The 115,343-nt window shown below is 68.4% G+C and carries 81 protein-coding genes, 1 tRNA gene, 3 rRNA genes and 3 pseudogenes (2 of these 88 cut by a window edge); 31 read left to right on the top strand and 57 right to left on the bottom strand.

Features of this window, described 5'->3' with window-relative positions; genetic code table 11:
- Positions 1–1,063, bottom strand: partial view of a vitamin B12-dependent ribonucleotide reductase gene (locus tag OID54_RS28190; protein ID WP_329023975.1) — the beginning only. The gene continues 1,823 nt to the left of window position 1, outside the view; the window shows 1,063 of its 2,886 coding nt (coding positions 1–1,063); the start codon lies at positions 1,061–1,063; its stop codon lies beyond the left edge, outside the window.
- A 169-nt stretch (positions 1,064–1,232) separates the two neighbouring features.
- Entirely contained in the window at positions 1,233–1,745 is a 513-nt protein-coding gene (nrdR, locus tag OID54_RS28185; RefSeq protein ID WP_329023973.1) for a transcriptional regulator NrdR, read from the bottom strand.
- Positions 1,746–2,436: 691 nt separating this feature from the next.
- On the opposite strand from nrdR, the gene lexA reads away from it, so the two are divergent.
- The gene (gene lexA / locus OID54_RS28180; protein WP_329023972.1) at positions 2,437–3,231 is read left to right on the top strand and encodes a transcriptional repressor LexA; all 795 of its coding nucleotides are present in this window, start codon (positions 2,437–2,439) and stop codon (positions 3,229–3,231) included.
- Positions 3,232–3,356: 125 nt separating this feature from the next.
- Here the strand turns inward: lexA and OID54_RS28175 are convergent, their stop codons facing one another.
- The 3 genes from OID54_RS28175 to OID54_RS28165 all read right to left on the bottom strand — a co-directional run bounded on the left by OID54_RS28175 (position 3,357) and on the right by OID54_RS28165 (position 8,533).
- Positions 3,357–5,327, bottom strand: coding sequence for an ATP-dependent DNA helicase (locus OID54_RS28175; protein ID WP_329023970.1), 1,971 nt, complete (start codon positions 5,325–5,327; stop codon positions 3,357–3,359).
- Positions 5,328–5,603: 276 nt separating this feature from the next.
- On the bottom strand, positions 5,604–6,332 hold the full coding sequence (locus OID54_RS28170) for a GNAT family N-acetyltransferase (RefSeq protein WP_329023968.1): 729 nt from the start codon (positions 6,330–6,332) through the stop codon (positions 5,604–5,606).
- A 197-nt stretch (positions 6,333–6,529) separates the two neighbouring features.
- Positions 6,530–8,533 carry an IucA/IucC family protein gene (locus tag OID54_RS28165; protein WP_329023967.1) on the bottom strand — a complete coding sequence of 668 codons (2,004 nt, stop codon included), beginning with the start codon at positions 8,531–8,533 and terminating at the stop codon, positions 6,530–6,532.
- Positions 8,534–9,288: 755 nt separating this feature from the next.
- Here OID54_RS28165 and OID54_RS28160 point away from each other — a divergent pair.
- Entirely contained in the window at positions 9,289–10,464 is a 1,176-nt protein-coding gene (locus tag OID54_RS28160) for a trypsin-like serine peptidase (protein WP_329023966.1), read from the top strand.
- A 76-nt stretch (positions 10,465–10,540) separates the two neighbouring features.
- Here OID54_RS28160 and hflX read toward each other — a convergent pair whose 3' ends face one another.
- The 6 genes from hflX to miaA all read right to left on the bottom strand — a co-directional run bounded on the left by hflX (position 10,541) and on the right by miaA (position 18,760).
- A complete protein-coding gene (gene hflX, locus OID54_RS28155) occupies positions 10,541–12,046 on the bottom strand; it encodes a GTPase HflX (protein WP_329023964.1) in 1,506 nt (501 codons plus the stop codon).
- A gap of 301 nt (positions 12,047–12,347) precedes the next feature.
- Positions 12,348–13,850 carry a M1 family metallopeptidase gene (locus tag OID54_RS28150; protein ID WP_329023963.1) on the bottom strand — a complete coding sequence of 501 codons (1,503 nt, stop codon included), beginning with the start codon at positions 13,848–13,850 and terminating at the stop codon, positions 12,348–12,350.
- A 66-nt stretch (positions 13,851–13,916) separates the two neighbouring features.
- Complete coding sequence (locus tag OID54_RS28145; protein WP_329023961.1) at positions 13,917–16,094, bottom strand: RelA/SpoT family protein; 2,178 nt, start codon at positions 16,092–16,094, stop codon at positions 13,917–13,919.
- Positions 16,095–16,237: 143 nt separating this feature from the next.
- Positions 16,238–17,152 (bottom strand): diaminopimelate epimerase, encoded by a 915-nt coding sequence (gene dapF / locus OID54_RS28140; RefSeq protein ID WP_329023959.1) that lies wholly within the window; start codon positions 17,150–17,152, stop codon positions 16,238–16,240.
- 122 nt (positions 17,153–17,274) lie between these two features.
- Positions 17,275–17,715, bottom strand: a complete 441-nt coding sequence (locus tag OID54_RS28135) for a hypothetical protein (RefSeq protein WP_329027836.1) — start codon at positions 17,713–17,715, stop codon at positions 17,275–17,277.
- A gap of 106 nt (positions 17,716–17,821) precedes the next feature.
- Positions 17,822–18,760 carry a tRNA (adenosine(37)-N6)-dimethylallyltransferase MiaA gene (miaA, locus tag OID54_RS28130; protein ID WP_329023957.1) on the bottom strand — a complete coding sequence of 313 codons (939 nt, stop codon included), beginning with the start codon at positions 18,758–18,760 and terminating at the stop codon, positions 17,822–17,824.
- A 184-nt stretch (positions 18,761–18,944) separates the two neighbouring features.
- Here miaA and OID54_RS28125 point away from each other — a divergent pair, with 184 nt between their 5' ends.
- Together OID54_RS28125 and OID54_RS28120 are read left to right on the top strand one after the other, a co-directional pair.
- Positions 18,945–19,235 carry a hypothetical protein gene (locus tag OID54_RS28125; RefSeq protein WP_329023956.1) on the top strand — a complete coding sequence of 97 codons (291 nt, stop codon included), beginning with the start codon at positions 18,945–18,947 and terminating at the stop codon, positions 19,233–19,235.
- A 22-nt stretch (positions 19,236–19,257) separates the two neighbouring features.
- Positions 19,258–19,512, top strand: a complete 255-nt coding sequence (locus OID54_RS28120; RefSeq protein ID WP_329023954.1) for an antitoxin — start codon at positions 19,258–19,260, stop codon at positions 19,510–19,512.
- Between the two features lie 238 nt (positions 19,513–19,750).
- Here the strand turns inward: OID54_RS28120 and OID54_RS28115 are convergent, their stop codons facing one another.
- Together OID54_RS28115 and miaB are read right to left on the bottom strand one after the other, a co-directional pair.
- Positions 19,751–20,458, bottom strand: a complete 708-nt coding sequence (locus tag OID54_RS28115) for a class III extradiol dioxygenase subunit B-like domain-containing protein (protein WP_329023953.1) — start codon at positions 20,456–20,458, stop codon at positions 19,751–19,753.
- A 170-nt stretch (positions 20,459–20,628) separates the two neighbouring features.
- Positions 20,629–22,149 carry a tRNA (N6-isopentenyl adenosine(37)-C2)-methylthiotransferase MiaB gene (miaB, locus tag OID54_RS28110; RefSeq protein WP_329023950.1) on the bottom strand — a complete coding sequence of 507 codons (1,521 nt, stop codon included), beginning with the start codon at positions 22,147–22,149 and terminating at the stop codon, positions 20,629–20,631.
- A gap of 633 nt (positions 22,150–22,782) precedes the next feature.
- Here miaB and OID54_RS28105 point away from each other — a divergent pair.
- Positions 22,783–23,778: a TAXI family TRAP transporter solute-binding subunit gene (locus OID54_RS28105; RefSeq protein WP_329023947.1), complete on the top strand. Its 996-nt coding sequence runs from the start codon at positions 22,783–22,785 to the stop codon at positions 23,776–23,778.
- A gap of 36 nt (positions 23,779–23,814) precedes the next feature.
- Here OID54_RS28105 and OID54_RS28100 read toward each other — a convergent pair whose 3' ends face one another.
- Both OID54_RS28100 and OID54_RS28095 read right to left on the bottom strand, forming a co-directional pair.
- Positions 23,815–25,209: a sensor histidine kinase gene (locus tag OID54_RS28100; RefSeq protein ID WP_329023945.1), complete on the bottom strand. Its 1,395-nt coding sequence runs from the start codon at positions 25,207–25,209 to the stop codon at positions 23,815–23,817.
- 14 nt (positions 25,210–25,223) lie between these two features.
- Positions 25,224–25,928, bottom strand: a complete 705-nt coding sequence (locus tag OID54_RS28095; protein WP_329023943.1) for a response regulator transcription factor — start codon at positions 25,926–25,928, stop codon at positions 25,224–25,226.
- A 295-nt stretch (positions 25,929–26,223) separates the two neighbouring features.
- Here OID54_RS28095 and OID54_RS28090 point away from each other — a divergent pair, with 295 nt between their 5' ends.
- The 8 genes from OID54_RS28090 to OID54_RS28060 all read left to right on the top strand — a co-directional run bounded on the left by OID54_RS28090 (position 26,224) and on the right by OID54_RS28060 (position 32,815).
- Positions 26,224–27,009 carry an amino acid ABC transporter ATP-binding protein gene (locus OID54_RS28090; protein ID WP_384644148.1) on the top strand — a complete coding sequence of 262 codons (786 nt, stop codon included), beginning with the start codon at positions 26,224–26,226 and terminating at the stop codon, positions 27,007–27,009.
- Positions 27,010–27,066: 57 nt separating this feature from the next.
- Positions 27,067–27,891: a glutamate ABC transporter substrate-binding protein gene (locus OID54_RS28085; protein WP_329023941.1), complete on the top strand. Its 825-nt coding sequence runs from the start codon at positions 27,067–27,069 to the stop codon at positions 27,889–27,891.
- Between the two features lie 74 nt (positions 27,892–27,965).
- Positions 27,966–28,640, top strand: a complete 675-nt coding sequence (locus tag OID54_RS28080; protein WP_329023939.1) for an amino acid ABC transporter permease — start codon at positions 27,966–27,968, stop codon at positions 28,638–28,640.
- A complete protein-coding gene (locus tag OID54_RS28075) occupies positions 28,637–29,518 on the top strand; it encodes an amino acid ABC transporter permease (protein ID WP_329023938.1) in 882 nt (293 codons plus the stop codon). The genes OID54_RS28080 and OID54_RS28075 overlap by 4 nt, the downstream gene beginning before the upstream one ends.
- 354 nt (positions 29,519–29,872) lie before the next feature.
- Positions 29,873–31,468: an FAD-dependent monooxygenase gene (locus OID54_RS28070; RefSeq protein WP_329023936.1), complete on the top strand. Its 1,596-nt coding sequence runs from the start codon at positions 29,873–29,875 to the stop codon at positions 31,466–31,468.
- 32 nt (positions 31,469–31,500) lie between these two features.
- Entirely contained in the window at positions 31,501–31,587 is an 87-nt protein-coding gene (locus OID54_RS39275; RefSeq protein ID WP_358879010.1) for a putative leader peptide, read from the top strand.
- A 299-nt stretch (positions 31,588–31,886) separates the two neighbouring features.
- Entirely contained in the window at positions 31,887–32,432 is a 546-nt protein-coding gene (locus OID54_RS28065) for a cysteine dioxygenase (protein WP_329023934.1), read from the top strand.
- Complete coding sequence (locus OID54_RS28060) at positions 32,429–32,815, top strand: rhodanese-like domain-containing protein (RefSeq protein WP_329023933.1); 387 nt, start codon at positions 32,429–32,431, stop codon at positions 32,813–32,815. The genes OID54_RS28065 and OID54_RS28060 overlap by 4 nt, the downstream gene beginning before the upstream one ends.
- A 402-nt stretch (positions 32,816–33,217) precedes the next feature.
- Here the strand turns inward: OID54_RS28060 and recX are convergent.
- From recX to OID54_RS28040, 4 genes and pseudogenes are all read right to left on the bottom strand, one after another.
- Positions 33,218–33,868: pseudogene (gene recX, locus OID54_RS28055) on the bottom strand (recombination regulator RecX); the annotation flags it as partial.
- On the bottom strand, positions 33,829–34,962 hold the full coding sequence (recA, locus tag OID54_RS28050) for a recombinase RecA (RefSeq protein WP_329023930.1): 1,134 nt from the start codon (positions 34,960–34,962) through the stop codon (positions 33,829–33,831). The pseudogene recX and the gene recA, both read right to left, overlap by 40 nt.
- Positions 34,963–35,263: 301 nt before the next feature.
- Entirely contained in the window at positions 35,264–36,433 is a 1,170-nt protein-coding gene (locus OID54_RS28045) for an AI-2E family transporter (RefSeq protein WP_329027834.1), read from the bottom strand.
- Positions 36,434–36,951: 518 nt separating this feature from the next.
- Positions 36,952–37,146, bottom strand: coding sequence for a DUF3046 domain-containing protein (locus tag OID54_RS28040; RefSeq protein ID WP_329023927.1), 195 nt, complete (start codon positions 37,144–37,146; stop codon positions 36,952–36,954).
- A 78-nt stretch (positions 37,147–37,224) separates the two neighbouring features.
- Between OID54_RS28040 and OID54_RS28035 the strand changes: the two genes are divergently transcribed.
- The gene (locus tag OID54_RS28035; protein ID WP_329023926.1) at positions 37,225–38,160 is read left to right on the top strand and encodes a hypothetical protein; all 936 of its coding nucleotides are present in this window, start codon (positions 37,225–37,227) and stop codon (positions 38,158–38,160) included.
- 33 nt (positions 38,161–38,193) lie between these two features.
- On the opposite strand, the gene OID54_RS28030 is transcribed toward OID54_RS28035, so the two are convergent.
- From OID54_RS28030 to OID54_RS28020, 3 genes and pseudogenes are all read right to left on the bottom strand, one after another.
- The gene (locus OID54_RS28030; RefSeq protein ID WP_329023924.1) at positions 38,194–38,502 is read right to left on the bottom strand and encodes an AzlD domain-containing protein; all 309 of its coding nucleotides are present in this window, start codon (positions 38,500–38,502) and stop codon (positions 38,194–38,196) included.
- Between the two features lie 296 nt (positions 38,503–38,798).
- A pseudogene (locus tag OID54_RS28025) lies at positions 38,799–39,542 on the bottom strand (AzlC family ABC transporter permease); the annotation flags it as partial.
- 10 nt (positions 39,543–39,552) lie between these two features.
- A complete protein-coding gene (locus tag OID54_RS28020) occupies positions 39,553–40,431 on the bottom strand; it encodes an AraC family transcriptional regulator (protein ID WP_329023922.1) in 879 nt (292 codons plus the stop codon).
- A 446-nt stretch (positions 40,432–40,877) separates the two neighbouring features.
- Here OID54_RS28020 and OID54_RS28015 point away from each other — a divergent pair, with 446 nt between their 5' ends.
- Both OID54_RS28015 and OID54_RS28010 read left to right on the top strand, forming a co-directional pair.
- On the top strand, positions 40,878–45,572 hold the full coding sequence (locus tag OID54_RS28015) for a DEAD/DEAH box helicase (protein ID WP_329023919.1): 4,695 nt from the start codon (positions 40,878–40,880) through the stop codon (positions 45,570–45,572).
- Positions 45,573–45,642: 70 nt separating this feature from the next.
- A complete protein-coding gene (locus OID54_RS28010) occupies positions 45,643–46,458 on the top strand; it encodes an Fpg/Nei family DNA glycosylase (RefSeq protein WP_329023918.1) in 816 nt (271 codons plus the stop codon).
- 107 nt (positions 46,459–46,565) lie between these two features.
- Here the strand turns inward: OID54_RS28010 and OID54_RS28005 are convergent, their stop codons facing one another.
- The 10 genes from OID54_RS28005 to OID54_RS27960 form a co-directional block, all read right to left on the bottom strand.
- On the bottom strand, positions 46,566–46,856 hold the full coding sequence (locus OID54_RS28005; RefSeq protein ID WP_329023916.1) for a hypothetical protein: 291 nt from the start codon (positions 46,854–46,856) through the stop codon (positions 46,566–46,568).
- Between the two features lie 462 nt (positions 46,857–47,318).
- Entirely contained in the window at positions 47,319–47,789 is a 471-nt protein-coding gene (locus OID54_RS28000) for a Dps family protein (protein ID WP_329023914.1), read from the bottom strand.
- A gap of 314 nt (positions 47,790–48,103) precedes the next feature.
- The gene (locus OID54_RS27995; protein ID WP_329023912.1) at positions 48,104–48,487 is read right to left on the bottom strand and encodes a helix-turn-helix domain-containing protein; all 384 of its coding nucleotides are present in this window, start codon (positions 48,485–48,487) and stop codon (positions 48,104–48,106) included.
- Positions 48,488–48,596: 109 nt separating this feature from the next.
- Positions 48,597–49,106 (bottom strand): CinA family protein, encoded by a 510-nt coding sequence (locus OID54_RS27990; protein ID WP_329023910.1) that lies wholly within the window; start codon positions 49,104–49,106, stop codon positions 48,597–48,599.
- Entirely contained in the window at positions 49,103–49,768 is a 666-nt protein-coding gene (gene pgsA / locus OID54_RS27985) for a CDP-diacylglycerol--glycerol-3-phosphate 3-phosphatidyltransferase (RefSeq protein WP_329023908.1), read from the bottom strand. The genes OID54_RS27990 and pgsA overlap by 4 nt, the downstream gene beginning before the upstream one ends.
- Positions 49,765–51,324, bottom strand: coding sequence for a 30S ribosomal protein S12 methylthiotransferase RimO (rimO, locus tag OID54_RS27980; RefSeq protein WP_329023905.1), 1,560 nt, complete (start codon positions 51,322–51,324; stop codon positions 49,765–49,767). Before rimO ends, pgsA begins: the two co-directional genes overlap by 4 nt.
- Positions 51,325–51,454: 130 nt before the next feature.
- Complete coding sequence (locus tag OID54_RS27975; RefSeq protein ID WP_329023904.1) at positions 51,455–52,282, bottom strand: helix-turn-helix domain-containing protein; 828 nt, start codon at positions 52,280–52,282, stop codon at positions 51,455–51,457.
- A gap of 204 nt (positions 52,283–52,486) precedes the next feature.
- A complete protein-coding gene (locus tag OID54_RS27970; protein ID WP_329023902.1) occupies positions 52,487–55,288 on the bottom strand; it encodes a DNA translocase FtsK in 2,802 nt (933 codons plus the stop codon).
- A gap of 153 nt (positions 55,289–55,441) precedes the next feature.
- Positions 55,442–56,122 carry a response regulator gene (locus tag OID54_RS27965; RefSeq protein ID WP_329023900.1) on the bottom strand — a complete coding sequence of 227 codons (681 nt, stop codon included), beginning with the start codon at positions 56,120–56,122 and terminating at the stop codon, positions 55,442–55,444.
- A 284-nt stretch (positions 56,123–56,406) separates the two neighbouring features.
- A complete protein-coding gene (locus OID54_RS27960; protein ID WP_329023899.1) occupies positions 56,407–61,899 on the bottom strand; it encodes a HAMP domain-containing protein in 5,493 nt (1,830 codons plus the stop codon).
- Positions 61,900–62,168: 269 nt separating this feature from the next.
- On the opposite strand from OID54_RS27960, the gene OID54_RS27955 reads away from it, so the two are divergent.
- Positions 62,169–64,823 carry a SpoIIE family protein phosphatase gene (locus tag OID54_RS27955; protein WP_329023897.1) on the top strand — a complete coding sequence of 885 codons (2,655 nt, stop codon included), beginning with the start codon at positions 62,169–62,171 and terminating at the stop codon, positions 64,821–64,823.
- A gap of 75 nt (positions 64,824–64,898) precedes the next feature.
- Here OID54_RS27955 and OID54_RS27950 read toward each other — a convergent pair.
- From OID54_RS27950 to thyX, 7 genes are all read right to left on the bottom strand, one after another.
- Positions 64,899–64,971: transfer RNA gene (locus OID54_RS27950), tRNA-Thr, on the bottom strand.
- Between the two features lie 269 nt (positions 64,972–65,240).
- A 5S ribosomal RNA gene (gene rrf / locus OID54_RS27945) occupies positions 65,241–65,357 on the bottom strand.
- 68 nt (positions 65,358–65,425) lie between these two features.
- A 23S ribosomal RNA gene (locus tag OID54_RS27940) occupies positions 65,426–68,554 on the bottom strand.
- A gap of 331 nt (positions 68,555–68,885) precedes the next feature.
- Positions 68,886–70,411, bottom strand: a 16S ribosomal RNA gene (locus OID54_RS27935).
- The 16S, 23S and 5S rRNA genes sit together here with 1 tRNA gene alongside, the layout of an rRNA operon.
- A gap of 526 nt (positions 70,412–70,937) precedes the next feature.
- A complete protein-coding gene (locus tag OID54_RS27930; RefSeq protein ID WP_329023895.1) occupies positions 70,938–72,623 on the bottom strand; it encodes a ribonuclease J in 1,686 nt (561 codons plus the stop codon).
- Between the two features lie 132 nt (positions 72,624–72,755).
- Positions 72,756–73,655 carry a 4-hydroxy-tetrahydrodipicolinate synthase gene (dapA, locus tag OID54_RS27925; protein WP_329023893.1) on the bottom strand — a complete coding sequence of 300 codons (900 nt, stop codon included), beginning with the start codon at positions 73,653–73,655 and terminating at the stop codon, positions 72,756–72,758.
- Positions 73,656–73,923: 268 nt separating this feature from the next.
- On the bottom strand, positions 73,924–74,664 hold the full coding sequence (gene thyX, locus OID54_RS27920) for an FAD-dependent thymidylate synthase (RefSeq protein ID WP_329023891.1): 741 nt from the start codon (positions 74,662–74,664) through the stop codon (positions 73,924–73,926).
- Between the two features lie 336 nt (positions 74,665–75,000).
- Between thyX and OID54_RS27915 the strand changes: the two genes are divergently transcribed.
- A complete protein-coding gene (locus OID54_RS27915) occupies positions 75,001–75,240 on the top strand; it encodes a hypothetical protein (RefSeq protein ID WP_329023889.1) in 240 nt (79 codons plus the stop codon).
- Positions 75,241–75,335: 95 nt separating this feature from the next.
- Positions 75,336–75,887 (top strand): hypothetical protein, encoded by a 552-nt coding sequence (locus OID54_RS27910; RefSeq protein WP_329023887.1) that lies wholly within the window; start codon positions 75,336–75,338, stop codon positions 75,885–75,887.
- Positions 75,888–76,014: 127 nt separating this feature from the next.
- Here OID54_RS27910 and OID54_RS27905 read toward each other — a convergent pair whose 3' ends face one another.
- The 6 genes from OID54_RS27905 to eccD all read right to left on the bottom strand — a co-directional run bounded on the left by OID54_RS27905 (position 76,015) and on the right by eccD (position 83,134).
- Entirely contained in the window at positions 76,015–76,461 is a 447-nt protein-coding gene (locus OID54_RS27905) for a hypothetical protein (RefSeq protein WP_329023886.1), read from the bottom strand.
- A gap of 14 nt (positions 76,462–76,475) precedes the next feature.
- The gene (gene dapB / locus OID54_RS27900; protein ID WP_329023884.1) at positions 76,476–77,228 is read right to left on the bottom strand and encodes a 4-hydroxy-tetrahydrodipicolinate reductase; all 753 of its coding nucleotides are present in this window, start codon (positions 77,226–77,228) and stop codon (positions 76,476–76,478) included.
- A gap of 21 nt (positions 77,229–77,249) precedes the next feature.
- The gene (locus OID54_RS27895; RefSeq protein WP_329023881.1) at positions 77,250–78,629 is read right to left on the bottom strand and encodes a M16 family metallopeptidase; all 1,380 of its coding nucleotides are present in this window, start codon (positions 78,627–78,629) and stop codon (positions 77,250–77,252) included.
- Positions 78,626–80,851 (bottom strand): polyribonucleotide nucleotidyltransferase, encoded by a 2,226-nt coding sequence (locus OID54_RS27890; RefSeq protein ID WP_329023879.1) that lies wholly within the window; start codon positions 80,849–80,851, stop codon positions 78,626–78,628. The genes OID54_RS27895 and OID54_RS27890 overlap by 4 nt, the downstream gene beginning before the upstream one ends.
- Positions 80,852–81,162: 311 nt before the next feature.
- Positions 81,163–81,453, bottom strand: coding sequence for a 30S ribosomal protein S15 (rpsO, locus tag OID54_RS27885; RefSeq protein ID WP_030351649.1), 291 nt, complete (start codon positions 81,451–81,453; stop codon positions 81,163–81,165).
- A gap of 202 nt (positions 81,454–81,655) precedes the next feature.
- Complete coding sequence (gene eccD / locus OID54_RS27880) at positions 81,656–83,134, bottom strand: type VII secretion integral membrane protein EccD (protein WP_329023876.1); 1,479 nt, start codon at positions 83,132–83,134, stop codon at positions 81,656–81,658.
- 191 nt (positions 83,135–83,325) lie between these two features.
- Here eccD and eccCa point away from each other — a divergent pair, with 191 nt between their 5' ends.
- Positions 83,326–87,279 (top strand): type VII secretion protein EccCa, encoded by a 3,954-nt coding sequence (eccCa, locus tag OID54_RS27875; RefSeq protein ID WP_329023873.1) that lies wholly within the window; start codon positions 83,326–83,328, stop codon positions 87,277–87,279.
- A gap of 101 nt (positions 87,280–87,380) precedes the next feature.
- Positions 87,381–87,626, top strand: coding sequence for a DUF397 domain-containing protein (locus tag OID54_RS27870; protein WP_329023872.1), 246 nt, complete (start codon positions 87,381–87,383; stop codon positions 87,624–87,626).
- Positions 87,627–87,722: 96 nt separating this feature from the next.
- Here the strand turns inward: OID54_RS27870 and OID54_RS27865 are convergent, their stop codons facing one another.
- From OID54_RS27865 to eccB, 4 genes are all read right to left on the bottom strand, one after another.
- On the bottom strand, positions 87,723–88,016 hold the full coding sequence (locus OID54_RS27865) for a WXG100 family type VII secretion target (RefSeq protein WP_329023871.1): 294 nt from the start codon (positions 88,014–88,016) through the stop codon (positions 87,723–87,725).
- Between the two features lie 44 nt (positions 88,017–88,060).
- The gene (locus OID54_RS27860) at positions 88,061–88,396 is read right to left on the bottom strand and encodes a WXG100 family type VII secretion target (RefSeq protein ID WP_329023869.1); all 336 of its coding nucleotides are present in this window, start codon (positions 88,394–88,396) and stop codon (positions 88,061–88,063) included.
- A gap of 144 nt (positions 88,397–88,540) precedes the next feature.
- Positions 88,541–89,818 (bottom strand): type VII secretion-associated serine protease mycosin, encoded by a 1,278-nt coding sequence (mycP, locus tag OID54_RS27855; RefSeq protein ID WP_443055685.1) that lies wholly within the window; start codon positions 89,816–89,818, stop codon positions 88,541–88,543.
- A gap of 14 nt (positions 89,819–89,832) precedes the next feature.
- On the bottom strand, positions 89,833–91,368 hold the full coding sequence (gene eccB, locus OID54_RS27850; protein ID WP_329023867.1) for a type VII secretion protein EccB: 1,536 nt from the start codon (positions 91,366–91,368) through the stop codon (positions 89,833–89,835).
- Between the two features lie 217 nt (positions 91,369–91,585).
- Between eccB and eccE the strand changes: the two genes are divergently transcribed.
- The 10 genes and pseudogenes from eccE (at position 91,586) to OID54_RS27805 (ending at position 104,512) form a co-directional block, all read left to right on the top strand.
- A complete protein-coding gene (gene eccE, locus OID54_RS27845; RefSeq protein WP_329023866.1) occupies positions 91,586–92,881 on the top strand; it encodes a type VII secretion protein EccE in 1,296 nt (431 codons plus the stop codon).
- Entirely contained in the window at positions 92,881–93,600 is a 720-nt protein-coding gene (locus OID54_RS27840) for a hypothetical protein (protein ID WP_329023864.1), read from the top strand. The genes eccE and OID54_RS27840 overlap by 1 nt, the downstream gene beginning before the upstream one ends.
- Positions 93,601–93,939: 339 nt before the next feature.
- A pseudogene (locus OID54_RS39270) lies at positions 93,940–94,059 on the top strand (SCO5717 family growth-regulating ATPase); the annotation flags it as partial.
- Positions 94,060–94,431: 372 nt separating this feature from the next.
- A complete protein-coding gene (locus OID54_RS27835) occupies positions 94,432–97,524 on the top strand; it encodes an AAA family ATPase (RefSeq protein ID WP_443055798.1) in 3,093 nt (1,030 codons plus the stop codon).
- 175 nt (positions 97,525–97,699) lie between these two features.
- Positions 97,700–99,505: an ABC transporter substrate-binding protein gene (locus tag OID54_RS27830; RefSeq protein WP_443055684.1), complete on the top strand. Its 1,806-nt coding sequence runs from the start codon at positions 97,700–97,702 to the stop codon at positions 99,503–99,505.
- 120 nt (positions 99,506–99,625) lie between these two features.
- Positions 99,626–100,645, top strand: coding sequence for an ABC transporter permease (locus tag OID54_RS27825; RefSeq protein WP_329023861.1), 1,020 nt, complete (start codon positions 99,626–99,628; stop codon positions 100,643–100,645).
- Positions 100,642–101,529, top strand: coding sequence for an ABC transporter permease (locus tag OID54_RS27820; RefSeq protein WP_329023860.1), 888 nt, complete (start codon positions 100,642–100,644; stop codon positions 101,527–101,529). Before OID54_RS27825 ends, OID54_RS27820 begins: the two co-directional genes overlap by 4 nt.
- Positions 101,526–102,512, top strand: a complete 987-nt coding sequence (locus OID54_RS27815) for an ABC transporter ATP-binding protein (protein WP_329023859.1) — start codon at positions 101,526–101,528, stop codon at positions 102,510–102,512. The genes OID54_RS27820 and OID54_RS27815 overlap by 4 nt, the downstream gene beginning before the upstream one ends.
- Complete coding sequence (locus OID54_RS27810; protein WP_329023858.1) at positions 102,509–103,471, top strand: ABC transporter ATP-binding protein; 963 nt, start codon at positions 102,509–102,511, stop codon at positions 103,469–103,471. Before OID54_RS27815 ends, OID54_RS27810 begins: the two co-directional genes overlap by 4 nt.
- Positions 103,472–103,588: 117 nt before the next feature.
- Positions 103,589–104,512, top strand: coding sequence for a DMT family transporter (locus OID54_RS27805; protein ID WP_329027826.1), 924 nt, complete (start codon positions 103,589–103,591; stop codon positions 104,510–104,512).
- A 95-nt stretch (positions 104,513–104,607) separates the two neighbouring features.
- Here the strand turns inward: OID54_RS27805 and OID54_RS27800 are convergent, their stop codons facing one another.
- From OID54_RS27800 to nusA, 8 genes are all read right to left on the bottom strand, one after another.
- Positions 104,608–105,555, bottom strand: coding sequence for a bifunctional riboflavin kinase/FAD synthetase (locus OID54_RS27800; protein WP_329023856.1), 948 nt, complete (start codon positions 105,553–105,555; stop codon positions 104,608–104,610).
- An 80-nt stretch (positions 105,556–105,635) separates the two neighbouring features.
- Positions 105,636–109,265: a serine protease gene (locus tag OID54_RS27795; protein WP_329023855.1), complete on the bottom strand. Its 3,630-nt coding sequence runs from the start codon at positions 109,263–109,265 to the stop codon at positions 105,636–105,638.
- A gap of 189 nt (positions 109,266–109,454) precedes the next feature.
- Complete coding sequence (truB, locus tag OID54_RS27790) at positions 109,455–110,351, bottom strand: tRNA pseudouridine(55) synthase TruB (RefSeq protein ID WP_329023854.1); 897 nt, start codon at positions 110,349–110,351, stop codon at positions 109,455–109,457.
- Positions 110,348–110,791 (bottom strand): 30S ribosome-binding factor RbfA, encoded by a 444-nt coding sequence (gene rbfA, locus OID54_RS27785; RefSeq protein WP_329023853.1) that lies wholly within the window; start codon positions 110,789–110,791, stop codon positions 110,348–110,350. Before rbfA ends, truB begins: the two co-directional genes overlap by 4 nt.
- A 34-nt stretch (positions 110,792–110,825) precedes the next feature.
- Positions 110,826–111,119: a DUF503 domain-containing protein gene (locus tag OID54_RS27780; protein WP_329027824.1), complete on the bottom strand. Its 294-nt coding sequence runs from the start codon at positions 111,117–111,119 to the stop codon at positions 110,826–110,828.
- 156 nt (positions 111,120–111,275) lie between these two features.
- The gene (infB, locus tag OID54_RS27775) at positions 111,276–114,428 is read right to left on the bottom strand and encodes a translation initiation factor IF-2 (RefSeq protein ID WP_329023852.1); all 3,153 of its coding nucleotides are present in this window, start codon (positions 114,426–114,428) and stop codon (positions 111,276–111,278) included.
- Between the two features lie 149 nt (positions 114,429–114,577).
- On the bottom strand, positions 114,578–114,877 hold the full coding sequence (locus tag OID54_RS27770) for a YlxR family protein (RefSeq protein ID WP_329023850.1): 300 nt from the start codon (positions 114,875–114,877) through the stop codon (positions 114,578–114,580).
- Positions 114,878–115,009: 132 nt separating this feature from the next.
- Positions 115,010–115,343, bottom strand: the 3' portion of a protein-coding gene (gene nusA, locus OID54_RS27765; RefSeq protein WP_329023848.1) for a transcription termination factor NusA. The gene runs 701 nt beyond the window's last position; 334 of the gene's 1,035 nt are visible here — the last part of the coding sequence; its start codon lies off the right edge, out of view — the gene reads right to left on this strand; its stop codon occupies positions 115,010–115,012.

The following is a 115,343-nucleotide window of genomic DNA, read 5'->3' as shown; positions in this document are numbered from 1 at the left end:
GGCAGGTGTGCCAGTGGTTGATCGTGTCGTCGTACTGGATGCCGGGGTCGGCGCAGGCCCAGGCGGCCTCGGCCATCTTACGGAAGAGGCCCTTGGCGTCGACCTCCTCGATGACATCACCGGTCATCCGGGCCCGGAGACCGAACTTGCCACCGGACTCGACGGCCTTCATGAACTCGTCGTTCACCCGGACCGAGTTATTGGCGTTCTGGTACTGGACGGACGTGATGTCGTCGCCGCCCAGGTCCATGTCGAAGCCCGCGTCCCGCAGGGCGCGGATCTTCTCCTCTTCCTTGACCTTGGTCTCGATGAAGCCCTCGATGTCGGGGTGGTCGACGTCGAGGATCACCATCTTGGCGGCGCGACGGGTCGCCCCACCGGACTTGATCGTTCCGGCGGAGGCGTCGGCGCCCCGCATGAAGGAGACGGGACCGGAGGCGTTGCCACCGGAGGAGAGCAGTTCCTTGGAGGAACGGATGCGGGACAGGTTCAGGCCGGCGCCCGAGCCGCCCTTGAAGATCATGCCCTCTTCCTTGTACCAGTCGAGGATGGACTCCATGGAGTCGTCGACCGAGAGGATGAAACAGGCCGAGACCTGCTGGGGCTGCGGCGTGCCGACGTTGAACCAGACCGGCGAGTTGAAGCTGAAGACCTGGTGCAGGAGGGCGTACGCCAGCTCGTGCTCGAAGATCTCGGCGTCCGCGGGAGAGGCGAAGTACTTGTGGTCCTCGCCGCCCTTGCGGTACGTCTTCACGATCCGGTCGATCAGTTGCCTCAGGCTAGTTTCACGCTGCGGGGTACCGACTGCACCGCGGAAGTACTTGCTGGTGACGATGTTGACCGCGTTCACCGACCAGAAGTCGGGGAACTCGACGCCACGCTGCTCAAAGTTGACCGAGCCGTCGCGCCAGTTGGTCATGACGACGTCACGCCGCTCCCAGACCACCTCGTCGTACGGGTGCACGCCGGGGGTGGTGTGGATGCGCTCGATACGAAGGCCCTTGGTCGCCTTGGCTCCCTTGGTACGGGACCCTCGTGCCGGACCGCTCGTCGTCTCTGTCATGCCGCCTCCCATATACGGGCAAAAACGCCCTGAAGTGCCCAGATCTTCCCGTGGGCATCTGTGTCTGATGTCTCGGGCGCAGCACGGCGCCCGGGACAGATCTTGTTGCCGCCCCGCTTCCGGCCGGGATCTTCGGCCGGCGGGGTCGAGCGGTGTCGCTCGACGTCGCCTAGTCGGTGGCGGCTGCGGGCACCGGGACCTCAAGGGTCTCGCCGGGCCCGCCCACATCTGCGGGCGGCCTGTTCACGCGGAGCTCCGCGATGGCCGCCTCGAAGTCTTCGAGTGAGTTGAACGCCCGATAGACGGACGCGAAGCGCAGGTAGGCCACGAGGTCGAGCTCCTGCAAAGGGCCGAGTATGGCCAGCCCCACATCGTGCGTGGTCAGCTCGGCACTACCGGTGGCGCGCAACGCTTCCTCGACCCGTTGGCCGAGCTGGGCGAGTGCATCCTCGGTGACCGGTCGCCCCTGGCACGCCTTGCGCACTCCGGAGATGACCTTGGTGCGACTGAAGGGCTCGGTGACCCCGCTGCGCTTGATCACCATCAACGAGGCCGTCTCCACCGTGGTGAATCGGCGAGCGCAGTCCGGGCACTGCCGGCGGCGCCGGATCGACGTCCCGTCGTCGGTGGTACGGCTGTCGACGACACGGCTGTCGGGGTGCCTGCAGAAGGGGCAGTGCATGGTTCCCAACCCTCCTTCATGGCACGACTGACGAGCCTCAACAGGCCCGTGAGGACCTCCGAAGCAAGCCCAAGCATAGGCGATGGCCGCCGTCTTGAAAGACCAGGGACCACAACTTCTGGGCTGCGTACACAATCCAACCACTAGATCTGGGGTTTGGCCGTACTTCTCGGCCCAGCGCGTGTCGCGGAGTTCAGTCAGATCGCAGTCGGCGTTCGAGCGGTGACAGTGCGCCGCGGGCGGCGGGACGGGCAACGCCCTGCGGCCCTTCAAACACCCGGCCGAAAACCTGCCCGTGCGAGGACCGACGTCGAGCGTACGGGACACGCCTGGTCGCCAGGACTTCGGGTCCGGCTCCCCGAAATCCGGTGCCGCCGATGCCAAACTGTCACCCGACGCCCCTGAGTGCGACGCAAGGAGGCTAACGTGGAGCCAAGGCAATTCACGGCCGACCGGGATTCACCCCGTAATCCCGACTCGACGCAGCCATGGCCGACCGAGCCGTTTCGCCGACAATAGGGCGACGACAGAAGTCGGGTTCCCGCCCTTCGGGGTGAACCGTTCGCACATACACCCAACCCCATGTCCACGTAAGCGAATCTACGATTTTTCACTCGAACGTGTGTTTGGCGCAACCTTTCGAAAGCAACTACCGTTGTCCAGCTAGGGAGACCATTCGAGAGGGGCCGACGTGACCACCACCGCAGACGCAGCCACCATTACTGCCCAAGACCGCTCCCAGAATCGATTCGAGCCGGTGCACACCATGAATGACGCAGCCACGACCCCTGAGGGGGCGGAGCCTTCTCGGCCCACACGTTCGCTGCCCGGCCGACCTCCAGGGATCAGGGCGGACAGTTCCGGACTCACGGATCGACAAAGGCGTGTCATCGAGGTGATCCGCGACTCCGTGCAACGGCGCGGCTACCCGCCGTCGATGCGTGAAATCGGGCAGGCCGTGGGGCTGTCGAGCACTTCTTCTGTAGCCCATCAATTGATGGCGCTGGAGCGGAAGGGATTCCTTCGCCGTGACCCGCATCGGCCACGAGCCTATGAGGTGAGGGGTTCCGACCAGCCCAACACCCAAGCGACCGACACCACGGGCAAGCCGGCAGCCTCGTACGTTCCGCTCGTCGGGCGCATTGCGGCTGGCGGTCCGATCCTCGCGGAGGAATCGGTAGAGGACGTCTTTCCCCTTCCGCGGCAGCTAGTCGGTGACGGCGAGCTCTTCGTGTTGAAGGTCGTCGGGGACTCCATGATCGAGGCCGCCATCTGTGACGGCGACTGGGTGACCGTGCGCCGCCAGCCCGTCGCCGAAAACGGTGACATCGTGGCGGCCATGCTCGACGGAGAGGCCACGGTCAAGCGCTTCAAGCGGGAGAACGGGCACGTGTGGCTCCTCCCCCACAATGCGGCGTACCAGCCGATCCCCGGTGACGACGCCACGATCCTCGGCAAGGTCGTGGCGGTGCTGCGGCGGGTGTGAGGCATCCGCCGCCCCTGACCGGGCCCCGGGACCCACTGCGCCTGGTCTCGGGGCCTGCCGCATGCGGGCAGGTCTCCTACAAGAACCAGCGGGACCCATGGGAAGCCATGGGTCCCGCTGTTTCTCTATGCGCCGTCCGCCTTCGCCACCGAATCGATCGCCGCCAGGGAGCGTCGCACCTGGTTACGGTCCGTGGTGTACCAGAAGTCCGGGAGGGAGGCCCGGAGGAAGCTCCCGTACCGGGCGTTGGCCAGCCTCGGGTCCAGCACCGCCACGACTCCCCGGTCCTCCGTGGCCCGCACAAGACGACCGGCGCCCTGCGCCATGAGCAGCGCGGCGTGAGTGGCCGCGACGGCCATGAACCCATTGCCGCCCGCTTCCTCCACGGCTTTCTGTCGGGCACTCATCAGTGGATCGTCAGGACGGGGAAAGGGAATCCGGTCCATGATCACCAATTGACAGCTGGGCCCTGGAACATCCACGCCCTGCCAGAGGGACAGGGTGCCGAAGAGGCAGGTGCGGGAATCCGCCGCGAAGGACTTGATCAGCTCACCCAGGGTTTCCTCGCCCTGAAGCAGGATCGGATGGTCGAGCCTGCTGCGGAGCTCCTCGGCGGCGGCCTGCGCGGCCCGCATGGACGAGAACAGCCCCAGTGTGCGCCCACCGGCGGCTTCGACCAGTTCCGCCAGCTCGTCCATCATGTCCGTACGAGAGCCCTCACGGCCCGGTGCCGTCAAATGGCGTGCGACATAAAGAATGCCCTGCTTCGGATAGTCGAACGGCGAACCGACGTCGAGACCCTTCCACGGAGGAGCGTCCTCTCCTTCGGTCCCTTCGGGAGAGAGTCCCAGCGATGCGCCGACTCCATTGAAATCACCGCCGAGTTTCAAGGTCGCTGAGGTCAGGACCACGGAGCGCTCATTGAAGAGCTTCTCCCGCAGCAGACCCGACACATTCATCGGGGCCACCCGCAACGACGCCCCGAATCGATCATGGCGTTCGTACCAGACCACGTCGTATTCGGAGCCCTGAGTGATGCGCTCCGCGACATCGTGGATGCCTTCCACGGAGGCGAGTGCCTGCTTGCGGACGGCGTCCTCGTCCTGCACTGACTTGTCTCGGGTGGCGCCGAGCCCGGAAATGACGGTACGCGCAGCATCCCGCAGCGCGAGAAGGGCATAGCTGAGGTCTTCGGGGATCTCCTCCAAGCGCCCCGGCAATGCCAGCTCCATCAGCCGCTCAAAGGTCTCGGCCGCCGTCTGGAGAGAGTCCGCGGCCTTCTCGTTGACCAACTTCGCGGCCCGTCGCACAGCCCGGTTCACCTGGCCGGGGGTCAACTCGCCCGTCGCGGCTCCGGTGACCCGGGAAACCAGCTCGTGGGCCTCGTCGATCACCAGGACCTCGTGCGGCGGGAGGACGGGCGCGCCCTCGATGGCGTCGATGGCCAACAGCGCGTGGTTCGTCACCACCACATCGGCGAGTTTGGCCCGCTCCCGCGCCATCTCGGCAAAGCACTCAGCGCCGTAGGCGCACTTGGTCGCCCCCAGGCACTCCCGGGACGAAACAGAGACCTGGGACCATGCGCGGTCGGAGATTCCCGGTGTCAGGGCATCACGGTCACCTGTCTCCGTCTCGTCCGCCCAGTCCCTCAGCCGCAGAAGGTCCTGTCCGAGCTTGCTGGTCGGTGTCGCCGCCTCGAAGGGGTCGAAGAGTCCCTCCTCCTCTTCCTGCGGCACACCCTCGTGGAGCCGATGGAGGCAGAGGTAGTTGGAACGACCCTTGAGCATGGCGAACTCCGGCCGCCGGCGCAGCAGGGGGTGCAAGGCGTCCACCGTGCGGGGCAGGTCGCGCTCGACGAGCTGGCGTTGGAGGGCCAGCGTGGCCGTCGCGATGACGACGCGCTCCCCGTGGGCCACGGCGGGCACGAGATAGCCCAGCGACTTTCCGGTGCCGGTGCCCGCCTGCACCAGGAGGTGAGAACCGTCGTCGACGGCTTGGGCCACGGCCTCGGCCATGCTGACCTGGCCGGGCCGCTCCACACCGCCGACGGCGGTCACGGCGGCATGGAGTAGTTCAGGGAGGGATGGCTTCGTCATAGGCCGACCACCCTAAGGCTCAGGACTGACATTCAGATCCGATCCCGCCAGGTTGCACCGCCCCGGAGGCACCCGCGCACCGGGACCGGCGTCGCGGCGGGAGGAGGTGCCCCAGGGCGGCTCGTACGTCGAAGCGGTGCAACCTGGCGGGGGAGACACGGGCACGGGCAGCGGCAGACCCCGGAAGTCCACCCGTCACGATCGTGGCGGGAAGACGACCTTCGGCTGTCAAGGAACCGATACGGCCTGAGCGGTGTATCAAAGGCAGCGAGTGCTTCACAGCTGGTTCCGATGTCCCCGATCGCGCACCAGCAGGGCGGCTCGCTTGTCCGGGAGATCGATCTCCGAGGAGTAGCGGAAGCCGGCCGCGAGGAAGGCGGCGAGCGAGGGAGTGTTGCGTATGTCCGGTTCTGCGAGGACCCGTCCGCAGCGTGGGCGGTGGTCGAGCACGAGATCTGCGACCGCCCGGATGAGGACGGAGCCCAGACCGCGCCCCCGGTCGGAATCGCTGCCGATCAGGACATGGATACCGGTGTCGTCGGTGCGCGCGGAGTAGTACCGACCGAGGGGGTCGAGATCGGCTCGGTAGATCTCGAAGTAGCTCATCGCCCTGCCGTCGAGGAGTCCAAGGCAAGGGACGCTCCGTCCGTCGCCGTCGAGTTGCTGGCGCACGTGCGCCAGCGTGATCGACGGGGGTCCGGCCAGCTCCCAGTACGCGGACACGGCGGGGTCGTTCATCCAGCGGCTGAGGCGGCGCAGATCCCGTTCGATGGACACGGGCTCCAGTTGGAATCGGCCGGCCGGAGTCAAGGTGGCGGCCCAGTGGGCGGGGTCGTCCAGGGGGTGAGTCGGGGTGGCGGCACCGGGCGAGACGTCACGTGGTGCGGGTGGGTGCGGGATCGAGGGTGACCGCGCGGAGCTACCCGGAATCGTGTCGGCTGACGTGGTGCCGGGGCCCGAACGGATGACGCCGGTGTCGGAGAACCACGCTGTGGGGCCGCTCATGCGTTGCCTACGGGGAGCGCCCCCGCAACCTGGCGGCGGGCTGCCCTCGCCGAGAGAAACGGCCCTCTTGGATGTCTCTCCATGGTGAGCGGACCGGTCTGTGCTTTCAGATCGGGGAAGTCCCGCGGAACGATGGGGTCCCGGTGTGCTTCGACGATCGATACATGAACGGGGTGCGGTAACACGGTGCGGCGGCCTCAGCGATGGAGAGGGTTGGTGATGGTGACGTATACGGACTGAGTGTCGACGGGTCCGACGAGTTCATCGAGGCCATGGAGCCGCGTGAGCAGGTTGGCCTTGGCTCGAAGGGCCGGTGCCTCCAGCAACAGAGCCGGCAGGGGGGAGCCGAGTGCGCGAGTGGAGAGGAGGAACTGCCGGAAGGCTGCGAGCAGTACGTGTTCGTCGACCAGACCTTGTGATCCGAAGGCTCCGACGAGACCGAAGACGTTGTTGACCGCCAGGTAGTAGGCGAATCTCTCGTCGGCGACGTCGTCCGAGACAAAGGTGTCGCTGGCCCGTCCGATACCGGGCAGCCGCCGATGCAACTCCTCGCGGCGCGACTCTCGGAAGTAGTAGCCCTGGTTGTCGCGGTATCGACCGCCGATGGGCCAACCATCGCGATCGAGGATCACCAAGGTGTTCTGCTGGTGCGCCTCCAGCGCGACACCGGCCACGGCGTCCAGCCAGAGCACCGGGCGCACCACGTGGTCGAGGTAGCGCAGGAACCACTCGGCGGCGACGGCGCTCGACGGGCGGCCCGTCTTCGCCGTCAGCCGTTCGACGACATTGCTGAGGCGGGAGTGCATGCCCGTGCGGCCCGGCCAGGGGCGTGGAGCCGTCAGCGCGGCGACACAGACCACGTCGTCGTGGGGGCGGAAGGGGTTGTGGCGCAGCACGACGTCAAGTCCGGGCACGGGTTCCTGCTGGCCGTGTGCATCGCAGGTGTCAACTGCCAACCAGGCAGGGTCGCGCACGATGTCAAAGCCGGGGTGGGCGGCTTGCCATTGGCCGGCGAGGCCCGTGCGCAGCAGCCGATGGACCTCGACGCCTCGGTGGAGTTCCTTGCGGAGGTTCTCGCGTCGGGAGTTGGTGATGCGCACACCCAGCGACAGCTTGAGCATGGCTGGTGAGCCGGGTCTGTGCACGGTGCGGAGCGAGGACGTCGGGTGCCAGGGGCCACCGTGGGGTCCCAGGTCGTGGAGCAGTCCGGAGTCAAACAGGGCTGCGGCAGCGGGGCGGTGGCGCAGTTCGCGCGCCTGCCAGGGATGGAGAGGGAGGGGGACGGTGTGCTGGGGGTAGCGGAGATCCCCGCAGAGTCGGGTGATGAGTTGGTCGGCGGGCAGGGCTCGGCCCTGTTCCGTCCATGCAGATTCGCTGGCCAGGACGGACCGGTGGACGGCGAGCCAGTGCAGGGGGAAGGAGCCGTACGCCTCGGGCGAGTAGCGGGGCAGTTCACTCGCGGTGAATCCCTCGCGGCTCTTGGGTGTCGGATGGAGGGGATGCCCCAGCAACAGGGACTGCTCGGCGGTCAGGAAGAGATCTGCTTGGGGGGCCGGTTCGGGGTGGCGGCGACGGGCGGCGATGAAGGTGGTGGTGTGGCGGACGGAGTCATGGACCTGGGCCACCAGTTCGGCGCCGTCGGTTTCGGTGCCCTCGTGTGCTTCGCGGCTCAACAGACAGGCCAGCGTGACGGCATCGACTCGGGGCGCGTCGTCGGGAGTGCCCTCCCAGCTCGGAGGGTCGAAGCGGTGCCAACCGGTGGGCGACCAGTAGCGGACGGGTACGAGCAGTGCCGTGTCGCTGGCCGGCAGGGCGATGCGCAGGCTCGGCCCGTCGGGTCTGTTGAGGGAGTGCTCGCGAACCCAGCAGCGCAGGAGGTTCTCCACGGCGGCTGCGTCCGCGGCATAGCGGGCGTCCGGGTGGTCGAGGGGGTCGGCAGATCGCGCTTCGACATGGGGTTCGGATGGCTGGCCGCCCGTGGGGACTGCGGACGGCGAGTGGGCGGAGCCACTGACCGCCCTGGCGGCGACGACCGAAGGCATCGAGGTGGCGTGGTCGCCGCGGCGTCCGCGGGGCTGCTGGTGCGGGACGGTGGGCGGCTCCTCTGCGCCGCGCTCGTCGAGCGTCCCTCTCGCCGGGTCAGGTACCCCTGCGACCGCCACGGGTGAAGGGGAGGTATCCGATGGGGTGATGGAGGTCATGGTGCTTCCTCGGAGTCGGTTCGGGTCGACGGACGAACGGGTCCACGCCGGCAGTTGTGCTCCGTACCGCTGTCGGGGCGTTCCCGTAGTGGCGAGGGCAGCGGAAGGAATACCGCCCCTGAGGGAGGGCGAGCGCAGCGCGCCTGGCGGTGAGGAGATGATCCGGCGGCTCCGCGAACGGGCTCGGTGCCGAACCCCGCGCTATCACCCGCCTCCACCTGCGCGTGAGCACACCGAACGATCGGGCAGGAGCCACGATGGCACAGTCGGTGCACGGACCGATGGCGTGCTCGAATCCCGTCCGCACCGGGCGGTGTCGACGACACCCCTCCGCGGGGGCGGGGGCTGGATCACTAGCCACGTCCGCTGGTCCTCCGACGATCCCACGACGGGTCCGCTGCCCGTCTGATGGCGGCGGGTTGCCCCACCGGGGGCCTGCCCCCGGTGAACGGCGGCCGGCGCCCTCGTACCTCCCCTCGGGGACAAACGACGGCGGTGGTCGGTAATCACGGTCGGGGCGAAGATCCTTGTGCGCTCGGAACCGCGGGCGGCTCCTTCACCGTCCCCATCGGCACCGGCTCAGTGGGGCCATGTGCCGCAAAGGACGGAGCCTTGTAAGGTTCGCGGCGGTTCCGGGCATTTCATCGGCCTACCGATGGGACGGATTTCGCCCGGTTCGACAGTTTCGCGGTTTGAGACGCACAGCTCCACGGTTCACAAGCACAGGAACATCGAAGTCCCAGGGGGATCACGAAATGCGACCCATTCGTCCGACGCTGGCGGCGGCCTCCTTGGCCGCTGTCCTCGCCCTGACTGCCACCGCCTGTGGTCCCGGCGAGGACAACGCGGGCGACAAGCCGAGCGCCACCGCCGCCGCACCCACCGATGGCAAGATCACGATCCCGGACGAGCTGAAGGACCGGCTCAAGGCACACGGGATAGACCTCGACAAGTGGCGCAATGGCGAGTGGAAGAACTGGGACAAGGACAAGTGGCTGCGTGAGGCCCAGGACTTCGTCAATCCGATCATCGAGGGCCTCTGGGACCCGGATCGGATGAGGGAAGCCGAGAAGCCCCCGGAGCAGCCGATCGACGAGGACATCTCCGGTGATGAGGGGGTCACCGACCCGACACCGGCACGGGTGAGCGCCGCTGCGGTGGCCGCCCCGTACCGGACGAGCGCCCCCGAGGCCGGCAAGGTGTTCTTCGACGGGCCCGAGGGCTCCATGGTGTGCTCCGCGACGGTGGTGAAGGATCCGGCCAACCCGGGCAAGTCCAACATGGTGTGGACCGCGGGCCACTGTGTTCACGCCGGCAAGAAGGGCGGCTGGTACCGGAACATCGCCTTCGTGCCGTCGTACAACGATGGCGCCAAGCCCTCCGCACAGTTGGAGAGCGCCACCAAGGAAGAGATCGCTCCCCATGGAGTGTGGTGGGGCGACTGGGCCCAGACGTCCGACCAGTGGATCGGCCAGGGGGCGAAGACCGGTGGTCAGGGTGCACCGTTCGACTTCGCGGTGATCCATGTGACCCCGGAGAAGGGCGGGACGGGGAAGTCGCTGGAGGAGACGGTCGGTTCTGCACTGCCGGTGGACTTCAACGCCCCTGCGGTGGGACAGATCACGAATATGACGGCGACCGGCTATCCGGCAGCGCCGCCCTTCGACGGCGAGAAGATGTTCCAGTGCCCGGACAAGCCGGGGCGGCTCTCCGTGAAGACGAACGAGCCCACGATGTACCGCATCGGATGCACGATGACCGGTGGCTCGTCCGGCGGAGGCTGGGTGGCGAACGGCAAGGACGGCAAGCCGGCCCTGGTTTCCAACACGTCGATCGGCCCGGTCTCGGCAGGCTGGCTCGCCGGCCCGAGGCTCGGACCTGAGGCCAAGGCGGTCTACGACGCGGTGAGCGAGAAGTTCGCCGGTCAGTAGCCGTCGAGAGTTCGGCACTGCAACGGTTGAGGGCCCACCCCCTGTGCGGGGGTGGGCCCTCAACCGTTGTGTGTTGTCAGTGCGTGACAGGCACGTACGGGGTCAGTGCGGCGGCCAGTTCCTCATGGACCCGGGCCTTGAGCAGTGTCCCTTCGGGAGTGTGCTCCTCGGAAAGCACTTCTCCGTCGGCGTGCACCCGCGAGACCAATCCGCCCTCGGTGTAGGGAACGAGAGCCTCGATCTCGACCTCGGGCCGCGGCAACTCCGCGTCGATCAGGGCCAAGAGCTCTTCGATGCCCTCACCGGTGCGCGCCGACACCGCGATCGCATGCCGCTCGATCCGCAACAGTCGCTGGAGGACCACGGGATCGGCGGCATCCGCCTTGTTGATCACCACGACCTCCGGCACGTCCACCGCGCCGACGTCACGGATCACCTCACGCACCGCGGCCAACTGCTCCTCCGGAGCCGGGTGCGCGCCGTCCACCACATGGAGGATCAGGTCGGCGTCGCCGACCTCCTCCATGGTGGAGCGGAACGCCTCGACCAGGTGGTGGGGCAGATGACGTACGAATCCGACGGTGTCGGCCAGCGTGTAGCCCCGGCCGCTCGGAGTCTCCGCCCGACGCACGGTCGGGTCCAACGTGGCGAACAGTGCGTTCTCCACCAGGACTCCGGCCCCGGTCAGACGGTTGAGCAGGGACGACTTCCCGGCGTTGGTATAACCCGCGATGGCAACCGACGGCACCTTGTTGCGCCGACGCTCTTGGCGCTTGATCTCCCGGCCGGTCTTCATCTCCGCGATCTCACGGCGCATCTTCGCCATCTTCTCGCGAATCCGACGCCGGTCCGTCTCGATCTTGGTCTCACCGGGTCCACGGGTGGCCATACCGCCGCCGCCACCGCCACCCATCTGCCGCGAGAGGGACTGTCCCCAGCCGCGCAGTCTGGGCAGCATGTACTGCATCTGCGCCAGGGCGACCTGGGCCTTGCCCTCACGGGACTTGGCGTGCTGCGCGAAGATGTCCAGGATGAGGGCGGTGCGGTCGACCACCTTGACCTTGACGACGTCTTCGAGGTGGATCAACTGGCCCGGGCTGAGCTCACCGTCGCAGACGACCGTGTCTGCGCCGGTCTCCAGCACGATGTCCCTTAGCTCCTGGGCCTTGCCGGAGCCGATGTAGGTGGCGGAGTCCGGCTTGTCCCGGCGCTGGAACACACCGTCGAGCACCACGGCCCCAGCGGTCTCGGCCAGGGCGGCGAGCTCCGCGAGGGAGTTCTCCGCGTCCTGCATGGTCCCCGAGGTCCATACGCCGACCAGCACCACACGCTCCAGGCGCAGCTGTCGGTACTCGACCTCGGTGACGTCCTCCAACTCGGTGGAGAGGCCGGCCACCCGCCGCAGCGCGGCACGCTCGGAGCGTTCGAGCTGTTCGCCGTCCCGCTCCCCGTCGATCTCACGGCTCCAGGCGACGTCCTCTTCCATCAGGGCATCGGCCCGAAGGCTGTCGGTGCGCGCATCGGCCAAGCTCTGTGAGTCGAAGCTCTGCTCGTCCTGGGAAGTGGAAGAAGAGGAGGTCATTGGATCCTTACGTCGAAGGGGTGGAAGGAATGCCTGCGCGCTCGTAGCGAGGCCCAAGCGGTGCCGGACGACGATACGCCGGTACTCCTGCATAGGGGTCAACGTGTGACGGGCCCCGGATGATTCCCGCCGTGGGCTGCGGCCCGTGCGTGCCACGGCCGGAAGCCGTCGCCCTGTATCGGGTCGATGGTCGCACGACCCGATACAGGGCGTCACGCAATTTCCATGACCGCGGCGCGCCCCGCCCCGCCGCCGCGACAGACGATCTGGATGCGGGGCAGGGCACCTGCTCACCCCCTGCTCACCGGGCCGGCGGTTTCACCGGGACCGCGGCCTTCGCGGGCGTGCTGGTCCGCCAGTCGGGGTGACCCGGCATCGGCGGCGTCCGCTCCTCGTACAGCCAGCCCTGGAAGAACGACGTGAGGTCACGCTGCGCGATCTTTCCGGCGAGATCGGTGAAGTCCTTCGTGGTGGCCGTTCCGTCGCGGTGGTCGCTGACCCAGGCACGCTCCAGGCGGTCGAACGCCTCGCTGCCGATCGTCTGGTGGAGGGCGTACAGCACCAGTGCGCTGCCGTCGTAGACCACCGGACGGAAGAGGCTGATCTTCTGCCCGGGGGCGGGAGGCTTGGGCGCCGCGGGCGGTCCGCCTTCGGCGCGCCACTGGTCCGAGCGACGGTACGCCTCACGCATCCTGGCTTCCAGGGAGTGCCCGGCCTTCTCCTTGGCGTACAGCGCTTCGTACCAGGTGGCGTGGCCCTCGTTCAGCCACAGGTCGGACCAGGTGTGGGGGGAGACGCTGTCGCCGAACCACTGGTGGGCCAGCTCATGAACCATGATCGAGTCCACGTACCACTCGGGGAACTGACCGTTAACGAAGAGGCGGCGCTCGAAGAGCGACAGGGTCTGGGTCTCCAGTTCGTAGCCCGTCTCTGCGTCGGCGATGAGAACGCCGTACGTCTCGAAGGGGTAGCGGCCGACCTTCCCCTCCATCCACGTCAGTTGGTCGGGTGTCTTCTTCAGCCAGCGTTCCAGGGTGGCGAGGTCCTTGGCAGGCACCACATCGCGCAGGGGCAGGCCGCCGGGACCCTTCCGGGTGGGAACGGCGGAGGTGCCGATCGAGACCTGGGCGAGTTCCGTGGCCATCGGGTGGTGGGTGCGATAGGCCCACGTCGTGGTGGAACCGTGCTCCTGCTTGGACTGCCGCACCCCGTTGGCCACGGCGGTCAGCTCGCTGGGCGCCGTGATCCGAAAGGTGAAGTACGCCTTGTCCGCGGGGTGGTCATTGGACGGGAAGACCCGGTGGGCCGCGTCCGCCTGGTTGGCCATCGCCAGCCCGTCGCCGGTGCGCACCCAGCCGCCGGCGCCCGCCGTGCCGCGCGGATCGCTCGTGTGCTTCACCGTGATCCGCAGCCGTGAGCCGGCTTCCAGGGGAAGGGCGGGCTCGACGACGAGGTCCTCTCCTGCGGTGGCGAATTCGGCCGGGAGGCCGTTGACCTCGACCGCGCCCACCGTGCCGTGGGTGAAGTCGAGGTTGACGCGCTCCAGCCGTTCGGTGGCCCATGCGTCGATCTTGGTGATCGTGTCCAGGGGCTTGTCATTGCCGCCGTGGTAGGTGAAGGCGATGTCGTACTCGACGACGTCGTAGCCCGGATTGCCCAGGTGGGGGAAGAGCGGGTCGCCGATGCCCAGAGGTGCCGGCGAGGGAGGGGGGAGGACGGCGGCGACGAGGCAGGCCGCAGCCGCGGCCAGCAGCGCGGCGCGCAGTCCGCGCCGGGTGCCGGTGGGTCGGGAAGTGGGCAGCATGGACAACCGCTACCAGTGCACGGCGTCCCCGGGGGCCGCGGCGCGCTCCGTGCCACTCAAACGGAGTCAGCCGGTGGGTGCCGGGCGCTGACGGCGAGCGACGTCGTACACGCCGGGTACCGCCCTCATGGCCCGCATCAGGGCGGGCAACCCGGCGGCGTCCGGGAGTTGCAGGGTGTACGTGTGTCGCACGCGCTGCTGGCTGGGTGGTTCGACGGTCGCGGAGACGATGGCCGCGCCCTCGATGGCGATCGCTTCGGTGAGATCGGCGAGGAGGTGGGGCCGTCCGAACGACTCGGCGACGAGGGTCACCCGGCAGGCAGCCGCCTCGCCCCAGCGCACCGGGATCGGTCGCCGCTCCAATGACTTCATCCTGGTGACCGCGGCGCACTGCTCACGGTGAACGGTCACCACCCCGCCGCGTACGGCGAATCCGGTGACCGCATCGGGGGGGACGGGAGTGCAACAGCCAGCGAGGCGCACGGTCGTGTCGGGAAGGTCGACGACGGCGTTCACGGCGGTGGAGGGGGTGGTGTCCGGCGTGACCGGTACCGATCTGCGCGGCGGAGCCGCCTGGGGAGCGGCGCCTTCCGGATGAGCTTTGAGCCAGGAGGCGATGGCGATCCGTGCGGCGGGAGTACGAGCGTGGTCCAGCCATTGCGGAGAGGGCCCGGAGGCTGCGTCCGGCGCGCCTGGGCCGCCCTGGATCACCCCGGTCGGCGAGGGGGCCGGTGCCGTATGGGTGTCGTGGGCGAACAGCAGATGGACGGTGTCACCGTCCCTGAGCACCGTACTCAGCGTTGCCAAACGACCGTTGACGTGGGCTCCGATACAGGCGTGGGCCCGCTCGCCGTACTGCGCATAGGCGGCGTCGACACAGCTCGCGCCGACGGGGAGACCGAGCATCTGGCCGTCGGCGCGGAAGACGGTGATCTCGCGGTCCTGGGCAAGATCTGCGCGCAAGGAGGACCAGAAGGCGTCCGAATCGGGGGTGGACTCCTGCCATTCGAGGAGTCGGGAGAGCCATCCTGGCCTGGTGGGGTCCCTGCGTTCCTCGTCGTCCTGGTCAAGGCCGCCGGGGGTCCGGTCGGGCGCGTCCGGGGACTCGGTGGACGTGTAGGGATTGCCGAGGGCGATCACTCCGGCCTCGGCGACCCTGTGCATCTGGTGGGTGCGGATGAGGACTTCGGCGACCGAGCCGTCCGTGCCGGCGACAGCGGTGTGGAGGGACTGATAGAGGTTGAACTTGGGTGCGGCGATGAAGTCCTTGAACTCGGAGATCACCGGCGTGAAGCAGGTGTGCAGTTCCCCGAGGACCGCATAGCAGTCGGCGTCCTCGCCGACGAGCACGAGTAGCCGTCCGAAGTCCGTTCCGCGCAGTTCGCCGCGCTTGAGGCTCACCCGGTGTACGGAGACGAAGTGCCGGGGCCTGATGACGACTTCGGCGGCGATGCCCGCTTCGCGCAGCACGGCACGGAAGTTCTGGGCCATCGCGTCCAGCGCCACCCCTGCGGTGGGGTTCTCCGCGATGAGCAGGCGGGTCCGCTCGTACTCCTCGGGGTGGAGGATCGCGAAGACGAGGTCTTCCAGTTCTGTCTTGAGCGCCTGGACGCCGAGGCGTTCAGCCAGCGGGATCAGGAAGTCGCGGGTGACCTTGGCGATCCGTTCCTGCTTCTCGGGGCGCATCACGCCGAGGGTGCGCATGTTGTGCAGCCGGTCGGCCAGCTTGATCGACATCACCCGGACGTCGTTGCCGGTGGCGACGAGCATCTTGCGGAAGGTCTCGGGTTCGGCCGCAGCCCCGTAGTCGACTTTCTCCAGTTTGGTGACCCCGTCGACGAGATAGGCCACTTCGGCGCCGAACTCGGACTTCACCTGATGGAGGGTCACATCGGTGTCCTCCACGGTGTCGTGGAGGAGTGAGGCGGTCAAGGTGGTGGTCTCCGCGCCGAGTTCGGCGAGGATCAGGGTGACCGCGAGGGGATGGGTGATGTAAGCCTCGCCGCTCTTGCGGAACTGACCTCGGTGCGACGACTCCGCCAGGACGTATGCCCGATGGAGGATGGCGAGGTCGGCGTCCGGGTGATGGGCGCGGTGGGCATCGGCGACGTGCCCGATCGCGTCGGACAACCGATCGCGGGTGGTCGGCCCGAGGAGCGCGGCACGTCCCAACCTGCGGAGGTCGATCCTGGGCCGGCCGCGCCTGCGGCTGTGGGCACCAGGGTTGGCGGCCTCTGCACTCATGGGGGCACCTCCGGGCGGCAATCGACCGGCGATGGCAAGAGCAGGAGTGCCCTCCGGGCCGGTGCTTGATGCTACCGAGCCCACCACGTGGAGCAGTCCGGCTCTCGCCCAGCGTGAACCGGATCACCCATTCGAGCGAAGCTCTATCCTGCGCTGGTTTCGGAGTGTGCGAGTAGGAGGGGTTCGATGTGACCCTCAGCGACGATCACGGCCGGACCGGTCATATCGATCTCCCCGTCCGGGTGCTCCGTGATCACCAATCGTCCGCCGGGCAGATCCACGACGTACGCGACGGGGGTACGGGTGATCGCCGGATCGAGTCCGTCGCGGCGGGCGGCGGCCACCGCCACCGCGCAGGCGCCCGTCCCGCAGGACCGGGTCTCGCCCGAGCCTCGTTCGTGGACCCGCATGGCGACATGGCGCTCGCCCCGATCGACGACGAACTCGATGTTCACCCCGTCCGGGTAGACGGCCGCGGGCACATGGGAGGGCTCAGAGTGCAAGTCCCCCGCATGGTCGAGGTCCTCGACGAAGGCGATGGCGTGGGGGTTGCCCATGTTGACGTGACGAGTGGGCCAGGCCCGCTCCCCGACGGTGACGGTGACCGTCTCCTCGGGCAGTACGGCACGGCCCATGCGCACGGTGATCTCACCGTTCGTCGCATCGGTCCCCTTGGCGATGTGGACCTTCTTCACCCCGGCCCGGGTGGCGACGGCGAGATCGCCGACGGCGGCATGGCCGGCGCGCTGGAGGTAGCGGGCGAAGACCCGTACACCGTTGCCGCACATCTCGGCGATGGAACCGTCGGCGTTGCGGTAGTCCATGAACCACTCGGCCTCACCGGCCATGGAGCGCGCCTCGGGATGGGCGGCGGACCGGACGACGTGAAGCAGTCCGTCGCCGCCGATGCCGGCCCTGCGGTCGCAGAGGCTGGCCACCAGGGCAGCAGGGATGTCGAGGGCGTTGTCCGGGTCCGGAACGATCACAAAGTCGTTCTCGGTGCCGTGCCCCTTGAGAAAGGCGATCGGTGCGGGCTGTGTGGTGCTCACGCCGTCCATCGTACGAGGTGGCGGCGGTCGGTGATCACCGAGGGATTATGGGTACGAGACGATCCGGACCGGCTGGGGGGCGCCATCTCGCGGCCAGGCGGTGCGTCTCATGGGGACGGCGGGGAAGCCGATCAGCGGAGGCGGGCCACTCGCCAGATCGCCAGGGCGACGAGAACCGCTCCCACGCCCACGTACAGCGCCAGAACCCGCCAGTCGGGGCGCTCCCCGGAACCGCGGGCGGGCAGCCCGGGCCAGGTGTGTCCGACCCGGCGCGCGGCCATGACTCCCCAGCCCGCGGCACAGCAGCTAATGAGGAGACCGAGCATGGCGACGACCGCGCCGCCCTCACCCGTACCGAAGGCGAGGGGGAAGGCGAACATCAGCGAGCCCACGGCCGCGAGGGCGACGATGGGGGCGAGTTGCCAGATCCTGAGCCGACGGGCGGGACGGAGCTCCACTTCGACCTCGGCCGCGAGCTGACCCTCGTCATCGGGGCCGTCGGGGCTCAGCCGGGGCGCGATGTCCTCCGCGTCCCGCTGTTGCTGGTCCGTGTCGTGAGGGCCGGCCTCCATCGCCACGCGCCCTCCCCACTCGGACTCCACAGTCGATCGATGCTCGATGATGGCACGGCCCGGGGCGCCGCATTGACGGGCAGTGCGTCCCGATGCCATCACGTGATCAGGCTGTAACCGCTCGTTCGACCAACGCCAGGGCCTCCCGCGGAAGTTCCCCGCGATGCTCGGCGGCCCCACTGAGCCAGTGCACCCGGGGATCGCGTCGAAACCATGAATCCTGACGGCGCGCGAAGCGTTTGGTGGCACGGATGGTCTGCTCACGCGCCTCGGTTTCGCTGCACTCACCGGCGAGCGCGGAAAGGATCTGCTGGTAGCCCAAGGCGCGCGACGCCGTGAGCCCCTCGCGCAACCCCTGTGCTTCCAGTGAGCGCACTTCTGCCATGAAACCGTCGTCCCACATCCGGTCCACGCGGCTCGCGATGCGCTCGTCGAGCTCGGGACGGGCGACGTCGACACCGATCTGGATCGTGTCGTAGACGCTGTCGTGGCGGGGAAGATTGGCGGTGAAGGGCTTGCCGGTGATTTCGATCACTTCGAGCGCCCGAACGATGCGACGGCCGTTGCTGGGGAGAATCGCCCGACCCGCCGCGGGGTCCTCGGCAGCGAGCCGAGCGTGCAGCGGTCCCGGACCTCCCAGCGCAAGTTCCGCCTCCAGCCGGGCCCGGATCGCGGCGTCGGTGCCCGGGAAGTCGAGGGTGTCGATCGCGCCGCGGACGTAGAGCCCGGAGCCGCCGACGAGGACGGGGGTACGCCCCTCGGCGAGCAATCGATCGATCTCCGCCCTGGCCAGCTTCTGGTAGTCGGCGACGTTCGCCGTCTGGGTGACGTCCCAGATGTCGAGGAGGTGGTGGGGGATGCCGCCGCGCTCGTCCGGCGTCAGCTTGGCCGTTCCGATGTCCATCCCACGGTAGAGCTGCATGGAGTCGGCATTGACGACTTCACCGCCGAAATGACGGGCCAGGAAGACCCCCAGATCGGACTTTCCGGCTGCGGTGGGGCCGACGACCGCGATGACCCTCGGTACGGGAGCTGCGCTTCTCACGGCCCCAGTCTCGCAAACACCGGGAGGTGTCCCCGAACGAGCGAGGTAACGGCACGGCCTGGGCTTCGTTTCCTGTTGCGAGGTGACGGACGCCGGTTTCCCGACCGGTGCCCCCGGGGTCGAGGCAACAGGGCTCTCCGGATGGCGCGGAACTTCACTCACACGAGTACGCTATGGAGTCAATATGGGCGTTTTTGCACGGTTCCTTCGTAAGTCCAAGGATGTTGCTCCCACCGAGGGTGACGGTGTCGATGAGTCGGCCGCGGGTAGCCTGACAAAGGAACCCGAGGCCGGCAGCGATTCTGGCGCCGAAACGTCTACGGACGGATCGGCCGAGAAGCCGGAGGCCGCTGCCTCCGTTGCCGACGAGGCACCGGAGGCCGAGGCTCCGGCTGCCGAGGGCGTGGAGATTCCCCGGCAGCAGTCCGCCGGGGAGGCCGCGGACAGCGAGGCCGGCGAGGGCGCCCGCAAGTAGGTCCCCCGAGGAAAGGTGCCCCATGGGCTTCATGGACACACTGAAGGCCAAGCTCGCCCCGGCCAAGGACAAGGTCTCCGACCTCGCTCAGCAGCACGGGGGCAAGATCGAGCAGGGTCTGGACAAGGCCGCCAAGGCGGTTGATTCCAAGACCAAGGGCAAGTACAGCGGTCAGATCGAGTCCGGCACCGGAAAGGCCAAAGAGGCCCTGGACCGGATCGCACACAAGGACGACGGCGGAACCCCTCCGACCACGCCGCCGCCGCCGGCCACCTGAGTACGACCGACCGTCCGACGGCCGTGGAGCATCCCGCTCCGCGGCCGTCGGCCGTCGATCATCCCACCGTCGGTCTTCCATCCACGGGCCCTTGCAGCAACCCGCGCAGCTCAGCGCCGCCCCACATCTTTCGCGCGGGGCAGCCGTACGGCCGGGCACCCCTCGGGTCTTCTCGGGTTCTTCTCGCGCCTTCGGGGCTTCGCGCCTTCGGGGCTTCGCGCCTTCGGGGCTTCGGGGCTTAAGACCAGGCAGCGACGAAGTAGCCGACCCCGTAGGGGGCGTCCTCGTAGAGCAGTCGGCCGTCCAGGCCAGCGCCCTCGGCTGCCCCTGCGAGCAACTGCCAGGAGGCTCGCCCGGCCGCTTGGAGTTCCCGCGCGAGAACGGCGTCCAACTCGGCCAGCGTCCCGAGGTCGGCCGTGGCGAGCGCGCGAGCGGTGAGGGCGTCGAAGCCGGCGGCTCGCTCGTCGAGATAGCCGGGGGCCTTGACGGAACGACACGCGCTGCCGTCGCCCATGACCAGGAGGGCGATCCGCGGTGCCCGGGCGGCGATCTCGCGCCCTGCCGCCAGACATCTCGCGGTCTCCAACGCCTCGTCCACGCCCAGGCCCTCGACGGGGCAAGCCGCCCACCGGGCGTGCTCCAGCAACCAGGCACCGACCGTGAGGGACACCGGAAGCCGGCGGGACTGAGGATCACCGGTGCCCAGGCTGACGGTGGCCCGCACCCCGAATCCGCTGAGTGAGCCGACCGCACCCGCATGGTGCGGGCCGCGGTCACCCTCACCCGCGGGGCCGACGACGACCAACCGATCCGGGCGGGCAGCGGCGAGTACGCCGATGGCGTCGGCGCAGGCGGTCCGCGCCGCGTCCAGTTCCGGGGCGGCGCCCACGGCGACATCGGGGATGAGCAGCGGTGGGGCGGGACAGACAGCGGCGGCGACAAGCATGATCGCCAGCCTAGTGCGGGCGTCGCCGTCTTGGGGAGTGACGTCCTGGCGGAGCTTTCGTCGTCGGACCGTTCAGCCGATCGGCACAGTTCGCCCACTGGGCGGGTACGGGAAACGACCGGCGTGGCGGAAGCCCGCAGCGCCGCTCGGGCTGCGGGCGGTTTGGCCTCTCAGCCCAGGCCGCACCCGGGCGCGGCGACTGCCGGCAGGGGCGCGGGCGCACCGATCTGCGGCAGGCCCAGCATCACCCCGACTGGCTTCGCCGCCCGTGCGTCCTGGCGCTTCTGCCAGGCGTCCCCCGAGCGAGTCCTGCGGACGGACGCCACCGGGCCCTCGGCCAACAGATGGTGCGGCGCGGCGTAGGTGATGTCGACGGTCACCACATCGCCCGGTCGCACCTCGGCGTCGGGCTTGGTGAAGTGGACCAGCCGGTTGTCGGGAGCGCGCCCGGACAGTCGATGGGTCGCGCCGTCCTTGCGGCCTTCCCCTTCGGCGACCATGACGTCGAGCGTCCGGCCGACCTGCTTCTTGTTCTCGTTCCAGGAGATCTCCTCCTGGAGGGCGACCAGTCGCTCGTACCGCGCCTGGACGACCTGCTTGGGGATCTGTCCGTCCATCGTCGCGGCCGGGGTGCCGGGGCGCTTGGAGTACTGGAAGGTGAAGGCGTTCGCGAAGCGCGCCTCACGGACCGCGTGCATGGTCTGCTCGAAGTCCTCCTCCGTCTCACCGGGGAAGCCCACGATGATGTCCGTGGAGATGGCGGCGTGCGGGATGGCCTCGCGTACCTTCTCGATAATCCCGAGGAAACGCTCCTGCCGGTAGGAGCGGCGCATGGCCTTGAGGATCGGGTCCGAGCCGGACTGGAGCGGCATATGGAGCTGCGGCATCACGTTCGGGGTCTCGGCCATCGCTGCGATCACGTCGTCGGTGAAGTCGCGCGGGTGCGGAGAGGTGAAGCGGACCCGCTCCAGGCCCTCGATCCGCCCGCAGGCGCGCAGGAGCTTGCTGAACGCCTCTCGGTCGCCGATGTCGGATCCGTAGGCGTTGACGTTCTGGCCGAGCAAGGTGATCTCGCTGACGCCTTCCGAGACGAGTGCCTCGATCTCGGCGAGGATGTCGCCCGGCCTGCGGTCCTTCTCCTTGCCGCGGAGTGCGGGCACGATGCAGAAGGTGCAGGTGTTGTTGCAGCCGACCGAGATCGAGACCCACGCGGCATAGGCGGACTCACGGCGGGTGGGCAGCGTGGAGGGGAACGCCTCCAGGGATTCCGCGATCTCGACCTGGGCCTCTTCCTGGACCCGGGCGCGTTCGAGGAGGACCGGCAGCTTGCCGATGTTGTGCGTGCCGAAGACGACATCGACCCAGGGCGCCTTGGTGACGATGGTGTCCCGGTCCTTCTGGGCCAGGCAGCCACCGACGGCGATCTGCATGCCGGGGCGCTTGGTCTTCATCGGGGCGAGCCGGCCGAGGTTGCCGTAGAGCTTGTTGTCCGCGTTCTCCCGGACGGCGCAGGTGTTGAAGACGACGACGTCAGCATCGCCGTCGGCCCCTGCGGGGGCACGGATGTAGCCCGCGTCCTCCAGCAGTCCGGACAGCCGTTCGGAGTCATGAACGTTCATCTGACACCCATAGGTGCGGATCTCATAACTGCGCTGAACGCCCACGGCCTGGCTCCGGTTGCTGCTGGTCATGTGACAAGGGTAGGCGGTGGCTCGGACAGTTCTGGCCGGGGAGCCCGTCACGGGCTCCGTTCACCGGGCCGGGCAAGGGTTCGGACGGCTCGGAACGCTCTCGGGCGGGGCGGATCGCGTACCGTCGGTGCCCGGGCGTGCGCGGGGTCCGCGACCGGGTACGCGTGCGGCTGCGCCCGGTGAGTTGCGACGGAGGCGCCCGCCTCATCGCCGTTCGAACAAGGTACGGACGATCCGGAGTGACTCGGCTACGCAGCGGACGGTCGGCCCATGGCGCGCATCGGCGCATCGCGCCTACGCAGGACGACAGAGTGCCTGCTCCATCAGTTCCGTAGAGGATGTGCGCCCGCCCGCGCGCAGCTCGCGCTCTCCACAGCGGACGGGGTGCGCACTGTACGGAGCGCTCGCCGGCCCGTACCCCGTACATCGGGAAGCCTGCATGATCCGGTCTCCAGGTGCCGCGGGCGATGGGTGTGCGTCGGCCGGTCCGCACGGGGTCGCCGAACGGTGCCGTACGTCTCCCGGGTCCGCGCACCAGTGGCGCCACCGTTCGTCGACGCGCTACAGACCGCCTCGGGAGCGGAACCGCGCGAGCCTGGTCAGCGCGGGAGACGACCTGACAGGATCGCGACCATGTTCCAGGCCATGTCCCACATCAGCCGGCGTGCGTTCCAAGCGACGACGGCGGTCCTGGTGCTGCTCGGACTGCTGCTCTGGTGGCTGCTTCCGATCGGCGAGGCGAGTCCGCAGGGTTCGATCACCTTCAGTACCGGCCTCCAGAACGGCGTGTACCAACGGTACGGAGTGCTGTTGAAGGAGGCGCTCGCTCGTGACCTGCCCGAGGTGGACATAGATCTGCGGCTCAGCGAGGGATCCCAGCAGAACCTGGCCCGGGTGGCATCGGGTGAGGCCGATTTCACCGTCGCCACAGCCGATGCCGTCGCCAAGTACATCCGCGACGGCAAGCCGGGCCATGAACGGCTCCGCGGCTGCGCACGGCTGTACGACGACTACGTACAGCTGGTCGTGCCCAAGTTCTCCGAGATCAACAGGATCGAGGACCTGCGCGGCAAGAGGGTGGGGATCGGTCCCGAGGGTTCGGGGGTGCGGCTGATCGCCGATCGACTCCTGGCCGCCGCCGGGCTAGATTCGGCCAAGGACATCACGCCGGTGCCCTCGGGGATAGACGTCGTCCCCAAGCTGCTGAAGCAGGGCGAACTGGACGCCTTCTTCTGGTCGGGCGGACTGCCCACCCGGGCGGTGCAGAGCCTGTCCGAGGAGTACCCGATCAGGTTGCTGCCGCTCGACGCGCGTCTGGTGGACAAGGTCCACTCGGTGAGCGATGCCGCCAGCTACTACCGGCTGGCGGTCATGCCCCCTGACGCCTATCTGGAGGCGCAGGCCGGGCTCCAGGTCTCCACGATGGCCGTACCCAATCTGCTGGTCACCACCTCGCGCATCGATCCCGAGCTGGTCAAGGGGTTCACCCGTACGGTGATCAAGAGCCGGGACCGCATCGGCAACACGGTTCACCCCGCACAGTTGGTGGACCTTCGTACGGCGATCTACACGGATCCGCTCCCCCTGCACGAGGGCGCCACCCGCTACTACGGCTCTGTCAAACCATGACGCGAGCCCCGGCCCAAGTGCCCTTCCGTAAGGGCCTCAGGACGCGGCCGGAGGGGTACGCGGCAGACTCACCGTGACCTGGAGGCCGTGGGGCCGGTGGTGGGCGTAGGCGATCGTGGCACCGCCCGCCGAGAGCAGGGCGCGCGAGATGGAGAGCCCCAGCCCCGAGCCCTTGATGTTCTGGTGGCGGCCACTGCGCCAGAACCGGTCGCCGATGCGGGACAGTTCGTCATCGGTCAGCCCCGGGCCGTGGTCGACGACGGTGATCGTGGAGAGCTCCCCACGGGAGGAGACCGAAACGGTGACCTCTTCTCCGCGGGGGGTGAACTTGAGGGCGTTGTCGATCACGGCATCGAGGGCACTGGAGAGTGCGACCGGATCCGCCCAGGCGGTGACCGGTAGCAGGTGCCCGACCAGTCGGACCCCCTTGTCTTCGGCCAGTGGCCGCCAGGACCCGACCCTTTCGTCGGCGAGTTCGCCGATGTCGATGAGTTCCAGTGCGGCCGAGGTGTGCTCGGCAAGCGCCAGGTCCAACAAGTCGTCGAGCACCTGTGTGAGGCGCTTCCCCTCGGTGCGGACCGAGGCGATCTCGGCGTTTCCGTCCGGGAGTTCCAGCGCGAGGAGCTCGATCCTCAACAGCAGTGCGGCGAGCGGGTTGCGCAGTTGGTGTGAAGCGTCTGCGACGAACGCGCGCTGTTGCTCCAGCACCTCCTCGACATTGTCCGCCATCTCGTTGAAGGAGCGGGCAAGTCGCCGTAGTTCGGGCGGTCCGCTGGCCGCCGCCACCCGGGAGTTGAGCTGCCCCGTGGCGATGTCGTGGGTGGCCGCGTCCAACACACGGACGGGACGCAGCACCCACCCGGTGAGACGGAAGGCCGCGCCGACGGCGAGGAGCATCGCCGCGCTCTCCCCCGCGGCTATCAGCAGCCACCCCGTGAGCACGCGGGACCGCAGTTGCCCGGTCGGTGAGTCGGTGTAGACGACGGCGACCACGTCACCGTCGCGGACGACGGGGGAGGCGACCAGGAGCCGACCGTCCTCCTGCCAGGGCCAGACCTGTGGCGGGTCCTGGCTGCGACGGCCCGAAAGTGCCTCTCGGAACGCCCGCTGCCCCTCTCCCTCCGGGGGGATGGCCATGCCCTCGGGTGCATGTGCCATCGACTTCCCGCTACGGAAGAAGACACCGACGTCGATGTTGTAGGTGCTGTAGTACCGGTTGAGCTGGTCGCGCAGGGTGGTGAGCCGCTCGTCCGAGTCGGAGGAGTCGGTGACGAACTGGGCGAGGGCCGCGAACCGCACGGTGTCGTCGATCCGGTCGACCACCACCCGTTGTTGCTGTGCCGCGGCGAGGCTCACGGCGAGCGGAAAGCCGAGCGCGAGGAGCACGCCGGCCATCAGGACGATGAGGAGCGGAAGGAGTCGGGTGCGCACGGGACGTCAGGGTGTCATGCGGCGGGCGGAACGAGTCGGTAGCCGACGCCCCGGACCGTCTCGATCAGGGCGGGCATCCGCAGTTTGGACCGCAGGGACGCCACGTGCACCTCCAGGGTCCGCCCGGTCCCCTCCCAACTGGTCCGCCAGACCTCGCTGATGATCTGCTCGCGCCGAAAGACGATGCCAGGGCGCTGGGCGAGCAGTGCCAGCAGGTCGAACTCCTTGCGGGTCAGGGGCACTTCCGTGCCCTCGACGCTGACCCGGCGGGTGGACAACTCGATGGTGACGGTGCCGAGGCACAGCGCGTCGTCGGTGGCCGAGGCCCCGGTCTCGTCGGCACCCGTGGAACGGCGGCTGACGGCGTGGATGCGTGCGAGCAGTTCCCCGGTGTCGTACGGCTTGACGACGTAGTCGTCGGCGCCGAGGTTGAGGCCGTGGATACGAGAGCGCACGTCGGAGCGCGCGGTGACCATGATCACCGGTGTGGAGGTGAGCTTGCGGAGCTTTCCGCACACCTGGTAGCCGTCCTGGTCGGGCAGACCGAGGTCGAGGAGGACCACATCGAAGGTGGGCTTGCCCGGGTGGGTGTCCGGAAGGACGGCGCGCAGGGCCTCCTCGCCGTTGCGTGCGTGGACCACGTCGAATCCATGGCGGGCAAGCACTGCTGACAGCGCGGCGGCGACGTGATTGTCGTCCTCGACGAGCAACAGCCTCATGGCCGCCCTTCGGTCGTACGGTCGGTGGTCCGGTCGGTCACGAACCGGTGGGTCGCTGGTTCCTCACGGGGCGACGGGTGTACCAGGGCATCAAGACCGATGCCCGGGGGACAGTCAAGGGGCTTCCCCGCGACCGTCGATTTCCGTTATGCACCCGGTACGCCGGGCGCCGCTGCGTTCACCGATAGTGTCCACCTGAAGCCGGATCGTTATCCTCAATTTCCGCTCAGATGTAATGACGCTGGTCGCACCACCTCACTACTGTCCTCCCAACCGAGGAGGACGGAGCAAGGCCGTGAGCGGAGTATCAGTCACCAAGGGGGCCGAGGACGCCGTCCCGGCAGCGGGTGACCTGGTCGTGCTGAGTCAAGTCAACAAGCACTTCGGCGCGCTGCATGTGCTCCAGGACATCGATCTGACGATCACCAGGGGCGAGGTCGTGGTCGTCATCGGACCTTCGGGGTCCGGCAAGTCCACGTTGTGCCGCACCATCAATCGCCTGGAGACCATCGACTCGGGGTCGATCGCCATCGACGGCAAGCCGCTGCCCCAGGAGGGCAGGGAGCTGGCCCGGCTGCGAGCCGATGTGGGCATGGTGTTCCAGTCGTTCAACCTCTTCGCGCACAAGACGGTGTTGGAGAACGTGACGCTGGGTCAGGTCAAGGTTCGACGTACGGAGAAGAAGGCGGCCGAGAAGAAGGCGCGCGCCCTTCTCGACCGGGTCGGCGTGGGTTCCCAGGCCGACAAGTACCCGGCGCAACTGTCGGGCGGTCAGCAGCAGCGAGTGGCGATCGCGCGAGCGCTGGCGATGGACCCCAAGGTCATCCTCTTCGACGAGCCCACTTCGGCGCTCGACCCCGAGATGATCAACGAGGTGCTGGAAGTGATGCAGCAACTCGCTCGGGACGGAATGACGATGGTCGTCGTCACCCACGAGATGGGATTCGCCCGCTCCGCGGCCAACCGTGTGGTCTTCATGGCCGACGGCAAGATCGTTGAGGAAGCCGCCCCCGAAGCGTTCTTCAGCAATCCGCGGAGCGACCGGGCCAAGGACTTCCTGTCGAAGATCCTGCACCACTGACGTCGTAGCACCACACCCCCGACGACCGACGAATCATGACGTAAAGGGATGTTCATCATGAAGCTCCGCAAAACTTCTGCGGCCATTGCCACGGGTCTCGTCCTTTCGCTCACCCTCACCGCGTGCGGCGGTGACAGCGACGACAAGGGCGGCGGCAAGATCAGCATCGGTATCAAGTTCGACCAGCCCGGTGTGGGGCTGAAGACTCCCGATGGCAAGTACGTCGGCTTCGACGTGGACGTCGCCACCTACGTCGCCAAGGAACTCGGCTACGACGCCAAGGACATCGTCTGGAAGCAGACGCCGAGCGCCCAGCGCGAGACCATGATCGCCAACGGCGATGTCAAGTTCATCGCCGCGAGCTACTCGATCAACGACAAGCGCAAGGCAAAGGTCTCCTTCGCCGGCCCGTACTTCCTGGCCCACCAGGACCTGCTGGTCCGCTCGGACGAGACCTCCATCACCGAACCGAGCAGCCTCAACAGCAAGAACCTCTGCTCGGTGGTCGGTTCGACCTCTGCACAGAACGTCAAGGAGAAGCTGGCCCCCAAGGCGAACCTTCAGGAGCAGGGCGGCTACTCCGAGTGTCTGACGGGCCTGGAGAACAAGGCCGTTGACGCGCTGACCACGGACGACTCCATCCTCGCCGGTTTCGCGGCCCAGAAGGAGCACCAGGGCAAGTTCAAGCTGGTGGGCCTGAGGCTGAGCGACGAGCGGTACGGCATCGGCCTGAAGAAGGGCGACACCAAGCTCCAGGGGGACATCAACAAGGCCCTGGAGAAGATGAAGTCGGACGGTTCGTGGGAGAAGTTCGTCAAGGCCAACTTCGGCCCCGCGAACTACAAGTACGAGCCCGCGCCGGACATCACCGAAAAGGGCTGAGCCAGCGCTGACGTGCCACCGGCCGGTGCCGGTGGCACGCGCCACGATCCAACCAGGAGAGATCGCGGGTCAACGTGTTCGACTTCCTTGATTCCGGGCAGTACGACCTGCTCGAAGCGTTCTGGGTGACGGTGCAGCTCACCGTCTACTCAGCCATAGGTTCCCTGATATGGGGAACCCTGCTGGCCGCCATGCGGGTGGGCCCCGTACCGATGATGCGGGCCTTCGGGACCGGCTACGTCAACGTGGTCCGCAACACTCCGCTGACCGTGGTCATCGTCGCCTGCTCCCTCGCCCTCCACCAGACGTTGGGGGTGTCGCTCGGCTCGGAGGACTTCAAGGACATCGGTTTTCGGCTGGCCGTGCTCGGTCTGGTCGCCTACACCGGCACCTTCGTCTGTGAAGCGCTGCGCTCCGGCATCAACACGGTTCCCGTCGGCCAGGCGGAAGCCGCCCGGGCACTGGGGCTCAGCTTCTCCCAGGTGCTGACCCTGATCGTGCTCCCCCAGGCGTTCCGCTCGGTGGTCGCGCCGCTGGCCAACGTCCTCATCGCCCTCACCAAGAACACCACGGTGGCCGCGGCGATCGGAGTGGCGGAAGCCTCGCTGCTGATGAAGGAAATGATCGAGAACGAATCCGACGCGATCTTCGCCGTCTTCTCGATCTTCGCCTTCGGCTTCATCGTTCTGACCCTGCCCACGGGCCTGCTGCTCGGCTGGGTGGCCAAGCGTGTGGCGGTGAAACGATGACATCAGTCCTGTACGACGCCCCCGGCCCCCGGGCCAAGCGTCGCAACATGCTCTACACGATCGGCTTCTTCGTCGTCCTCGGGGCCTTGGCGTGGTGGGTACTGACCACCATGGCCGACAAGAACCAACTGGCGGCAGAGAAGTGGAGTCCCTTCGTCAAGGACTCCAACGTATGGACCACCTTCCTGCTCCCCGGTCTGTGGGAAACGGTGAAGGCAGCCGGCCTCGCGGTGGCGATCGCGCTCCCGCTCGGCGCGGTGCTCGGCATCGGCCGACTCTCCGACCACGTCTGGGTGCGGGTGCCCGTCGGCGCCGTGGTCGAGTTCTTCAGGGCCATCCCGGTCCTGATGCTGATGCTGTTCTCGTTCTCCGCCCTCGCCCAGTTCACCGACATCGAATCGGAGATCCGGCCGCTGTACGCCGTGGTCACCGGACTGGTCCTCTACAACGCCTCGGTGATCGCCGAGGTCGTCCGGGCAGGCATCCTCTCCCTGCCCAGCGGTCAGACCGACGCGGCCAAGGCGATCGGCATGACCAAGAGCCAGACGATGACGTTCGTCCTGCTGCCGCAGGCCGTCACCGCAATGCTGCCGGCGCTGGTCAGCCAACTGGTCGTCATCGTCAAGGACACCGCGTTGGGCGGGGTGCTGCTGGGGCTGGGCGAGCTGCTGTTCCAAGCACGTCCGATCATGGCGAACTACGGCGCCAACACCATCGCAACCCTCGTAGTGATCTCCCTGATCTACATCGTCCTCAACTTCATCCTCACCAGCATCGCCGGGGCGCTGGAGCGCCATGCCCGGCGTGCGCCGAAGAGCACCGGGGCCGTCGTCGACATGAAGAAGGTCGACGCCGGAATCGGGGGCGGCGGAGCCTGAGGGCACGCCGTACAAGAGCAGGGGCGGTGGCACGGCGGTGCCACCGTCCCTTTTCGGCTGTCCGGGATGGATCCGGAGATTTCGCCCCTCGGATGTCCCTGTTCAAGGGTCCCCCGGCTCCTGGCACCACCGGATCGGGCGCCGCCATCGGACCCGGTCGAACCCCGGGGCCCTCGGGGAAGGTGAGCCCCCCGGGACCAGTCTTCCGCCGCCGGGTGGTTCAGTGTCCGCCATGTCGCTCATGGGTCACTTGACGCAGGCACCCCCAATGGGTTGCATACGTTCTGTGATCACGCACCGGGCTCCCACCACGCTTTCCGGCCTGCCGTCCCTACGAGCCACGGGAGCCACTTCGTGGACCCGGTGATCGTCGTCGGCGCCGGCCCGGTCGGTCTGGCGCTCTCACTCGCTCTCGCGCACCAGAACGTCCCCTCCATCGTGCTCGACGAGAGCAACGGCAAGGAGGAGCCCCGCCCTGCCCGTACGGCAGTGCTGCGCCCCGACACCGCTGCCATGATCGAACGACTGGACTGCGCAACGGTCCGTGACGAAGGGACGCGCTGGGTCGGCTGGCGTTCACTCCGACGCAAGCAGGAGGTACGCCATGTGCCGCTGGGCGACGAATCCTCCCCCGCGCCGCTCCACATTCCCCAACACGCCCTCGCCCGCGGTCTGAGGGACGCCATCGCCGCACGTGACGAGATCACGCTCGTCACCGAGAGTCGCGTGGACTCGCTCGAACAGGACGCCGCGGGCGTCACCGTCCACACCAGGGGGCCGGAGTCGACCTGGTGGCGCGGCAGCCATGTGGTGGGCTGCGACGGCGCGCGCTCCACGGTCCGCAAACTGCTCGGCATCCGCTTCCCCGGGCGCACGGCGGTGGAACGCCACGCAGTCGCCACACTGCGCGCCGAACTGCCCTGGCCCGACGAGGCGTTGCTGCACCGCTCACCGCCGTGGCGCACCGGCGGCGATGAGATCACGGCACGCCCCCTGCCGGACGACGTCTGGCGGCTCGATTGGCTCCTGCCGTCACAGAGCGAACTGGTCACCCCCGACGCCCTGGTGACACGGATTCGTGACACCCTCGCGGGCTGGTGCGGCCAGACCCCACCGTACGAACTGATCGACACCGGCGTGCACACGATCCATCACCGGTTGGCCTGGCGCTGGCGGGTGGACCGGGCGTTCCTCGCCGGCGACGCGGCCCACCTGCTGGGTGCACTGGGCACCGGAAGTCTCGACGAGGGGCTGCGCGACGCCGACAACCTGGCCTGGAAGCTGGCGCACGCCTGGCACCACGGGTCCGGCGAACTGCTCCTCGACAGTTACCAGGCGGAACGTCGGACCTCGGTCGCCGGCCGACTGCGCGCCGCCGACCAGGTGCTGCCGATACTGCGCGGTGGAGGTGCACTGCGCGCCTATCTGCCGGGCACCGCCCGAGGTCATGACGTCCTGCTCACCGACGGCCACCTCGGACAGGGCCCGCTCGGAGCGGCCCCCGTCTATCGGCACTCACCGCTCGGCGCCGGCCATGTGCCCCAGCAGGTCCCGGTGGGTACAGAGGCGGGAGCCCCCGTCTCCGACGTACGGGTGACCGCACCGGACGGGACGGGCGCACGCCTCAGGGACCGGCTGGGCCGAGGGAAGCTCCTGGTGGTGCTCGTGGCCCCCGGAACCGGGGTGTGGGACCGGCGCCACTGGCAGAGCGCGGGAGTGATGCCACGGTTGGCCGCAGCGGTGAGCGCGCTGCCCGTACGGGCGGAGCTACTGGTCACGGAGTGCTATCCGGGAGCCTCTGCACACACGGTGCTGTTGGTACGCCCGGACGGACATCTGGTCGCCACCTTCGCAGGGGTACGCCCCGCGGAGCTGTACGCAGCGGCAGACGCCGTACGAGGGGGTACGCCGGAGGCGGCACACAGCGACCGCACCGCGGACGTCAATTGACCCTCAGGAGTCGACATGGTGTACTCCGGAGCGTGACCGACACCGATGTGCACCTGTGGCGGAGGGTCCATATGGACCTGCTCCGTTACGCGGGCTGCGTGTGTCGACCGTCCTGCTGATTTCGCCTTTTCTTCTGCGCGCCCGGCTCCAGTGACACCGGGCGCCCTCCAGCGAACATCCAGGACGGTTTTCCGTGTCCCAGTCTGCTCGACCCCTGTCCGCGTCCCTTCCGGCAGGGGTAACCCCCCGTACGTCCACGGCAGCGGACGTCTCCGAGGCGCCTGCTTCCGGCGCTTCCTCGTCTCTTGCGGCCTCCGCCCTCCCCCCGTCGGTCCCATCCCATCCGCCCGGTGCTCCCCTACCGACCACTGCACTGCTGGCGGCTCCTGCAACTCCAGCGGCAGCGACGTCTGACGGTGTGTCGGATGGCGCTGAGGCCGCGGCTGCGGGCTGGGGCAGAGAAAGGGGCGCGTCCCCGACAACCGCCGAGCTGCTGGACTTCGTCCGGCAGACCGCTGCGGACCCCGAGGCGATCGCCTCCCTGCCACTGGATCCCGAGGGTCGTACCTGGGTGCGACTGGACGGGCCGCGCGGCAGCGAGGCATGGCTGATCGGCTGGCCTCCCGGAACCGGCACCGGATGGCACGACCACGCGGAGTCGATCGGCGCCTTCGCCACCGCAGCGGGCAAGTTGACGGAGAACGCACTGGCCGTACGGCTGCCTGCCAGCGGTTGGAAGACCTTGGAGCTGCGCGAAGGGGTGGATCGTCAGCGGCAACTGGGAGTGGGGCAGGGTCGAGCCTTCGGACAGCACCATGTGCACGAGGTCCTCAATGTGTCGAGCACGGACCATGCCATCTCCGTGCACGCCTACTATCCGCCGCTTCCCCTGATCCGGCGCTTCAGCCGATCCGGCGCCGTCCTGCGGTTGGAGCAGGTGGAGCGATCGCAGGAGTGGCAATGACCGAGCCCGTGGGAATCGATGAACTCCTGGAACGGATTCGCACCGAACTGGATCGGGTGGAGCCGCAGCGCGCCTTCGTCGAGGCTGGCGAAGGCGCCCTGCTGGTCGACATCCGCTACGCCGCCCTGCGTGAGCGGGACGGCCTGATCCCCGGTGCACTGGTCGTGGAGCGCAATGAACTGGAGTGGCGATTGGACCCCCAGGGCAGCCACCGAGCGCCGGAAGCGGTCAGCCACGACCTTCGCATCGTGGTGGTCTGCAATGAGGGGTACGCCTCCTCCCTGGCCGCGGTCTCGTTGCGTCAGTTGGGTCTCCACCGGGCGACCGATCTGATCGGCGGATTCCAGGCGTGGCGGTCAGCGGGCTTGCCGGTGGAGAGGTAGGAAGCGCGGTCGAGCCCAGGAGCGTGCTCGGACACGCCCTGGGTCCTGTCCACGAAAGCTACACACCGAGATACATGGGGCGGGCCCTTGCCGCCCTTGGTGTGCGCGTCTCCTCCCCGTGGTCGGGTCGGGGTGGATAGCCCCCTGAGAGTTCTGAGAAACCTGAGATCTCTAAGAGCTTTAAGAACACTCAAAACCCTGAGACTTCTGAGAACCCTGCGGATCTGCCGCTGAGGTGGGCCCGGACGTACCGACGGCCGGCGAGTCGGGTCATGGCTTCGATTCGATGAGCCCGCCAGGGCCGAGCCGGTGCGGCGAATTCCCAGGGGCCGGCCCTCCCCCACGAGCCGTTCGATCGACGAACGAGCTCCCCGCCCACCCGGGCACGGTGGGCACCGGCGCTCAGCCGTCCTCCCGGAGCTCCTCCAGGTCCCCCGGTGCATCCATCTCTTCCATGGATTCGCCCTCTTCCTCCAGCGCCTGTCTCACCACGCGAAGTGCCACCCCCTCCCCGTACCCCTTGCGGGCCAGCATTCCCGCCAGCCGACGGATCCGCCGGTCGCGATCGATTCCTCGGGTCGAGCGCAGCCGGCGGGCCACCAGCTCGCGTGCGGTCTCCTCTTCCCGCTCGGGGTCGAGTTGGCCCACGGCCTCGTCGATCAGTGCGGGCTCCACTCCTTTGGTCCGCAATTCCCGGGCCAGCGCGCGCCGGGCGAGGCCCCGGCCGTGGTGCCGGGACTCCACCCATGCGTCCGCGAAGGCCGCGTCATTGATCAGCCCCACTTCCTCGAACCGGGACAGCACCTCATCGGCCACTTCCTGGGGGATCTCCCGCTTCTCCAACGCGTCCGCGAGCTGCTTGCGGGTGCGTGGGGTCCCGGTGAGCAGGCGCAGACAGATCGACCGCGCCCGCTCGGCCGGATCCTGGGGTGGCAGCCCCGCCTCGGCCCTCGACGAGTCCGAGCCGCCACCCTGCCCTTTGGTCCGCCTCTTCGATGGGAAAGGCATGGCGGCTAGCTCTTGGCTGCTGCCACCGTCTTGGCCGTCTTGGCCTTGGTGGCGGGCGCGGGCACGGACTTCGCGGCCTCATCGGCCGGGGTCTCCGTCCCTGTTGCATCCGGGCCGGGCTGGGCCGCCTCAGCTGCCGCGGGACGAACGCCGACCCCCAGTTTGTCCTTGATCTTCTTCTCGATCTCATCGGCGAGATCGGGGTTGTCCTTCAGGAAGTTCCGGGCGTTCTCCTTGCCCTGACCGAGCTGGTCGCCCTCGTACGTGTACCAAGCGCCGGCCTTGCGGACGAAGCCGTGCTCCACGCCCATGTCGATCAGCCCGCCCTCACGGCTGATCCCGTGCCCGTACAGGATGTCGAACTCCGCCTGCTTGAAGGGCGGCGCGACCTTGTTCTTGACGACCTTGACGCGGGTGCGGTTGCCCACCGCGTCCGTGCCGTCCTTGAGGGTCTCGATTCGGCGGATGTCGAGCCGGACCGAAGCGTAGAACTTCAGCGCGCGACCACCGGTCGTGGTCTCCGGCGAGCCGAACATCACACCGATCTTCTCGCGCAGCTGGTTAATGAAGATCGCTGTCGTCTTCGACTGGTTCAGCGCACTGGTGATCTTGCGGAGGGCCTGGCTCATCAGACGGGCCTGGAGGCCGACGTGCGAGTCGCCCATCTCGCCCTCGATCTCCGCCCGCGGCACCAGGGCCGCCACGGAGTCGATCACGATCAGGTCGATTGCGCCCGAGCGCACGAGCATGTCGACGATCTCCAGTGCCTGCTCGCCGTTGTCCGGCTGGGACAGGAGGAGGTTGTCGATGTCGACGCCCAGCTTCTTCGCGTACTCAGGGTCAAGGGCGTGCTCGGCGTCCACAAAGGCCACCGCACCGCCCGCCTTCTGCGCATTGGCCACGGCGTGCAGGGTCAAGGTCGTCTTGCCGGAGGACTCCGGGCCGTACACCTCGATGACACGGCCGCGCGGCAGTCCGCCCACGCCGAGCGCCACATCGAGTGCCGTCGATCCGGTGGGGATGACCTCGATGGGTTCATTGGGGCGCTCGCCCAGGCGCATCACCGCACCCTTACCGAACTGTCGTTCAATCTGTGCGAGCGCGGCTTCAAGAGCCTTCTCGCGGTCGGTTCCTGCCATGGGTTCCACCCGATTTGCTTGTGTCGATCGCTTCACGTCAATGACGCTAACCCCTGCCACTGACAATGGGGCCCGACGTCCCGCCGGCCTGTGGATAACTCCACGTGAATCAGGGGCCGGAAACCCCATGAGAAAGGATGTTCGATTTCAGTGTCAAGCGCACCGCCCGGCGCGTCGGACGTCCGGCGCCCCTGACCCTCGTCCCCGCGTCCGGCTCCGAAAACGCCTGATGCCCGACACCCGACATCAGGCATCAGGCATCAGGCATCAGGCATCAGGCATCAGGCATCAGGCGAGATGGTCAGTTCCGACCAGGAGCCACCGAGGGCTCAGCCACGGTCGCGGCCTCAGCCTCATCGGGGGCCGCCCTCACCACCCGTGCGCGAATCCGCTGGAGGACCCCACCGGCTCCACGCTTGTGGTGCCCTTGCACCCGTGGGTCGTCGGTCACGTCGTACCTCCTCACATAGGCACCGAGGAACGCCTGGAGCGTGGCCACCGCCGGGATGGCGATCAGTGCGCCCACGGCGCCCAGCAGCGCCGTACCGGCGATGACCGAGCCGAAGGCCACGGCGGGGTGGATGTCCACCGTCCGGGCCGTGAGCTTGGGCTGGAGGACGTAGTTCTCGAACTGCTGGTAGACCACGACGAATCCGAGGACCCACACCGCGTACCAGGGATTCACCGTGAAGGCGATCAGCATGGGCAGCGCCCCGGCCAGATAGGTGCCGATCGTCGGGATGAACTGCGAGACCAGCCCGACCCAGACCGCCAGCGCCGGCGCGTAGGGGACGCCGAGGATCTCCAACAGCACGTAGTGCGAGAATCCCGAGACGAGCGCCATCAGACCGCGCGAGTAGAGGTAGCCGCCCGTCTTGTCGACGGCGATCTCCCAGGCGCGGAGCACCTCGGTCTGCTTGGCCGGAGGCAGTACGGAGCACAGCCCCCGGCGCAGGCGTGGCCCGTCCGCCGCGAAGTAGAACGAGAAGAGGAAGATCGTCAGCAGCTTGAACAGCCCTCCGAGGACCGTCGCGGAGACGTCGAGCACCCCGCTCGCGCTGTTCTGGACGTACTTCCGCAGCCAGTCCGAGCGCAACAGGCTGTCCTGGACCTCGACTCGCGACAGTTCGGTGTGGAACGTCTGGTTGATCCAACTGATCACGGAGTCGAGGTACTTGGGGAAGTCCTCGACCATCGTGACGATCTGGTCGGCGAGCATCGAGCCGAGCAGGACGACGAATCCGATCCCCGCGGCCAGTACCCCGAAGAACACGAGGAAGGTCGCGAGCCCCCGACGCATTCCACGGGCCGCCATCCTGCCCACCGCGGGCTCGATGGCCAGGGCCAGGAAGAAGGCGATCAAAATGTTCATCAGCAGGCCGATGAGCTGGTGGAAGGCCCAACTGCCGAGCTGAAGGCAGGCGTAGAGCGTCAGCGCAAGCACCATGGCGCGGGGCAGCCAGCGGGGCATCCGTGCCGGGCCCGGCGACTCGGTCGGCGGGGCGGGCGGAGGCAGGCTCGGCGGAGGCGCGTCGTGCGCGGCGGGGCGGGATGCCGAGGGGGCTTCGGGTGGGCCCGCGTCCCCACGTCCCACGGCCGGGCCGGGTTCCGTACGCGTCGCGGTGGCACCTGAGGTGCCGCCCTGCCGGGGTACGCCTTGCTCGGTTCTGTCCTGATCGTTCTTGTCGGTCGTCGAAGCCACGGGGCAAGTGTCGCCTACGTGGCGTACTGCCCATGGATCGCCCGGAGGGAATGGGTTCGACCGGCAGTGACCACGGTGCGGACGCTCGGGCCGCAAAGGGGCCTATAACGCAAGAACGAGGTACGAAATTTCAGTACGTCCACTGGGAAGAGCTCCCGAGCGGTCCGCACGGAGCACGGCGTTCGTCTCGGTGTACCGGTGCCCGGTTGTTCGTTTCGGCGTTCGGCGTTCGGCGTTCGCGCCGAGGCGCCATACATCGGATCACCGCTGGTCAAAGACCCGCGGGGTCACCGCTTGTCGGAGGGCACCTGAACGGCCGAGCAGACCGCACGCCAGACATCCTTGGCCTCCCAGCCGGCGTCGAGCGCCTGGTGCACCGTACGGCCGCCCAGTTCGGCCATCACATGGTCCTGGGCGAAGGATTCGGCGTACGACGGGCCGAAGTGGTCCGCCATCCGCTCCCAGAAGTTCGTCAACCGCATGACTTAAGTATCCCGCTCCCGGGGTGCGGTCCGGCCCGTTCCGGATGCCGAAAGCCCTTTCCGTCCTACGGTCGAAGCATGGCTGGAACCGGACCGGACCCCCTGTACACCCCCCTGTCTTCGCGTGCCCGCGCCGAGCGCTTCATCTGGCTCACCGCGCGGGTCCTGGAACAGCGACGCTTCGAGTACCACTTTCTCCGTGGCGGCCCCGACGGCGTCGAGGCGGCGCTCACCGCTCATCTGAACGAGGACGGCGGATACGGCCACGCTCTGGAGCCGGATCTGCGCGGGCCGATCAGCCAGCCCCTGCACACGGCACACGCCCTGTACATCCTGGACTCCATCGGCAGGTGCGGCGGGCTGCGAGTGGAACGGATGTGCCGCTACTTCACCGAGGTGTCGACCGCCGAAGGGGCGCTCCCGGCGGTCCACCCGGCGCAGCGCGGCTATCCGGCGGCGCCCTTCATCCCGGTCGTGGACGATCCTCCGGGGGAACTTCTGGCAACGGGCCCGGTCGTCGGTCTGCTGCACCGCAACCGGGTCTGGCACGCCTGGCTGTTTCGAGCCACGGACTTCTGTTGGGCGGCGGTCGAGGGGCTGACGCGGTCCCATCCGTACGAGATCGAAGCCGCGGTCGCGTTCCTCGACGGGGTGCCGGACCGTTCACGGGCCGAGGCAGTGGCCGACCGGCTCGGGCGGCTGGTGCGCGAGCGGCAATGGGCCGTCCTCGACCCGGAGCGGATCGAGGACTACCCGGTGGCCGACGGCTACGCCCCCGGTGAGCACCACTTCCCGCACGACTACGCACGCACCCCGGGTTCGCTGGCGCGGCGCTGGTTCACGGACGAGGAGATGGCTCGTTCGCTGAACCACCTGGAACGCTCCCAGGAGGATGACGGCGGCTGGCCGATCACCTGGCGGTCATGGGCACCAGCGGCGGCTCTGGAGGCCCGGCCCCGGGTGACCATCGAGGCGCTGCGGACGCTGAGCGCCCATGGGAGGCGCATCGACTGACGTGCCGTCCTCGGCAACGCCGGCCGATGGAGGTCAGCCGCCGAGCGCCCGTACCCCTGCGGTGACGACCACGGCCGCCCCGACGACGACGAGGAACGGCGCCCGCAGCACCAGCGCCAGGGCTGCTGCGGCGACACCTGCGGCCCGGGCATCGAGCACGAGCGCGTGCCCCGCTCCGAAGGTCTGCTGAGCGGTGAGGGCGGCGAGCAGGGCGACGGGGAGGAGGGCAGCGAGCCGCTGCACCAGGGGGCGTTCCAGCGCCCCGGCTGGCACGAGCAGACCGGCCAGTTTCACCAGGTAGCAGCCGATGGCAGTGGCCGCGATCGCAATCCAGATGCTCATCGGTTCCCACCGTTCTCGTCGTCGGTACGGGGGATGTCTGCATCGGTTCTGGGCTCGGGCGGGTCCTGGGGTCCGGGATCAGAATCGGGATCGGGGTCAGCACCCGTCGTGGCTTCGGCTTCGGCTTCGGCTTCGGCTTCGGCTTCGGCTTCGGAGGAAACGGATGGGGCGCCTCCGTTGGCGTGCACCTCCGGAGCGTTGGCTTCCGTACCGGTGGGAGCAGGCGCCCCGGTGGCCGACGCTTCGGTGTCCGGCCCCGCCGCGGGGGTTTTGGGCACTGGACCGGCTCCTTGCGGCCCCAGGCTGCGGCCCTTGAGCCAGAGCACCGCGGGGGCGGCGAGCGCGGCCACCAGGACCGGCATCCCCGCGGGGAGCACGGGCAGAAGTCCGAGCCCGAGCAGGACCGCGAGCGCGGCCACCGCGCGCTCCGTCGCGGTGCGCAGCATGGGTGCGAGCAGGGCGAGAAAGACGGCGGGCCCGGCCGCGTCCAGCCCCCATGCATCGGTGTCTCCGATGGCCTCCGCCCCGAGCGCCCCGAGGAACGTGGTCAGGTTCCAGAGGACGTAGAGCGTCAGCCCGGTCACGGTGAAGCCGAGGCGTATCGATCGGCGGTCGGGCTGGGCGAGGGCCACGGCCACGGTCTCGTCGATCACCCAGTGCGCGGCGAAGGGGCGTACCGCCTTGGGCAGGGCGAGCAACTGGGACAGCCTGAGTCCGTAGAAGGCGTTGCGTACGCCGAGGAAGAAGGCACCGGCGGCAGCCGTGAGCGGGTTGCCACCTGCTGCGATGGCCCCGACCAGGGCGAACTGTGACGCCCCGGTGAAGACCAGCAGGCTGAGGGCACAGGTCTGTAGGAGGGTGAGCCCGGAGCCGGCCGAGGTCACACCGAAGGCGAAGCCCGACAGGCCCACGGCGATGCCCACACCGAGAGCATCACGAACGACCGCCGCATCGGGCTTGGACGTCGGCGCGGCGGCTGTGGCTGCCCGGGCATCGTTCCGGGGCGGGTCACTCTTCGGGTGAGCTGTCTGTTCTGGCACGTGGCGGACGTTACGCGAGGCTCCCACCAGCGTCTTGTACGTTCTTGCGTGCACTGGGGCGGCCGAGCCGCTCATGGCGGTAGGCGCCCGGGGGCACACCCACGATCCGGGTGAAGTGTCGGTTCAGATGGGGTTGATCGGTGAAGCCGACCTCGACGGCCGCCTCGGCGGGGGTTCTCCCCGCCTCCAGCAGACGGCGTGCGTTACGGACCCGGGCGTCGGTGAGCCAGGTGTGCGGCGGCATTCCGTAGGCCGACTTGAAGGCACGGAACAGGGCGAAGGGGCTGGTGCCGACCTCTTGTGCGAGTCGGTCGAGGGTGGGTGGTTCCGCCATCCGCTCCTCCAGGAGCGACCTGGCCCGGGCCGCGGTGTGCGCACCGGAATCCCGGGCGCTTCGGCTGGGCAGTCGACTCCCGTGCCGGCCGAGGAGACGGGCGACCACGATCCGCAGCAGGCTGTCGGCAGCGAGCGCATTGCCCGCCTCGGCGGCCAGGTGCACGTTCCGGATCAGTTCGGCGGTCTGCGGGTCCTGGACATGGGACTCGGCGAAGCCGGGGGTGCCCCGCAGGGTGGTCACCTCGTGCGCGATGGTGGAGACGAGTTCCACGGAGGGGTAGAGGGTGGTGTAGGTCCAGCCCTCGGGGACACCTGCGCGCGCCGCGTGCGGCACCTCGGGGTTGATCATCACCACCATGCCGGGGCGGACCGGAATCACTCCATCCGGCATGATCAGGTCCTCCACCCCACCGCTGACGGAGGCGACGGCGAACCCGTCGTGGCTATGGCGGGGGAAGGTGTGCCGGACATAGCGGGCATGCAGCAGATCAAGACCCGGCAGCTCCGCATACTGCCAGTGCCTCGCCCACTCAGGCGCCGTCCGATTCCCCATGTGCCCATTGTGCTGCGTACGACGGGGGGACGAGGTAATCCATTTGCCGGTCGGGTTACGTCCGCCCAGGTCAGGGGACTTCCACGCCGTCTTCCCAGGAGGAGCGGCCATGCCGTCGGTGGGTGCTGGCGCCGGTGGGTGCTGGCGCCGGTGGGTGCTGGCGCCGGTGGGTGCTGGCGTCAGTGAGTGCTGGCGCCGGTGGGTGCTGGCGTCAGTGGGTGCTGCTAAGTGGGGCGAGCCTGCGCGGGACGAGCACCGGAGCCCGCCCGTCCGCCACCCGGGCCGCGAGCCCGCACCCGGCAGGAGCCATGGCTCACCCCTGTGGGCGCGGCCTCGCACCCATGGTCGACACGGCGCCGCCCGCAGGTCGGTCCGCGGTCCCTCGGCACCGGGGGGGTGATCAACCGCGGTGCCGATTGTCAGTGGCGCGGTGCACGATGGGGACCATGGCCAGGACTGCACTCGACTCGTTCTCTCCCGCCACCCGGAGTTGGTTCGCGGGGGCGTTCAGCGCGCCTACCGCCGCCCAGGAAGGTGCCTGGCAGGCGATCGGCGAGGGCTCGGACGTCCTGGTCGTGGCCCCGACCGGCTCCGGGAAGACCCTGGCGGCCTTCCTGGCAGCGCTCGATCGGCTGACGGCCACCCCACCGCCCGCCGACCCCAAGGCCCGCTGCCGGGTCCTCTACATCTCTCCCCTCAAGGCCCTCGCCGTCGATGTGGAGCGCAACCTCCGCAGTCCCCTGATCGGAATCCGTCAGGAGTCGGTGCGGCTGGGTCTGCCGGAGCCCGAGGTCCGGGTCGCGATCCGGTCCGGCGACACACCGCCTGCCGAGCGCAGATCGCTCGCCACCAGACCGCCGGACATCCTGATCACCACGCCCGAGTCGCTGTTCCTGATGCTCACCTCGTCCACGAGGGATGCCCTGGCCGGGGTGGAGACGGTCATCCTGGATGAGGTGCACGCCGTCGCGGGCACCAAGAGGGGCGCCCATCTCGCGCTGTCGTTGGAGCGACTGGACGAACTGCTGCCGCGTCCCGCCCGGCGCATCGGTCTGTCCGCGACGGTACGGCCGGTGGAGGAGGTCGCCCGCTATCTCTCACCACAGCGGCGGGTGGAGATCGTCCAGCCGCCGTCGGGCAAGGAGTTCGACCTGTCGGTGGTGGTCCCCGTCGAGGACCTGGGCGAGCTGGGCGGCTCACCAGCGGCGGCCGGGAGCTCCGGTGGAAGCGCCGACGGCGGCGACCGACCGTCGATCTGGCCCCACGTCGAGGAGCGGATCGCCGACCTCGTCCAGGCCCACCGCTCGACCATCGTCTTCGCCAACTCCCGCCGGCTGGCCGAGCGGCTGTGCAACCGCCTCAACGAGATCGCCTACGAGCGGGCGACGGGCGAAGCCCTCCCCGAGGGCGCGCCACCGGCCGAGATCATGGCCCAGTCCGGGGCCGCCCACGGCGCTCCGCCCCTGCTCGCCCGGGCCCACCACGGCTCGGTGTCCAAAGAACAGCGCGCCCTGGTCGAAGAGGACCTCAAGGCGGGGCGGCTCCCCGCGGTGGTGGCCACCTCCAGTCTGGAGCTGGGCATCGACATGGGCGCGGTCGACCTCGTCATCCAGGTCGAGTCGCCCCCCTCGGTCGCGTCCGGCCTTCAGCGCGTGGGGCGGGCAGGGCACCAAGTGGGCGCGGTCTCCACCGGCGTGGTCTTCCCCAAGTACCGCGGCGACCTGGTGCAGGCGGCCGTGGTCACCGAGCGGATGCGCAGCGGCTCCATTGAGGCACTGCGCGTCCCGTCCAACCCCCTGGACGTCCTGGCACAGCAGCTGGTCGCCATGGTCGCGCTCGACGTCTGGCAGGTCGACGACCTCTTGGCGCTGGCCCGCCGAGCGGCCCCCTTCGCCTCCCTGCCGGAGTCCGCCTTCACCGCCGTACTGGACATGCTGGCCGGGCGCTACCCATCGGACGCCTTCGCCGAGCTGCGACCGCGCGTGGTGTGGGACCGCGTCGCGGGCACGGTCACCGGCAGACCGGGTGCCCAGCGGCTCGCGGTGACCTCGGGCGGCACCATCCCGGACCGCGGTCTCTTCGGTGTCTTCCTCGTCGGATCCGACCCCAAGAAGGGCGGCGGCAGGGTCGGGGAGCTGGACGAGGAAATGGTGTACGAGTCACGGGTGGGGGATGTCTTCACGCTCGGCACCACCTCCTGGCGGATCGAGGACATCACCCGGGATCGCGTACTAGTCACACCCGCACCCGGGGTGCCCGGAAGACTGCCCTTCTGGAAGGGCGACCAACTGGGCCGACCCCTGGAGCTGGGGCGCGCCGTCGGCGGCTTCCTGCGCGAGGTGGGTGCGCTCTCCGAGGAGGACGCGCGGCTGCGGCTGCTGGCCGCCGGACTCGACGCCTGGGCCGCGCAGAATGTCATCGCCTACCTGGACGAGCAGCGACGCGCCTGCGGTCACGTCCCCGATGACCGGACCATCCTGGTGGAGCGGTTCCGCGACGAACTGGGCGACTGGCGGGTGGTGATCCACTCGCCGTTCGGCGCCCAGGTCCACGCCCCGTGGGCACTGGCGCTCGGCGCCCGACTCACCGAGCGGTACGGCATGGACGCCCAGGTCATGCACGCCGACGACGGCATCGTGCTGCGACTGCCCGACGCGGATCTGATGAGCGATCTGATGGGTCTCGACCTGCTGGACCAGGACCAGGGCCAGGGCACAGCCGACACCACGTACGACAGTGCACAGGCCCCGGTCGGTGCTGCCGATGCCGTCTTCGACCAGGGGGAGATCGACCGGCTCGTCACCGAACAGGTCGGTGGATCGGCGTTGTTCGCGTCCCGGTTCCGGGAGTGCGCCGCTCGGGCGCTGCTCCTGCCGCGACGAAGCCCGGGCAAGCGCACCCCCTTGTGGCAGCAGCGCCAGCGGGCCGCCCAATTGCTCCAGGTGGCGAGCGAGTTCGGCTCCTTCCCCATCGTCTTGGAAGCGGTCCGCGAATGCCTTCAGGACGTCTTCGACGTCCCCGGCCTCGTCGAGCTGATGGGCGACATCGAAGCGCGTCGGGTCCGCATGGTCGAGGTGACCACCACGGAACCCTCCCCGTTCGCCCGCTCCCTGCTGTTCGGCTATGTCGCCCAGTTCCTGTACGAGGGGGACTCACCCCTCGCCGAACGGCGCGCCGCGGCCCTCTCGTTGGACTCCCGCCTGCTGTCCGAACTGCTGGGACAGGCCGAACTGAGGGAACTGCTCGACGCCGATGTCCTCATCGAACTCGAACGGGAGCTCCAGTGGCTCACCGACGACAGGAGGATCAAGGACGAGGAGGGCGTCGCCGATCTGCTGCGAATCCTCGGTCCCCTCACCGATGCCGAGTTGGCCCTGCGCGGGGGCGACCCCCAGTGGGCCCGCGACCTGGCCGGCGCGCGTCGGGCGATTCGGGTCAGAATCGCGGGAGCGGACCACTGGGCGGCCATCGAGGACGCAGGCAGGCTGCGGGACGCACTGGGCACCGCACTGCCGGTGGGGGTTCCCGAAGCGTTCACCGAGCCCGTTAAAGATCCGTTGGGCGATCTATTGGCCCGCTTCGCGCGGACCAACGGCCCCTTCACCTCGGTGCAGGCAGCGGCCCGCTTCGGGCTGGGCACGGCCGTCACCGATGGGGCGCTCCAGCGACTCGCAGCAGGCGGGCGCATCGTCCACGGCGAGTTCCGCCCGCCGATGGGCGACCATCCCGCGGCGGACTCCCCCGCCTCGGCCACCGGCATGGAATGGTGTGACGCCACGGTCCTGCGTCGCTTGCGCCGCCGTTCGCTGGCCGCCCTGCGCCAGGAACTGGAGCCGGTTCCCCCCGCCTCACTGGCCGCGTTCCTCCCCCCGTGGCAGCACATCGGTGCCCGGGATCTTCGCGGCATCGACGGACTGGCCCGGGCGATCGAGCAGATCCAGGGGGCCAGCGTGCCCGCCTCCGCACTGGAGAAGCTGATCCTCCCCTCGCGGGTCCAGGGGTACGCGCCCACCCTGCTCGACGAACTGACCACGACCGGCGAAGTCCTGTGGGCGGGCGCCGGAGCACTGCCCGGCAAGGACGGCTGGCTCTCCCTCTACCTCGCCGACACCGCCCCCCTGCTCTTGCCACCGCCTCTCCCCCTGGAGCTCACCGCCCTCCATGAATCGGTGCTGACCGCCCTCGCCCCCGGATACGGACTGTTCTTCCGGCAGATCGTCGATCAGGTGCGGGCGACCACCCACCCGGACGCCACCGATCCGCAACTGGCCGACGCGATCTGGGAGCTCACCTGGTCCGGGCGGCTCACCAACGACACCCTCGCCCCGCTGCGCTCACTGCTCGGCTCGGGCCGTACCGCCGGCTCCACGGCCCATCGGGCGAGACGTCCCGTGCCCCGAGGCAGATACGGGGGGCTGGTGACGGCTTCCAGCCGCCCCGCGTCCCGCGGTGGACCTCCGACGGTGAGCGGTCGCTGGTCCGTCCTGCCCGTCATCGAGACCGATCGCACCCACCGCGCCCACGCCCTGGCACGCACCTTGTTGGACCGACACGGCGTGGTGACGCGCGGGGCCGTCGCCACCGAGGGCGTACAGGGCGGATTCTCGGCCGTCTACCGAGTGCTGGCCGCCTTCGAGGACAACGGCCAGGCGCGCCGCGGCTATGTGGTGGAGGGGCTGGGCGCGGCCCAGTTCGCCATGGACGGTGCGGTGGACCGCCTCCGGGCCGTGTCCACCGCTCGCGAGCGGGCCGACACCAGTTCCGCACAGCAGGCCGTGGTGCTGGCCGCCGCCGATCCCGCCAACGCCTACGGGGCTGCGCTGGGCTGGCCCGAATCCCCGGAGGGCGCCGGCCACAAACCCGGACGCAAAGCGGGTTCCCTGGTGGTGTTGGTCGGTGGGGAACTGGCCCTGTACATGGAGCGCGGCGGCAAGACCCTGCTGTCCTGGGTACACGATCTGGACGACCCGGCACTCATCGCCGCCGCGGGCGCCCTGGCGGAGGCCGCGCGCGTGGGAACACTGGGCACGGTCACCGTCGAGCGGGTGAACGGCTCACCGGCGCTGACCTCGCCCTTGGCGTCGGTGCTGGAGGCCGCGGGCTTCCACGCCACGCCCAGGGGGCTCCGAGTACGCCCCTGACGCCCTCTTCCCTGGCTGCCAGCAGCTTGGGACTGCCCGTCTGTCTCGGGAATCGCGCATCATGGGTTCCATGCCCGAAGGCGACACCGTCTGGCGTACCGCGCAGCTGCTGCACTCGGCTCTCGCGGGGCAGGTGCTTACCCGCTTCGACCTGCGGGTCCCGCGCTTCGCCACCGCGGATCTCACCGGTAGGCCCGTTCTGGAGGCCATCGCGCGGGGCAAACACCTCCTCACCAGGATCGAAGGCGGGCTGACCCTCCACTCTCATCTCAGGATGGACGGGGCTTGGCGGATCTTCCGCGCGGGCGAGCGCTGGCACGGCGGCCCCTCGTACGAGATCCGAGCCGTCCTGGGGAATCCCTCGCACACCGCGGTCGGCTATCGGCTCCCCGTACTGGAGCTGATCCGCACCACCGACGAGGAGCAGGCGATCGGCCGGCTGGGGCCCGATCTTCTGGGCCCGGACTGGGATCCGGACATCGCGGTGACCAATCTGCTCACCGAGCCGTCCCGCCCGCTCGGCGAGGCACTCCTCGACCAACGCAATCTCGCGGGCATCGGCAATGTCTACAAGTCGGAACTCGCATTCCTCGCCGGTGTCACTCCCTGGTCACCCGTGGCGGACCTGCCGGCCGGGGTGCCGGAGCGACTCATGATCACCGCCCATCGGCTTCTCACCGCGAACCGGAACACATTCGACCGGCAGACGACCGCCCGAACACCGGGTGGCGGTAGTACGGCGACCCGACTGTTCGTCTACGGCCGCTCGGGGATGCCGTGCCTGCGATGCGGCGCGACAGTCCGCAGGGCCGCACAGGGCCAGGGGCCGGGTGCCGAGCGGGTGACCTACTGGTGCCCGGGCTGCCAGCAGGGGCCCGTGCGCTGATGTGCCGCACGGATCGCGCGATCGAAGTGCGCCATGGAGGTGCCCGTACGGGGGTGCTCCGTGGAGTACGACGCGCGCCGCATCACCCACGGGCTGCCTCACCGCACTCAGCGAGCCGAACGACGTCGCTGCGATGCCCTGGTGACGGCTGTTCGCGCCGCGTTCGCCCTGCTCACCGAAGCTCTGGTGGCCGAGGCACGAGCCACCCAACCGGTCCCGGCGCGGGCTGCCGTCACATGAACCGGCAGCAGGCTGAGTCCCCAGCCACCCGCAGCAACGGCACCTTCGACAAACCCGGTGCGCTCCGGAATGAGCGCCAGCCGCAACACTGCCCACCACCACACTCCGGCGACCAACAGCGCGGCCAGGAGGCCGAGGGCCACCCCGCGTCGTGCCATGGCTGCCTCCCTCACGCCCACCGTAGACCGGCACGATCACCCACAGGGAGGGCGCACCGGATGCAAGCCCGGCGCACACCTCTGGAGGAGGGGGTGTCGCTCTGTCGTGACGCCTTCTCAACAACCCGTGTGGCCGCTTGAAACAGCCGCCCATCAACTGCTGTTCGGTTCAGACTGCTGGCGCGGTCCAGTCCCGAACCGGCCGGCCGCCTGCGGGACCGCCGCCCCTGGTCCGACGGGCGCTCGACGAGCACCGAAGACCACGGGGGCCAGGCACGACCCACGATCCGACCGTTGCCCATCCCGCGGGCCGACCGGCTTCCGGTTCCCAACCGCGCAGGACCCGCGCCGATCGAACCGTGAACCCACGCCAATCGAGCCGTGAACCCGCAGCGGTCGAGCCGTGGGCCGGCGGTCCGCATGGCAGCGCCGCCGGCCGATCACATCGCCCCGGCCGCGGGCTCAGGCGGTCTCCGCCTGGAACATCCAGGCGTGCTTTTCCAGGTCCGCGGTGAGACCGATCAGGATGTCCTGGCTCACCGGGTCGGGCTCACCGGTCACATTGATGCGTTCCCGCATCCGTACGATGACGGCGCCCAGCGCGTCGACGAGGACCCGTACGGCGTCGCCGTCCTTGATCCAGCCTTCGGGGACGGTCCCGATGGCGCTCTGAGATGCCACGGTGGCCGCACGGCCGTCCGGGGTCACACCGATCGCCGAACAGCGTTCCGCCACGGTGTCGGAGTGCAGCCGGGCCGTGTCCACGACCTCGTCGAGTTGGAGGTGGACGGAGCGGAACCGCGGGCCCACCACGTTCCAGTGCACCTGCTTGGCCACCAGGCCGAGGTCCACCAGATCCACGAGCGCGCCCCGAAGGGCGTCGCCGACCGCCTTGAGGTCGGTCTCGGACAGGGGGCTCTTCACGACAGACATGCATGTCCTCCACTCGGTTGTCGGTCATTCCCACCATGACATAGGCCCCCGAACCAGACATTCGGAGGGGGTCTCCTGGGAGACCACATGCACCCAGACACGGTCATTCGCGCGCCTACCCCGCAAATCGACAACCAAAAGCCCCGGACCACCACCCTTGGGGCGGCGACCGGGGCTTGTCCCGCATCACACCAGTGGACCGTGCATCAGCCAGTCGTCGGCTTCTGCCATCGTCCCTCGCACGGACCTGTAGCCGAGAGCGAACGGACCCGGCCGGACCTGATCCGACCTGATCCCACCGATCTCCCTACCGATCAGGCAGCGACGACATCGACAGCTTCCGCCGGAGCCTTGATGGTCACCCGCTCGGTCGGCACACCTGCCACCGACGTCACGGAGACCGAGTTCAACATCGAGCGCACTGGTGCAGGCACCGGCTCAGTGGCTGCTGCCGACTGAGCCAATTCGGCGAGCGACAGTTCGTCGCTCACTTCGCGCATGAGCTCGGACATCCGTACATCAAGCGCGTCGCAAATCGCGGAGAGCAGTTCGGAGGAAGCCTCCTTTTGCCCCCGCTCCACCTCGGAGAGATAGCCGAGTGAGACTCGGGCGGACGAGGAGACTTCGCGCAGAGTACGGCCCTGGCGCTGGCGCTGCCGACGCAGCACGTCACCCAACAGGCGACGGAGCAGAATCATCGGTGGCTCCCTCCTCGGACCGCGTAGCCGCATCCTTCACGCCCCACCGTACCGCCTTGCGCTGCGGCCGTGCGGGGAGCGATGTCGTGTTCACTCAGGGCTGCAAACATCAATTCCCCCCGTTCTGTTCCGTATCCTGTGCCCGCGCATTCCCGCGGAGTTCATCGGCGAGGAGTCCGAGCACGCTCCGTACACTCTCTCTACGGATTTCCGCCCGGCTCCCGTTCAACCTCAGTGCGGCCACATTCCCTGTTCCGGTCGGGCCTGCAACGGCCACGTAGACCGTCCCCACCGGCTTGCCGTCCTGCGGTTCGGGTCCGGCCACTCCGGTGGTGGCGATGCCCCATGAGGCCCCCAGCAGGGTGCGCACTCCCCTGGCCATCTGCTGTGCCACCTGCGGGTCCACTGCACCGCGCTCCGCCAGGAGGGCCGCGTCGACATGGAGCACGGTGTGCTTCAGGGCGGTCGCATAGGCGGTCACCGAGCCGCGAAAGGCCGCTGACGCCCCCGGAACGGCCGTCAGTTCCGCCGCGACCAGTCCGCCCGTGAGGGACTCCGCCACGGCGACCGTCTGACCACGCTCCGCAAGCACGGCCAGGATCTCGGCAGCCGCCTTCATCGTCCTCCACCGACCGCACCGCGGGCCTTGGCTAGCCCTCTGCGGCGCATCACGATCGCCTGTCGCACGTAATCGAGTCCGGTGATCACCGTCAGCAGCACGGCGACCGCCATCACCCAGAAGCGCATCGTGGCCAACGGGCCCGTCAGCGCGAGGACGTACATGCCGACCGCCGTGCCCTGGGCGAGCGTCTTCAGTTTTCCGCCGCGGCTGGCCGGAATGACGCCATGACGGATCACCCAGAACCGCATCAAGGTGATGCCCAGCTCACGGAAGAGAACGACCCCGGTCACCCACCACGGCAGGTCGCCGAGCGCCGAAAGACAGATGAGCCCGGAGGCCATGATCGCCTTGTCGGCGATCGGATCGGCGATCTTCCCGAAGTCGGTGACGAGGTTGTAGGTCCGGGCGAGGTGTCCGTCGAAGATGTCGGTGATCATGGCCACCGCGAACGCGGCCCACGCCCAGGCGCGCCAGACCGGGTCGTATCCCCCGTCCTGGAGCATCAGAAAGACGAAGCCCGGCACCAGGACCAACCGGACCATGGTGAGGATGTTGGCGATGTTCCACAGACTGGCCTGATTGACCGCTGCGGCACCCAGCTTGCCGCCGGGTACGGGCTTACCGGTGCCGCCCCCCGTGGAAGCCGGCACTCCGGTCATCTGCCCGCCCCCTCGACCGGAATCGGGCGGGCGCCGCCCTCCGCCGACCGAGCAGCCGCCCCGACCGGGACGAGGTCGCCGTCGAGGTCATCGCCGGGCAGACCGCAGTATTCGGCCACCAGGTCGACGCCTTCCGTGGCGACGACCTTCGCCCTGACCATACGGCCGGGCACCAAGCCCTCACTCGCGGTGAAGACGATCTGCCCGTCGGTCTCGGGTGCCTGGTGCGCCGCCCGGCCCACCGCTCGCTCGTCGCCGTCCGCACCCCCGATGGATTCGACGAGCACCTCCAGGCTCTCCCCGAGGCGCTCCTCCGCACGCTGCGCGGTGAGCTCCTCGGCGAGCCGGGACAGATGCGCCAGCCGTTCGGCGATCACGTCGTCGTCGAGTTTGTTCTCGTAGGAGGCCGCCTCGGTGCCGTCCTCGTCCGAGTAGCCGAAGACGCCGATGGCATCCAGCCGCGCGCCCGTCAAGAAGCGCTCCAACTCGGCGAAGTCCGACTCGCTCTCCCCGGGGAAGCCCACGATGAAGTTGGACCGGACGCCGGCCTGCGGCGCCTTGCCCCGGATCGTCTCCAGCAGCTCCCAGAAGCGCTCGGTGTCACCGAACCGCCGCATCGAGCGGAGCACGCTGGGAGCGGAGTGCTGGAAGGAGAGGTCGAAGTACGGGGCGATCTTCGGCGTCGAAGTGAGCACGTCGATCAGCCCGGGCCGCATCTCGGCGGGCTGAAGGTAGCTGACCCGCACCCGCTCGATGCCGTCCACGGCCGCCAGCTCGGGCAGCAGCGTCTCCAGCAACCGGATGTCGCCCAGGTCCTTGCCGTACGAGGTGTTGTTCTCGGAGACCAGCATGACCTCCTTCACCCCCTGCTCCGCCAGCCAGCGGGTCTCACCGAGGACATCGCTGGGTCGCCGGGAGATGAAGGAGCCGCGGAACGAGGGGATCGCGCAGAAGGAGCAGCGACGGTCGCAGCCGGAGGCCAGCTTCACGGACGCGACCGGGCTGGTGCCCAGCCTGCGGCGCAGCGGCGCACGCGGGCCGGAGACCGGTGCCACGCCCTCGGGCAGATCGGTGGGTGCCCCGTGGCCGGGGAGCGCCACTTCCGAGGCCGTGGACGCCTGCTGCCGCTCGGCAGGGCTGAGCGGCAGGAGTTTGCGTCGGTCGCGCGGGGTGTGGGAGGCGTGGATTCCGCCGTTGAGAATGGTCTGGAGCCGGTCGGAGATGTCGGCGTAGTCGTCGAACCCGAGCACGCCGTCGGCTTCGGGCAGCGCTTCGGCGAGTTCCTTGCCGTACCGCTCGGCCATGCAACCGACGGCGACCACGGCCTGGGTTCTGCCGTGGTCCTTCAGATCGTTCGCTTCGAGGAGCGCGTCGACGGAGTCCTTCTTCGCGGCCTCGACGAACCCGCAGGTGTTGACGACGGCGACGTCCGCATCGGAGGCTTCCTGGACGAGCTCCCAGCCATCCGCTGCCAAGCGGCCTGCGAGCTCCTCCGAGTCCACCTCGTTACGGGCGCAGCCAAGAGTGACAAGGGCGACGGTACGGCGTTCGGGCATGGGCTCAAGACTACTTTGTCCTGACCCACGCCCCTGCCGCCAGGCCCGTCGGCGGGTGTCCCGATGGCCGCTCCGCTGCTTCTGGCCCCTCGGGAACCGGCTGTCCGCGCCGCGTCTGAGGTGCGCTTACTCAGCCGGCCTCGGGGTCGCCCTTGGTGTAGGAGAGTCGCTCGACCTGTCCCGGCTTGAACTCGTCCTCGACCTTCTTGCCGTTCACGAACAGCTCGATCGCGCCGGCATTGCCCAGGATGAGATCGATTCGATCATCGTCCTGGAAGGTCCGGGAATCGCCCTTGTTCAGCGTGCCGTCGAACAGCAGCTTGCCGTTGTGGGACTTGACGGAGATCCAGCTCTTGTCTTCGAGCACGGACAGGGTGACCGTCACCTTGTCCTTCGGCACGGCGGCGATGGCACCGTCCGACGGGTCGGGCTTGGGGTCGGCGGGCTTGGTGTTCGTGGCCTTGGTGGGCTGCGGCTTCTCCTCCGCTGCCGGTCCCTCGGCGACCTGCTGCTTCTTTCCCCCGTCGTCCTCGCCGTTGAAGAAGGTGAAACCGACGAAGCCCACCACGGCGACGATCGCGGCCACCATGGCGGCGGTCCAGTTGGGACGGCGCGGTTCGGGCCGGATGCGCTCGGCCTCGAACAGGGGTGCGGCAGGAGTCGGGGCGGGCCTGCCGCCGTGCTCGGAGTCGTACTGTGCGACGAGCGGGTCGGGGTCGAGCCCGACCGCCTGCGCGATCATGCGGATGTGACCGCGGGCGTAGACATCGCCGCCGCTGCGGGCGAAGTCGTCCTGCTCGATCGCATGCACGATCGGGATGCGCACCCGGGTGGTGGCACTGACCTCGTCTACGGTCAGACCTGACGTGATACGGGCCTGCTGGAGGACACGGCCGATCGAAGGCCGCTCTTCCTCTGGGGAAGGCCGGTCGTCTTCGGGGGAGTTGCCGATGGACACGGGGGTGCCTTTCGAGCGTGTAACCACCTGCTGGAGGTTCAGTGTATGGGTGGTACGAAAGGGTGGGGCAACCGGGCGGACAGACTTTGTACGCCATCGGAATGGCTGGTGACGTCCGCGACGGTGAGGGCTGTCGTGACGGTTACACCGCCTCTCCCTCAACTTGACGTTCGACCGGGGGAAACGGTTGCCCATCAAAATCCCTCAACTCTGAGACTCCCCCCGGATGACGGCCAGCACGCCATCGATTTCATCGGACTTCACCAGGACGTCGCGGGCCTTGGAACCCTCGCTGGGGCCCACGATGTTGCGGGACTCCATCAGGTCCATCAGGCGTCCGGCCTTGGCGAAGCCGACCCGCAGCTTGCGCTGGAGCATCGAGGTGGACCCGAACTGGGTCGACACCACGAGTTCGGCCGCCTGGCAGAGCAGGTCAAGATCGTCGCCGATGTCCTCGTCGATCTCCTTCTTCTGCTTGGAGCCCACCACGACGTCGTCGCGGAAGACGGGGGCCATCTGATCCTTGCAGTGCTGGACGACGACGGCGACCTCGTCCTCGGTGACGAAGGCGCCCTGCATACGGGTGGGCTTGTTCGCGCCCATCGGCAGGAACAACCCGTCGCCCTTGCCGATCAGCTTCTCCGCGCCCGGCTGATCCAGGATGACCCGACTGTCGGCCAGCGACGAGGTGGCGAAGGCCAACCGGGAGGGCACGTTCGCCTTGATCAGCCCGGTGACGACGTCGACGGACGGCCGCTGGGTCGCCAGTACCAGATGGATGCCCGCAGCGCGCGCCAGCTGGGTGATGCGGACGATGGCGTCCTCCACGTCACGGGGGGCGACCATCATCAGATCGGCCAGCTCGTCGACGATCACCAGCAGATACGGATAGGGGTGGAGCTCGCGTTCGCTGCCCTCGGGCAGCTTCACCTTTCCGTTGCGAATCGCCTGGTTGAAATCGTCGATGTGTCGATAACCGAAGGCGGCGAGATCGTCATAGCGCAGGTCCATCTCGCGGACCACCCACTGGAGCGCTTCCGCGGCCCGCTTGGGGTTGGTGATGATCGGGGTGATCAGATGAGGAATGCCCTCGTACGCGGTGAGTTCGACCCGCTTGGGGTCGACGAGCACCATGCGTACATCCTCCGGAGTCGCCCTTATCATCACGGACGTGATGAGGCAGTTGATGCAGGACGACTTGCCTGAGCCGGTCGCCCCCGCGACAAGGATGTGCGGCATCTTGGCGAGGTTGGCCATCACATAGCCGCCCTCGACGTCCTTGCCGAGCGCCACCAGCATCGGATGGTCGTCCTCCGCGGCGTCCGCGAGCCGCAGCACGTCCCCGAGGTTAACCATCTCCCGGTCGGTGTTGGGAATCTCGATGCCGACGGCGGACTTGCCGGGGATGGGCGAGATGATCCGTACGTCGGGGCTGGCGACGGCGTACGCGATGTTCTTCGTCAGGGCGGTGATCCGCTCGACCTTGACGGCCGGGCCGAGCTCGACCTCGTACCGGGTCACAGTGGGACCGCGGGTGAATCCCGTGACGGCGGCATCGACCTTGAACTCCATGAAGACGTTGGTGAGCGAGGCCACGACGGCGTCGTTGGCCGCACTGCGCGTCTTCCCGGGCCCGCCCCGCTCCAGCAGATCGAGGGAGGGCAGCGAATAGGTGATGTCCCCCGCGAGCTGAAGCTGCTCGGCACGCGCCGGCAGGGCCTGCGAGCGCTCGGGCGCGGGCTTGGTCAGGTCCGGTACGCCCGAACCGGTCGCCGAGGCGGGTTCCTCGGCCCGCTCGGAACCACGGGCGGGCGGCACGGGCGAGGCGGCCTGGCGGCGGTCCGCGGTCACGTCCCGGGTGAGGCCGGCGACCAGTGGTGACGGCGGCAGGCCGTTGTAGACGGCGCCGTCGAGTGCAGCGGCAGCCGCAGCGGCGACGTCGACGGCGTCCATCGGCCGATCTCCGGTGGGCGGTGCCGACTGCCTACGGGGCCGCCGGCGCTGCGAGAGCGCGTCCTCCTCGGCGGACTGGGGCGCGTACTCGGTTGCGTACTCATCGGAGGATCCACGGCGTGCGCCGGCACGCCGGGTGCGACCGGGTACCGACTCGCGCCACTGTTCCTCGTACCGTTGCTCGTCGTCGCTCAACTCGTCGTCGTCCGCCAGGACCGGATTGGGCTGGACGAGTCCCAATCTGGTGCCGAGCAGCCGAAGCCGCTGCGGAATGGCGTTCACCGGCGTCGCGGTGACCACGAGCAGGCCGAAGACGGTCAGCAGGAGCAACAGGGGTACGGCCAGCACTTCGCCCATCATGAAGACGAGCGGCTTCGACGCTCCCCAACCGATCAGTCCGCCCGCGTCCTGCATAGCCTCGGTGCCCTCGCCCCGGTCCGGGGAGCCGCAGGCGATGTGCACCTGCCCCAGAATCCCGACCGCCAGGGCGGACAGGCCGATCACGATGCGACCGTTCGCCTCGGGCCGCTCCGGATAGAGGATCAGCCGGATTCCAACGGCACCGAGCAGTATCGGCACCAAAAGATCGAGCCTGCCGAAGGCACCGGTCACCAACATCTCGACCAGATCGCCCACCGGGCCACGCAGGTGCGACCAGGTGCCCGCGGCGACGATCAGCGCAAGCCCGAGCAGCAGCAGGGCGAGACCGTCCTTGCGGTGCGCGGGATCAAGGCCCTTCGCACCGCGTCCTATTCCGCGGAACACCGCGCCCACCGCACGCCCGAGCCCGAGCACGAGGGCACGCAGGAGGCGCAGTACGCCCCCGGTGGGAGACGGCGCAGGCTTGGGGACCGGCCTCTTGGCCGCTGTCTTCTTGGCGGGCACCCTCTTGGCCGGGGGCCTCTTGCCCGGGGCGGCCTTCTTCACCGGCGCCTTCTTGGCCGCTGCCGCCTTCTTCACGGGGCCGGCGGCACCGCTCGCACGGCCGGCGCGCGGCTTCCCGCCGGTGCCTGTAGTGCCGGGGGAACCCTTGCCGGACGTACGTGAGGCCATGGGGGTGAGGTTACCGGTGTGAGGGGCGGTGGACACGTGTGCGTACCGCTTCACCCGTTCGTGTCGCCCGGACCGCACGCGCTCATCACACAACTGTGCCGTCATTCGGCGCGGTGCCCGACCTGCGGCTCAGCGGGAGGTTCGGGGGGTGATTCAGTTCTGCGAGGGGAGGGGCGACGGGCCGCCCGTACCCGGCTCCAGGGCGTCCAGAGCTCGGCGCAGGCCGGTCAGTTTGCGTTCGAGATGGGCGGCGGTGGCCACGGCGCCGGCATCCGCGGATTCGTCGTCCAACTGCTTGGAGAGCGCTTCCGCCTGCTCCTCCACCGCCGCGAGCCGTGCGGACAGCTCTGCAAGCAGCCCCACAGACTCCTTGCTGACGCCCGCGCCGCTCTGCCCACCGCCTTCGAGCTGTAGCCGCAGCAGCGCAGCCTGCTCCCGCAGTTTGCAGTTCTTCATGTACAGCTCGACGAAGACCGAGACCTTGGCCCGGAGCACCCAGGGGTCGAACGGCTTGGAGATGTAGTCGACCGCGCCCGCCGCGTATCCCCGGAAGGTGTGGTGCGGGCCGTGGTTGATCGCCGTAAGAAAGATGATCGGAATGTCTCTGGTCCGCTCCCGCCGCTTGATGTGCGCGGCGGTCTCGAAGCCGTCCATGCTGGGCATCTGAACATCCAGCAGGATGACCGCGAAGTCGTCCGTCAGTAGCGCTTTGAGCGCTTCCTCCCCTGACGATGCCCGCACCAGCGTCTGATCGAGCGCGGAGAGAATGGCCTCCAGCGCCAGCAGATTCTCCGGCCGGTCATCGACCAGGAGGATCTTGGCCTTCTGCACCATGCCCCGTCCTCCTCGCCCCGGCTTGGGGTCTCATCGGCTCCGTGAACCGCAAGACGCACCGGGCGCCACCCCAGGGGACGACTCCCTTGCGCCGCCCGTCCTTGTGCCGGTCATGGTAGCCGCACCCTGCCCGTCGCCACACCCTGTCACCGGGATGTCACTGTGCACAGACCGGAAACGCACCGGGAGACCAGAAGGTTCCCCGAACACCACCGTCTCACACACCTTCGGCCAGAGTCGGTCAGTATCGATCAGCAATTACCCAAGTTCTCCGCCTGCTTGATTCACTCCCCGCGCATCCACTGCTCCATCACTGAGAGCAAGTGGTCAGGGTCGACCGGCTTCGTCACATAATCCGACGCACCCGATTCAATCGCCTTCTCACGATCACCCTTCATCGCCTTGGCAGTGAGCGCGATGATCGGCAGACCGGCGAACTGGGGCATCCGACGAATCGCCGTGGTCGTCGCGTACCCGTCCATCTCCGGCATCATGATGTCCATCAGAACGACCGTCACATCATCGTGCTGCTCCAGGACTTCGATGCCCTCGCGACCGTTCTCCGCGTACAGCACCGACAGACCGTGCTGCTCCAGCACGCTGGTGAGCGCGAAGACGTTGCGGATGTCGTCGTCGACGATCAGCACCTTCTCGTTGTCGAAGTGGAAGGTCGGCCGCGTCTCCGGCAGTCCCTGCGACTCCATGCCGAACTCGACGTCCGTCATGTGGTCCGGCCCCGCTGTCGTGGTCTCCGACGGGCGAGCCGGCAGTGCCGCCCGGGCGTCCGAACCGTTCAGCGCCTTGCGACGACGACGGAAGAGCGCGGCAGGCCCGGCGTTGTGCCCGTCGCCCTGACCGATCCGCCCCTCCTGGATCTGCGTCACGACGTGGGACGAATCGCCGACGGACCCGTCACCCGACTCGTCCTGGCCATAGCCCTGCGGCGGCAACTCGGTCGGGTGCAGCGGCAGATAGAGCGTGAACGTCGAACCCCGGCCCGGCTCGCTCGCGGCGTGGATCTCGCCACCCAGCAGCCGGGCGATCTCCCGACTGATGGACAGCCCCAACCCGGTGCCCCCGTACTTGCGGCTCGTCGTCCCGTCCGCCTGCTTGAACGCCTCGAAGATCACCCGCATCTTGCCCGCGGCGATCCCGATCCCGGTGTCCGTGACCGAGAAGGCGATCAGATCGGCGTCCGCCTCGCGCAGCGACCCCGCCTCCAACAGCTGTTCGCGAATCGACTGGGGCACGTCCGCGGCGGCCGGCCGGATCACCAGCTCGACGGCACCGGAATCGGTGAACTTCACCGCGTTCGACAGCAGATTGCGCAACACCTGCAACAGCCGCTGCTCATCGGTGTGCAAGGTGGCCGGCAGCTCCGGCGACACCCGTACGGAGAAGTCGAGCCCCTTCTCCGCGGTCAGCGGACGGAAGGTGGCCTCCACGTAGTCGACCAGCTGGACCAGCGCGATACGGGTGGGGCTGACGTCCATCTTCCCCGCCTCGACCTTCGACAGGTCGAGGATGTCGTTGATCAGCTGAAGCAGATCCGATCCGGCGCCGTGAATGGTCTCCGCGAACTCCACCTGCTTGGGCGAGAGATTGCCCTCGGCGTTGTCCGCGAGCAACTTGGCCAGGATCAGCAGCGAGTTGAGCGGGGTGCGCAGCTCGTGCGACATGTTCGCCAGGAACTCGCTCTTGTACCGCATCGACACCGCGAGCTGCTCGGCCCGCTCCTCCAGCACCTGCCGGGCCTCTTCGATCTCGGTGTTCTTGACCTCGATGTCCCGGTTCTGCTGCGCCAGCAGTTCCGCCTTCTCCTCCAGCTCGGCGTTCGACTCCTGGAGCGCCTTCTGTCGGTTCTCCAACTCGGCCGAACGCTCCCTCAGCTGCTCGGTGAGCTCCTGGGACTGCTTCAGCAACACCTCGGTCTTGGTGTTGACGCTGATGGTGTTGACGCTCGTGGCGATCATCTCGGCGATCTGGTTGAGGAAGTCGCGCTGGATGTGGGTGAACGGCTGGAACGACGCCAACTCGATCACTCCGAGCACCTTCCCCTCAAAGAGCACCGGCAGCACGATCACATGCGCCGGCGATGCCTCCCCCAGTCCGGAGGAGATCTTCAGATACCCCGGCGGCACATTGACCTGGATGGTCCGCTTCTCCTCGGCGGCCGTACCGATCAGCGTCTCGCCCGGCCTGAAGGACGTGGGCATGAGCCCCGCCGAGTAGCCGTAGCTCCCGCGCATGCACAGTTCGTACGAGGTCTCGGAGCCGCCCGAACCGCTCCCGGGCACGTCCGTCCCATTGCCGCCGGTCGTCATCGCGAGGAAGAACGCCCCGTGCTGCGCGGAGACCACCGGTGTCAGCTCGCTCATGATCAGCGAGGCGACGTCGTCGAGGTCGCGCCGCCCCTGCATCAGACCGGAGATGCGGGCCAGGTTGCCCTTCAACCAGTCCTGCTCCTCATTGGCGAGCGTGGTGTCGCGCAGGTTCACGATCATGGTGTTGATGTTGTCCTGGAGCACCTGGATCTCGCCCGCGGCATCCACACCGTCGATCTTCAGATTGAGGTCGCCACGGGTGACCGCGGTGGCCACGGCGGCGATCGCGCGCACCTGCCGGGTCAGGTTCCCGGCCATCTCGTTCACCGACTCGGTCAGGTCCCGCCAGGTACCGTCCACGTCCCGGACCCGGGCCTGGCCGCCCAACTGACCGTCGGTGCCCACTTCCCGGGCGACACGGGTCACCTCGCCGGCGAACGACGACAGCTGGTCGACCATCGTGTTGATGGTGGTCTTCAACTCCAGGATCTCGCCCCGCGCATCGATGTCGATCTTGCGGGTCAGGTCTCCCTTGGCGATGGCGGTCGTGACCGTGGCGATCTGACGCACCTGGCCCGTCAGATTGGACGCCATCGAGTTCACGGACTCGGTCAGGTCCTTCCAGGTGCCCGACACCCCGGGTACATGGGCCTGGCCACCGAGCCGACCGTCGGTGCCCACCTCGCGAGCCACGCGGGTCACCTCGTCCGCGAACGACGACAGCGTCGTCACCATCGTGTTGACCGTGTCGGCCAGCTCCGCGACCTCGCCCCGGGCCTCGACCGTCACCTTCTTCGTCAGATCGCCGTTGGCGACGGCCGCCGAGACCCGTGCGATGTTCCGCACCTGGTTGGTCAGGTTGCTGGCCATCAGATTGACGTTGTCGCTGAGGTCCTTCCAGATGCCGGTCACACCGCGTACTCGGGCCTGACCGCCCAGGACGCCTTCCGTACCGACTTCACGCGCGACCCTGGTCACCTCGTCGGCGAGGTCCAGCAGCTGGTCGACCATGGTGTTGACCGTCGTGACCAGTTCGAGGATCTCGCCCTTGGCGTCCACGGTGATCTTCTTGGAAAGGTCGCCCTTGGCGACCGCCGTGGTCACCTCGGCGATGTTGCGCACCTGGGACGTCAGATTGTTCGCCATGAAGTTGACGGACTGGGTGAGGTCCTTCCAGGTGCCGGAGACGCCCTGCACCTCGGCCTGCCCCCCGAGGATGCCCTCGGTGCCGACCTCGCGAGCCACCCGCGTGACCTGCTCGGCGAAGTTCGAGAGCTGGTCCACCATGGTGTTCAGCGTGTTCTTGAGCTCCAGGATCTCGCCCCGGGCATCGACGTCGATCTTCTGCGACAGGTCACCACGCGCCACCGCGGTCGCGACCTGGGCGATGTTGCGGACCTGAGAGGTCAGGTTGCCCGCCATGCCGTTCACCGAGTCCGTCAGATCACGCCACACGCCAGCCACGCCGGGCACCTGTGCCTGGCCACCGAGCCGACCGTCCGTACCCACCTCGCGGGCCACGCGGGTCACCTGCTCGGCGAAGGCGGACAACTGGTCCACCATCGTGTTGATCGTGTTCTTCAGTTCGAGGATCTCACCCCGGGCATCGACGTCGATCTTCTGTGAGAGATCACCCCGCGCCACCGCAGTGGTGACCTGCGCGATCTGACGCACCTGCGAGGTCAGGTTCCCGGCCATGAAGTTGACGGAGTCCGTCAACTCCTTCCAGGTGCCGCTCACCCCGTCCACCCGGGCCTGCCCGCCGAGCTGGCCCTCCGTGCCCACGTCCCGTGCCACCCGTGTGACCTGGTCGGCGAAGGAGGAGAGCTGCGCCACCATCGTGTTGACGGTGTTCTTCAACTCCAACATCTCACCGGCCACGTCGACCGTGACCTTCTGCGACAGATCGCCATTGGCGACGGCGGTCGTCACCTGGGCGATGTCCCGCACCTGGCCGGTGAGGTTCCTGAAGGCCGTGTTCACCGAGTCGGTGAGGTCCTTCCAGGTGTTCGCCGCTCCCGGCACCTCGGCCTGGCCGCCGAGCCGCCCCTCCACACCGACCTCACGGGCGACCCGGGTGACCTCCGAACCGAAGGACTGGAGCTGGTCCACCATCGTGTTGACGGTGTTCTTCAACTCCAACATCTCACCGGCCACGTCCACGGTGACCTTCTGCGACAGATCACCGTTCGCCACCGCGGTGGTCACCTGGGCGATGTCCCGCACCTGTGTCGTCAGATTGCGGAACACGGTGTTCACCGAATCCGTGAGGTCCTTCCAGGTCCCCGCGGCGCCCGGCACCTGCGCCTGACCGCCGAGCAGTCCTTCCGCACCCACCTCGCTGGCCACTCGGGTGACCTCGTCCGCGAAAGTGCGCAAGGTCTCCGTCATCTGGTTGATCGTCTCGGCGAGCTGGGCCACCTCGCCCCGCGCACTGACGGTGACCTTCTGTGACAGATCACCGTTGGCGACCGCCGTGGTGACCTCGGCGATACCGCGGACCTGGGAGGTCAGATTGCCCGCCATCGTGTTGACGGAGTCGGTGAGGTCTTTCCAGACACCCGCGACACCTGGCACCTCGGCCTGTCCCCCGAGCTCGCCCTCGGTGCCCACTTCACGCGCGACCCGGGTGACTTCGGAGCCGAGCGACTGGAGCTGGTCGACCATCGTGTTGACGGTGTTCTTCAGCGCCAGCATCTCTCCGTCCACATGGACGGTGACCTTCTGTGACAGGTCACCCTTGGCGACCGCGGTGGTGACCAGTGCGATGTCCCGCACCTGAGCGGTGAGCCGGTGCGCCATCGTGTTGACCGAGTCCGTGAGGTCCTTCCACGAACCGGACATCCCCCGCACCTGGGCCTGACCGCCCAGCTTGCCCTCGGTTCCCACCTCAAGGGCCACCCGGGTGACCTCGTCGGTGAACGCCGACAACTGGTCCACCAGGCTGTTGACCGTACGGGAGACCTTGAGGAACTCCCCGCGCAGCGGTCGCTCGACGCCGTCCGCGCCCTGTGACCGCACCTCCATCCGCTGATCGAGGTCGCCCTCGGCCACCGCGGACAGGACCCGTCCCACCTCGGACACCGGCCGCGCGAGATCGTCGACCAGGGCGTTCGAGGCGTCGATCGCGGCGGCCCAGGAGCCCTCGCACGCCCCGGTCTCCAGCCGCTCCGTCAGCTTTCCCTCACGTCCGACGACCCTGCGCACTCGCGCGAGCTCCCCGGTGAGGTGGAGATTCCGGTCGGCGACCTCGTTGTAGACGGCCGCGATCTCGGCCATCACATCGTCGCCGGACACCGTCAGACGCCTACGGAGATTGCCGTCCCGCATGGACACCAGGGCGGCCAGCAGCCGGTTCAGGGCAGCCGTATCTACCTCGGTCGTCCCATTACTCCGGGATCGTCCGCCTTTCGCACGCGTGCTCGCACCACGCGATGCCGTGCCAGACTCCACCGTGTCCCTCCCGCAGGGGTTGGCCGTACTACCCGGGCTATATCCGGAATCCTGCCCAGTGTTTCACCCACGCCGAACAAGGCCATAACAGTTCGGCAGCTTCGCATAACGTCTCCGCCCTTGCAGGGCGGAAACAGCAGCGACCGGCATCCGCTCGGACAGCGAAGGTAAGTAACCTGGCATCCGGCTGTCCAACCGCCCCGGTCTGCCCGGCCGGGTCGATGTGGGCGTGCGAACTACCACCGGGCACCGGGAGGGGCAAGCCGATCATGGCTAAGCCGGGCGTCGAGACGCGTATGAGGAGTTCTGTGATCACCGCGCGGGCGGCTGCCAGCTTCGATCCTGTCGGGCGGTCCGTCGCGACCGCCCGCGCTTTCGTACGTGACACGCTCCAGGGTTGGGGGCACTCGGAAGTCGTCGACGACGCCGTGGTCCTCACCAGTGAACTGGTCACCAACGCCATCATCCACGCGGGAACCGCAGCCGACGTGCTGTGTCTGCGCACGGAAGACAGCGTGCGGGTCGAAGTCGCCGACCGCTACCCCGAACGCGAGGTTCCCATCCAGAGCGCGACGCGCGCCCTCGGCAACCTCGACAGCGAGAACGGCCGTGGGCTACTGCTGTGCTCCGCGCTCGCCTCCCGCTGGGGCGTCGAGTACACGCCCACCCACAAACAGGTGTGGTTCCAGCTCGACCTGCCCCAACGCCCGGTGGGCACTCGCTCCGCCGGTCCGGTGCTGCCGACCTCGCTCCTCCCCGTCGCCGACCAGCGGGTGCGCGTGGCGGTCCTCCAGATCGACGCGGCCAAGGTGATCTCGGCGTGGAACGAGGACGCCGAGCGCATCTTCGGATACGCCGCTGAGCAGGTCATCGGCAAACCCCTCGGTGACATCGCCGCCTGGCCGCACACCCCGAGCATCGGTACGGGCCTGGCCGAAGCCCTGCTGCTGTCCCGCTGGGAGGGCAGCTACGGCATCCGCGACACCGACGGCCGAGTGGTCCCCGTCTACGCCTCACACCTGCGGGTACGGGACACCAACGGCGAGCCGTCCACCGTCTGCCTCCTCGTCAGGGACGACGAACGCGCCGTCCTCCAGACACCGCAGCGCGCTCCCGTCAGCGACTCCGGCACCGAGAACAACGCGACGGACCCGTTCGAGGTCTTCATCGGCTCCCCGGCACCGGACGACCTCGACGGCCTGCTCCAGCGCACCGTGGAACGCGCCCGTGACATGCTCGACGGCGACGCGGCCTTCCTGCTGCTTGCAACCGACGACGAGACCGAGTTGGAGGTGCGCGCCACCACCGGACTCCCGTCGGCCCGTCAGCGTTTCGCCCGGGTGACCGTCGAGGCCGGTACCGGACGCTACGGCTCGGCCAGGATGCCCGCGGTCCACGAGGACCTCGTCGCCGTGCCCGGTGCGGTGCCATTGCTCAACTCGACCGGGATGCGTTCCGTCGTCACCGTCCCCCTCAAGGTGGAGGGCAGACTCACCGGTTCCCTCGGGGTGGCCGCGGAGTCCGCGGGCCGCTACTCCAACGAGGAGGCACTGCGCCTCCAATTCGCCGCGGACCGCATCGCACTGGCCGTCGAGTCCGCCCGACTCGGCGAACTGGAGCGGTTGCGGCGCGGCTCGCTCTCGTTCCTCGTCGAAGCATCCGACCTGTTGGCCGGAACACTCGATCGTGACCAGACACTGGCCCTGATGGCGCAGATGACGGTCCCGACCCTGGCCACCTGGTGTGCCGTCTATACGATCGCCGACCAGGCGTCGGACCCGTACCTCAGCTACGTCCTCCACGAGGACGAGGAACGCATCGACGGCCTCAAGGCGCTCCTGTCCACCATCGCCCCGCCGGACCCCGTACCGACTCCAGGAGCACGCATCTGGACCGCACCGGGCAAGGCGGCCCAGCAGGCCGCCCTACTGGCCTCCAAACACCAGCTGGGGCTGGGTACGGCTCCGCCGGTGTCGTCGGGCATCGGCACCACGCTCGCCACCGCCGCTGCCGTGGGCGGCGAGACGGTCGTGCTGCCGTTGGTCGCCCGCAACCGTGTGATCGGAATGCTCACGCTCGGCAAGCCGTCCGACGACCACTTCCGCCAGGAGATCCTCGAACTGGCCGAGGACCTGTCCCGTCGTGCGGCCCTGGCCCTGGACAACGCCCGGCTGTACTCCGAGCGGGTCGCCATCAGCCAGTCGCTCCAGCGCAGTCTGCTGCCTCCGGAGATGCCTGACATCCCCGGAGTTGAGGTCGAGGTCATCTACCGTGCCGCGGGCGAGGGCAACGAGGTCGGCGGCGACTTCTACGACGTCTTCCCCATCCGCGACGGTGCGTACGGATTCGCCATCGGCGATGTGTGCGGTACGGGCCCTGAGGCCGCTGCGGTCACGGGCTTGGCCCGGCACGCCCTGCGCCTCCTGGCCCGTGAAGGCTTCGGCGGCCCCGCGGTCCTGGAGCGCCTGAACGCCGCGATCCTCGACGAGGGCGCCCGAAGCCGTTTCCTCACACTCCTCTACGGCGAGTTGTGGCCCCAGGAGGATGGCAGCGCACTCCTCAAGGTCGTGTGCGCCGGCCATCCCCTCCCCCTGCGATTGAGCCAGGACGGCACGGTGGAGCCGGCCGCGGACCCCCAGCCGCTGCTGGGCGTCATGGAGGACCTCGAACTGCACGAGCAGATGGTGACCCTCAATCCGGGCGATGTCCTCCTGTGCGTCACCGACGGAGTCACCGAACGCCGGGAAGGGACGCGCATGTTGGGCGACGAGGGCCTCATGGAAGTTCTCACGGCCTGTACGGGACTCACTGCGGGAGCAGTCGCGACACGCGTACTGCGTGCGGTCGAACGATTCGCGGCAGAGCCTGCCTCCGATGACATGGCCATCCTCGCCATGCGTGTCCCCGAGCTGCACGCCCGCTAGCCGGACACGGCCCAGATACTCGAAGGTCGTGGAACGCAAAGAAGGCCCCCGCCAACGGCGGGGGCCTTCTGCTTGAGCCCCAATACGGAATCGAACCGTAGACCTTCTCCTTACCATGGAGACGCTCTACCGACTGAGCTATTGGGGCCTGTTGCGCTGCGGCAACGGAATAGATCATACCCCGAAACCCGCGCTGCGCAGAACCATCTACGCCGGATAGACCTTCCCCCACGATGAATCCAGCACTGGGCAGAGAGGCCCTGAGCCTGGTTCAGATTCCCCACTTCGAAGCGGAGGGCAGCCGGCCCCGTCCGAGCGGGCAACTCTCCCTCCAAATAAGAGGCTGCCCGGGAAATGTGTTGGGAAATGCGAAAGGGCCCTATACCTACCCGGTACAGGGCCCTTATCACAATGATTGTTCGGCGGTGTCCTACTCTCCCACAGGGTCCCCCCTGCAGTACCATCGGCGCTGAAAGGCTTAGCTTCCGGGTTCGGAATGTAACCGGGCGTTTCCCTAACGCAATAACCACCGAAACACTATAAAACCAACCGGAAATGTCACGGTCGTGGTTTCAGAACCAACACAGTGGACGCGAGCCTCTATGGACAAGCCCTCGGCTTATTAGTACCAGTCACCTCCAGCGGTTACCCGCCTTCCAGATCTGGCCTATCAACCCAGTAGTCTCCTGGGAGCCTTAACCCCTCAAAGGGGGTGGGAGTCCTCATCTCGAAGCAGGCTTCCCGCTTAGATGCTTTCAGCGGTTATCCTTTCCGAACGTAGCCAACCAGCCATGCCCTTGGCAGGACAACTGGCACACCAGAGGTTCGTCCGTCCCGGTCCTCTCGTACTAGGGACAGCCCTTCTCAAGACTCCTACGCGCACAGCGGATAGGGACCGAACTGTCTCACGACGTTCTAAACCCAGCTCGCGTACCGCTTTAATGGGCGAACAGCCCAACCCTTGGGACCGACTCCAGCCCCAGGATGCGACGAGCCGACATCGAGGTGCCAAACCATCCCGTCGATATGGACTCTTGGGGAAGATCAGCCTGTTATCCCCGGGGTACCTTTTATCCGTTGAGCGACGGCGCTTCCACAAGCCACCGCCGGATCACTAGTCCCGACTTTCGTCCCTGCTCGACCCGTCGGTCTCACAGTCAAGCTCCCTTGTGCACTTACACTCAACACCTGATTACCAACCAGGCTGAGGGAACCTTTGGGCGCCTCCGTTACTCTTTAGGAGGCAACCGCCCCAGTTAAACTACCCATCAGACACTGTCCCTGATCCGGATCACGGACCCAGGTTAGACATCCAGCACGACCAGAGTGGTATTTCAACAGCGACTCCCAACACACTGGCGTGTGCTGTTCACAGTCTCCCACCTATCCTACACAAGCCGAACCGAACACCAATATCAAACTATAGTAAAGGTCCCGGGGTCTTTCCGTCCTGCTGCGCGAAACGAGCATCTTTACTCGTAGTGCAATTTCACCGGGCCTATGGTTGAGACAGTCGAGAAGTCGTTACGCCATTCGTGCAGGTCGGAACTTACCCGACAAGGAATTTCGCTACCTTAGGATGGTTATAGTTACCACCGCCGTTTACTGGCGCTTAAGTTCTCAGCTTCGCCCCACCGAAATGGAGCTAACCGGTCCCCTTAACGTTCCAGCACCGGGCAGGCGTCAGTCCGTATACATCGCCTTACGGCTTCGCACGGACCTGTGTTTTTAGTAAACAGTCGCTTCTCGCTGGTCTCTGCGGCCACCCCCAGCTCACCGAGTAAATCGGATCACCAAGAATGGCCCCCCTTCTCCCGAAGTTACGGGGGCATTTTGCCGAGTTCCTTAACCATAGTTCACCCGAACGCCTCGGTATTCTCTACCTGACCACCTGAGTCGGTTTAGGGTACGGGCCGCCATGAAACTCGCTAGAGGCTTTTCTCGACAGCATAGGATCATCCACTTCACCACAATCGGCTCGGCATCAGGTCTCAGCCTTAATGTGTGACGGATTTACCTACCACACGGCCTACACCCTTACCCCGGGACAACCACCGCCCGGGCTGGACTACCTTCCTGCGTCACCCCATCACTTACCTACTACCACCTTGGATCAGCGGCTCCACCACTCCCCCTCACTCCGAAGAGATCAAGGGCGGCTTCACGGCCTTAGCATTAATGGGCTCGATATTGGGCGTTTCAAAGCGGGTACCGGAATATCAACCGGTTGTCCATCGACTACGCCTGTCGGCCTCGCCTTAGGTCCCGACTTACCCTGGGCAGATCAGCTTGACCCAGGAACCCTTAGTCAATCGGCGCACACGTTTCCCACGTGTGTATCGCTACTCATGCCTGCATTCTCACTCGTGAACCGTCCACCACTCGCTTACGCGGCGGCTTCACCCGGCACACGACGCTCCCCTACCCATCACAACAGGCGTTAGCCCTATATGCTGCAATGACACGACTTCGGCGGTACGCTTGAGCCCCGCTACATTGTCGGCGCGGAATCACTTGACCAGTGAGCTATTACGCACTCTTTCAAGGGTGGCTGCTTCTAAGCCAACCTCCTGGTTGTCTCTGCGACTCCACATCCTTTCCCACTTAGCGTACGCTTAGGGGCCTTAGTCGATGCTCTGGGCTGTTTCCCTCTCGACCATGGAGCTTATCCCCCACAGTCTCACTGCCGTGCTCTCACTTACCGGCATTCGGAGTTTGGCTAAGGTCAGTAACCCGGTAGGGCCCATCGCCTATCCAGTGCTCTACCTCCGGCAAGAAACACACGACGCTGCACCTAAATGCATTTCGGGGAGAACCAGCTATCACGGAGTTTGATTGGCCTTTCACCCCTAACCACAGGTCATCCCCCAGGTTTTCAACCCTGGTGGGTTCGGTCCTCCACGACCTCTTACAGCCGCTTCAACCTGCCCATGGCTAGATCACTCCGCTTCGGGTCTTGAGCATGCTACTAAAACGCCCTATTCGGACTCGCTTTCGCTACGGCTCCCCCACACGGGTTAACCTCGCAACACACCGCAAACTCGCAGGCTCATTCTTCAAAAGGCACGCAGTCACGACATACCAAACAAAAGCTTGATATGCGACGCTCCCACGGCTTGTAGGCACACGGTTTCAGGTACTATTTCACTCCGCTCCCGCGGTACTTTTCACCATTCCCTCACGGTACTATCCGCTATCGGTCACCAGGGAATATTTAGGCTTAACGGGTGGTCCCGCCAGATTCACACGGGATTTCTCGGGCCCCGTGCTACTTGGGTGTCTCTCAAACGAGCCGCAATCATTTCAGCTACGGGGGTCTTACCCTCTACGCCGGACCTTTCGCATGTCCTTCGCCTATGACTACGGTTTCTGACTCGTCTCACGGCCGGCAGACCGTAAAAGAGAGATCCCACAACCCCGCATACGCAACCCCTGCCGGGTATCACACATATACGGTTTGGCCTCATCCAGTTTCGCTCGCCACTACTCCCGGAATCACGGTTGTTTTCTCTTCCTGAGGGTACTGAGATGTTTCACTTCCCCTCGTTCCCTCCACATGCCCTATGTGTTCAGGCATGGGTGACAGCCCATGACGACTGCCGGGTTTCCCCATTCGGAAACCCCCGGATCAAAGCCTGGTTGACGACTCCCCGGGGACTATCGTGGCCTCCCACGTCCTTCATCGGTTCCTGGTGCCAAGGCATCCACCGTGCGCCCTTAAAAACTTGGCCACAGATGCTCGCGTCCACTGTGCAGTTCTCAAACAACGACCAGCCACCCATCACCCCACCCAAACCTGAGCGAGTACACCGGGACCGGCAGAAGGAACACAAGCAAAAATCGCCCATGCCCTCAGACACCCAACAGCGCGCCCAACAAACCCACCCACCAGCCACCACTTTCCACACCACTCAATAAATCAAGCAGTAGTACTCGTGATGAACCAGCAAGCAAGCTCACTGAATAGTCAACGTTCCACCCATGAGCAACCAGCATCGAACATTCGCCGATGTACTGGCCTCTGAACCAACCCCGAAAGACTGGTTAAGAAGTGCTCCTTAGAAAGGAGGTGATCCAGCCGCACCTTCCGGTACGGCTACCTTGTTACGACTTCGTCCCAATCGCCAGTCCCACCTTCGACAGCTCCCTCCCACAAGGGGTTGGGCCACCGGCTTCGGGTGTTACCGACTTTCGTGACGTGACGGGCGGTGTGTACAAGGCCCGGGAACGTATTCACCGCAGCAATGCTGATCTGCGATTACTAGCAACTCCGACTTCATGGGGTCGAGTTGCAGACCCCAATCCGAACTGAGACCGGCTTTTTGAGATTCGCTCAACCTCACGGTATCGCAGCTCATTGTACCGGCCATTGTAGCACGTGTGCAGCCCAAGACATAAGGGGCATGATGACTTGACGTCGTCCCCACCTTCCTCCGAGTTGACCCCGGCAGTCTCCTGTGAGTCCCCATCACCCCGAAAGGCATGCTGGCAACACAGAACAAGGGTTGCGCTCGTTGCGGGACTTAACCCAACATCTCACGACACGAGCTGACGACAGCCATGCACCACCTGTATACCGACCACAAGGGGGGCACCATCTCTGATGCTTTCCGGCATATGTCAAGCCTTGGTAAGGTTCTTCGCGTTGCGTCGAATTAAGCCACATGCTCCGCTGCTTGTGCGGGCCCCCGTCAATTCCTTTGAGTTTTAGCCTTGCGGCCGTACTCCCCAGGCGGGGAACTTAATGCGTTAGCTGCGGCACCGACGACGTGGAATGTCGCCAACACCTAGTTCCCAACGTTTACGGCGTGGACTACCAGGGTATCTAATCCTGTTCGCTCCCCACGCTTTCGCTCCTCAGCGTCAGTAATGGCCCAGAGATCCGCCTTCGCCACCGGTGTTCCTCCTGATATCTGCGCATTTCACCGCTACACCAGGAATTCCGATCTCCCCTACCACACTCTAGCCTGCCCGTATCGAATGCAGACCCGGAGTTAAGCTCCGGGCTTTCACATCCGACGCGACAAGCCGCCTACGAGCTCTTTACGCCCAATAATTCCGGACAACGCTTGCGCCCTACGTATTACCGCGGCTGCTGGCACGTAGTTAGCCGGCGCTTCTTCTGCAGGTACCGTCACTTTCGCTTCTTCCCTGCTGAAAGAGGTTTACAACCCGAAGGCCGTCATCCCTCACGCGGCGTCGCTGCATCAGGCTTTCGCCCATTGTGCAATATTCCCCACTGCTGCCTCCCGTAGGAGTCTGGGCCGTGTCTCAGTCCCAGTGTGGCCGGTCGCCCTCTCAGGCCGGCTACCCGTCGTCGCCTTGGTAGGCCATCACCCCACCAACAAGCTGATAGGCCGCGGGCTCATCCTGCACCGCCGGAGCTTTCAACCCGAAGAGATGCCCCTTCAGGTGGTATCCGGTATTAGACCCCGTTTCCAGGGCTTGTCCCAGAGTGCAGGGCAGATTGCCCACGTGTTACTCACCCGTTCGCCACTAATCCACCCCGAAAGGCTTCATCGTTCGACTTGCATGTGTTAAGCACGCCGCCAGCGTTCGTCCTGAGCCAGGATCAAACTCTCCGTGAATGTCTACCCGAAACCGGGTCAAACACCACACAAGAGCGGAACCATCCGAAGGAATATTCGGAACGGTTCACAGCGTCCTCGCTGTAGTGCGCCCCACACCAAACCAATGGCATGAGGACTTTTTTCAAAGGAACCACATCTCCTAAGAGACGGGGTATCAACATATCTGGCGTTGACTTTTGGCACGCTGTTGAGTTCTCAAGGAACGGACGCTTCCTTCAAGTCCCTCTCAGGACTCTCCGGGCTTTTCCCTCCGGTCTTGCGTTTCCAACCCTACCAGACCTTTTTCTCACTCCGTTTCCGGACTTCGAATTCGATCCAGCACCCGATTGGAAGGGCTTTTCGCCTTTCGGCTGAGCCGACTTTATCAGAAGATTCTGAGTCGGAATTCCCGTTCCGATGAGATCGGGTGACCAAGTGTCTGAAGACTCCGGGTTCCCGGTCGGGCGGGGTCGTAAACGTACTGGAGCGGAGCGCCTCGATGCAAATCGAGGCGCTCCGCTCCGGCTGGCGCGTCGTCAGACCGTCAGACCTCGACCACCACGGGGAGGATCATCGGGCGTCGACGGTAGGTGTCGGACACCCACTTGCCCACGGTTCGGCGCACCAACTGCTGGATCTGGTGCGGCTCCACCACTCCGTCGGAAGCCGATCTGGCGATCGCTTCCTCGATCTTCGGCATGACGTCGCCGAAGGCGGAGTCATCGATGCCGGAACCGCGTGCTTGGAAGTGGGGACCACCGACGACCTTGCCGGTGGTGGAATCGACCACCACGAACACCGAGATGAAGCCCTCGTCCCCGAGGATTCGGCGATCCTTCAGCGAGGACTCCGTGACATCGCCGACCGACAGGCCGTCCACATACACATAGCCTGCCTGCACCTTGCCGACGATCTTGGCCTTGCCGTCGATCAGGTCGACGACCACGCCGTCCTCGGCGATGACGATGCGGTCCTTCGGGACGCCGGTCAGCGCTCCGAGTTCCGCGTTGGCCCGCAGGTGGCGCCACTCACCATGGACCGGCATCAGGTTCTTCGGCTTGCAGATGTTGTAGAAGTACAGCAGCTCGCCCGCGGACGCATGGCCCGAGACGTGCACCTTGGCGTTGCCCTTGTGCACGACATTCGCGCCCCAGCGGCTGAGGCCGTTGATGACGCGGTAGACGGCGTTCTCGTTGCCGGGGATCAGCGATGACGCCAGGATGACCGTGTCGCCCTGGACGATGCGGATCTGGTGGTCCCGGTTGGCCATCCGGGACAGGGCCGCCATCGGTTCGCCCTGGGAGCCCGTGCACACCAGGACGATCTCGTGCTCCGGCAGGTCGTCGAGGGTCTTCACATCCACGACGAGGCCGGCCGGGACGCGGAGGTAGCCGAGGTCCCGTGCGATGCCCATATTGCGGACCATCGACCGGCCGACGAAGGCGACCCGACGGCCGTACTCGTGGGCTGCATCGAGGATCTGCTGGATGCGGTGCACATGGCTGGCGAAACTCGCGACGATGATGCGCTTCTGCGCGTTGGCGAACACCTGCCGCAGCACATTGGAGATGTCCCGCTCCGGCGGGACGAACCCGGGGACCTCGGCGTTCGTCGAATCGGACAGCAGGAGGTCGATGCCCTCCTCGCTGAGCCGGGCGAACGCATGGAGGTCGGTGAGCCGACGGTCCAGCGGCAGCTGGTCCATCTTGAAGTCACCGGTGTGCACCACCATCCCCGCCGAGGTGCGGATCGCCACCGCCAGGGCATCGGGGATGGAGTGGTTGACCGCGATGAACTCGCAGTCGAAGGGGCCGATGCGCTCGCGGTTCCCTTCGGAGACCTCAAGCGTGTACGGCCGGATGCGGTGCTCCTGAAGCTTCGCCTCGATAAGGGCGAGCGTCAGCTTGGACCCGATGAGCGGGATGTCCTGCTTCAGCCGCAGCAGATAAGGGACACCACCGATGTGATCCTCGTGCCCGTGGGTCAGGACGATTCCCTCGATGTCGTCGAGGCGATCCCTGATGGTGGTGAAGTCGGGCAGGATCAGGTCGATGCCGGGCTGCTCCTCCTCGGGAAAGAGGACGCCGCAGTCGACGATGAGCAGTCGGCCGTCGATTTCGAAGACCGTCATGTTTCGACCGATCTCACCGAGCCCGCCCAGAGGGGTGACACGCAGTCCGCCCTTGGCGAGCTTCGGCGGAAGGCCGAGTTCGGGATGCGGATGGCTCAAAAGACTCTCCTCACCACATACGCCACGTGCCGCTGAGGACACGTGGCGTACGTGACATTCGTGCACTTGCAGGTTCTGTACCCGATCGTGATCGATCGGGTCGTTTCACTTATTTAGTTGTGAAGTTTGTGGTCACAGCTGTACCCCGCCGGCCGTGAGGTCGATCTTCAGCTGGGCGGTCTCCTCGGGTGACAGTTCGACGAGGGGGAGCCGCAGGGGGCCGGCGGGCAGGCCGAGCAGGGCGAGGGCCGCCTTGGTGGTGATGACGCCCTGTGTCCGGAACATTCCGGTGAAGACGGGAAGCAACCGCTGGTGGATCTCGGTGGCCTTCTGGACGTCGCCGTTGATGTGCGCGTCGACGAGGGCGCGCAGTTCCGGGGTGACGACATGGCCGACGACGGAGACGAAGCCCACCGCGCCGACGGAGAGCAGCGGAAGGTTGAGCATGTCGTCGCCCGAGTACCAGGCGAGACCGCTGCGGGCGATGGCCCAGCTGGCCCGGCCCAGGTCCCCCTTGGCGTCCTTGTTGGCGACGATCCGGGGGTGCTCGGCGAGTCGCACGATCGTTTCGGTGTCGATCGGGACGCCACTGCGACCGGGGATGTCATAGAGCATGACCGGCAGCTCGGTGGCGTCGGCGATGGCCGAGAAGTGGCGGAGCAGTCCTTGCTGGGGGGGCTTGTTGTAGTAGGGGGTCACCGCGAGGAGGCCATGGGCACCGGCCTGCTCGGCCGCACGGGCGAGTTCGATGCTGTGGCGGGTGTCGTTGGTGCCGATGCCGGCCACGATGTGGGCGCGATCTCCCACCGCTTCCCGTACTGCCCGTACGAGCTGGTCTTTCTCCGCGTCACTGGTTGTGGGCGACTCTCCGGTGGTGCCGTTGAGGATGAGGCCGTCGTTGCCTGCGTCCACCAGATGGGCCGCCAGACGCTGCGCGCCGTCGATGTCGAGTGCGCCGTCCGCCGTGAATGGCGTGACCATGGCGGTGAGGACCCTCCCGAAGGGGGTCTGCGGAGTGGAGATCGGAGCCATGGGTAACACGCTACTCGTTGCTCAGCACACTGTGTCCCTTGAGGGGCGTGACGTACGACTGACGCAAGGAGCCCGGCACTGCCTGCTCGGGGGTTCAGGCAGTGCCGGGTCCGTTTGATCAGCCTAGATGAACTTCATGAAACACCGCAATGTGGACACTTCGCCGGACGAGTCCGTACATGTGTCCCCAACGGTCAGGGCGGGCCGCTGAAGAAGTCCCCCTCCGGAAATCCGGGGGAATCGCTTGCGGAGGTCGAGTCCCCGGACGTCAGGGGGCGATGCGGCCATTCGCGTTGAAGGCGGCGTGGGTCAGCGGCATCAGCCGGGCCCAGTGCTCCTCCATGCGCTCTCCGACCATCTCGATCTCCCGCTGCGGGAAGGACGGGACTGCTGCGAGTTCGTGCTGGGTGCGCAGACCGAGGAAGTGCATCAGCGAGCGGGCGTTGCAGGTGGCGTACATCGAGGAGAAAAGGCCCACCGGGAGGACCGCACGGGCGACCTCTCGGGCGATGCCCGCGGCCAGCATCTCCTGGTACGTCTCGTACGACCGGCGGTAGGAGTCCTCCATCGCCTCACTGACGATCTTGTGCTGTTCGGGGCTGCCGTCGATGAAGACGTACTTGCCCGGGCGGCCCTCCTGGACCAGCTTGCGGTCCTGGCCGGGGACGTAGAAGACCGGCTGGAGCTCCCGGTAGCGGCCCGACTCCTCGTTGTACGACCAGCCCACGCGGTGCCGCATGAACTCGCGGAAGACGAAGATCGGGGCGGTGATGAAGAAGGTCATCGAGTTGTGCTCGAAGGGGCTGCCGTGACGGTCGCGCATCAGGAAGTTGATGAGCCCCTTGGAACGCTCGGGGTCCTTCTGCAACTCCGCGAGGGACTGCTCTCCTGCCGTCGAGACGCGGGCGGCCCAGAGTACGTCGGAGTCTGCGGCGGCCTGCTTCACCAGCTCGACGCTGACGTCGGCGCGGAAACTGGGGGTGGCGGACTCGGCGGGCGTATCGGTCACCGGGAGGGGTCCTTCCAAGGGCTGCGTGGGCGGCGACCACTCTAGTCCACCTGCCTCGTCATCCTTCTTCGACCGACCCACGGCCGGACCCCGATCGACCTCGGTCACCGCGCGACCACACCACGGCCGCCGCCGTGACAGACCCCGTGACAGACCCATGACCGAGATGCGTGAGCCGCCCTGCTTGCCCGGGGGCACCGGGGGGCGTCGTCCGTCCTCATATCGGTTCCTCGGCAGCCGGCCGGCTCGGATCGGCAGCGAAAAATGGGCACCGATTCCGCTTTCCGTACGTCTATAGGAGTGACAGCTCGATCATCACACCGAGGAGAGTGCCTGATGTTCCGCCGGCGCGAGGCCGTCCCCTTTTCGTTCGTGGCCGAGCGCAATCAGTTCCGCAGTAACGTCACTCCCCCACCGAGACAGCGCCCGAGCGTCTCCCAACTCACGGGTCGCACCCTGACCGGCCTGACCATCGTCGCGGGCCTCGTCGGTTCGCTGCTCCTGGGCATGCCTTCGCTGGAGTCCAGCACCGCACCGGCCCACAGCCAGCAGTCCGAAGCGGCCGAGCGTCGCTGACCCGTACGGCCCCCCTGGGGTGGTCGGCCGAAGGGCACCTCGGTAGCCTCACCCGTCACAGCCCCATCCCGTGTGCTGGTGAGTGAGGATCAGTCGTGCCCCTGCCCTTCTTGACGGCGGACCGCACATTCGACGCGAACGCGGACGATGTTGCCCTGCCCTTCGACGATCATGACCTGTGGCGACGGCCCTACCGTCCCGGGCCCTGGCGGGTGGGGGTCGCGGCTGTGCTGCTCCTCCTCGCCTCCTTCGTACTGATCGCCGGAATGATCACCGCGTTCGCCGGTGCGCTCGGCGGGGCGGCCGTGTGCATGGCGCTGGGAGGCGGCGTCATCGCGGCGGCCCTGCGTCTGCTGCGCATGGGGGTGTGGGTGAGCCGGCATGGCTTGCGGCGCGTCGCCTTCGTCTTGACCACCACGGTGGAATGGGCCCGGATCGCGGAGATCCGGACGGCGCAGCAGCCCGTGCGGTGGCTGGGGCTGCCCCGTACGGTCCAGGGCCAGGCGCTCCTTCTCGTACGGAAGGGATCGAGTGATTCCCTTCTGCTGCTGACCGATCACAACGCGGACTTCCTGTCCCGTGTCGAGGCGTTCGACCGCGCTGCGGACACCGTGGAGGTATGGGGTTCGGAGTACCGGCCGGAGTGAGGTCGCGAAGTCGCCAAGACAGCCGAGGAGGCCGGTCACCCCCGGGGGTGACCGGCCTCCTCGGCTGTCTTGGTCTGTGTCTTCGGTTTGGTCTGTGTCTTCGGCTGGGCGCGGACGGGCGTCCCGGCTACTTCGGGGGTGCCGCGTGGAGTGCGATGGCGCGTTGCATGGCCTTGCGGGCACGGGGGGTGTCACGGGCGTCGTGGTAGGCGATGGCCAGCCGGAACCAGGTGCGCCAGTCGTTCGGAGCCGCCTCCGTCTCAGCCTGGCGCTGGGTGAAGACTCGGTCGGCGGAGTCGCGGTCGATCCGTCCGCTGGGCAGTCGTACGAGGTCGTCCACGGGCAGGCCGCCCTCGGCTTCCAGTTCCGCGGCCAGCCGATGGGCACGGGTGACGAACTGGGTGTTCTTCCAGAGGAACCAGATGCCGATGACCGGCAGGATCAGCACGGCCAGCCCGAAGGTGACGGTGATCAGTGTGCCCTGCTGGATGAGCATGATGCCCCGGCTGCCGACCAGGACGAAGTAGACGACCAGGGCGGTGGCCAGGACGAGGTAGGTGATCTTCGCGCGCATGACGGTTCGAGCCCTCAGGCCAGATCGAGGAAGTGTTCCAGCCCGAAGGTCAGGCCCGGAGTGGTCACCACACGGCGAACGCCCAGCAGGATGCCCGGCATAAAGCTGCTGTGGTGCAGTGAGTCGTGTCGGATGGTGAGGGTCTCACCCTCCCCGCCGAGCAGGACCTCCTGGTGGGCGAGGAGGCCGCGGAGCCGGATCGCGTGCACCGGGACGCCGTCGACATCGGCGCCGCGGGCGCCGTCCAGGGCCGTGGCCGTGGCGTCCGGCTGGGCGGTGCAGCCTGCTTCTGCGCGGGCCGCCGCGATCAACTGCGCGGTGCGGGTGGCGGTGCCGCTAGGGGCGTCGGCCTTGTTCGGGTGGTGGAGTTCGACGACTTCGACCGACTCGAAGTAGGGGGCCGCCTGCTGGGCGAACTTCATGGTGAGGACCGCGCCGATGGAGAAGTTCGGCGCGATCAGCACTCCGGTCTTCGGTGAGGCGTCGAGCCAGCCGCCCAGCTGCGCGAGTCGGTCGTCGTTCCAACCGGTGGTGCCGACAACGGCGTGCATGCCGTGCCGCAGGCAGTAGTCGAGGTTGTCCATCACCGAGTCCGGTGTGGTCAGCTCGACCACGGCCTCCGCTCCGACCTCGGCCAGGGTCTCCAGTCGGTCGCCCCGGCCCAGGGCCGCGACGAGTTCCAGGTCGTCGGCGGCTTCGACGGCCCGTACCGCTTCCGACCCGATGCGCCCCCGGGCGCCGAGGACGGCCACGCGCAGCTTGCTCATTGGTTTCTTTTCCTCGTGTGGTTAGGAGACCGCTTCTTGGAGTCGGTCCGCCTGGCGGTCCTTCAGCGGGCCGATCACCGCGAGTGACGGACGGTGGCCCAGCACCTCCGCTGCGACCGTGCGTACCTCGTCCGGGGTGACGGCAGCTATCCGCGCGAGCATCTCGTCGACGGACATCTGCGTTCCCCAGCACAGTTCGCTCTTGCCGATACGGTTCATCAGCGCGCCGGTGTCTTCGAGGCCGAGCACGGTGGAGCCGGAGAGCTGGCCGATCGCCCGGCCGATCTCGTCGTCCGTGAGGCCGTCGGACGCGACCCGGTTGAGTTCGTCCCGGCAGATCTTGAGGACGTCGTGGACCTGATTGGGTCGGCAGCCCGCATAGACGCCGAAGAGGCCGCAGTCGGCGAAGCCCGAGGTGTACGAGTAGACGCTGTAGGCGAGGCCCCGCTTCTCCCGTACCTCCTGGAAGAGGCGGGAGGACATCCCGCCGCCGAGTGCGGTGTTCAGTACGCCCAGGGCCCAGCGGCGCTCGTCGGTGCGGGCGAGTCCCGGCATGCCGAGGACCACATGCGCCTGCTCGGTCTTGCGGCCCAGGAGTTCGACCTTGCCCGCGGTGCGCAGGGAGCGGCGGCCGTCGCGCGGGGCGAGCGGCACGGCGTCGGTACGGGTGAGGGCACCGGCCTTCTCGAAGGCGCGGCGGACCTGACGCACGACGGTGGCGTGGTCGACGTTGCCCGCCGCGGCCACGACCAGGTGGGTCGGGTCGTAGTGCTTCTGGTAGAAGCGTCGGACCCGCTCGGCCGTGAGCGCGTTGACGGTGTCGACGGTGCCGAGGACGGGACGGCCCAGGGGGGTGTCACCGAGCATGGTGTGCGCGAAGAGGTCGTGGACGCAGTCGCCCGGGTCGTCCTCGGTCATGGCGATCTCTTCGAGGATCACCCCTCGCTCGGCGTCCACGTCCTCCTGGAGGATCAGCGAGCCGGTGAGCATGTCGCAGACCACGTCGATGGCGAGCGGCAGATCGGTGTCGAGGACCCGCGCGTAGTAGCAGGTGTACTCCTTCGCCGTGAAGGCGTTCATCTCTCCGCCGACCGCGTCGATCGCCGAGGAGATGTCGAGGGCGGAGCGACGCTCGGTGCCCTTGAAGAGGAGGTGCTCCAGATAGTGCGTGGCGCCGTTCAGGGACGGCGTTTCATCGCGGGAGCCGACGTGCGCCCAGATGCCGAAGGTGGCCGAGCGCACGGAGGGCAGGGTCTCGGTGACGATCCGCAGACCACCGGGGAGGGTGGTGCGGCGGACGGTGCCGATGCCGTTCTCACCCTGGAGAAGCGTTTGGGTACGGGCGACGGCCCGCTCCTTCGAAGAGGGGCGGGCCGTCGCTCGTGAGCTGCGCGACGTCACTTGGCAGCGTCGTCCTTGTCCTCGGAGCCGGAGTTGTCGGACTCGCCTTCGATCACGGGGATCAGGGAGAGCTTGCCGCGGGAGTCGATCTCGGCGATCTCGACCTGGACCTTGGAGCCGACGGCGAGCACGTCCTCGACGTTCTCCACACGCTTGCCACCGGCGAGCTTGCGGATCTGCGAGATGTGCAGCAGTCCGTCCTTGCCGGGCAGGAGCGACACGAACGCACCGAAGGTGGTCGTCTTGACGACCGTGCCCAGGTAGCGCTCGCCGACCTCCGGCATGGTCGGGTTGGCGATGCCGTTGATCGTGGCGCGGGCGGCCTCGGCGGCCGGGCCGTCGGCGGCACCGATGTAGATGGTGCCGTCGTCCTCGATCGTGATCTCGGCGCCGGTGTCCTCCTGGATCTGGTTGATCATCTTGCCCTTGGGGCCGATGACCTCACCGATCTTGTCCACGGGGATCTTGACGGTGATGATCCGCGGGGCGTTGGGGGACATCTCGTCCGGGGTGTCGATCGCTTCCATCATCACGTCGAGGATGTGGAGGCGAGCGTCGCGGGCCTGCTTGAGGGCCGCGGCCAGGACGGAGGCGGGGATGCCGTCCAGCTTGGTGTCGAGCTGGAGGGCGGTGACGAACTCCTTGGTACCGGCGACCTTGAAGTCCATGTCGCCGAAGGCGTCCTCCGCACCGAGGATGTCGGTGAGGGCGACGTAGTGCGTCTGGCCGTCGATCTCCTGGGAGATCAGACCCATGGCGATGCCGGCGACGGGGGCCTTCAGCGGCACACCGGCGTTCAGCAGCGACATGGTGGAGGCGCAGACCGAGCCCATGGAGGTGGAGCCGTTGGAGCCGAGGGCCTCGGAGACCTGACGGATCGCGTAGGGGAACTCCTCGCGCGTCGGCAGCACCGGCACGATCGCGCGCTCGGCGAGCGCGCCATGGCCGATCTCACGGCGCTTGGGCGAGCCCACGCGGCCGGTCTCACCGACGGAGTACGGCGGGAAGTTGTAGTTGTGCATGTAGCGCTTGCGGGTCACCGGGGAAAGGGTGTCCAGCTGCTGCTCCATGCGGAGCATGTTCAGGGTGGTGACGCCCAGGATCTGGGTCTCGCCACGCTCGAACAGTGCGGAGCCGTGGACACGCGGGATGGCCTCGACCTCGGCGGCCAGCGTGCGGATGTCCGTGATGCCGCGGCCGTCGATGCGGACCTTGTCCTTGATGACGCGCTCGCGCACCAGGGCCTTGGTCAGGCTGCGGTAGGCGGCGGAGATCTCCTTCTCGCGGCCTTCGAAGGCCGGGAGGAGCTTCTCAGCTGCCAGCTCCTTGACGCGGTCCAGCTCGCTCTCGCGGTCCTGCTTGCCGGCGATGGTGAGCGCCTGGGACAGCTCGCTCTTGACTGCGGAGGACAGGGCCTCGTACACGTCGTCCTGGTAGTCCAGGAAGACGGGGAACTCGCCGACGGGCTTCGCGGCCTTGGCGGCCAGGTCGGCCTGGGCCTTGCAGAGGGCCTTGATGAAGGGCTTCGCGGCATCGAGGCCGGCGGCCACGATCTCCTCGGTGGGCGCCTCGGCGCCGCCCTTGACCAGCTGGATGGTCTTCTCGGTGGCCTCGGCCTCGACCATCATGATCGCGACGTCACCGTCTTCGAGCGCACGGCCGGCGACGACCATGTCGAAGACGGCGTCCTCCAGCTCGGTGTGCGTCGGGAAGGCGACCCACTGGCCCTTGATCAGCGCGACGCGGACGCCGCCGATCGGACCCGAGAAGGGCAGTCCGGCCAGCTGGGTGGAGGCCGAGGCGGCGTTGATGGCCACGACGTCGTACAGGTGGTCGGGGTTGAGCGCCATGATCGTCGCGACGACCTGGATCTCGTTGCGCAGGCCCTTCTTGAAGGAGGGGCGCAGCGGGCGGTCGATCAGGCGGCAGGTGAGGATCGCGTCCTCGGAGGGGCGGCCCTCCCGGCGGAAGAAGGAGCCGGGGATCTTTCCGGCCGCGTACATCCGCTCCTCGACGTCGACCGTCAGGGGGAAGAAGTCGAGCTGGTCCTTGGGCTTCTTGGAGGCGGTGGTGGCCGACAGCACCATGGTGTCGTCGTCCAGGTACGCCACGGCGGAGCCGGCGGCCTGCCGGGCGAGGCGGCCCGTCTCGAAGCGGATGGTGCGGGTGCCGAAGGAACCGTTGTCAATGACGGCCTCGGCGTAGTGGGTCTCGTTCTCCACTAGTGATTTCTCCGTTACTTTGCGTCTTGTGTCCCTTCGCCCGTGTGGCGGGGGGACTGGGCGGAGAAGCTCTCGTTCCTGGGGCCGGTCTTCGATCGAAGCACCCGGGGGCACCGGCGGACCGGTTTCCGGGAGCCACTACCGAGGACCGGCGGCGGCGAGCCAGCTTCTCCCACAGGGGTGGTACGGGTGATGCGTCTTTATTGCTTTGTGCAACCACACCCAGAATAAGTGCCGGGTGGCAGGTCACGCACGTACAGCAAAAGGGAGCGGTTCCCTCGTCACGGGGGAACCGCTCCCTCCACGGCGTCTTACTTGGCGCCGCCGGCCGCACCACGGCGGATGCCGAGGCGGTCGACCAGCGTACGGAAGCGCTGAATGTCCTTCTTGGCCAGGTACTGCAGCAGACGGCGGCGCTGGCCGACCAGAATGAGCAGACCGCGGCGGGAGTGGTGGTCGTGCTTGTGGGTCTTGAGGTGCTCGGTCAGGTCCGAGATCCGGCGCGAGAGCATGGCGACCTGGACCTCGGGGGAGCCGGTGTCGCCCTCCTTGGTGCCGAACTCGGTCATGATCTGCTTCTTCGTAGCGGCGTCGAGAGACACTCGGTACTCCTTCGTGGTGTTCTTGCGCCCACGAGTGCCCCTGGTCTTGTACTCAGGGGAGCTTCCGTGACTCGGAGGCGAAGGCGCGATGGGCGCAGCTCCCAGAAGAACCGGGGGCGCGTACACAAACGGCCGTCACCCACAGTACCAGTCGTACACCAGCGGCCCGGACGGGGATGGCCGGGTGCGGTCGGTGGTGATGTCAGCTGGTCAGGGACCGTGCCGCCGAGTAGACGTCGAGGACGGCGAGGGAGAGCGGGACGAGGGAGAGCAGGACGAGGCCCTCGGTGAGGTCGAGGAGTCGACCCCAGAAGGGTGACAGGCCCTTCTTGGGGATGACGAGGCCGATGGCGGTGATCAGTGCGGCGCCCGCGGCGACGGCGGCGGCGAGCCAGACGGTGCGGATGTCGAGGCCGCTTCGGTCCCCGTACATCACCAGCTCCTTGACGAGGTCCACGGGCGGGTTGAGGGAGAGGCCGAGTACCAGGAGCGCGATGGCGGCGATTCCGGCGACGAGGGCGCAGGCGACCTGCGAGGTGTAGCGGAAGAGGCGGGCGCGCAGGAGCATCGCGAGGCCGGCCGCGAGGGCGAGGAGCTGCCCCCAGAAGCTGCTGGAGAAGCCGAGGACGGCGGCGCTGCCGACGACGACCGCGGCGCAGCCACCGACGAGGCCCAGGAGCATTTCATGGCCGCGGCGGGCTTGGAGGGCGATGCGCTCGCCGTCGACGGGCTCGGGTTCGGGCAGGGCGTGCGGGTCCGCGGGGTCGGCGTTGAAGTCGTCCTCGGCGGCGCTTCGGGGGGATGCGTAGCCGATGGGGAGCCGGGCGAAGCGGGCGGAGAGTCCGGGCAGGAAGGCGACGAGCCCTATGGCGACGGGTACGACGACGGCGGCGGTCTCGGTGGCGGTGGCCTCGGTGAGGATGCCGATGAACGTGGCGAGGGTGCCGGTGGCGCTGAGGAAGGTGGCGGCCACGAAGGGTGCGTCACCGCTGGGGGTGAGGGCGACGAGGGCGACCGAGGCGATCAGGACGGTGACGCAGCCGAGGAGGAACTGAAGTCGGCCGGGGCCGTCGCCGCTGTCGGGGGCGATGATGCCGGAACCCGCGATCAGGAGCAGGGGCAGTGCGCCGAGTCCGAGGGCGACGGCGGTGGCGCGGTCGGCGTAGACGCGGGCGCGCACCCCGGCGAAGGCGGTGAGGAGCAGTCCGGCGGCGCCGGCGATGATGCCGGGCAGGCTGTGCATGTCGTGGTGGACGGGGTCCGCGAACCAGAGGATGAAGCCCATCAGCACCAGCAGCACCACGCCGCCCAGCTGTCCTGCGGCGCGCAGGAGTTCGTCGCTCCACAGATGCCGGTCGCGGCGCACGGCGGACGCCACGGCGTCCGACACATCGTCATAGACGGCCGGGGGGAGGGACTCGGCGAACGGGCGGAGGCTGAGGACCTCGCCGTCGAGGATCTGTTGGGCCGAGAGCGTGCGGGCGCCGTCGAGGACCGTGCCGTCCCGGCGGACCAGGTGGTAGCCGGTGGGCGTACCGGGGGTCTGGGTCTGGCCGGTGAGCCGCAGGATCTCCGGGTAGACGTCGGCGACGGCGATGTCTTCGGGAAGGGCGACATCGATCCGGCTGTCCGGCGCGACGACGGTGACGCGGCAGAAGCCGGTCGCTGCGGTCGTACTCACTGTCTGGTCCCCCTGATTCGCGGTTGCGCACACTGCGCGCGCCACCCTACCGGGACATCTTGGGCTGGTCTGCAAGTAGGATCGCCGTCGCGCGGAGGGGGCCCGCCGCTCACGGGGGCGTCGGTACGAAAGCTGCCCACCAGCATCCAACTGCACATGCTTTTCGTCCGTATCGAGGGATTGATGCTCCGGTGAGCCAGATCGTCGTGAAACGCCCGCCGAGGTCACTGCCGCCTGAAGTGCCCACTGATGCACTGGCCCTTGAGCCGCCTCCCGAGCTCCCGCGGGGGCAGCAGGAGGGCATGCTGATGCAGATCCTGCCGGTGCTCGGCATGGGGTCGTCGGTGGTCTTCTTCTTCTCGCCGCAGGCACCTCCGTTCATGCGCATCATGGGTGTACTGATGCTGGTGTCCACCCTGGCGATGGTGATCGCCCAGGTGGTGAGATTCCGTCGGGGTACGCAGGGGCAAATGGCGGATGTCCGGCGGGACTACCTCAAATACCTCGCCCAGACACGGCGGACCATCCGCAAGACAGCGCGCAGTCAGCGGGACGCCCAGCTCTATCTGAATCCCGATCCGGAGCAGTTGTGGTCGCTGGTGGCCGAGGGCTCGCGGGTGTGGGAACGCCGGGTGGGCGACCATGACTTCGGTCAGATCCGGGTCGGGCTCGGTGCGCAGCAGTTGGCGACGCCGCTGATCGCGCCGGACACGGCACCGGTGGACGAGTTGGAGCCGCTGGCCGCGGGGGCGATGCAGCAGTTCCTGGCGGTCCACGGTTCGTTGGACGGCCTGCCGATGGCGATCTCCCTGCGCGCCTTCTACCACTTGACGGTTTCCGGGGAGCCGCAGTCGGCGCAGTCCGCCGCGCGTGCTCTGGTGACCCAGTTGGTGACCCTGCACTCCCCCGACGACCTGATGGTCGCGGTGGTCGCCGCTCCGGGGTCCGTGGAGCGGTGGGACTGGACGAAGTGGCTGCCGCACACCCAGGTGCCGGGCCAGATCGACGGGGCCGGCAGCAAGCGGCTGTTCGGCGATGACCTCGGCGAGTTGGAGCAGTTGCTGCACAGCAGGTTGGAGGGCAGGCCGCGGTTCAGTCGGGACAACCAGCCGGTGCTCGACCAGCCGCATATCGTCCTGGTGCTCGACGGCGGGATGGTGCCGCCCGACTCGCTGTTCGCGGCGGCCGAGGGGTTGCAGGGCGTGACCATCGTCGAGGTGGTCTCCGGTGATCTCGACGAGCCGCGCGGTGGACTGTCGATCGTGGTGCGCCCGGGGAAGCTGCGGCTCGCGTCGGGGCACCGGGTGGCGTACGAGGGGGTTCCGGACGGGATCTCGCTGCCCGCCGCGGAGGCGCTGGCGCGGCAACTGGCGCCGCTGCGCACGGGCGGGGGCGACGACGACGAGCCGCTGCTGGCGAACCTGGACTTCACGGACCTGTTGAATCTGGGGGACGCGGCCAGCGTCGATGTGGCGCGGACCTGGCGGCCCCGGTCCATGGCGGAGCGGTTGCGGGTGCCCATCGGTGTCGGCGAGGACGGCCAGCCGGTGATGCTGGACCTCAAGGAGGCGGCGCAGGAGGGCATGGGTCCGCACGGGCTCTGTGTCGGCGCCACCGGCTCCGGAAAGTCGGAGTTGCTGCGGACCCTGGTGCTCGGTCTCGCGGTCACCCACTCCTCGGAGACGTTGAACTTCGTACTTGCCGACTTCAAGGGTGGTGCGACCTTCGCGGGGATGTCGCAGATGCCGCACGTCGCGGCTGTGATCACCAACCTGTCGGACGACCTGACGCTGGTCGACCGCATGGGGGACGCGATCCGCGGCGAGTTGCAGCGGCGGCAGGAGTTGCTGCACAAGTCGGGCAACTACGCCAACATCCACGACTATGAGAAGGCCCGTGCCGCGGGTGCCCCGCTGGAGCCGCTGGCCTCGCTGGTGCTGGTGCTGGACGAGTTCTCCGAACTGCTGACCGCCAAGCCCGACTTCATCGACATGTTCATCCAGATCGGTCGGATCGGTCGTTCGCTGGGCGTGCATCTGCTGTTGGCGTCCCAGCGGCTGGAGGAGGGCAAGCTGCGGGGGCTCGACACCTATCTCTCGTACCGGGTCGGTCTGCGGACGTTCTCGGCCGCCGAGTCGAGGGCCGCGATCGGGGTGCCGGACGCGTACCACCTGCCGTCGGTGCCGGGCTCGGGCTATCTGAAGTTCGGTACCGAGGAGATGACCCGGTTCAAGGCGGCGTACGTCTCGGGGACCTATCGCACCGGCGGACCGGACCTGTCGGCCGGCCAGTTGCCCATCGAGCGGCGGCCCGCCGTCTTCACGGCCGCACCGGTGCCGGTGGTGTACGCGGCTCCCACGCCGATCACCAGTGCGTCCGCCCGTACGCACGAGGACGAGGCGCTGGCGGACACGGTGCTGGACGTGATCGTGCGCCGGTTGGAGGGGCAGGGCGTGCCCGCGCACCAGGTGTGGTTGCCGCCGCTGGACCAGGCACCGACGCTGGACCAGTTGCTGCCGGGGCTGGCGCCGACGGCGGATCGCGGGCTGACTGCGACGGAGTACACCCGTCCCGGGGGCCTCACGGTTCCGCTGGGGCTCATCGACAAGCCCTTCGAGCAGCGGCGCGAGGTGCTGTACCGGGACTTCTCGGGTGCCGCGGGGCACATGATGATCGTGGGCGGTCCGCAGTCGGGTAAGTCGACGCTGATGCGGACGCTGATCTCGTCCTTCGCCCTCACCCACACCCCGTACGAGGTCCAGTTCTACTGTCTGGACTTCGGCGGAGGCGGGCTGTCGTCACTGTCTGACCTGCCGCACGTCGGTGGAGTGGCGTCCCGGCTGGACCCGGAGCGGGTGCGCCGTGCGGTCGCCGAGGTCCTCGGGGTGCTCAACCGTCGGGAGGAGTTCTTCCGCGCCAACGGGATCGACTCCATCGCCACGTACCGTCGTCGGCGTGCGGCGGGCGAACTCCCGGGTGAAGCCTGGGGCGATGTGTTCCTGGTCATCGACGGCTGGGGCGGTTTCAAGAACGACTACGAGATGATGGAGCCGCTGGTCGCGGATCTGACCGCACGGGGGCTGGGCTACGGCATCCATGTGGTGATCACCGCAGCGCGGTACATGGAGGTGCGGGCGGCCCTCAAGGATCAGATGCTGGGTCGGCTGGAGTTGCGGCTCGGTGACGTCATGGACTCCGAGTTCGACCGGAAGGTCGCGGCCAACGTGCCGACCGGGGTGCCCGGCCGTGGTCAGGTGCCGGAGAAGCTGCACTTCATGACCGCCCTGCCGAGGATCGACTCGATCAGCTCGGCGGGTGATCTGGCGGAGGGGTGCGCGGCCCTGGTGCAGGCGTCCAAGAGCCAGTGGAACGGACCGCCGGCGCCCGTCATCCGGCTGTTGCCGCGCCGGCTGCCCGCGGAGCAGTTGCCGAAGGGCTTCGAGCAGCCGCAGCACGGCATCGCCATCGGCATCGACGAGACCAGCCTCGAACCGGTGTTCGTCGACTTCGAGACCGACCCCTTCTTCCTGGTCTTCGGCGAGAGCGAGTCCGGCAAGACCGCGCTGCTGCGGCTGATCGCCAAGCAGATCACCGAGCGGTACACCCCCGAGCAGGCGCGGATCGTGGTGGGCGACTACCGGCGCACCATGCTGGAGGCGGTGGCCCCCTCGCACCTGCTGGAGTACGCCCCGATGACGTCGGCCATGGAGATGCACATGGACGCCATCGGAACCGTCATGGGCAAGCGGGCGCCCAAGCCGGACATCACCCCTCAGCAGTTGCGCGACCGCAGCTGGTGGACCGGCCCACAGCTGTTCGTGATCATCGACGACTACGAGTTGGTGGCCACCGGTTCGGGCAATCCGCTGTCGGTGCTGGTGGAGCATCTGCCGTTCGCCCGTGACGTCGGCATCCGCTTCATCGTGGCCCGCAGCTCCGCGGGGGCGTCCCGGGCGATGTACGAGTCGTTCATGCAGCGGATCAAGGAGTTGGGGGCGCAGGGCGTCATCCTCTCCGGGGATCCGGGTGAGGGCGACATCCTGGGCAACGTCCGGGCGCGGCCGATGCCTCCGGGACGCGGCACGTTCGTTTCGCGCAAGCGCGGCGCGCCGCTGATCCAGGTGGGCTGGCTGCCGGATCGCTGACGACCATAGGGTGTCCAGGGCCGTCCGAAGGGGCGGCCCGACAGATGGCTCTCCTCCGGGAGGGCCATCTGGTTCGACCGAACCGTGGGAGGGACGGCGCGATGGCTGACTCAGCCGACAAGGAACGCCAGAAGGACGAGTTGTACGCCCTCGACATCTCCGGTGTGGAGTGGCTCAGCGCCCCCGGCACCAGCGAGGACGAGGAGCGGGTGGAGATCGCCCATCTGCCCGGTGGCGCGGTCGCGATGCGCTCGTCGCTGGACCCGGACACCGTGCTGCGCTACACCGAGGCCGAGTGGCGGGCCTTCGTCCTCGGGGCGCGTGACGGGGAGTTCGACCTCACCTGAGCTCTTGCGTTCGGGTCGGACCGGTACGGGCCGACCCGAACGAGGGGTTGCCCGGCCGGTGCCGGGCAACCCCCCTCGTCATGGGCGCAGTTCGGATCACTGCATCATGCGGAACCGGGCTGCGTTGCCCTTGTCGGTGTCCTGGTAGCCCACGACGGCCTGGTCCAGCAGGCGGGCGATGGTCGCCAGCTCCTGGTTGAGGCCGTCCATGTTGGTGGCGATGTTGCTCTGGACCGTGATGTAAGCCTCCTTGGCCTCACCCTGCCAGTTTCCGGCGACCTGCTTCACCTGGCCCAAGAGGTCCTGGAGCTGCTGGTTGAGGTAGGTGGAGGTGGCGCGCACATCGCTGGCCGCCGTGGTCACTGTGTCGTAATTGACGGCAGTCGTCATCGTTTGCTCCTAGTGGCGAGGGTCTGCGAACGGTGCGGTGTGGATCAGACGTTGAGGATGGCGCTGCCCTGTCCGGGCTCCATCTTGCGGAACGCCTGGATGCGCTCGGTCTCCTGGGCGTCGAAGCCGTCGGCGCTCATCTTGACCAGCTGCTGGAGGTTGTCCAGGTCGCGCTGCACATCGCGCAGTCGGCGGTTGAGCTCCGCCTGCACCCGGTCGTACTCCTGCTGGGCCGCGCCCTTCCAGCCCGCCTGAATGCGGTCCACCACGCCGTTGAGCGAAGTGATCCGACTGTTCAGCTCCCCCTGGAATTTGTCGATCTTGCCGGAAAGACCGACGAGTTCGCCACTAGTGACATCAAGGTCCCTGTTGCCCGACATCGTGCCCCTTCTTCCTTCGACGGTTACGTAGACGGAAGCCAATTGGATGCCGCCCCCGTGATGGACAGGTTTCCACCGGTCCTACCGTCACTCTATCCACTCGGTACAGGTGTTCCAACTGCAAAGTAACCTGGGCCATTTACCTCAATGCGCCCTTTTGCGCCGGGTGTCGCGGAGGACCGTCGCCGACCCCGCCACCACGGACACCAGTACGACGCCGATTCCCAATGCATAGGTTGCGTACCGCTCGGTGCGTTCCTGTGGAGTCTCGCCGAGGGTGAGCGCGGCGGGCTCCGGAGCGGGGGCCTTGGCCGGACCGAGGTCGGGGGTCGGCTGCTGGATCGGGCCGCCGTCACCGTCGAGCGCGCGCACCGGGTCGACGACGCCCCAGCCGACGAAGTCATCACGGCCGTTGGTGCTGCGCTCGGCGGTCTGCTCGATCTGGGCAACAATCTCGTGCGGCTTCCAGCGCGGGTACTTCGCCTTCAACAGGGCGGCGACCCCCGCCACATAGGGCGCCGAGAAGCTGGTGCCGTTGTCGACGCACTGGCCGTTGCCGGGGACGGTGGAGACCACGTCGACGCCCGGTGCGGCGACGCCGACGAAGTCACCGGCTTGGGAGAAGGCGGCCCGCTCGTTGTTGCGGTCCGACGAGGCCACCGCGAGGACCCCGGGGAAGGCCGCGGGGTACGTCTTCTTCGACTTGCCGTCCATGCCGTCGTTGCCCGCCGAAGCGACGACGACGATCTCCTCCTTCAGCGCCCGATCGACCGCGAGCCCCAGCGCCGAATCCGGCTTCAGGGGCTTGGTCGTGTCCTGGGAGATGTTGATGACGTCGGCCTTCTCGGCGATGGCGTGGTCGATCGCCTTCGCCATCGACACATCGCTGCCGCTGTTGTTCTCGTCGTTCTGGCGGATCGGAATGATGGTGGCCTCAGGGGCCAGCCCCACGAAGCCCGTACCGGCCCGCGGGCGGGCCGCGATGATGCCGGCGACCTTGGTGCCGTGCCCGATCTCGTCGACCGTCCCGTTGGTCTTGCCCGCGTTGCCGCTCGGGTTCTCCTTGTCCACCGGGAGGAAGTCCTTCCCGGCGGATGCGTCGACGGCCCCGCGCAGTTGGGGGTTCTTGTTGTCCACGCCGGTGTCGATCACGGCCACGCGGACGCCCTTGCCCTTGGTGTCCTGCCAGACCTGGTCGAGCAGGACGCGCTGCAAGGGCCAGGGGATGCCGGGGATCTGCTCCTTCATCGGAATGGTGCACTCACCACTGCCGTCCAGGACGGGTCCCCCGCCGCTCGCGGTGTGCGGAGGGTGCACGGCGTACGCGAGCGAGGGTGCGAACGCCCATCCGGCGAGGGTGGCCGCAACGGCGGCCCGAGCAATCCGTCGGTGGGGACGCGGATGCGGATGTGTATGCGACACGGACGAGCGCTCCCTTATGAACCCTGCGGCTGGCGCGCGCTGTTGGTGTCGAGCCGGGGCCCCTTGGAAAGGAACTCCGACCACACGATCGGGACCAGCGCGGGCGTCACCTTGCCGTATCCCAGCCGGTTCTGCGCCTCGCTCGGCTCGGGGCGTCCGTCGGACTGTTCCGATTGGTCGCCCGCGCCGATCTCCGAACGGTCGCTGTCGCTGTCACCGTTGGCCTGGACCGCGTACCGCAGTCCGGTGTCGGTCACCAGGAACAACGAGCCGTCGGGCTTGGTCTGCTCGCCCTGGATCTGGGTGTAGAGGAGCCCGGTGCCGGGCGTCACATAGGTGCTGGTGCCACCGGCCGTGATCTCCGCCGGATAGCGGGAGCCCGCCCACATCGACAAGGTCGTCCGCCCCTTGTCGTCCACCTTGCGCAGCACGCTACAGATCGTGTCGCGCTCCCCGCCCGCCGTGTTGATCAGCTCCGCCTTCAGGGCGGGCCAGCGGTACTGACCGCCGAAGTCCTCGGACTCGGGGCTCATCGACGAGGCGTCCACCTTCGACGCGTCACCCTCCATGTTGAGCCGGTCGGTCTGGGGGGAGTTGATCAGCAGCCAGGCCGTGAAGTCCGACACGGGACGCACCTCGCCCTTGAGCACGACGTAGTGCTGCGGGCCGGTGCCGGTGGGGGCCCGCAGGACCATGCCGATCCGGTCCTGCTCCTCGGTGAGCCCGCCGCCGATACCGGCGTCCGCACCCACCTCGCCCGGCACTTCGGGGAACTCGACCCGACTGCCCTCGTGGAGCGTGGCCAGCCAGTCGTCGGTGACGGCCTGGGGCTGCTCCCGGTTGACCAGGGCCCGGGTCAGCACATCGGAATCGTCGCCGGGCACCAGGTACTTGGTGCCGGACGGGTCGACGAGGAAGCGCTTCTTCTGCTGGCCCTGCACATAGAGGACCTGGCCGCCCTTGAGCTTCCGGGCGCCCTCGGTGAGCTTCTCGTCGCGCTTGCCGAAGACGAACGTCGCCTTCTGCACGGAGGTGCTCTTGCCCGCGCCGGGCTGCTCGCAGGCGGCCCATCGCTTGGGCTGCTCCGCTTCCTTCTCGCCGGGCAGCCGGTCGGGGGCGTACGGAATGCCGAGGATGGGTCCGCGCGGGGGCTTGCCACGGTCGAGGACGTCATCGCTGACCGTGATGACCTTGAACTGCTGGGGGTTGAGCAGCAGCCGGGCGGAGGCCAGGTTGAGAACGGGGTGGAGGAGGACCTTCTTGCTCTTGTCCTTGCCGGTCTCCAGGACCACGTACCGGGTGGTGGACTTCTTGCCCACGATCACCTTGGTGCCGGGTGCCGCCCAGTCCTTGGGCGCCTTGGGCTTGAACATGCCGAACGCGCCGAAGCCGGCCAGGACCAGAGCGCCGACGATCAGCCCGGGCACGATGGCCCGCATCGGGCGCGGCGCTCCTTCCTCCGTTCCCGTGGCAGAAGGCTGGAGGAATGCCGCCACCGTGCGTTTCTTCGCAAAGGTGTACGCGTTGAGCTCATCCCGCCGTGATGCCATGAGTCCCCATTGATGAAGAAGGCGCTATTTCCCCGTGGAGGTCGTCTGGTGCGTTCGACCTCGGGTCCTGAATGCCGGACCGGCCCCCTACTATGCCTGTTATCCGATGGCGCGCGTGGGCCGGGTAGGGTGTTCCGGCCCCTGAATCCCCTTATGGGAATGGGTCATCGGGGGCGATCGGGACGGTTTGTGGTTTTATGAACTGGGGGACGGATTAATGGCTTCCGCTACGCGTGCGCGGCGCGCTGCCCGGGGGCAATCCCCCAACCAACCCGGGGCGCCCTCACAAGGAGCGGTCGTCCCCCGGCTCAAGGGACGACCCGGACACTTCGGCTCGTTCCGACTGCAACAGTTCGTCTTGATCGAGATCGCCGCCGCCCTGTTGTTGGTGGCCTGGGTGATCGACACCCTGCTGCTGGTCCCGACGGCCGTCGTCGCGGCGGTCCTGGTGCTCCTGGCCCTCCTGCGCAGACACCGGCGCTCCCTTCCGGAGTGGCTGTCCACCGTCTTCGCGCTGCGCGCACGGACCCGCAGGGCTGCTTCCCTGGTGCTACCCGCGGACACCGAACCGGGCCTGGCCCCCGCCGTCGAATGCGACCCCGCCCTGCGGACGTACACCTTCAGCGACCGTGACCGCCGACCGGTCGGAATGATCGGGGACGGCACCTTCGTGACCGCGCTCCTCCAGATCGAGACCGGCCCCACCGCGCTGCGCCCGGAGCGGACCGCGCGGCCCCTGCCCGTCTCCCTGGTACGGGACGTGCTGGAGGTGGACGGCATCCGGTTGGAGTCGGCGCAGATCGTCCAGCACACCCAACCGGCACCTGCGCCGCATCTGCCCCAGCAGTCCGTCGCCGCCCGCAACTACGCCCCTCTCCAGGCCCAGACGGGCTCGCCCGCACTGCGGATCACCTGGATCGCGCTCAAGCTGGATCCCGAACTGTGCCCCGACGCGGTCGCGGCCCGCGGTGGCGGGTTGGAGGGTGCGCAGAAGTGTCTGGTGCGCACCGCCGACCAGTTGGCGAGCCGGCTGACGGGCGCCGGATTCACCGCGACCGTCCTGACCGAGCCCGAGCTGATCGCCGCCATCGCGACCTCCTCCTGTGCGAGCCCGCTCGCCATCGCCCAGGCCGGTCGGGCCGACGCGCCCACGCGGCGCACCCAGGAGACCTCCCGCACCTGGCGGGTCGACGACCGTCGTCACACGACGTACTGGATGGGCCGTTGGCCGCAACTGGGCGGCGGCGGGGCCTCCATGCCCCAACTGGTCGCGTTGCTGACCTCCATCCCGGCGCTGGCCACGACCTTCAGTCTCACCCTGGGGCAGGGCGATCGACAGGGGGTGACCGTGACCGGCCATGTCCGCATCACGGGTCGCAGCGACGAGGAACTGGTCACCGCCCGCCATGAACTGGAGCGCGCCGCCCGGGGAGTGCGTACCGGACTGGTGCGGCTCGACCGGGAGCAGTTGCCCGGAATGCTCGCCACACTGCCGCTCGGGGGAGCCCGCTGATGCCGTCACCCGCCACCAGACTCCGTACCGGATTCGGACTGATCGGCCCGCGCCGTGACCGGCACGAGGTGCCGTTGGATCAGCTCGCCGCACTCGCCGTGCCGGTGGGTGACGACGGGATGGTCATCGGTGTGGACGCCGAGGGCCGGCCCACCGTGCTCGGCATCAACCGCCCCACTCCGTACGACGTGACGCTGATCGGCGGCCTGTGGACGGCGCAGGTGCTCGCGCTGCGGGCGGCGGCGACGGGCGCCCGGGTGACGGTCGAGACCGGACGCGCCCCGGCCTGGACAGCGTTGGCACAGGCCGCCGGCGGCGGGCAGCAGTGCATCTCGCTCCACGATGTGGGGCGGGTACCGCCCCAGGGGCCGTCGGCGGGCAGCCCGGTCGTGGTGGTCCGCGACTGCGGCATGCGTCCACCGCGCGGCCGGGTGGTGTCCGGGCCCTGGCAGTCCGTGGTGACGCTGTTGCCGTATCTCAGTCCGGTCGCACCGCGGTTGATGGAGAAGTCGGGCGTGGTGGGGGTCCAGCGGGTGTCCCCCGACGAGGCGGCTCAGATCGGTCGCATCATGCATCTGCCCCCGGCTGAGGCGGAGGCGCTGTCCACTCTTGCGGACGGTGTGACGCTCTGGTGTACGGCACGTGATCGACAGTTCGTCATGACCCAGGCCACGGATGCCGAGACCGGATTGTTGGGCAGCGCCCGCAGGATGGACTGACCGGCGCGCCTACGCTAGGGCTTGCACTGTTTTGTCCGGCGTTTTTCCCGGTTCTTCGCCGTTTCTTCCGCTGCGTTTTGTTCAACGGCTGGTGGGCATGGGCCACGTGGGGGCCACCCTTGGCGTACGGGACGGTAGCCGACGGACGGTCGGCCCTGCCGGTCCGCCCCAATGGGCGATTAGGGTGGTGGGGAGAGCGGCGCAAGACCCTGCGGGGGTGCGCCGTAGAACCTGAGGGGACACCGGCGGTGTTCCACAGGGAGAGCCGGGCCGATCGGGAATCAGCGGTCGCTCCCACCCACGACGGCACCAGGGTGCTCGACCACACCAGGAGGCACAGTGAACAGCGATCGGGACGAAATCCGCGGGGGTTGGGTTCCCGCCGACGAGTCCGACGCGGAGCCCGCCGAGATGACGGGTGAGTTCACCATCGACTACACCCCGCCGGCCTGGTACACGCAGAACGCGTCGGGTGACTCCGGGGGTGCAGCGGGGTCGGCGCCTCCGCCACCGGCCGGAGCGCCGGTGGCGGTACCGGGGCTGCCCACGGGCAGTGGGTTCGAGCCGAGTTGGACACAGGCACGTCCGCCGGTGGCACCGCAGCCCGGCCCTCCGGTGTCCCAGTACCCGGAATCCGCACCTCCGGCTCCGGATGCTGCGACTTCGGCCCCGGTGGCTCCTGCTTTTACCCCTCCTGCTTTTGCTCCTCCTGCTGTCGACCGCCCTGATGTCAATCGTCCTGCTGTCGACCCTTCTGCCCATGTGCCTCCTGCTTTTGTGCCTCCGCCAGCTCCCACCGCTCCTTCGCCGGGGCGGCCGTCGGCCGAGGCCATGACCCCGGCGCCGGCTTCCGAGCAGCCGCCGATCACCATCGCGCCACCGACTCCGGAGCCGATGCCGGTCATCCAGCCGGTGCCGATGGTCGAGCCGGCGCCCGTCGAGCCCCTGCGGGATACGGCTGCCGCACCGGACTTCGTGGCGCCATCGGTACCTGTGGCCGGGCAGGAAGCGGCTGCTCACCGAGCCTCTTCCGCCCCGCAGCCGACACCCGACTCACCTCCGCACACCACGGGGACGCCCGTCGCACCCGCGTCCGCGCCCCTCGGCGGCGGTGATGTGGAGAGCGGAACGACCATGCGCTTCTCCCCCGCCGCGCTGGCTCGCGAGATCGCGGAGCGGGACGCCGCGGCTGAGCAGGCGCGCCCCTTGAGCACCACCACGGACACGACCGCCCCGGACACTGCCACTGCCACTGGCCCGGATACGGCGTCGGAGCAGTCGGAGCAGTTGAAGCAGTCGAAGCAGTCCGACGAGGGGGCCGACTCCGCTCCGCACGCCGAGCGCACGGCGGACGGTGCGTTCGCCGTCGGCCCGCCGAGCGACGTCGACACGGACCCCGTGGTCGAACCCGCTGCCGCACCGGCGCCCGCCGAGACACCCGAGCAAGGCGGTACGACGGCTGCGGCCGGCGATCCTTCCGACCGCCCGTCGGCGACGGATTCCGTACCGCCTGCCGGCGAGGACCCGGTCCCCGATGGTCAGTCGGACTCCGTGACCTCCGCCGATGCCCAGGACGGCCAGGCCGATCCGGGCCGTCCGGTACCTCAGGACGCCGTTCCGGCTCCCCGCGACGCGGTTCCGGTTTCCCAGGACGCGGTGCCGGCGGCCCTGCCGACACCCGCTCAGGCATGGACGCCCGGTGGTCAGACGCCGGATGCGGCCCTGCCGCCGCTGCCGCCGGCCTTCCAGCCCGCCGCACCTGCCTCCGCGCCGCAGTGGCCGGTCTCCCCGCAGAGTTCCGAGCAGTCCGCGGTGCCACCACTGCCCGGCCCCACACAGGCCGGACCGCCACCGGGGTACGGCTTCCCGCCGCCCGGGACGCCGGACCAGCGCGGCGGGTACGGCTATCCACAGCCGGGCGGCCCGATGGCCCAGGGGTCGCATCCTGCACCCCCCGGACCTCACACTCCTCCCGTACCGATGCAGCCGGGCGTTCCCGAGGTTCATCAGGGTCTCGGCGGGGCAGCCCCCCTGCACCCCCAAACCCCCGTGCACCCCCAGGCTCCCCTGCACCCCCAGGCCCCTCAGCACGCGCGGCCCGCGCCGCAGCCTCAGCCCCCCGCGCCGCAACACCAGTACCAGCAGGCACCGCAGCAGCCGTACGCTCACCAGGCCCCGCCCGGCTATGGATTCCCCCAGCCGCCCCTGCCGTCCGAGCCACAGCCGCAACCGCAGCCGCAACACCAGCCTCAGCAACAGGCAGCCGCCCAGCACCAGCAGGGGCAAGTACCACAGCCACCCCCCGGCTACGGCTATCCGCAGAGCGTGCCGCCCGCTGCCGCTCCCCTGCCACCCCAGCAGCCCACTCCCCAGCAACCCGGTCCTCAGGGGCCGCCCCGCGCACCGGGCCAGCAGCAGCCGTCCGCATACCAGCAGGCCCAGCAGAACCAGCCGCAGGCGGGACCGCCGCAGCCGACGGCACCCCCCGTCGATCCACGGGCCGGGGCCGCCTGGCCGACACCGGTCACCCACGATCAGCGGGAGCGTTCGGTGCCGGGGGCGCCGCTCGGCTACACGGCGGCGGTCGAGTTGTCGTCGGACCGACTGCTGCGCAACAACCGGCAGAAGCCCAGGTCGAGCCGGACGCCATCGGGTGCCTCCCGGTTCAAGCTGGGCGGCAAGAAGGAGGAGGCCGAGCGGCAGCGCAAGCTCGAACTCATCCGTACGCCGGTGCTGTCCTGCTACCGCATCGCGGTGATCAGCCTCAAGGGCGGTGTCGGCAAGACCACGACGACCACCGCCCTGGGCTCGACGCTGGCCACGGAGCGACAGGACAAGATCCTCGCCATCGACGCCAACCCCGACGCGGGCACGCTCGGCCGCAGGGTGCGCCGTGAGACGGGTGCCACCATCCGGGATCTGGTGCAGGCGATCCCGTACCTCCACTCGTACATGGACATCCGACGGTTCACCTCGCAGGCGCCGTCCGGGTTGGAGATCATCGCCAACGACGTGGACCCCGCGGTCTCGACGGCGTTCAACGACGAGGACTACCGGCGGGCCATCGAGGTGCTGGGCCGTCAGTACCCGATCATCCTCACGGACTCGGGCACGGGTCTGCTCTACAGCGCGATGCGCGGCGTGCTCGACCTCGCCGATCAGCTGATCATCATCTCGACACCGTCCGTGGACGGCGCCAGCAGCGCTTCGACGACGCTCGACTGGCTGTCCGCGCACGGGTACGCGGATCTGGTGCAGCGTTCGGTGACCGTCATCTCCGGGGTCCGCGAGACCGGCAAGATGATCAAGGTCGAGGACATCGTGCAGCACTTCCAGACCCGCTGCCGCGGTGTGGTCGTGGTGCCGTTCGACGAGCACCTCGCGGCGGGCGCCGAGGTCGATCTGGACATGATGCGGCCCAAGACCCGGGAGGCGTACTTCAACCTCTCGGCAATGATCGCCGAGGACTTCGTACGCGCCCAACAGCAGCAGGGGCTGTGGACCGCGTCGAACGGCAATCCGCCGCCGACCATGGCGCCGCCGATGCCCGGGCACCAGGGGGCTCCCGCACCCCAGCAGGGCCAGCAGCCCCATCATGCACCGCAGCGTCACCCCCAGGGCGGTGCACCGTACGGAGGCGGACAGCAGCCCTACCCCCAGGGGAACTGGCAGCAACATCCGCAGGCTCAATACCAGGTACCCGGACAGCCATCAGCACCCCAGCAGAATCCGGGCCAAGGCTTCTACGGAGCCCCGGGACAGACTCCTCCCCCACCGGCCTTCTCACAGCCGGGAGTCCCACAGGCTCCTCCCGGAGGGGGCCAGTCGGATGATTCCGGGCCCGCGGATGCGGGGGCTCCGCCGCCGTCCGAGAGTTGGCCGCCCCGCCAGCCCCCGCAGCCGCCACAGGCTCCTCCGCAGTAGCTCGACCAGCAGGGCCCGTACCGTCGAGCGGTACGGGCCCTCGCCGTTTCCCGACCCCCCACACGCGGTCGGCAGGTCGTTGACCTGCCGAACCTCCCCTGATAGACGTCGCGTCAAGGACGGGCCGACCCCCAATCGGCCATCAGCTCCCCGTGAGTGATGACGCGAGGTCACCATGACCACTGAGGCGCGCAGACGACTGTGGCTCGCCATGGGCGTCACCGTCGTCCTGTTGGCCGTGCTCGTACAACCCGGCCGGGCGGCCGGCGCCGGGCCCAGGGTGTTGACGGTGGCCGTCTCCCAGAGCGTCGACTCGTTGAGTCCGTTCCTCGCCCAACGGATGGTCGCGACCACCGTGCACCGGCTGATCTACGAGAACCTGACGAACTACGACGTCAAGGACGGGCGCGCGGTGCCGGGGCTCGCCACCTCCTGGACCGCCTCGCCGTCCAAGCTCGTCTGGACGTACGCGATCCGCCGCGGTGTCCGGTGGTCCGACGGCAGACCGGTCACCGCCGCCGACGCCGCCTGGACGTTCACCACGATGATGAAGGACCCCGAGGCGGCCACCGCCCACGGCAGCTACACGGCGAACTTCCGCAAGGTCACCGCGGCCGATCCGCACACCCTCGTCATCGAACTGCACAAACCGCAGGCCACCATGGTCGCGCTCGACGTGCCCATCGTGCCCCGGCACATCTGGTCCCGGGTGCGCGACTTCTCGTCGTTCAACAACGATCGGACGTATCCGGTCGTCGGGAACGGCCCCTTCGTCCTCACCGACTTCCGGGTGGACCGGTTCATCAGGCTCAAGCCGAACAGGACGTTCTGGCGCGGTGCCCCGCACTTCGACGAGTTGGTGTTCACGTACTACAAGGACGGGGACGCGGCCGTCGCCGCCCTGCGCAAGGGCGAGGTGTCCTTCGTCCACGGCCTCACTCCGGCGCAGGCTGCGGCCCTCGGGAAGGATTCGAGCATCGCGGTGAACGACGCCCCCGGTCGTCGGTTCTTCGCCCTGGCCACCAATCCGGGCGCGCGTTCCCTCGACGGCCGACGGTTCGGCAGCGGACATCGCGCCCTCCTCGATCCCGCCGTCCGCAAGGCCCTCATCCACGCCACCGATCGGCGGACGATCGTCGAGAAGGTCTTCCGGGGCCATGCCGTGGAAGGTGCCGGATACATCCCGCCCCGGTTCCGTTCCTACTTCTGGGAGCCGGGCGCAGGCCAACGGATGGACTTCGACCCGACCGCCGCGGCGGCGCTGCTGGACCGGGCGGGCTACCGGCTGAAGGGGAACGGGAAGCGGCTCGGCAAGGACGGCAAACCGCTGCGGTTCCGGCTCCTCTGCCACGCCATCGACCCCAACGACAAGGCCGTCGGCCGATACCTCCAGGAGTGGTGGGGCGGGCTCGGCATCGACGTGCGGCTCGACTGCCGGGACAACGTCTCCGACCCCTGGCTGCGCGGCGACTACGACCTCGCGTTCGACGGCTGGTCGGTCAGCCCCGACCCGGACTTCGTCCTGTCGATCCACACCTGCGGGGCACTGCCCGCGACCCCTTCGGGCACCGGCTCGACCGACAACTTCATCTGCGACCGGCGATTCGACGAGCTGTACCGGCAGCAGTCGGCCGAGTACGACGTGGCACGACGGGCCGAGCTGGTGAAGCGGATGCAGTCCCGGCTCTACGACACGGGATATCTGCACATCCTGGCCTATCCGAACGCGGTCGAGGCGTACCGCACCGACCAGATCGCCTCGATCACCACCATGCCCGAGGACGGCGGCAACATCTGGGGGCAGGACGGCTACTGGAGTTGGTGGTCCGCGCAGCCGACGGTCGGCGCGGCTGCGCGGACCTCGCTCGGCCCTTCGGCGGGGTCCGTCCTGTCCGGCATGGCCGCGGCACTGGTCTTCGCACTGCTGGTCGCGGGTCTGATCGCCCGACGGCGACGCGCAACGGCGGACGACCGTGCGTAGCAGCCTGCGCCGCTCCCCGGCGACCGTCGACGAACCGTGCGCGCCTCACCGACGCCCAGTACCCAAGGAGCGGGCCGTGTGCGCCCCGCCCCACCGCCGCCCCGGAACGGAACCAGGCCCATGACGACGGTGACGTACGCCGAGGAACGGTCGGGCCGGGCCATCGCCGGCTATGTCCGCTACGGGTTCACCAAGGTGGGCGGCGCGGTCGTCTCCCTGGTGGCCGTGCTGGTCACGGGCTTCTTCCTGTTCCGGATCATCCCGGGCGATCCGGTGAAGGCCATGACGCACGGCATGCCCACCTCGGCGGAGCAACTGGCCACGCTGCGCTCGCAACTGGGGCTGGACCAACCGTTGTGGCAGCAGTTCACCGACTACTGCGGCGCGGCGCTCAGGGGCGATCTCGGCATCTCGTACCAGTTCCACGCCCCGGTGGGCGAACTGATCGTCCAGAAGCTCCCGGCGACGGTACTGCTGACCGGGACCGCCGTCCTGCTCTATTCGGCCCTCGGCCTCTGGCTCGGCACCCACTGCGCCTGGCGGCACGGCGGGCGGATGGACCGGCTCACGACCGGCGTGGCACTGACCCTGTGGTCCGTACCGTCCTTCTGGCTCGGGCTGCTGCTGATCGTCACCCTCGCGGTCGGTACGGGCCCCGTCCCCGGACTCTTCCCCACCGGTGGCATGGAGTCCGGTGGCGCGCAGGGCCTCGCGTACGCCGTGGACGTGGCGCACCACATGGTGCTCCCGGTGTGCACGCTGGTCGCTGTCGGATATGCCCAGACGCTGCTGGTGGTGCGGGCGTCGCTCCTGGACGAGTTGGGGAGCGACTATCTGACGACCGCGCGGGCGAAGGGCCTGCGGGACGCGGACGTACGCCGACAGCACGCGGTGCCCCACGCGCTGCTGCCCACCGTGACCATGGTGTTCATCAATCTCGGCCATGTGGTGGCCGGTTCGATCCTGGTGGAGACGGTGTTCTCCTGGCCCGGTCTGGGAGGTCTCTTCTATCAGGCGCTCAGCGTGCCCGACCTGCCCCTGGTGCAGGGGCTGTTCATCGTGTTCGCCGGGGTGATGATCCTGATGAATCTGCTGGCCGACCTCGCCTGCCCCTTGCTCGATCCCCGAGTACGCCGATGACGTCCGCCCTGGTGTGGGCCCGTCGCCGCGGCTCGCTCGCCCGCTTCTGGCAGGGCTATCGCGAACAGCGCGCGGGGCTGTGGGGCCTTACCGTCCTCCTGGTCATCGGCGCGGTCGCGGTCGCCGCCCCGCTGTTGGCCGCCGGCGATGTGCGGAGCGTGGCAGACGCACCCGGTGGCCCCATGGAGGCACCGAGCGGAGCCTTCTGGCTGGGGACCGATCAGTTCGGCCGCTCACTCCTGGGGTTGCTGGTGTGGGGCGCGCGGGTCTCGCTCGCCGTGGGACTGCTCGCGGCGGCGCTGTCCGTGGCGATCGGCACGCTGGTCGGAGTGGTCGCCGGGCACTACGGGGGCTGGTTCGCCACCGCCCTGATGCGGATCACCGACTGGTTCCTCGTGATGCCCGCGCTGGTGCTGGCGATCGTGCTGGCGACGGTGTTGTCCCGCGGCCTGTGGACGGTGGTCCTCGCCATCGCGGTGACCAGTTGGCCGACGACGGCACGGCTGGTGCGGGCGCAGACGGTCGCGGTCGAGTCCCGCCCGTACATCGAGCGCGCCACCGCGCTCGGCGGCGGGCACCGGCACATCATGGCCCGCCATGTGCTCCCCCAGGTGATGCCCCTGGTGCTGGCGCAGACGACGCTCGGCATCTCCACGGCGATCCTCACCGAAGCGACCCTCGCCTTCCTCGGTCTCGGTGATCCTTCGGTGGTCTCCTGGGGCGGCATGCTCCAGGACGCCCGGGAGGCGGGGGCGGTCTCGTCCGGCCACTGGTGGTACCTGGCCCCGCCCGGGATCGCGATCGCCGCGGTGGCCGTGGCGTTCACGGTGTGCGGGCGGGCCGTCGAGTCGGTGCTCAACCCCCGTCTGGGGGCGACGCGATGAACCTCCTTGAGGTGCAGAACCTCACGGTTACCTATGGATCGGGGCCCACTGCGGTACCGGCCGTCCGAGGGGTCGACCTCACCGTCGCCGCCGGACAGAAGCTGGGCATCGCCGGGGAGTCCGGGTGCGGCAAGTCCACCCTGGCACTCGCGCTGCTGCGGCTGCTGCCGCCGTCCGCCCACTTGGACGGCCGGATCCTGCTCGACGGCGAGGACGTGCTGAGCATGCGGTGGGGCCGGCTGCGGGCGGTGCGCTGGGCCGGGGCCTCCATCGTCTTCCAGGGGGCGATGCACTCCCTGAACGCGGTACGGCGGATCGGCGAGCAGATCGCCGAACCGCTGCTCGTCCACCGGCGTGCCACACCCGCTGCCGCCCGGACCCTGGCCGGTGAGCTGCTGCGGAGCGTGGGACTGCCCGAGGGGCGCGCGGACGCCTATCCGCATGAACTCTCCGGCGGCCAGCGCCAACGGGTGATGATCGCAATGGCGCTGGCGTGCGATCCGGCGCTGATCGTCGCCGATGAACCGACCACCGCCCTCGATGTGATGATCCAGGCCCAGATCCTGCGCCTGGTCCAACAACTGGTGACGGAACGACACATCGGGCTGGTGATGATCAGTCATGATCTGGCGGTACTGGCGGATGTCTGCGACCGGCTGGCGGTGATGTACGCGGGGCGCGTGGTCGAGGAGGGGCCGGCGCGTGCCGTGTTCGACGCGGCGCGCCACCCCTACGGGCAGGCGCTCTCGGCCGCATTCCCCCGCGTCGGTGACCCGGCATCACGGCGGGCACCACGCGGTCTGCCCGGTGATCCGCCCGATCCCTCGGCGTTGCCCACCGGGTGCGCCTTCCACCCCCGGTGTGCCCGGGCCCTGGAGCCCTGTACCCGCGAGGACCAGTTCCTGACCGGGAACGACGACCATCGGGTGGCCTGTCTCCTGGCCGACCGACCCCAGGTTCCGCCCTCCGGGAGGACTCCGTGAATCCCGATGTGAGACCCGAACCCCTGTTGTCCGCAAACGGGCTGCACGTACGGTTCCCAGGGCGCCGCGGCGGACCCGAAGTGCGGGCCGTGGACGGCGTGGACCTCACCGTGACCGCCGGGGAAATCGTCGCCCTGGTCGGTGAGTCGGGCTGCGGGAAGAGCACCCTGGCCCGCGCCCTGCTGGGGCTGGTGCCGGCGACCGCGGGGCGGATCGACTTCGCCGGCGCCCCGCTCGCCACCACTGCCCGCGGGTTGAAGTCCTTCCGCCGCCGGGTCCAGCTGGTCCTTCAGGACCCCAGCGGATCGCTCAACCCCCGGCACACGGTGTACGACGCGGTGTCCGAGGGCCTGCGGATCCATCGGTACGACGGGGACGAACGGACGGCTGTCTGCCGGGCCCTGTCCTGGGCGGGGCTGCGTCCCCCGGAGCGCTTTCTGCTGCGCCGCCCGCACGAGCTCTCGGGCGGGCAGCGACAGCGGGTCGTGATCGCGGGTGCCTTGGTCCTGGAACCCGAACTGATCGTCGCCGATGAGCCGGTGGCCTCGCTCGACGCGTCGGTGCGCGGCGAGATCCTGGCACTGCTCCTGCGGCTGCGCGACGAACTGGGCCTGTCCGCGCTGGTGGTGACCCACGATCTGGGGTTGGCGTGGAACATCGCCGATCGGGTGGCGGTGATGTACCTGGGGCGGATCGTGGAGTACGGCACGGTCGAGGAGGTGCTGACGGCGCCGCGGCACCCCTACACCCAGGCGCTGCTGTCGGTGCTGCCGGAGGCGAAGACACCTGCCGTCGTCCTGGGCGGGGAGCCTCCGGATCCGACCAGGGTGGGAGGCGGCTGCCGCTTCCACGAACGGTGTCCCCTCTTGGCTGCGGACCCCGCGACGCGGGCCCCGCGCTGTCGACAGCAGGCACTCCCGATCCTGACGGGCCCGGGGGCGGCCTGCCACTGGGTGTGACCGACCCTTTGACCGACCTAGATCTCTGGCTCCTACACCTACCTTCCCGGTACGGTGATCGCCCCGCGTGTGAGCCGTAGTCGTCTCCACCCCTTCGGACCCTCGTTGGAGACGGCGTTGTCCTCGTTCGCCCTGCCCTCGTCCGCCCTCGCGCCACGCCGCGCCTGGCTGACCGATCTGCCCGTACTGCTGGTGGCCGTCGTCTGGGGTGCCAGCTATCTGGCCGCCAAGGGCATCACCACCACCCACACCGTCGTCGCGGTGTTGGTGTTGCGGTTCGCGGTGATCCTCCCGGTGCTGGTCATCGCCGGATACCGCAGGCTGAGGGCCCTGACCGCGCCCCAATGGCGGGGAGCCGCCGGACTCGGGGCCATCCTCAGCGGAATCTTCCTGCTGGAGACCTATGGAGTCGTCCACACCTCGGCCACCAACGCCGGACTGATCATCAGCCTCACCATGATTTTCACCCCGCTCGCCGAGGCCGCGGTCACCCGCACCCGACCGTCGCGGGCCTTCGTCGGCGCGGCGGGGCTGTCGGTGACCGGAGTGGTCCTGCTGACCCAGGGCGGCGGGTTCACCACGCCGTCCGTCGGCGATCTGCTGATGCTGCTCGCCGCGTTGGCCCGGACGGTCCACGTACTGGCGATGGCCCGGGTGAAGGCGGTCCAGAGCGCGGACTCGCTGTCGCTCACCACGGTGCAGTTGGGCAGTGCAGTGGCCGTGTTCGCGGTACTGGCCACACTGCCCGGCACGGGTGCGTCCCCATGGGCGGTCGCCATCGGGTTCGGCCCGCGGGAGTGGGCGGGACTGCTGTTCCTCTCCGTGTTCTGCACCCTGTTCGCGTTCTTCGTCCAGATGTGGGCGATACGTCGCACCTCACCGTCCCGGGTCAGCCTTCTCCTCGGCACCGAGCCCCTGTGGGCCGCGTCGGTCGGCATCATGATCGGCGGCGAACAGTTGGGGGCGTTCGGGGTGTTGGGGGCGGCGCTGGTGCTCGGGGGCACGACCTGGGGGCGACGGGCCGCGGACCGCGAGAGCTGACGGCCACCCGACGCACAACGCCCCGGCCGATCCGGCCGGGGCGTTCACTTCCTACGGTGCTCATCGGGCACCGGCACGGAAGGCGGGAATCGCGCTCAGGAGGCGTCGGAGATCAGCTCACGGCACTTCTTGACGTCAGCGGCCATCTGCACCAGCAGATCGTCCACGGTGTCGAACCGCTCCATGCCCCGGAGGTACGCCAGGAAGTCCACCGCGACATGGAGCCCGTAGAGATCGAGCCCGACCCGGTCGATGGCGTACGCCTCGACCGTGCGCCGCGTACCGTTGAACTGCGGGTTGGTGCCCACGGAGATCGCTGCGGGCATTCGTTCGCCGTTCGCCGTCAACCAGCCCGCGTACACCCCGTCGGCCGGGATCGCCGTGTGGGGCAGGGTCTCCAGATTGGCGGTGGGGTAACCCAGCTCCCGGCCGCGCTGCGCCCCGCGCACCACCACGCCCTCGACGCGGTGGGGACGGCCCAGGATCTCGTTCGCGCCGCCGATGTCGCCCTCGGCGAGCAACCTGCGGGTGAGCGTGGAGGAGAACGGTTCGCCGCCGCCCGCCTCACCCGTCACAAAGAGGTCGATGACCTCGACCTCGTAGTCGTACGTGGCACCGAGGTCTGCGAGGACTGTGACATTGCCCGCGGCCTTGTGGCCGAAGCGGAAGTTCGGGCCCTCCACGACCAGCTGTGCGTGCAACTTGTCGACCAGGACCTTCACGATGAAGTCGGCCGGTGAGAGCTGGGAGAACTCCGCGGTGAACGGCAGGATCAGCACCGCGTCCACCCCCAGCTCCGCCATCAGTTCGGCCCGCCGGTGGTGCGGCGAGAGCAACGGCGGATGGCTGCCCGGTCGGACGACCTCGCTCGGATGGGGGTCGAAGGTCACCACGACCGAGGGCAGGGAGAGTTCACGCGCCCGCTCCACGGCCCGTCCGATGATCACCTGGTGGCCGCCGTGCACCCCGTCATAGGAGCCGATGGTGACGACGCTGCGCCCCCAGTCCTCGGGAATGTCCTCCAAGCCACGCCAGCGCTGCACTGTGCTCGCTCCTCGCCCGAACCCGTTCAACAGATGTACCGATCTGCCGGTGTGTCGATTTTCCGACAGCCGATTGCCCATTACGCAGGTCTAAGACTGCCATGCCCACGCCGTACGGTTGGCATCGGCATCGCGCCACCCAGGTTCCCCACGGCTCGTCGAGCGTCCGGGCCGAGCACTCCGGTCCACTCCCGTGGGTCCCTGGCCAGGCAGCCTGCGACCAGCAACGCGAATTCCGGGCGTTCCCGGGCCAACTCGACGACGGTACGGTCCCAGCGGGCGTCGCCGTGCGGAGTACGGGCGTAGAGGCCGCCGGTGCGGTGGATGAGGTCTCGGGTGCGGGCCATCGTGCGGGCGGTGGCCGTGCGGGCGACCGTGCGCAGAAGGGCGTCGAGTACCGCAGGGTCCGCGGATCGCTCGTCCTGCTCCTTGAGCAGCGCCTCCAGCAGCTCGGCCCGCAATGGACCGGACAGAGCCCCGCCCGGTGCGGCGACCACGGGGGCGAGGGCCCGCCGGAACTCCCCCGGCCCCTCCCAGATGGCCTCGCTGACCAACGGAAGCAGCAGAGCGCGGGCGGCCGGCCCGTCCTCCAGCCGGTGTTCGACGAAGGCTGCGGCGTGGTCCGCCCCCTCAGGGCGGCATCGGATGTAGCGGGCCACCAGCTCGGCCGCGCGTCGGGCCGGCCGGTGCTCCCTGAGTCCCGCCAGCGCGCGAACGATCTCGCCCGCATCGCCGTCCGCATCACGCAGTCGAGCGCCCAGTACGGGAAACACCTGGTCGGAGTGGGTGGTGAGGGCGGGGATCAGTGCGGAAGCCGATAGTCCGGGAACCCCGGCCGCCCAACAGTCCAGGGCCCTGGCGAGATGGCGGGAGCGGGTGAGCGGATCCCGAATGAGCACGGCGAGCGCCGGCCCTCGCAGCTCCTCGTCGGCGGGACGGGCCAGCAGCGCGGACGCCGCGTACCGCAGCAGTGCACCGTCGGCTTCGGTGTCCGCGTGGACGGCCGTGACCGGGGCGTGGATCGCCGCCGCGCGCCGTCTCTCAAGCCGGGGGTCGTGTGCCCAGCGGTCCACGGCTCGGCTCAGCGCGGAGGGCTCGGCGGCGGCGAGCGCGGCAAGCAGTTCATGCGCACCGGGGTGGCCGCACGCCACCAGGGCTTCCATCAGATCGTCGGGGGCGAGCGTCCGATGGTCGTACAGCAGTGTCCGGGCGGCGCCGGCGACGCTCGCATCAGGTCCCGGCAGGGAGCCGGCAGCCAGCGGCGACCGGTCGGTGAGCCACCGGCACAGCAGGGGCTGTACGAGGAGGGGATCGGCGGCGAGCCGGGCGGCGACCGCGTCGAGGAAGGAGGGCCGGCCACCACGTGCGGGCGGATCGGCGGGGACCAACCGTCGCAGCAGATCGAGCCGATCGGTCTCCGACAGTCTCAGCCCGCACCAGAAGGCGGGATCGAAAGAGGCGAACGCGCCGGTGCCGGGCGGGTGGCGGGACCGTTCGGCGATGTGATCGGCCAGGGCTCGCAGCAGGAGGAGATGGGCAGCGGGATCAGGGACGGCGAGCAGCGTCTCGGTGATGAGGTGCACGCCCCACCAGCGGGCCTCGACGACCCGCTCGCCACGCCCCGAGCCGTGGTGTGCGCCCGGCGCCCACGCGGAGCCGCCCGACGCCCGACCTTCGGGGTCCGTGCGGCCCGGTGGGCCCGGTGGCTCGGCCCGATCCAGCCGGTCCACCGCTTCGATCACCTCGGCGAGGCATTCGGCGAGCGCGTTCGATCCTCGCTCGCGCTCCCGGTGGAGCAGTGCCTGGACCACGGGCCCGATGCGATGGTGCGGTACGGGCAGGGCGGGTGTTGGCGGCCCCTGCCGCGCACCGGGCGGCGGGGGCACATGCCCGGGCACCATCGGTGGGCCGGGGTGCGCGGGCAGCGCGAGTGGCGCGGTGCCCCACGGGTCCACGAGGGCGGCCAGTGCGGCGTCCAGATCGAGGTGCACTCCCTGGAGCCAGTCGGCGACTCCCTCATGGGCGAAGCGGTAGCCCCCGCCCGCGGGAACGAGTAGCCCCTCCGAGAGGACGGCGGGAGCCCATCCCGTACGCCAGGGGAAGAGTTCGTCGAAGGACTCCTGGTCCAGTTCGCCCTGGCCGGGGCCCAGACACCGCCGCGCGGCCTCATGGACCCGGTCGGACACCTGGGCGGCGAGTCGACGCACCGCGGGCCCGTGGTGCGGTCGGCGATCGAATGCCGCGATCCGCACCGCGATCCTGGCGCACTGGAGATCGAGGTGCGCCCGGAAGACCTCGGTGCGCGTCGGGCGACCGGAGGCACCGCCGGGAAGCGCTCGCCGTACCTCGGCCAGGAGACGCAGGGCGAGCGGGCTGGGCTCCTCGCCCGGTGCGAGCGCTCCATCGGACAGCCCGTAGTGCTCGGCGATCCGGTCGGCCTCCGCCGTGGTGAGCGGGTCGAGTGGGACGGCGGGCGGTAGCGCGGGGGCGGGCCTTGCGGGGTGGTGGAGCAGATGCCGGGGGTAGAGGGCACCCGCCTGTTCCCAGAACTCGGGCCGGCAGCCGACGACCAACGACACGGCGTCGGCGTCCAGCCACCGCGCCGTGGCCGTGGTCCAGTGCAGAAGTCGGCGGGCCAGTGCGGGCGGCATCTCTTCGGGCCCGTCGAGGATCACCAGCAGCGGACGCGCTGCCCCGCGGGCGAGGGTGGCGATCCGGTCGGGAGTGACGGTCGTCGGGTCGGCGGCGTCGTCTGGACCCGACGCCCCACCGTCGCCGGCCGCGCCCCGGAGCACTCGGGCGACGGCATCGGCGATACAGCGGTCGTCCGGCCAGAGATCCGCTCCGCGCAGCCACACCGTGGGTGCCGGCCGATCGCCCTGTGCACGTCGGGCCGCCCACGCGGTCAGTTCGGTCGTACGACCGGACCCCGGCGGGCCCACGAGGGCGCACACACCCCGGGTGACGGCATCGAGTTCCGCATGTACCAAGGGCCGCGGCAGCGGGTCCGGCCAGTCGTCGGGGCACCTCGGCCCGCGGGCGGACAGCGCGGTCAGTTCGAGGACCGCCGCGAAGTTCAGATCGGCTCCGCGGCAGGGCACGGTGGTGGCGTTGCGATCGAGGAGTTCCCCGAGCGGCGATTCGGCGCGGAGGTCGAGGGGAGGCAGCGGCAGGGCGTAGGCGGGGGCCGTGCGTTCGCTGTGGAGGGCGGTGCCCACCAGACCGACGACCGCACCGGTCGTCGCGTCGACCAGCGGGCTCCCGGCCGCGGTGCCGCCGAGCGCGAGGGCGTCACCGGTCCCGGGGTCGACGGTGAGGGCCAGGGCGTCATCGATCAGATGGAACCGGTCGTTCGCCGTGTAGACGACTCCGGTCCGTCCCAGGACGTGCGCGGTGTGCCAGCCGTCGGCCCACAGCCTCAATCGGCGCCCGGGCGCGATCTGTCGATGGACACCGACGGGCAGCGGTGCCACTTCGAGGCCCTCCGTGCGCACCAGGGCGATCCCCGCATCCGCGATCGGGATGATCGCATCCGCTTCGGCGAGGCAGAGCCGCTCGCCGCAGGCGCGCACCACGACGCGTGCGAGCCCGTCGACGGTCTCATGGCCCGTGATGACCGTGCCGAGGTGATCGGCGACGAATCCGGTGCCGCGGTGCCGTCCCGCGAGGTCGCAGATGCGTACCAGCGAGGCCGAGTCACCGCGTCCCATGACATCGACGGTAGGTCGACCGTGGTGACCGGGTGAAGGACTCGGTGCGAACACGCCCCCCGCATGCACCCCGCTGTGCCCCGAGCGCCCGACCGTCCGGGTGAGAGGGCGGCCGAAAACGGCGGAGCGAAGTGCGGGGTACGTGGAGCGGGACGGCGGCCCGCTCCACGAGAGCCCGCACGATGGTGCTCAGCCGAAGACGGCCAGGCTCTTGGCCTTGCCCTTCTGTTCCTCCACCAGCGCGAGGAATCGCCCTTCGGGCCCGAAGACGGCCACGGGTGAGGAGTCGTACGGGGGCATGTCCAGCCGTACGCCATGGGCCACCAGCTTGGCCCGGCGCTCGTCCACTTCCCACCGGGGGAAGGCCGCGGCAGCCGCATCGGCGATGGGCATCACGGTCAACTCCTGCTGGAGCTGATCGAGCGTCCTGGCCGCATCGATGCCGTACGGACCCACCCGGGTGCGCCGCAGCGCGGTCAGATGTCCCCCGACTCCGAGCCCGGCGCCGAGGTCACGAGCGAGCGCCCGGATGTAGGTGCCCGAGGAGCAGACGACCGAGACGACCAGGTCCATGACCGGGGTGCCGTCGTCGGCGACGGCACCACGGACGTCGTACACCTGGAACGAGGAGACCGTGACCGGCCGGGCCGGGATCTCGAAGTCCTCGCCGCCACGGACCCGGGCGTAGGAGCGCTTGCCGTCGATCTTGATCGCACTGACCTTGGACGGAACCTGCATGATGGCGCCGCTGAGGGCCGCCACCCCTTTGTCGATGCCCTCCCGGGTGACCGCCGATGCGTCCACGGAAGCGGTGAGCTCGCCTTCGGCGTCGTCCGTGACGGTCGTCTGACCCAGGCGGATAGTGCCCAGGTACTCCTTCTCGGTGAGCGCGAGGTGCCCGAGGAGCTTGGTGGCCCGCTCGATACCGAGCACCAGGACACCGGTCGCCATGGGGTCGAGCGTCCCGGCGTGTCCGACGCGGCGGGTCCGGGCGATGCCGCGCATCTTGGCGACGACGTCGTGGGAGGTGAAGCCCGACGGCTTGTCGACGATGACCAGGCCGTCGGGGGTGTTCTGCTGTGTCATGCGGAGGTGTCGTCCTCGTCCTCCGGCTTGCGGTACGGGTCCGCTTCGCCCGCATAGGTCGCGCCCGAGGACGTCTCGCGCACCTTCTCGTCCGAGGCACGTGCCTTGTCGAGGAGGTCTTCGATCGTCTTGGCGTTCTCCGGGAGCGCATCCGCCACGAAAGTCAGGGTGGGCGTGAACTTGGTTCCCGCCGCGGCCCCGACCGCGCTGCGCAGTACGCCCTTGGCGCTCTGGAACCCCGCAGCAGCGCTCGCCCGGTCCTCGTCGTCGCCGTAGACCGTGTAGAAGACCGTGGCCTCCCGCAGATCTCCGGTGACCCGGGTGTCGGTGATGGTCACATGGGTGCCCAGCCGCGGGTCCTTGACACCGCGCTGTAGCTTCTCCGCGACCACTTCCCGGATGAGGTCCGCCAGTTTCTTCGCCCGCGCGTTGTCGGCCACTGGTCCTTCTCCTTCTTACCTGCTTGCCTTGCCATCAGTCTTCGTCGCTGTGGAGCCTGCGTCGAACTGAGAGCAGCTCCACCTCTGGCCGGCCCGCGACAAAGCGCTCGCACCGGTCCAGTACTGCTGTGAGGTGCGCTGCGTCCCCTGATACCACCGCCAGGCCGATTTCGGCCCTGCGGTAGAGGTCCTGGTCCCCGGTCTCCGCCACGCTCACCGAGAACTTCCGTTGTATCTCGGCGACTATCGGGCGGATCACGGAGCGCTTCTCCTTCAACGACCGTACGTCGCCGAGGAGCAGATCGAAGGACAGCGTCCCCACATACATGTATGTCCGGATGTCCCGCCGGTTCGGGTTCATGTGCGATTGAGGTGGGCCCACCGGATCGAATGCCGAGGGTGGGGCCACCAGAACCGTACATGCGGCGGCCGGGGCCGATCGACGGGTTTTCCCGCCGACCGGCCCCGGCCGTGCCGTGTGCGATCAGCCGCGCGGCTTCTCGCGCATCTCGTACGTCGCAATAACGTCGTCGATCTTGATGTCGTTGAAGTTTCCGAGGTTGATACCGCCCTCGAACCCTTCCCGAATCTCGGTGACGTCGTCCTTGAAGCGACGCAGGCCCTCGATGTTGAGGCTCTCCGCGACGACCTTGCCATCGCGGATGAGACGGGCCTTGGTGTTCCGCTTGACCTCGCCGGAGCGGATGAGAACACCCGCGATGTTGCCCAGCTTGGAGGAGCGGAAGACCTCGCGGATCTCCGCCGTACCGAGCTCGACCTCTTCGTACTCCGGCTTCAGCATGCCCTTCAGGGCCGCCTCGATCTCCTCGATGGCCTGGTAGATCACCGAGTAGTACCGGACGTCGACGCCCTCGCGCTCCGCCATCTGCGCGGCACGACCGGCCGCCCGGACGTTGAAGCCGATGACGATGGCGTCGGAGCCCATCGCCAGGTCGATGTCGGACTCGGTGACCGCACCCACGCCACGGTGCAGCACGCGGATGTCGACCTCCTCGCCCACATCGAGCTGGAGCAGCGAGGACTCAAGAGCCTCCACCGAACCGGACGCGTCACCCTTGATGATGATGTTGAGGTCCTGCACGAGGCCGGCCTTGAGCACCTTGTCCAGGTCCTCCAGGGAGACCCTGCGGGTGCGCTTGGCGAAGGCCGCGTTGCGCTCACGGGCAGCGCGCTTCTCGGCGATCTGACGGGCCGTACGGTCCTCGTCGACCACCAGGAAGTTGTCGCCGGCGCCCGGGACGTTGGTGAGACCGAGGACGAGGACCGGAGTCGAGGGACCCGCCTCTTCCACGTTCTCGCCCTTGTCGTCGAGCATGGCGCGCACTCGGCCGTAGGCGTCGCCCGCGACCATCGTGTCGCCGACGCGCAGCGTGCCTCGCTGGACCAGGACGGTCGCCACGGCACCACGGCCGCGGTCGAGGTGGGCTTCGATCGCGATGCCCTGTGCGTCCTGCTCCGGGTTGGCGCGCAGGTCGAGCGAGGCGTCCGCGGTCAGGACCACGGCCTCCAGCAGGGAGTCGATGTTCAGACCCTGCTTGGCGGAGATGTCGACGAACATGGTGTCGCCGCCGTACTCCTCGGCCACCAGACCGAACTCGGTGAGCTGTCCGCGCACCTTCGTCGGGTCGGCGCCCTCGACGTCGATCTTGTTGACCGCGACCACGATCGGCACGTCGGCCGCCTTGGCGTGGTTCAACGCTTCGATCGTCTGGGGCATGACGCCGTCGTTGGCCGCCACCACGAGGATCGCGATGTCGGTCGACTTGGCACCACGGGCACGCATGGCGGTGAACGCCTCGTGACCGGGGGTGTCGATAAAGGTGATCCGGCGGTCCTCGCCGTTCACCTCGGTCTTCACCTGGTAGGCACCGATGTGCTGGGTGATGCCACCGGCCTCGCCCGCCACGACGTTCGTCTTGCGGATCGCGTCGAGCAGTCGGGTCTTACCGTGGTCGACGTGACCCATGACGGTCACGACCGGCGGACGGGAGACGAGCTGCTCTTCGCCGCCCTCGTCCTCGCCGAACTCGATGTCGAAGGACTCCAGGAGCTCGCGGTCCTCCTCCTCCGGGCTGACGATCTGGACCAGGTAGTTCATCTCCTGGGCCAGCATGACGAGCGTGTCGTCGGAGACGGACTGGGTCGCGGTGACCATCTCGCCGAGGTTCATCATGACCGCGACGAGCGACGCCGGGTTGGCGTTGATCTTCTCCGCGAAGTCGGTGAGGGACGCACCGCGCGACAGGCGAATGGTCTCGCCGTTGCCGCGAGGCAACATCACGCCGCCGACCGACGGGGCCTGCATGGCCTCGTACTCCTGGCGCCTCTGCCGCTTCGACTTGCGACCACGACGAGCCGGGCCGCCGGGGCGACCGAACGCGCCCTGTGTGCCACCACGGCCACCGGGGCCACCGGGACGACCGGCGAAACCGGGACGACCGCCGCCGAAGCCGCCGCCACCACCGGGGCCACCGCCACCGGGACGACCGGCGAAACCGCCGCCACCGCCACCGGGACGACCGCCACCGCCACCGCCACCGGGACGACCGGCGAAACCGCCGCCACCGCCACCGGGACGACCGGCACCGCCACCGCCACCGGGACGACCGGCGCCCGTACCGGGACCGCGGCCACCGCCACCAGGACCGCCGCCGGGGCGGGGACCGGCAGCAGGACGCTGCGGCATCATGCCCGGGTTCGGGCGGTTACCTGCGGGACCGCCACCGGGACGGGGGGCCTGCGGACGAGGCATCCCACCCGGGGACGGGCGGGCGCCGCCCTGACCCTGCGGACGAGGCGCGCCACCGGGGCCACCCTGCGGGCGCGGTGCGCCGGGAGCACCCTGGCCACCGGGGCGGGGTGCGCCACCGGGACGAGGGGTCTGCGGACGCGCCATGCCGGTGGAGCCACCGGAGGTGAAGGGGTTGTTGCCCGGACGGGGACCGGCCGGACGGCTGCCGCCGGGGCGCGGGGCACCCTGGCCGGCGGGACGTCCACCTCGGTCGCCGCGGTCGCCACCACGACCCTGTCCGCCATCACGCTGTCCGCCATCACGCTGGCCACCGTCGCGCTGACCGCCGGCCGGGGCCGGACGAGCCGGACGAGGGCCGGGGGTTGCGGCGGGACGGGAAGCCTGCTGCGGTGCGGCGGGCTGGGCCGGGGCCGGGGCGGAGAACTCCGCCGCGGGCACCGGGTTCGCCGGGGCGGGCTTGGCCGGAGCGGGCTTGGGGCCCGGACGCGGACCCGAAGCTGCCGGGGCCGGCGTGCTGGGGGCGCTGCTCGAAGGCGCTTCGGCGGCAGCCGGCCGGGGGGCCGGGGCGCCGGGCTTGGGAGCAGCAGGACGTGCCGGGGACGCCGCGGAGGGCGCACCGGGAGTGGGGCCACCCGGACGGGGGGCGGGGGAAGGCGCTGCCTTGCGGGGCGCGCCGGGCTTGGCAGCGGACTTGCCGGCGGAGCCGGGTCCCTGCAAAGCGTCAGTCAACTTGCGTACAACCGGCGCCTCGATCGTCGAGGAAGCCGAACGGACGAATTCACCGAGTTCTTGGAGCTTGGCCATGACGACCTTGCTCTCGACGCCGAACTCCTTGGCGAGTTCGTATACCCGGACCTTAGCCACTTCGCTCCTTTTAGGTCCGGGTTACCGCCGGACCGTCGCTACTTCATGGGCGTACTCATCGCGTACTCATCGAGGGGTGCTCATCGCAATCTCGACCTACTTCCGACTCGCGAGGTACCTGACCGCACGGGATTCCGTGCCGTACATCTTCATTGCGGTGCTGTCTGCGCCGTCTCGTGCGCGTCGTGCAGATGCCGATGCACTCCGGCCGTGTCGAGCGGTCCCTTGGCCTTGAAGGCCCGGGGAAACGCCCGGCGTCGTACAGCCAGATCGAGACAGTCCATGGCGGGGTGTACATATGCACCCCGGCCGGGCAGCGTACCGCGATCATCGGGGACGCATTCGCCTCCGACCACCACGATGCGCAGCAGATCGGTCTTGGCCGCTCGTTCCCGGCAGCCCACGCAGGTGCGTTCAGGGCGTAGGCGGGCATACGTCCGGCCAGACACGTTTAAGTCTACCTCCCCGTTGCGACCCCACCCGTTTGGGGCAAGAATCGAACGTTCGTTGTCTTGATATAGGTGACCACCGCAGCATATGGGAGGCCACCCCAGCGCCCGGCTCAGTGCCGGGCGGTCGGGTCAGCGCTCGCGGCGGGCCCGGTCGGCGCCCGTGTCGGCATCGGAACCGTCGGCGGGCTGCTCGGTGTCGGGGCGGATGTCGATGCGCCAGCCGGTCAGCCGAGCGGCCAGCCGGGCGTTCTGCCCCTCCTTGCCGATCGCCAGGGACAGCTGGTAGTCCGGCACCGTCACCCGGGCCGAACGCGCGGCCAGATCGACGACCTCGACCTTGCTGACCCGAGCCGGCGAGAGCGCGTTGGCCACCATCTCGGCAGGGTCGTCCGACCAGTCAACGATGTCGATCTTCTCGCCGAGCAGCTCGGCCATCACATTGCGCACGCGACCGCCCATGGGG

This window comes from Streptomyces sp. NBC_00690 (genome assembly GCF_036226685.1).
In the GTDB taxonomy this organism is placed as follows: Bacteria; Actinomycetota; Actinomycetes; order Streptomycetales; family Streptomycetaceae; genus Streptomyces.
This window is presented reverse-complemented; position numbering and strand designations above follow the sequence as displayed.

Excerpts from the sequence above, each read along its gene's own strand:
- nrdR (WP_329023973.1), bottom strand. The coding sequence starts at position 1,745 with ATGCACTGCCCCTTCTGCAGGCACCCCGACAGCCGTGTCGTCGACAGC.
- OID54_RS28175 (WP_329023970.1), bottom strand. The coding sequence starts at position 5,327 with ATGACGAAGCCATCCCTCCCTGAACTACTCCATGCCGCCGTGACCGCC.
- OID54_RS28170 (WP_329023968.1), bottom strand. The coding sequence starts at position 6,332 with ATGAGCGGCCCCACAGCGTGGTTCTCCGACACCGGCGTCATCCGTTCG.
- OID54_RS28165 (WP_329023967.1), bottom strand. The coding sequence starts at position 8,533 with ATGACCTCCATCACCCCATCGGATACCTCCCCTTCACCCGTGGCGGTC.
- OID54_RS28160 (WP_329023966.1), top strand. The coding sequence starts at position 9,289 with ATGCGACCCATTCGTCCGACGCTGGCGGCGGCCTCCTTGGCCGCTGTC.
- hflX (WP_329023964.1), bottom strand. The coding sequence starts at position 12,046 with ATGACCTCCTCTTCTTCCACTTCCCAGGACGAGCAGAGCTTCGACTCA.
- OID54_RS28150 (WP_329023963.1), bottom strand. The coding sequence starts at position 13,850 with ATGCTGCCCACTTCCCGACCCACCGGCACCCGGCGCGGACTGCGCGCC.
- OID54_RS28145 (WP_329023961.1), bottom strand. The coding sequence starts at position 16,094 with ATGAGTGCAGAGGCCGCCAACCCTGGTGCCCACAGCCGCAGGCGCGGC.
- dapF (WP_329023959.1), bottom strand. The coding sequence starts at position 17,152 with ATGGACGGCGTGAGCACCACACAGCCCGCACCGATCGCCTTTCTCAAG.
- OID54_RS28135 (WP_329027836.1), bottom strand. The coding sequence starts at position 17,715 with ATGGAGGCCGGCCCTCACGACACGGACCAGCAACAGCGGGACGCGGAG.
- OID54_RS28125 (WP_329023956.1), top strand. The coding sequence starts at position 18,945 with ATGGGCGTTTTTGCACGGTTCCTTCGTAAGTCCAAGGATGTTGCTCCC.
- OID54_RS28120 (WP_329023954.1), top strand. The coding sequence starts at position 19,258 with ATGGGCTTCATGGACACACTGAAGGCCAAGCTCGCCCCGGCCAAGGAC.
- OID54_RS28115 (WP_329023953.1), bottom strand. The coding sequence starts at position 20,458 with ATGCTTGTCGCCGCCGCTGTCTGTCCCGCCCCACCGCTGCTCATCCCC.
- miaB (WP_329023950.1), bottom strand. The coding sequence starts at position 22,149 with ATGACCAGCAGCAACCGGAGCCAGGCCGTGGGCGTTCAGCGCAGTTAT.
- OID54_RS28105 (WP_329023947.1), top strand. The coding sequence starts at position 22,783 with ATGTTCCAGGCCATGTCCCACATCAGCCGGCGTGCGTTCCAAGCGACG.
- OID54_RS28095 (WP_329023943.1), bottom strand. The coding sequence starts at position 25,928 with ATGAGGCTGTTGCTCGTCGAGGACGACAATCACGTCGCCGCCGCGCTG.
- OID54_RS28085 (WP_329023941.1), top strand. The coding sequence starts at position 27,067 with ATGAAGCTCCGCAAAACTTCTGCGGCCATTGCCACGGGTCTCGTCCTT.
- OID54_RS28075 (WP_329023938.1), top strand. The coding sequence starts at position 28,637 with ATGACATCAGTCCTGTACGACGCCCCCGGCCCCCGGGCCAAGCGTCGC.
- OID54_RS28060 (WP_329023933.1), top strand. The coding sequence starts at position 32,429 with ATGACCGAGCCCGTGGGAATCGATGAACTCCTGGAACGGATTCGCACC.
- recA (WP_329023930.1), bottom strand. The coding sequence starts at position 34,962 with ATGGCAGGAACCGACCGCGAGAAGGCTCTTGAAGCCGCGCTCGCACAG.
- OID54_RS28045 (WP_329027834.1), bottom strand. The coding sequence starts at position 36,433 with ATGCCCCGCTGGCTGCCCCGCGCCATGGTGCTTGCGCTGACGCTCTAC.
- OID54_RS28040 (WP_329023927.1), bottom strand. The coding sequence starts at position 37,146 with ATGCGGTTGACGAACTTCTGGGAGCGGATGGCGGACCACTTCGGCCCG.
- OID54_RS28035 (WP_329023926.1), top strand. The coding sequence starts at position 37,225 with ATGGCTGGAACCGGACCGGACCCCCTGTACACCCCCCTGTCTTCGCGT.
- OID54_RS28030 (WP_329023924.1), bottom strand. The coding sequence starts at position 38,502 with ATGAGCATCTGGATTGCGATCGCGGCCACTGCCATCGGCTGCTACCTG.
- OID54_RS28020 (WP_329023922.1), bottom strand. The coding sequence starts at position 40,431 with ATGGGGAATCGGACGGCGCCTGAGTGGGCGAGGCACTGGCAGTATGCG.
- OID54_RS28015 (WP_329023919.1), top strand. The coding sequence starts at position 40,878 with ATGGCCAGGACTGCACTCGACTCGTTCTCTCCCGCCACCCGGAGTTGG.
- OID54_RS28010 (WP_329023918.1), top strand. The coding sequence starts at position 45,643 with ATGCCCGAAGGCGACACCGTCTGGCGTACCGCGCAGCTGCTGCACTCG.
- OID54_RS28005 (WP_329023916.1), bottom strand. The coding sequence starts at position 46,856 with ATGGCACGACGCGGGGTGGCCCTCGGCCTCCTGGCCGCGCTGTTGGTC.
- OID54_RS28000 (WP_329023914.1), bottom strand. The coding sequence starts at position 47,789 with ATGTCTGTCGTGAAGAGCCCCCTGTCCGAGACCGACCTCAAGGCGGTC.
- OID54_RS27995 (WP_329023912.1), bottom strand. The coding sequence starts at position 48,487 with ATGATTCTGCTCCGTCGCCTGTTGGGTGACGTGCTGCGTCGGCAGCGC.
- OID54_RS27990 (WP_329023910.1), bottom strand. The coding sequence starts at position 49,106 with ATGAAGGCGGCTGCCGAGATCCTGGCCGTGCTTGCGGAGCGTGGTCAG.
- pgsA (WP_329023908.1), bottom strand. The coding sequence starts at position 49,768 with ATGACCGGAGTGCCGGCTTCCACGGGGGGCGGCACCGGTAAGCCCGTA.
- rimO (WP_329023905.1), bottom strand. The coding sequence starts at position 51,324 with ATGCCCGAACGCCGTACCGTCGCCCTTGTCACTCTTGGCTGCGCCCGT.
- OID54_RS27970 (WP_329023902.1), bottom strand. The coding sequence starts at position 55,288 with ATGGCCTCACGTACGTCCGGCAAGGGTTCCCCCGGCACTACAGGCACC.
- OID54_RS27965 (WP_329023900.1), bottom strand. The coding sequence starts at position 56,122 with ATGGTGCAGAAGGCCAAGATCCTCCTGGTCGATGACCGGCCGGAGAAT.
- OID54_RS27955 (WP_329023897.1), top strand. The coding sequence starts at position 62,169 with ATGGCTAAGCCGGGCGTCGAGACGCGTATGAGGAGTTCTGTGATCACC.
- dapA (WP_329023893.1), bottom strand. The coding sequence starts at position 73,655 with ATGGCTCCGATCTCCACTCCGCAGACCCCCTTCGGGAGGGTCCTCACC.
- OID54_RS27915 (WP_329023889.1), top strand. The coding sequence starts at position 75,001 with ATGTTCCGCCGGCGCGAGGCCGTCCCCTTTTCGTTCGTGGCCGAGCGC.
- OID54_RS27905 (WP_329023886.1), bottom strand. The coding sequence starts at position 76,461 with ATGCGCGCGAAGATCACCTACCTCGTCCTGGCCACCGCCCTGGTCGTC.
- dapB (WP_329023884.1), bottom strand. The coding sequence starts at position 77,228 with ATGAGCAAGCTGCGCGTGGCCGTCCTCGGCGCCCGGGGGCGCATCGGG.
- OID54_RS27870 (WP_329023872.1), top strand. The coding sequence starts at position 87,381 with ATGGCTGACTCAGCCGACAAGGAACGCCAGAAGGACGAGTTGTACGCC.
- OID54_RS27865 (WP_329023871.1), bottom strand. The coding sequence starts at position 88,016 with ATGACGACTGCCGTCAATTACGACACAGTGACCACGGCGGCCAGCGAT.
- OID54_RS27860 (WP_329023869.1), bottom strand. The coding sequence starts at position 88,396 with ATGTCGGGCAACAGGGACCTTGATGTCACTAGTGGCGAACTCGTCGGT.
- eccB (WP_329023867.1), bottom strand. The coding sequence starts at position 91,368 with ATGGCATCACGGCGGGATGAGCTCAACGCGTACACCTTTGCGAAGAAA.
- eccE (WP_329023866.1), top strand. The coding sequence starts at position 91,586 with ATGGCTTCCGCTACGCGTGCGCGGCGCGCTGCCCGGGGGCAATCCCCC.
- OID54_RS27840 (WP_329023864.1), top strand. The coding sequence starts at position 92,881 with ATGCCGTCACCCGCCACCAGACTCCGTACCGGATTCGGACTGATCGGC.
- OID54_RS27835 (WP_443055798.1), top strand. The coding sequence starts at position 94,432 with ATGACCCCGGCGCCGGCTTCCGAGCAGCCGCCGATCACCATCGCGCCA.
- OID54_RS27830 (WP_443055684.1), top strand. The coding sequence starts at position 97,700 with ATGACCACTGAGGCGCGCAGACGACTGTGGCTCGCCATGGGCGTCACC.
- OID54_RS27825 (WP_329023861.1), top strand. The coding sequence starts at position 99,626 with ATGACGACGGTGACGTACGCCGAGGAACGGTCGGGCCGGGCCATCGCC.
- OID54_RS27820 (WP_329023860.1), top strand. The coding sequence starts at position 100,642 with ATGACGTCCGCCCTGGTGTGGGCCCGTCGCCGCGGCTCGCTCGCCCGC.
- OID54_RS27815 (WP_329023859.1), top strand. The coding sequence starts at position 101,526 with ATGAACCTCCTTGAGGTGCAGAACCTCACGGTTACCTATGGATCGGGG.
- OID54_RS27795 (WP_329023855.1), bottom strand. The coding sequence starts at position 109,265 with ATGGGACGCGGTGACTCGGCCTCGCTGGTACGCATCTGCGACCTCGCG.
- truB (WP_329023854.1), bottom strand. The coding sequence starts at position 110,351 with ATGACACAGCAGAACACCCCCGACGGCCTGGTCATCGTCGACAAGCCG.
- OID54_RS27780 (WP_329027824.1), bottom strand. The coding sequence starts at position 111,119 with ATGTATGTGGGGACGCTGTCCTTCGATCTGCTCCTCGGCGACGTACGG.